Annotated in this window: 108 protein-coding genes and 8 pseudogenes (2 of these 116 only partly in view); 73 read left to right on the top strand and 43 right to left on the bottom strand. The window is 40.7% G+C overall.

The genetic code is table 11. The features are described from left to right. Window positions 1-1,399: the 3' portion of a site-specific integrase gene (locus WKK05_RS22035; protein ID WP_341525213.1), read on the top strand. Its footprint begins 20 nt before the window's first position; 1,399 of the gene's 1,419 nt are visible here — the last part of the coding sequence; its start codon lies off the left edge, out of view; its stop codon occupies window positions 1,397-1,399. Window positions 1,400-1,603: 204 nt separating this feature from the next. Here the strand turns inward: WKK05_RS22035 and WKK05_RS22030 are convergent, their stop codons facing one another. Next, on the bottom strand, window positions 1,604-1,882 hold the full coding sequence (locus tag WKK05_RS22030; RefSeq protein ID WP_341525212.1) for a hypothetical protein: 279 nt from the start codon (window positions 1,880-1,882) through the stop codon (window positions 1,604-1,606). Between the two features lie 227 nt (window positions 1,883-2,109). Here WKK05_RS22030 and WKK05_RS22025 point away from each other — a divergent pair, with 227 nt between their 5' ends. Both WKK05_RS22025 and WKK05_RS22020 read left to right on the top strand, forming a co-directional pair. Then, window positions 2,110-5,895: an NB-ARC domain-containing protein gene (locus WKK05_RS22025; protein WP_341525211.1), complete on the top strand. Its 3,786-nt coding sequence runs from the start codon at window positions 2,110-2,112 to the stop codon at window positions 5,893-5,895. A gap of 168 nt (window positions 5,896-6,063) precedes the next feature. After that, window positions 6,064-6,624, top strand: coding sequence for a Uma2 family endonuclease (locus tag WKK05_RS22020; protein ID WP_341525210.1), 561 nt, complete (start codon window positions 6,064-6,066; stop codon window positions 6,622-6,624). Window positions 6,625-6,775: 151 nt separating this feature from the next. Here WKK05_RS22020 and WKK05_RS22015 read toward each other — a convergent pair. Together WKK05_RS22015 and WKK05_RS22010 are read right to left on the bottom strand one after the other, a co-directional pair. After that, a pseudogene (locus WKK05_RS22015) lies at window positions 6,776-7,345 on the bottom strand (Uma2 family endonuclease). Between the two features lie 493 nt (window positions 7,346-7,838). Beyond that, a protein-coding gene (locus WKK05_RS22010; RefSeq protein ID WP_341525019.1) for an IS630 family transposase occupies window positions 7,839-8,893 on the bottom strand; the annotation gives its coding sequence in 2 pieces (ribosomal slippage) (window positions 7,839-8,498 and window positions 8,501-8,893; 1,053 coding nt in all). 112 nt (window positions 8,894-9,005) lie between these two features. On the opposite strand from WKK05_RS22010, the gene WKK05_RS22005 reads away from it, so the two are divergent. The 11 genes and pseudogenes from WKK05_RS22005 (at window position 9,006) to WKK05_RS21955 (ending at window position 16,862) form a co-directional block, all read left to right on the top strand. Then, window positions 9,006-9,611 (top strand): hypothetical protein, encoded by a 606-nt coding sequence (locus tag WKK05_RS22005; RefSeq protein ID WP_341525209.1) that lies wholly within the window; start codon window positions 9,006-9,008, stop codon window positions 9,609-9,611. An 87-nt stretch (window positions 9,612-9,698) separates the two neighbouring features. Further along, complete coding sequence (locus tag WKK05_RS22000) at window positions 9,699-10,505, top strand: AraC family transcriptional regulator (RefSeq protein ID WP_341525208.1); 807 nt, start codon at window positions 9,699-9,701, stop codon at window positions 10,503-10,505. Window positions 10,506-10,544: 39 nt separating this feature from the next. Continuing rightward, the gene (locus WKK05_RS21995) at window positions 10,545-11,438 is read left to right on the top strand and encodes a transposase family protein (RefSeq protein WP_341525207.1); all 894 of its coding nucleotides are present in this window, start codon (window positions 10,545-10,547) and stop codon (window positions 11,436-11,438) included. A gap of 162 nt (window positions 11,439-11,600) precedes the next feature. Beyond that, window positions 11,601-11,789, top strand: a pseudogene (locus tag WKK05_RS21990) (helix-turn-helix domain-containing protein); the annotation flags it as partial. 49 nt (window positions 11,790-11,838) lie between these two features. Then, complete coding sequence (locus tag WKK05_RS21985; protein ID WP_341525206.1) at window positions 11,839-12,627, top strand: dienelactone hydrolase family protein; 789 nt, start codon at window positions 11,839-11,841, stop codon at window positions 12,625-12,627. 502 nt (window positions 12,628-13,129) lie between these two features. After that, window positions 13,130-13,687, top strand: coding sequence for a hypothetical protein (locus tag WKK05_RS21980; RefSeq protein ID WP_341525205.1), 558 nt, complete (start codon window positions 13,130-13,132; stop codon window positions 13,685-13,687). Window positions 13,688-13,826: 139 nt separating this feature from the next. Next, window positions 13,827-14,405 carry a hypothetical protein gene (locus WKK05_RS21975; protein WP_341525204.1) on the top strand — a complete coding sequence of 193 codons (579 nt, stop codon included), beginning with the start codon at window positions 13,827-13,829 and terminating at the stop codon, window positions 14,403-14,405. A 119-nt stretch (window positions 14,406-14,524) separates the two neighbouring features. After that, window positions 14,525-15,106 carry a Uma2 family endonuclease gene (locus tag WKK05_RS21970; protein ID WP_341525203.1) on the top strand — a complete coding sequence of 194 codons (582 nt, stop codon included), beginning with the start codon at window positions 14,525-14,527 and terminating at the stop codon, window positions 15,104-15,106. Window positions 15,107-15,225: 119 nt separating this feature from the next. After that, window positions 15,226-15,459 (top strand): hypothetical protein, encoded by a 234-nt coding sequence (locus tag WKK05_RS21965; RefSeq protein ID WP_341525202.1) that lies wholly within the window; start codon window positions 15,226-15,228, stop codon window positions 15,457-15,459. A 39-nt stretch (window positions 15,460-15,498) separates the two neighbouring features. Next, complete coding sequence (locus WKK05_RS21960; protein WP_341525201.1) at window positions 15,499-15,690, top strand: hypothetical protein; 192 nt, start codon at window positions 15,499-15,501, stop codon at window positions 15,688-15,690. Window positions 15,691-16,172: 482 nt separating this feature from the next. Continuing rightward, window positions 16,173-16,862, top strand: coding sequence for a response regulator (locus WKK05_RS21955; RefSeq protein ID WP_341525200.1), 690 nt, complete (start codon window positions 16,173-16,175; stop codon window positions 16,860-16,862). Between the two features lie 58 nt (window positions 16,863-16,920). On the opposite strand, the gene WKK05_RS21950 is transcribed toward WKK05_RS21955, so the two are convergent. From WKK05_RS21950 to nifB, 9 genes are all read right to left on the bottom strand, one after another. Continuing rightward, window positions 16,921-17,343, bottom strand: coding sequence for a PIN domain-containing protein (locus WKK05_RS21950; protein WP_341525199.1), 423 nt, complete (start codon window positions 17,341-17,343; stop codon window positions 16,921-16,923). Further along, the gene (locus WKK05_RS21945) at window positions 17,340-17,579 is read right to left on the bottom strand and encodes a DUF2281 domain-containing protein (protein WP_341525198.1); all 240 of its coding nucleotides are present in this window, start codon (window positions 17,577-17,579) and stop codon (window positions 17,340-17,342) included. The genes WKK05_RS21950 and WKK05_RS21945 overlap by 4 nt, the downstream gene beginning before the upstream one ends. Window positions 17,580-17,879: 300 nt before the next feature. Further along, window positions 17,880-19,322 carry a nitrogenase molybdenum-iron protein alpha chain gene (nifD, locus tag WKK05_RS21940; RefSeq protein ID WP_341525197.1) on the bottom strand — a complete coding sequence of 481 codons (1,443 nt, stop codon included), beginning with the start codon at window positions 19,320-19,322 and terminating at the stop codon, window positions 17,880-17,882. A 150-nt stretch (window positions 19,323-19,472) separates the two neighbouring features. Continuing rightward, window positions 19,473-20,366 (bottom strand): nitrogenase iron protein, encoded by an 894-nt coding sequence (gene nifH, locus WKK05_RS21935; protein ID WP_341525196.1) that lies wholly within the window; start codon window positions 20,364-20,366, stop codon window positions 19,473-19,475. A 342-nt stretch (window positions 20,367-20,708) separates the two neighbouring features. Next, a complete protein-coding gene (locus WKK05_RS21930; protein ID WP_341525195.1) occupies window positions 20,709-21,065 on the bottom strand; it encodes a group 1 truncated hemoglobin in 357 nt (118 codons plus the stop codon). Window positions 21,066-21,343: 278 nt separating this feature from the next. Then, window positions 21,344-22,252 (bottom strand): Fe-S cluster assembly protein NifU, encoded by a 909-nt coding sequence (nifU, locus tag WKK05_RS21925; protein WP_341525194.1) that lies wholly within the window; start codon window positions 22,250-22,252, stop codon window positions 21,344-21,346. A gap of 113 nt (window positions 22,253-22,365) precedes the next feature. Continuing rightward, the gene (gene nifS / locus WKK05_RS21920) at window positions 22,366-23,574 is read right to left on the bottom strand and encodes a cysteine desulfurase NifS (RefSeq protein ID WP_341525193.1); all 1,209 of its coding nucleotides are present in this window, start codon (window positions 23,572-23,574) and stop codon (window positions 22,366-22,368) included. A 58-nt stretch (window positions 23,575-23,632) separates the two neighbouring features. Further along, the gene (locus WKK05_RS21915) at window positions 23,633-23,974 is read right to left on the bottom strand and encodes a 4Fe-4S binding protein (protein ID WP_341525192.1); all 342 of its coding nucleotides are present in this window, start codon (window positions 23,972-23,974) and stop codon (window positions 23,633-23,635) included. A 106-nt stretch (window positions 23,975-24,080) separates the two neighbouring features. Continuing rightward, complete coding sequence (gene nifB / locus WKK05_RS21910; protein WP_341525191.1) at window positions 24,081-25,529, bottom strand: nitrogenase cofactor biosynthesis protein NifB; 1,449 nt, start codon at window positions 25,527-25,529, stop codon at window positions 24,081-24,083. A 1,021-nt stretch (window positions 25,530-26,550) separates the two neighbouring features. Here nifB and WKK05_RS21905 point away from each other — a divergent pair. Next, window positions 26,551-27,495: an NAD(P)-dependent alcohol dehydrogenase gene (locus WKK05_RS21905; RefSeq protein ID WP_341525190.1), complete on the top strand. Its 945-nt coding sequence runs from the start codon at window positions 26,551-26,553 to the stop codon at window positions 27,493-27,495. A 41-nt stretch (window positions 27,496-27,536) separates the two neighbouring features. Here WKK05_RS21905 and WKK05_RS21900 read toward each other — a convergent pair whose 3' ends face one another. From WKK05_RS21900 to WKK05_RS21885, 4 genes and pseudogenes are all read right to left on the bottom strand, one after another. Beyond that, window positions 27,537-28,388: a bifunctional class I SAM-dependent methyltransferase/HIT family protein gene (locus WKK05_RS21900; RefSeq protein WP_341525189.1), complete on the bottom strand. Its 852-nt coding sequence runs from the start codon at window positions 28,386-28,388 to the stop codon at window positions 27,537-27,539. Window positions 28,389-28,691: 303 nt separating this feature from the next. Beyond that, window positions 28,692-29,132, bottom strand: a pseudogene (locus WKK05_RS21895) (tetratricopeptide repeat protein); the annotation flags it as partial. Between the two features lie 198 nt (window positions 29,133-29,330). Beyond that, window positions 29,331-30,206, bottom strand: a pseudogene (locus WKK05_RS21890) (serine/threonine-protein kinase); the annotation flags it as partial. A 389-nt stretch (window positions 30,207-30,595) separates the two neighbouring features. After that, window positions 30,596-31,036 (bottom strand): hypothetical protein, encoded by a 441-nt coding sequence (locus WKK05_RS21885; protein WP_341525188.1) that lies wholly within the window; start codon window positions 31,034-31,036, stop codon window positions 30,596-30,598. Window positions 31,037-32,283: 1,247 nt separating this feature from the next. Between WKK05_RS21885 and cysE the strand changes: the two genes are divergently transcribed. The 10 genes from cysE to WKK05_RS21835 all read left to right on the top strand — a co-directional run bounded on the left by cysE (window position 32,284) and on the right by WKK05_RS21835 (window position 38,416). Continuing rightward, complete coding sequence (gene cysE, locus WKK05_RS21880) at window positions 32,284-33,024, top strand: serine O-acetyltransferase (RefSeq protein ID WP_341525187.1); 741 nt, start codon at window positions 32,284-32,286, stop codon at window positions 33,022-33,024. A 113-nt stretch (window positions 33,025-33,137) separates the two neighbouring features. Next, the gene (locus WKK05_RS21875; protein WP_341531155.1) at window positions 33,138-33,392 is read left to right on the top strand and encodes an Asr1405/Asl0597 family protein; all 255 of its coding nucleotides are present in this window, start codon (window positions 33,138-33,140) and stop codon (window positions 33,390-33,392) included. Between the two features lie 297 nt (window positions 33,393-33,689). Continuing rightward, entirely contained in the window at window positions 33,690-33,887 is a 198-nt protein-coding gene (locus WKK05_RS21870) for a DUF2949 domain-containing protein (RefSeq protein WP_341531154.1), read from the top strand. A gap of 370 nt (window positions 33,888-34,257) precedes the next feature. After that, on the top strand, window positions 34,258-35,388 hold the full coding sequence (nifV, locus tag WKK05_RS21865) for a homocitrate synthase (RefSeq protein ID WP_341525186.1): 1,131 nt from the start codon (window positions 34,258-34,260) through the stop codon (window positions 35,386-35,388). Beyond that, complete coding sequence (locus WKK05_RS21860) at window positions 35,378-35,665, top strand: nitrogen fixation protein NifZ (RefSeq protein ID WP_341525185.1); 288 nt, start codon at window positions 35,378-35,380, stop codon at window positions 35,663-35,665. Before nifV ends, WKK05_RS21860 begins: the two co-directional genes overlap by 11 nt. After that, window positions 35,640-35,843 carry a putative nitrogen fixation protein NifT gene (nifT, locus tag WKK05_RS21855; protein ID WP_341525184.1) on the top strand — a complete coding sequence of 68 codons (204 nt, stop codon included), beginning with the start codon at window positions 35,640-35,642 and terminating at the stop codon, window positions 35,841-35,843. Before WKK05_RS21860 ends, nifT begins: the two co-directional genes overlap by 26 nt. A gap of 95 nt (window positions 35,844-35,938) precedes the next feature. Beyond that, the gene (locus tag WKK05_RS21850; protein ID WP_341525183.1) at window positions 35,939-36,478 is read left to right on the top strand and encodes an NAD(P)H-dependent oxidoreductase subunit E; all 540 of its coding nucleotides are present in this window, start codon (window positions 35,939-35,941) and stop codon (window positions 36,476-36,478) included. A gap of 121 nt (window positions 36,479-36,599) precedes the next feature. Continuing rightward, window positions 36,600-36,845 (top strand): hypothetical protein, encoded by a 246-nt coding sequence (locus WKK05_RS21845; protein ID WP_341525182.1) that lies wholly within the window; start codon window positions 36,600-36,602, stop codon window positions 36,843-36,845. Then, window positions 36,845-37,147, top strand: coding sequence for a type II toxin-antitoxin system RelE/ParE family toxin (locus WKK05_RS21840; protein ID WP_341525181.1), 303 nt, complete (start codon window positions 36,845-36,847; stop codon window positions 37,145-37,147). Before WKK05_RS21845 ends, WKK05_RS21840 begins: the two co-directional genes overlap by 1 nt. 141 nt (window positions 37,148-37,288) lie before the next feature. After that, window positions 37,289-38,416 carry a PD-(D/E)XK nuclease family protein gene (locus tag WKK05_RS21835; protein WP_341525180.1) on the top strand — a complete coding sequence of 376 codons (1,128 nt, stop codon included), beginning with the start codon at window positions 37,289-37,291 and terminating at the stop codon, window positions 38,414-38,416. Between the two features lie 77 nt (window positions 38,417-38,493). Here WKK05_RS21835 and WKK05_RS21830 read toward each other — a convergent pair whose 3' ends face one another. Beyond that, window positions 38,494-39,399 carry a beta-1,6-N-acetylglucosaminyltransferase gene (locus WKK05_RS21830; protein WP_341525179.1) on the bottom strand — a complete coding sequence of 302 codons (906 nt, stop codon included), beginning with the start codon at window positions 39,397-39,399 and terminating at the stop codon, window positions 38,494-38,496. 147 nt (window positions 39,400-39,546) lie between these two features. After that, window positions 39,547-40,938, bottom strand: coding sequence for a 1-acyl-sn-glycerol-3-phosphate acyltransferase (locus WKK05_RS21825; protein ID WP_341525178.1), 1,392 nt, complete (start codon window positions 40,936-40,938; stop codon window positions 39,547-39,549). 197 nt (window positions 40,939-41,135) lie between these two features. On the opposite strand from WKK05_RS21825, the gene WKK05_RS21820 reads away from it, so the two are divergent. After that, window positions 41,136-42,950 (top strand): proline--tRNA ligase, encoded by a 1,815-nt coding sequence (locus WKK05_RS21820; protein WP_341525177.1) that lies wholly within the window; start codon window positions 41,136-41,138, stop codon window positions 42,948-42,950. 405 nt (window positions 42,951-43,355) lie between these two features. Further along, window positions 43,356-43,967 (top strand): GerMN domain-containing protein, encoded by a 612-nt coding sequence (locus tag WKK05_RS21815; RefSeq protein ID WP_341525176.1) that lies wholly within the window; start codon window positions 43,356-43,358, stop codon window positions 43,965-43,967. 85 nt (window positions 43,968-44,052) lie between these two features. On the opposite strand, the gene WKK05_RS21810 is transcribed toward WKK05_RS21815, so the two are convergent. The 3 genes from WKK05_RS21810 to efp all read right to left on the bottom strand — a co-directional run bounded on the left by WKK05_RS21810 (window position 44,053) and on the right by efp (window position 45,698). Then, window positions 44,053-44,400 carry a metalloregulator ArsR/SmtB family transcription factor gene (locus WKK05_RS21810; RefSeq protein ID WP_341525175.1) on the bottom strand — a complete coding sequence of 116 codons (348 nt, stop codon included), beginning with the start codon at window positions 44,398-44,400 and terminating at the stop codon, window positions 44,053-44,055. A gap of 77 nt (window positions 44,401-44,477) precedes the next feature. Then, window positions 44,478-45,032 (bottom strand): acetyl-CoA carboxylase biotin carboxyl carrier protein, encoded by a 555-nt coding sequence (accB, locus tag WKK05_RS21805; RefSeq protein WP_341525174.1) that lies wholly within the window; start codon window positions 45,030-45,032, stop codon window positions 44,478-44,480. Between the two features lie 108 nt (window positions 45,033-45,140). Next, window positions 45,141-45,698, bottom strand: coding sequence for an elongation factor P (gene efp, locus WKK05_RS21800; RefSeq protein WP_341525173.1), 558 nt, complete (start codon window positions 45,696-45,698; stop codon window positions 45,141-45,143). A 232-nt stretch (window positions 45,699-45,930) separates the two neighbouring features. Here efp and WKK05_RS21795 point away from each other — a divergent pair, with 232 nt between their 5' ends. Further along, on the top strand, window positions 45,931-47,037 hold the full coding sequence (locus WKK05_RS21795) for a peptidylprolyl isomerase (protein WP_341531153.1): 1,107 nt from the start codon (window positions 45,931-45,933) through the stop codon (window positions 47,035-47,037). Window positions 47,038-47,142: 105 nt separating this feature from the next. Here WKK05_RS21795 and WKK05_RS21790 read toward each other — a convergent pair. Further along, window positions 47,143-47,715, bottom strand: a pseudogene (locus WKK05_RS21790) (Uma2 family endonuclease). Window positions 47,716-47,908: 193 nt separating this feature from the next. On the opposite strand from WKK05_RS21790, the gene thiL reads away from it, so the two are divergent. Beyond that, complete coding sequence (thiL, locus tag WKK05_RS21785) at window positions 47,909-48,934, top strand: thiamine-phosphate kinase (protein ID WP_341525172.1); 1,026 nt, start codon at window positions 47,909-47,911, stop codon at window positions 48,932-48,934. A 115-nt stretch (window positions 48,935-49,049) separates the two neighbouring features. On the opposite strand, the gene WKK05_RS21780 is transcribed toward thiL, so the two are convergent. Beyond that, the gene (locus WKK05_RS21780; protein ID WP_341525171.1) at window positions 49,050-50,063 is read right to left on the bottom strand and encodes a type I glyceraldehyde-3-phosphate dehydrogenase; all 1,014 of its coding nucleotides are present in this window, start codon (window positions 50,061-50,063) and stop codon (window positions 49,050-49,052) included. Window positions 50,064-50,179: 116 nt separating this feature from the next. After that, complete coding sequence (nadD, locus tag WKK05_RS21775) at window positions 50,180-50,806, bottom strand: nicotinate (nicotinamide) nucleotide adenylyltransferase (protein WP_341525170.1); 627 nt, start codon at window positions 50,804-50,806, stop codon at window positions 50,180-50,182. 403 nt (window positions 50,807-51,209) lie between these two features. Here nadD and murC point away from each other — a divergent pair, with 403 nt between their 5' ends. The 4 genes from murC to WKK05_RS21755 all read left to right on the top strand — a co-directional run bounded on the left by murC (window position 51,210) and on the right by WKK05_RS21755 (window position 55,002). Beyond that, complete coding sequence (murC, locus tag WKK05_RS21770) at window positions 51,210-52,673, top strand: UDP-N-acetylmuramate--L-alanine ligase (RefSeq protein WP_341525169.1); 1,464 nt, start codon at window positions 51,210-51,212, stop codon at window positions 52,671-52,673. A gap of 116 nt (window positions 52,674-52,789) precedes the next feature. After that, the gene (gene murB / locus WKK05_RS21765; RefSeq protein ID WP_341525168.1) at window positions 52,790-53,791 is read left to right on the top strand and encodes a UDP-N-acetylmuramate dehydrogenase; all 1,002 of its coding nucleotides are present in this window, start codon (window positions 52,790-52,792) and stop codon (window positions 53,789-53,791) included. A gap of 295 nt (window positions 53,792-54,086) precedes the next feature. Next, complete coding sequence (locus tag WKK05_RS21760; protein WP_341525167.1) at window positions 54,087-54,434, top strand: YbaB/EbfC family nucleoid-associated protein; 348 nt, start codon at window positions 54,087-54,089, stop codon at window positions 54,432-54,434. Between the two features lie 82 nt (window positions 54,435-54,516). After that, window positions 54,517-55,002: a low molecular weight protein-tyrosine-phosphatase gene (locus WKK05_RS21755; protein WP_341531152.1), complete on the top strand. Its 486-nt coding sequence runs from the start codon at window positions 54,517-54,519 to the stop codon at window positions 55,000-55,002. Window positions 55,003-55,069: 67 nt separating this feature from the next. On the opposite strand, the gene WKK05_RS21750 is transcribed toward WKK05_RS21755, so the two are convergent. After that, complete coding sequence (locus WKK05_RS21750) at window positions 55,070-55,753, bottom strand: response regulator transcription factor (RefSeq protein WP_341525166.1); 684 nt, start codon at window positions 55,751-55,753, stop codon at window positions 55,070-55,072. Between the two features lie 577 nt (window positions 55,754-56,330). Here WKK05_RS21750 and smpB point away from each other — a divergent pair. Further along, window positions 56,331-56,798 (top strand): SsrA-binding protein SmpB, encoded by a 468-nt coding sequence (gene smpB, locus WKK05_RS21745; protein ID WP_341525165.1) that lies wholly within the window; start codon window positions 56,331-56,333, stop codon window positions 56,796-56,798. 177 nt (window positions 56,799-56,975) lie between these two features. After that, window positions 56,976-57,263 (top strand): WGxxGxxG family protein, encoded by a 288-nt coding sequence (locus WKK05_RS21740; RefSeq protein ID WP_341525164.1) that lies wholly within the window; start codon window positions 56,976-56,978, stop codon window positions 57,261-57,263. Between the two features lie 228 nt (window positions 57,264-57,491). On the opposite strand, the gene WKK05_RS21735 is transcribed toward WKK05_RS21740, so the two are convergent. Further along, on the bottom strand, window positions 57,492-58,901 hold the full coding sequence (locus WKK05_RS21735) for an IctB family putative bicarbonate transporter (RefSeq protein WP_341525163.1): 1,410 nt from the start codon (window positions 58,899-58,901) through the stop codon (window positions 57,492-57,494). Between the two features lie 187 nt (window positions 58,902-59,088). Next, entirely contained in the window at window positions 59,089-60,642 is a 1,554-nt protein-coding gene (locus WKK05_RS21730) for a GAF domain-containing sensor histidine kinase (RefSeq protein WP_341531151.1), read from the bottom strand. Between the two features lie 789 nt (window positions 60,643-61,431). On the opposite strand from WKK05_RS21730, the gene WKK05_RS21725 reads away from it, so the two are divergent. The 5 genes from WKK05_RS21725 (at window position 61,432) to WKK05_RS21705 (ending at window position 68,531) form a co-directional block, all read left to right on the top strand. Continuing rightward, entirely contained in the window at window positions 61,432-62,616 is a 1,185-nt protein-coding gene (locus tag WKK05_RS21725) for a DegT/DnrJ/EryC1/StrS aminotransferase family protein (RefSeq protein ID WP_341525162.1), read from the top strand. Window positions 62,617-62,700: 84 nt separating this feature from the next. After that, window positions 62,701-63,594 carry a cyanoexosortase B gene (crtB, locus tag WKK05_RS21720; RefSeq protein WP_341525161.1) on the top strand — a complete coding sequence of 298 codons (894 nt, stop codon included), beginning with the start codon at window positions 62,701-62,703 and terminating at the stop codon, window positions 63,592-63,594. A 220-nt stretch (window positions 63,595-63,814) separates the two neighbouring features. Beyond that, complete coding sequence (locus WKK05_RS21715; protein WP_341525160.1) at window positions 63,815-64,537, top strand: cyanoexosortase B system-associated protein; 723 nt, start codon at window positions 63,815-63,817, stop codon at window positions 64,535-64,537. Window positions 64,538-64,792: 255 nt separating this feature from the next. Then, entirely contained in the window at window positions 64,793-66,148 is a 1,356-nt protein-coding gene (locus WKK05_RS21710) for a polysaccharide biosynthesis/export family protein (protein ID WP_341525159.1), read from the top strand. 202 nt (window positions 66,149-66,350) lie between these two features. After that, window positions 66,351-68,531, top strand: coding sequence for an AAA family ATPase (locus tag WKK05_RS21705; RefSeq protein ID WP_341525158.1), 2,181 nt, complete (start codon window positions 66,351-66,353; stop codon window positions 68,529-68,531). Between the two features lie 93 nt (window positions 68,532-68,624). Here WKK05_RS21705 and WKK05_RS21700 read toward each other — a convergent pair whose 3' ends face one another. Continuing rightward, complete coding sequence (locus tag WKK05_RS21700) at window positions 68,625-69,296, bottom strand: rhomboid family intramembrane serine protease (RefSeq protein ID WP_341525157.1); 672 nt, start codon at window positions 69,294-69,296, stop codon at window positions 68,625-68,627. A 63-nt stretch (window positions 69,297-69,359) separates the two neighbouring features. After that, window positions 69,360-70,079, bottom strand: coding sequence for a rhomboid family intramembrane serine protease (locus WKK05_RS21695; RefSeq protein WP_341525156.1), 720 nt, complete (start codon window positions 70,077-70,079; stop codon window positions 69,360-69,362). 265 nt (window positions 70,080-70,344) lie between these two features. Here WKK05_RS21695 and WKK05_RS21690 point away from each other — a divergent pair, with 265 nt between their 5' ends. The 4 genes and pseudogenes from WKK05_RS21690 (at window position 70,345) to WKK05_RS21675 (ending at window position 72,842) form a co-directional block, all read left to right on the top strand. Further along, entirely contained in the window at window positions 70,345-70,986 is a 642-nt protein-coding gene (locus tag WKK05_RS21690) for an acyl carrier protein phosphodiesterase (RefSeq protein ID WP_341525155.1), read from the top strand. 79 nt (window positions 70,987-71,065) lie between these two features. Continuing rightward, window positions 71,066-71,383, top strand: a pseudogene (locus WKK05_RS21685) (Uma2 family endonuclease); the annotation flags it as partial. A 78-nt stretch (window positions 71,384-71,461) separates the two neighbouring features. Beyond that, a complete protein-coding gene (locus WKK05_RS21680) occupies window positions 71,462-72,082 on the top strand; it encodes a hypothetical protein (protein WP_341525154.1) in 621 nt (206 codons plus the stop codon). Window positions 72,083-72,296: 214 nt separating this feature from the next. Then, on the top strand, window positions 72,297-72,842 hold the full coding sequence (locus WKK05_RS21675) for an adenylate kinase (RefSeq protein ID WP_341525153.1): 546 nt from the start codon (window positions 72,297-72,299) through the stop codon (window positions 72,840-72,842). A 112-nt stretch (window positions 72,843-72,954) separates the two neighbouring features. On the opposite strand, the gene WKK05_RS21670 is transcribed toward WKK05_RS21675, so the two are convergent. The 4 genes from WKK05_RS21670 to WKK05_RS21655 form a co-directional block, all read right to left on the bottom strand. After that, window positions 72,955-73,104 (bottom strand): hypothetical protein, encoded by a 150-nt coding sequence (locus WKK05_RS21670; protein WP_341525152.1) that lies wholly within the window; start codon window positions 73,102-73,104, stop codon window positions 72,955-72,957. Window positions 73,105-73,148: 44 nt separating this feature from the next. Then, window positions 73,149-74,099 carry a trypsin-like serine protease gene (locus WKK05_RS21665; RefSeq protein ID WP_341525151.1) on the bottom strand — a complete coding sequence of 317 codons (951 nt, stop codon included), beginning with the start codon at window positions 74,097-74,099 and terminating at the stop codon, window positions 73,149-73,151. Between the two features lie 134 nt (window positions 74,100-74,233). After that, entirely contained in the window at window positions 74,234-74,434 is a 201-nt protein-coding gene (locus tag WKK05_RS21660; protein WP_341525150.1) for a hypothetical protein, read from the bottom strand. Window positions 74,435-74,549: 115 nt separating this feature from the next. Next, window positions 74,550-77,672 carry a CHAT domain-containing tetratricopeptide repeat protein gene (locus WKK05_RS21655; RefSeq protein ID WP_341525149.1) on the bottom strand — a complete coding sequence of 1,041 codons (3,123 nt, stop codon included), beginning with the start codon at window positions 77,670-77,672 and terminating at the stop codon, window positions 74,550-74,552. Window positions 77,673-78,075: 403 nt separating this feature from the next. On the opposite strand from WKK05_RS21655, the gene WKK05_RS21650 reads away from it, so the two are divergent. The 5 genes from WKK05_RS21650 to WKK05_RS21630 all read left to right on the top strand — a co-directional run bounded on the left by WKK05_RS21650 (window position 78,076) and on the right by WKK05_RS21630 (window position 79,311). Next, a complete protein-coding gene (locus WKK05_RS21650; RefSeq protein ID WP_341525148.1) occupies window positions 78,076-78,300 on the top strand; it encodes a type II toxin-antitoxin system HicB family antitoxin in 225 nt (74 codons plus the stop codon). Further along, window positions 78,293-78,535: a type II toxin-antitoxin system HicA family toxin gene (locus WKK05_RS21645; RefSeq protein ID WP_341525146.1), complete on the top strand. Its 243-nt coding sequence runs from the start codon at window positions 78,293-78,295 to the stop codon at window positions 78,533-78,535. Before WKK05_RS21650 ends, WKK05_RS21645 begins: the two co-directional genes overlap by 8 nt. After that, window positions 78,528-78,689 (top strand): hypothetical protein, encoded by a 162-nt coding sequence (locus tag WKK05_RS21640; RefSeq protein WP_341525145.1) that lies wholly within the window; start codon window positions 78,528-78,530, stop codon window positions 78,687-78,689. Before WKK05_RS21645 ends, WKK05_RS21640 begins: the two co-directional genes overlap by 8 nt. Window positions 78,690-78,835: 146 nt before the next feature. Beyond that, window positions 78,836-79,054 carry a hypothetical protein gene (locus tag WKK05_RS21635; protein WP_341525144.1) on the top strand — a complete coding sequence of 73 codons (219 nt, stop codon included), beginning with the start codon at window positions 78,836-78,838 and terminating at the stop codon, window positions 79,052-79,054. Beyond that, window positions 79,051-79,311: a type II toxin-antitoxin system RelE/ParE family toxin gene (locus WKK05_RS21630; RefSeq protein WP_341525143.1), complete on the top strand. Its 261-nt coding sequence runs from the start codon at window positions 79,051-79,053 to the stop codon at window positions 79,309-79,311. Before WKK05_RS21635 ends, WKK05_RS21630 begins: the two co-directional genes overlap by 4 nt. Window positions 79,312-79,697: 386 nt before the next feature. On the opposite strand, the gene WKK05_RS21625 is transcribed toward WKK05_RS21630, so the two are convergent. Beyond that, complete coding sequence (locus WKK05_RS21625) at window positions 79,698-80,258, bottom strand: Uma2 family endonuclease (protein ID WP_341525142.1); 561 nt, start codon at window positions 80,256-80,258, stop codon at window positions 79,698-79,700. Between the two features lie 10 nt (window positions 80,259-80,268). Further along, on the bottom strand, window positions 80,269-82,266 hold the full coding sequence (gene uvrB, locus WKK05_RS21620) for an excinuclease ABC subunit UvrB (RefSeq protein WP_341525141.1): 1,998 nt from the start codon (window positions 82,264-82,266) through the stop codon (window positions 80,269-80,271). A 250-nt stretch (window positions 82,267-82,516) separates the two neighbouring features. On the opposite strand from uvrB, the gene WKK05_RS21615 reads away from it, so the two are divergent. From WKK05_RS21615 to WKK05_RS21590, 6 genes are all read left to right on the top strand, one after another. Beyond that, window positions 82,517-82,984 carry a hypothetical protein gene (locus WKK05_RS21615; protein ID WP_341525140.1) on the top strand — a complete coding sequence of 156 codons (468 nt, stop codon included), beginning with the start codon at window positions 82,517-82,519 and terminating at the stop codon, window positions 82,982-82,984. Window positions 82,985-83,386: 402 nt separating this feature from the next. Then, window positions 83,387-83,569 carry a CsbD family protein gene (locus WKK05_RS21610; RefSeq protein WP_341525139.1) on the top strand — a complete coding sequence of 61 codons (183 nt, stop codon included), beginning with the start codon at window positions 83,387-83,389 and terminating at the stop codon, window positions 83,567-83,569. A 300-nt stretch (window positions 83,570-83,869) separates the two neighbouring features. Then, window positions 83,870-84,310: a hypothetical protein gene (locus WKK05_RS21605; RefSeq protein WP_341525138.1), complete on the top strand. Its 441-nt coding sequence runs from the start codon at window positions 83,870-83,872 to the stop codon at window positions 84,308-84,310. Window positions 84,311-84,424: 114 nt separating this feature from the next. After that, window positions 84,425-84,946 (top strand): hypothetical protein, encoded by a 522-nt coding sequence (locus WKK05_RS21600; protein ID WP_341525137.1) that lies wholly within the window; start codon window positions 84,425-84,427, stop codon window positions 84,944-84,946. Window positions 84,947-85,679: 733 nt separating this feature from the next. Continuing rightward, window positions 85,680-86,543 (top strand): cyanoexosortase A, encoded by an 864-nt coding sequence (gene crtA / locus WKK05_RS21595; RefSeq protein WP_341525136.1) that lies wholly within the window; start codon window positions 85,680-85,682, stop codon window positions 86,541-86,543. Between the two features lie 400 nt (window positions 86,544-86,943). Then, window positions 86,944-87,666, top strand: a complete 723-nt coding sequence (locus WKK05_RS21590) for an HpsJ family protein (RefSeq protein ID WP_341525135.1) — start codon at window positions 86,944-86,946, stop codon at window positions 87,664-87,666. Between the two features lie 265 nt (window positions 87,667-87,931). On the opposite strand, the gene rpe is transcribed toward WKK05_RS21590, so the two are convergent. Continuing rightward, a complete protein-coding gene (gene rpe / locus WKK05_RS21585; protein ID WP_341525134.1) occupies window positions 87,932-88,639 on the bottom strand; it encodes a ribulose-phosphate 3-epimerase in 708 nt (235 codons plus the stop codon). A 170-nt stretch (window positions 88,640-88,809) separates the two neighbouring features. On the opposite strand from rpe, the gene WKK05_RS21580 reads away from it, so the two are divergent. Both WKK05_RS21580 and WKK05_RS21575 read left to right on the top strand, forming a co-directional pair. Continuing rightward, window positions 88,810-90,399 (top strand): S8 family serine peptidase, encoded by a 1,590-nt coding sequence (locus WKK05_RS21580; protein WP_341525133.1) that lies wholly within the window; start codon window positions 88,810-88,812, stop codon window positions 90,397-90,399. Window positions 90,400-90,879: 480 nt separating this feature from the next. Beyond that, window positions 90,880-92,205, top strand: a pseudogene (locus WKK05_RS21575) (serpin family protein). 42 nt (window positions 92,206-92,247) lie between these two features. Here WKK05_RS21575 and WKK05_RS21570 read toward each other — a convergent pair. Continuing rightward, entirely contained in the window at window positions 92,248-93,423 is a 1,176-nt protein-coding gene (locus WKK05_RS21570; RefSeq protein ID WP_341525132.1) for an AI-2E family transporter, read from the bottom strand. 110 nt (window positions 93,424-93,533) lie between these two features. Here WKK05_RS21570 and WKK05_RS21565 point away from each other — a divergent pair, with 110 nt between their 5' ends. Together WKK05_RS21565 and WKK05_RS21560 are read left to right on the top strand one after the other, a co-directional pair. Further along, window positions 93,534-94,013: a hypothetical protein gene (locus WKK05_RS21565; protein ID WP_341525131.1), complete on the top strand. Its 480-nt coding sequence runs from the start codon at window positions 93,534-93,536 to the stop codon at window positions 94,011-94,013. A gap of 284 nt (window positions 94,014-94,297) precedes the next feature. Then, a complete protein-coding gene (locus WKK05_RS21560; protein ID WP_341525130.1) occupies window positions 94,298-95,722 on the top strand; it encodes an LCP family protein in 1,425 nt (474 codons plus the stop codon). Window positions 95,723-96,131: 409 nt separating this feature from the next. Here WKK05_RS21560 and WKK05_RS21555 read toward each other — a convergent pair whose 3' ends face one another. Beyond that, window positions 96,132-96,284, bottom strand: coding sequence for a nicotinate phosphoribosyltransferase (locus WKK05_RS21555; protein ID WP_341525129.1), 153 nt, complete (start codon window positions 96,282-96,284; stop codon window positions 96,132-96,134). Between the two features lie 359 nt (window positions 96,285-96,643). Here WKK05_RS21555 and WKK05_RS21550 point away from each other — a divergent pair, with 359 nt between their 5' ends. The 5 genes from WKK05_RS21550 to WKK05_RS21530 all read left to right on the top strand — a co-directional run bounded on the left by WKK05_RS21550 (window position 96,644) and on the right by WKK05_RS21530 (window position 102,423). Then, window positions 96,644-98,113, top strand: coding sequence for a nicotinate phosphoribosyltransferase (locus WKK05_RS21550; protein WP_341525128.1), 1,470 nt, complete (start codon window positions 96,644-96,646; stop codon window positions 98,111-98,113). Between the two features lie 4 nt (window positions 98,114-98,117). Next, the gene (locus WKK05_RS21545; RefSeq protein WP_341525127.1) at window positions 98,118-98,717 is read left to right on the top strand and encodes a nicotinate-nucleotide adenylyltransferase; all 600 of its coding nucleotides are present in this window, start codon (window positions 98,118-98,120) and stop codon (window positions 98,715-98,717) included. After that, complete coding sequence (locus WKK05_RS21540; RefSeq protein ID WP_341525126.1) at window positions 98,678-99,424, top strand: NUDIX domain-containing protein; 747 nt, start codon at window positions 98,678-98,680, stop codon at window positions 99,422-99,424. Before WKK05_RS21545 ends, WKK05_RS21540 begins: the two co-directional genes overlap by 40 nt. 91 nt (window positions 99,425-99,515) lie before the next feature. After that, on the top strand, window positions 99,516-101,264 hold the full coding sequence (locus WKK05_RS21535; RefSeq protein WP_341531150.1) for an NAD+ synthase: 1,749 nt from the start codon (window positions 99,516-99,518) through the stop codon (window positions 101,262-101,264). Between the two features lie 253 nt (window positions 101,265-101,517). After that, window positions 101,518-102,423, top strand: a complete 906-nt coding sequence (locus tag WKK05_RS21530) for a peptidoglycan-binding domain-containing protein (protein WP_341525125.1) — start codon at window positions 101,518-101,520, stop codon at window positions 102,421-102,423. Window positions 102,424-102,602: 179 nt separating this feature from the next. Here the strand turns inward: WKK05_RS21530 and WKK05_RS21525 are convergent, their stop codons facing one another. Beyond that, the gene (locus tag WKK05_RS21525) at window positions 102,603-103,232 is read right to left on the bottom strand and encodes a PEP-CTERM sorting domain-containing protein (protein ID WP_341525124.1); all 630 of its coding nucleotides are present in this window, start codon (window positions 103,230-103,232) and stop codon (window positions 102,603-102,605) included. Between the two features lie 225 nt (window positions 103,233-103,457). Between WKK05_RS21525 and WKK05_RS21520 the strand changes: the two genes are divergently transcribed. Next, a complete protein-coding gene (locus WKK05_RS21520; RefSeq protein WP_341525123.1) occupies window positions 103,458-104,360 on the top strand; it encodes an ABC transporter ATP-binding protein in 903 nt (300 codons plus the stop codon). Between the two features lie 2 nt (window positions 104,361-104,362). Here WKK05_RS21520 and WKK05_RS21515 read toward each other — a convergent pair whose 3' ends face one another. After that, complete coding sequence (locus tag WKK05_RS21515) at window positions 104,363-105,043, bottom strand: tetratricopeptide repeat protein (protein WP_341525122.1); 681 nt, start codon at window positions 105,041-105,043, stop codon at window positions 104,363-104,365. Between the two features lie 899 nt (window positions 105,044-105,942). On the opposite strand from WKK05_RS21515, the gene WKK05_RS21510 reads away from it, so the two are divergent. Continuing rightward, window positions 105,943-106,269, top strand: a complete 327-nt coding sequence (locus WKK05_RS21510; RefSeq protein WP_341525121.1) for a YbjQ family protein — start codon at window positions 105,943-105,945, stop codon at window positions 106,267-106,269. 337 nt (window positions 106,270-106,606) lie between these two features. Continuing rightward, window positions 106,607-107,242 carry a hypothetical protein gene (locus WKK05_RS21505; RefSeq protein ID WP_341525120.1) on the top strand — a complete coding sequence of 212 codons (636 nt, stop codon included), beginning with the start codon at window positions 106,607-106,609 and terminating at the stop codon, window positions 107,240-107,242. A 124-nt stretch (window positions 107,243-107,366) separates the two neighbouring features. On the opposite strand, the gene WKK05_RS21500 is transcribed toward WKK05_RS21505, so the two are convergent. Both WKK05_RS21500 and sufR read right to left on the bottom strand, forming a co-directional pair. Continuing rightward, window positions 107,367-107,627, bottom strand: coding sequence for a hypothetical protein (locus WKK05_RS21500; RefSeq protein WP_341525119.1), 261 nt, complete (start codon window positions 107,625-107,627; stop codon window positions 107,367-107,369). A gap of 243 nt (window positions 107,628-107,870) precedes the next feature. Then, complete coding sequence (gene sufR, locus WKK05_RS21495) at window positions 107,871-108,629, bottom strand: iron-sulfur cluster biosynthesis transcriptional regulator SufR (RefSeq protein ID WP_341525118.1); 759 nt, start codon at window positions 108,627-108,629, stop codon at window positions 107,871-107,873. Window positions 108,630-108,873: 244 nt separating this feature from the next. On the opposite strand from sufR, the gene sufB reads away from it, so the two are divergent. The 6 genes and pseudogenes from sufB to WKK05_RS21465 form a co-directional block, all read left to right on the top strand. Continuing rightward, window positions 108,874-110,313, top strand: a complete 1,440-nt coding sequence (gene sufB / locus WKK05_RS21490; protein ID WP_341525117.1) for a Fe-S cluster assembly protein SufB — start codon at window positions 108,874-108,876, stop codon at window positions 110,311-110,313. A 94-nt stretch (window positions 110,314-110,407) separates the two neighbouring features. After that, complete coding sequence (gene sufC / locus WKK05_RS21485; protein WP_341525115.1) at window positions 110,408-111,196, top strand: Fe-S cluster assembly ATPase SufC; 789 nt, start codon at window positions 110,408-110,410, stop codon at window positions 111,194-111,196. Next, entirely contained in the window at window positions 111,196-112,575 is a 1,380-nt protein-coding gene (gene sufD / locus WKK05_RS21480) for a Fe-S cluster assembly protein SufD (protein ID WP_341525114.1), read from the top strand. Before sufC ends, sufD begins: the two co-directional genes overlap by 1 nt. 31 nt (window positions 112,576-112,606) lie before the next feature. Then, entirely contained in the window at window positions 112,607-113,869 is a 1,263-nt protein-coding gene (locus WKK05_RS21475; protein WP_341525113.1) for a cysteine desulfurase, read from the top strand. A gap of 93 nt (window positions 113,870-113,962) precedes the next feature. Continuing rightward, window positions 113,963-114,562: a hypothetical protein gene (locus tag WKK05_RS21470; protein ID WP_341525112.1), complete on the top strand. Its 600-nt coding sequence runs from the start codon at window positions 113,963-113,965 to the stop codon at window positions 114,560-114,562. Between the two features lie 141 nt (window positions 114,563-114,703). After that, window positions 114,704-114,796, top strand: a pseudogene (locus WKK05_RS21465) (Uma2 family endonuclease); the annotation flags it as partial. A gap of 303 nt (window positions 114,797-115,099) precedes the next feature. On the opposite strand, the gene WKK05_RS21460 reads toward WKK05_RS21465, so the two are convergent. Next, window positions 115,100-115,343, bottom strand: the end of a protein-coding gene (locus WKK05_RS21460; protein WP_341525111.1) for a Uma2 family endonuclease. Its footprint extends 455 nt past the window's final position; the window shows 244 of its 699 coding nt (coding positions 456-699); the start codon falls outside the window, past its right edge; the stop codon is at window positions 115,100-115,102.

The following is a 115,343-nucleotide window of genomic DNA, read 5'->3' as shown; positions in this document are numbered from 1 at the left end:
CAAGTATCAGCAAGCATTTGCAGACTTAGAGCCTGTTTCATCTACCGATGGCAGTTTTCTTGGCTCAAGTCTGCAAGCACAGCAGCAAAGAGAACACATGAGAACGAAAGTATTACTAGAATTAGAGAAAGTAAATCTGCGTTTGAAGTCTGCAAAGGCAAAGGTCACAATTAGGGAATCGCATGGCAGTTTGCAGTTACGTGCTACGTTACCGATTAAACCGGGAGATAAGGACAAAAACGGCACTGGGAGAAAGCAATATAATATCAGTTTGAATATTCCGGCTAATTTGGATGGGTTAAAGACAGCTGAGGAAGAAGCTTATGAATTAGGCAAGTTAATCGCGCGTAAAACCTTTGAATGGAATGATAAATATTTAGGTAATGAGGCAGTTAGAAAAGATTTTAAAACAATAGGCGAATTACTCGAAGATTTTGAAGAAGAGTATTTTAAAACTCATAAACGCACTACCAAAAGTGAGCATACTTTTTTTTATTATTTTTCCCGAACCAAGCGATTTACTAATACTCAAGATTTAGCAACTGCTGATAATTTAATAAATTCAATTGAACAAATCGATAAAGAATGGTCTCAATATAATGCAGCTAGGGCTATATCTGCATTTTGCATAACATTCAAAATTGATATTGATTTATCTAAATATTCCAAGATGCCGGAGAATAATTCTCGGAATATACCAACCGATGCAGAAATATCTGAGGGAATTAGCAAGTTTGAAGATTATCTAAATAACCGAGGTAATCAAGTTAATGAAAATGTCAGAGATAGTTGGCAGCTTTGGCGCTGGACTTATGGAATGTTAGCAGTTTTTGGTTTACGTCCAAGGGAACTTTTTATTAATCCTGATATTGATTGGTGGCTGAGTGAAGAAAATGTAGATTTTACTTGGAAAGTCCATAAAGACTGTAAAACTGGAGAAAGGCAAGCTTTACCGTTGCATAAACAATGGATTTCAGAGTTTGATTTAAGAAATCCTAAATATTTAGAGATGTTGGCAACAGCAATTAGTAAGAAAGATAATACCAATCATGCGGAGATAACGGCATTAACACAGCGAGTTAGTTGGTGGTTTCGTAAAATTGGCTTAGATTTTAAGCCTTATGATTTACGCCATGCTTGGGCGATTCGGGCGCATCTGCTAGGGATTCCAATTAAAGCAGCGGCGGATAATTTGGGGCATAGTGTGCAAGTTCATACTCAAACTTATCAGCGTTGGTTTTCGCTTGATATGCGGAAGTTGGCAATGAATCAAGCTGTAACTAAGAGGAATGAAATTGAGTTTATTAGGGAGGAGAATGCTAAGTTGAGGATGGAAAATGATAAGTTAAAAATGGAGATCGAGAAGTTGAAGATGGAATTAGTTTATAAGCGGAGTTAAAAATATATTAGACTCCGTATATCTCTATTACATAGTCAAATATATAGGTATAAATTATAAAGTGTGCAATTGCAGAGGTAGCTATTGCTTCGTGAGTATTTTTAAGTAAGGAGCGATCGCTAGCTCTTAATCTACTTAAAATTTGGTATCGTTGCAGAGAGGATAGCGATCGCATTTGTAGTTGAGTTCAGAGCTATCAAGAAATCATTTGGTCTTTATATCTCGCTTTTGCAGCATTACAGGTATAAATACCTTGTTATATTCAGCTAAAGCAAGAATGAGAAACGCAATAGCTAGGATGATGGTGGCTGGAAATCCTCCATATTTGACTAATGCAACTGTATCTAATTGTTTCAAAGGTGAGGTGATGGCTTTTTCAGTTGTACAAACTAATTTTTCTGATTTCGCTGTTGTTTGGCAGCGCAATAGCTGATTTGTTTGTTGTTGCTGTTGAATAGTCTCAGATACTGAGGAGTAATTCATGAATATATTAAATCCTTTAATTTTTAGGGTGTAATGACCAACAAATACATCTTATAAGCAGCTTTAAAAAAAGTCCCAGAAAAGAATTTCCAGTAAATAAAATAAAAGCGGAAAAATTTTTCCGCTTTTGAAAATAAATGGAAAATATATACATTCTCAAGCCAATTCAGTTAAACTGAATTAAAATATGCCGACTTCTAAAAGGGTTTGGGAAGATAGCAGTAACTATGAAAAGCTGGCACACATTTTTAAGAACTGAGGTGTTTCCTCAAGAACGATATGGATTAACCAAAACTGAGCAAGCCATTTTTCTGTCTAAATTCCCTAGCCAAGAAACTGTCAAAACTAACAAACAGGTTGCAGACCAAGCGATTGAAAATGATGAATTGCCTTCTAATCGAGAGACCGTTAGAAAACATATGTGGACAATATACAATGAACGCTTCTGTCCAAAGGATGGTAAAGAAGGTTTTCCGGGTTATAAACAGAGAAGCCAAACTAGAGATCAAAAATTCCTCGCTTGGTTAAAACAACGGTATTTGCAATGGCTGGAAACTTCTAACTCTAATGCTCCACTTCAGTCAGCTTCAGAGGCTAACCATCTAATTCAAGTTTCCCCGCCAGCATTAGGAAAACTCAGCAGCCATGTACAAGATTTACCATTAAATTTTCTACCACGCATTAATGCACTTAAAGACCTAAAAAAATTGGTATTTGATGGTAGAAACCTGCCAGTAGGCGTTACTGGAACTGCGCTTAGAGTTGGAGTGCAAGGTATGGGCGGGATTGGTAAATCAGTCTTGGCAGCAATGCTGGCACGGGATGAGGAGGTGCGCCATAGTTTTCCCGATGGCATCTTGTGGGTAACACTTGGTCAAAATCCAACGCTTACCTTACGGCAATTAGATTTAGCCAAAATGCTGGGCGATACTTCACAGATGTTTCAAGATGTGCCACAGGGCAGAGTTCACTTGAGTGAATTGTTAGCAAATAAAGCTTGCTTGTTAATTCTAGATGACGTGTGGCAAAGCAAACACGCTGAGGCGTTTAATGCACTAGGGCAGAAGTGCAAAATGTTAATTACAACACGCGATAATAAGGTGCTTCAAGAACTGGGCGCTGTTGGATATTTGTTAGGTTTGCTAGAGGATGAAGAGGCGCTAACACTCTTGGCATTGTGGGCAAAACAAGAGAAAGAAACATTACCTGTTGAAGCACGTGAAGTGGTGCGAGAATGTGGTAACTTGCCTTTGGCCCTAGCAATGATTGGTGCGTTAGTTCAAGGTAAGCCAGACCGTTGGGGCAATCTGCTGCACAAGCTTCACAATGCCGATCTAGAAAAAATTAGGTATCAATTTCCTGATTACCCTTATCCAAACTTGCTGAAAGCGATTCAAGTCAGTATTGAGGCATTAGAGACTGAGATCCAAAAGCGCTATTTAGATTTTGCCGTATTTCCAGAAGATACGCCTATTTCTGAAACTGTTTTGCAAACTTTTTGGGAACTGGAAGGGCTAAATGAATTCGACACACAAGATGTGGTAGATGTGCTGGTGGAGCGATCGCTAGCACGGCGTGATGATCAGGGATGCTTAACTTTGCATGACCTCCAGTATAACTATGTGCGTAAGCAAGCTGGTGATTTACAGGCATTGCATAACCGTTTTGTGAACTCTTACTCTTCACTTTGTTCAAATGGCTGGCATACTGGCCCAAATGATGGCTATTTCTTTGAGAATTTAGCTTACCATTTACATAAGTCTGGGCGAAAAGAAGAACTGTATAAACTGCTAACTAAATCCCCAGATTGGATGAAAACAAAATATATCGCTTGTACAGGTGATGCAGCCTATATTGCTGACTTGGAATTGGCAATAGAGGACTTTAATAATCCTTTGAAATCAAATCAATTGTTGACGCTGATCCAACTCTACACTGCACGTCAAGCAATAAATAATAAAGTGACGAACTACAATAATGATGATTTAAGCACCTTAGTTTGGTTAGACCGCGAAGCTGAGGCTCTGAGTTATGCTCGTTTACGAGCTGATGCTAAAGATAAGTTTGACGGGTTAGTTACTATCTATAATGAACTGGAAGCGAAAGTAAAATCTAACCCACATCTATTGAATGAGGCATGGGAAACTATACAGGAGATTGAAGATAAGACAATTCAGCTAGAGGCACTATCTGATTTAATTACAATAAAGCCTGAAGTCAAGACTATAGTTCTAGAAGCAGAGACACTTTTGGCACAAATTTCAGATATTGTAAAAAAATATTTAGGGGATGGCTATAGAGTTTTCAGACTAGTAGAATTGCAGAGTAAGTTAGCCACAGCATTAGTTCATGCTGGATATGAGCAACAAGCTGAACTAATGTTCACACAGGCTGAAGAAATGGCTATAAATATTCAAGATTATTGGCAAAAACCACGAGCTTTAAAAGCTTTGGTCGTAGCTTTGGCTGAAGCTAACAATTTTAACGCAGCTGAGAAAGTGACACGTCTAATTAATCAAGATTGTGATAAAACAGAGGCATTAAGCAAGTTAGCAGAAATCTTAAATAAAAAGGGACTTGCAGAATATGCTAATACAGCTTTGACAGAAGCTAGAAAAAGTGCAAGTTTATTGAATGGAAGCTATAGAGCAGAAATAGCATTAACTGAATTAGTAGAAGCCCTAGCTAATTTAGGAGAACTTCAGCAATCGGAGGAAATAGTCTGGACAATAAAAGATGATTTATTACGCTCGGTAGCTTTAGTAAAATTAGTAGTAGGGTTAGCTAAATACAAGCAGTTTGTCAAAGCTGAAGAAGTCGCAAGAAGTATCATAGAATATGAGGAAAGAAAACAGTCGCTTAGTTCATTAGCATCTGTATTGGCTTGCACTGGAAATAAAGAAAAAGCCAAACTGGTTTTTAGAGAGGCTGAACAAGTTACACGAATATTAAAAACAAACTGGTATTGGAATCCGGCAGTAGCTGGTTTAGTAGAAACATTAGCTCAAGGGAGATACTTTAGTGCAGCGAAAAAGCTTGTATTAATGATTGAGGAGGATGTTGACGAACAGCAATCACGTGCTTTGAAAGCAATAGCTATCGCGCTAATAGAAGATGGAAAATTCAAAGAAGCTGAGAAGATTACAACTACTATAAAAGGTAGTAAAAATTTTTCATATGCCTTGCTAAATCTGGCAAAATCACTTGTAAAGTCTGGATATAATGAAGGCGCTAATAAATTTTTGACAGATGCGATAGAAGCAGCTAGAACAGTTAATGATCATACTGATCGTGTGTGTATTTTGAGTGATTTAGCTTTAGCTTTTTTAGAGGTTGATAATCATATAATAGCAGAAAATCTCTTTAAAGAAGTAGAAGAATTATCAAACACTACAGACCATAATAAGTTTAAAAAATGGCAGAAAGTCAGGAGACTTAGTATTTTAGGAGCAAGACTATCTCAAACAGATAATACAGCAAAAGCAAAGACAGTTTTTGCAGAAGCCAAAAAAATTACTTTTACTATTGAACACTGGCAAGAAAAATCATTGGCTTTAACAGATTGTATAATAGGATTAATTGAGGCTGGCTACTTGAATGAAGCTATCAACTTAGTACCTATGGTTGAAGAGACTGAAAGCAAAGTAATTGTATTAAGGTCTTTAGTAAATAAATTATCCCAGAAGGAATATCAAATAGTAGTAGAACAAGTAGTACAAACTATTAAGAACGACAGATATCTCTTATCTAAAAATCTTAGTGAAGAAGAACTAGCTGAGATTAGTGCAATGATGGCAGAACTTGGATACTTCAAAGAGGGGCTGAAAATAATGGGGCTTAAACCAATGGATTTTTTCTTATCTACCTTAACAGAATGGGTATCTGCTTTTGAGAACGTTGAATTAGGGCTATCACTATCAGTCCTAAGAGAGGCTATTCGCATTAGTGGTTGGGTGCGTCTAGATTGGCAACAAATTTATGAGATTTTTCCTAAAATCACTAATCTAATTTGAGAGATTTGCGACCGCCATTTTTCTCTAACATAGTATGATCACATCCCAAATACTGTTTAGTACGATCGCATCTCTCCTGTAGCCAGCCTTGTTGCAAAGCTCAACGCACCTTATCATCTTTAGAATAGATATAATCCTAATCAAACTCCCTTTTAAAAAGAAGTTCTAATGGTACAAACCCCATCTAAACCTATAACTTTAGAGGAGTTTCTCAAATTACCAGAAACGAAACCTGCTAACGAATACATTGATGGTCAAATTATCCAGAAACCTATGCCACAAGGAAAACATAGCGCAATTCAAGGAGAATTTGTACCTGCTATCAATGGTGTAGTCAAGCCTAAGCGCATTGCTCGTGCCTTTCCAGAGTTGCGCTGTACTTTCGGTGGTCGTTCAACTGTACCTGACATCGCGGTTTTTATTTTGACCCGGATTTCCCGTGATGAGAATGGGGAAATCGCTAATACCTTTTCTACTGCTCCAGACTGGACAATTGAAATTTTATCTCCTGATCAAAGCCAGACAAAAGTGACGAAAAATATTCTTTATTGTCTGAAGCATGGGACTCAAATGGGTTGGTTAATCGACCCGGATGAGCAAACAGTATTTGTTTATTGTCCCAAGCAAGAAACCGAAGTATTTGATGAGCCAGAGGCACTTCTACCTGTACCATCATTTGCGAGTGAGGTTCAGCTCACTATTAAGGATTTGTTTGCTTGGTTGCTTTAGTGAAACAGTGACAATAAATTAAAAATAAATGCAATAGCGATCGCATCCCCAATCTAGCCTGTCTTGTCGCGAAGCACAATGCACCTTCATTGTATTATTGGGCGTTAGCGTAGCTTACCGTAGGTATCGCATCTCTGTAACGTCCATTCATTTACTTAAAAACAACACCGCGATAAATTTCCGCCATCGGTAATTCAACCCCAACTGAATCTAAGGAAATAGATAGCTCTAAGCCGCTAAAATCACTGAGCAACCAACCTTGAGCTTGCTTACTGTAGCGTTCCACAAAAGGTTCGTCTTGCTCGACTAGTAAATATTCACTAAAATTCGGAATTGAACGATACATCCGAAATTTATTTTGTAGGTCGTAATCTGCGGTGGAAGGAGATAAAACTTCAACAATCAGTGTAGGATTTAAGACTTCATCTAAACGTTCGCCATTTAGTTGCGGTTCGCCGTCAAAAACCATCACGTCTGGATATACTCCGCGTTTATATTCAGGAATTCATAGCCGTAAATCGCTGTTAATTGGCTCGAATTGAGTATCGCGCAGCACAGAGGTAAAATAGGTCAAAATATTCCCACCGATGCGGCTATGTTTGAGCGTTCCTCCAGGTATGGGTACAATTTCTCCATCTCGATATTCGCTGCGTCCTTCTGCTTTTTCTTCGAGCGCCCGATATTCATCCAAACTGTAGCGGCGCTTGATGGTAGAAATCATAGGCTGTAGGCGATCGCATTAACTATGAGACAATAAAATTATTGTGTCACAGATTTGATTATCAGGTTGGGACACCTATATATTGATGTGGTGCGGTGCTTGGCAAAAATAGTGATGAATATGAGATGGCTGGGGGAACCCGCAAATCAGACCGCAAGAAGCCACGCGCAGTAGTAAACCAAACGGTTAAGTCTGCGGAATGATTGTCAAAACAAGCAGCAGTTATTTGAGCTTAACAAAATTTGATTGTGTTTAGCCTTCATGCGATCGCATCCTTCCTGTAGGATGCATCGTCGCCAAGGGTAACGCACTATCATGTCAAAATTGAGATACTTGAGAGGTAGCTAATGTTTCTACAATAATTATAAAAAGCGCAAAACTGGCTCTAATGATTACAAGCATCGCTATAATCCTTCTCATAATCCTTGGCGGATCTTGCTTTATCTTCTATTAAGTAGGTAGGCACCGAAATTTTCTACTATGTAACAAAATCTTAAGTTGATAATCTAGAGCTAAATTTTACACGATGTGTGTTGTGATTGTTTTTTTTTCCTCTAGCTTGAACACCATTGATGACGGCGTAAGCGAGATCTAGCTCATCATCAAATGCTTGCCCGGATAACTCATCTTTCTTGAGATGTTGCCATTCCAATTCAATTGGATTCATTTCTGAGCAATATTTCGGGAGAAAAAAGATGTACAAACCCTGACTTTCCCATTTTTTCCACAATTGTTGAACTTCTTGGCAGCGATGTATTGGCCCGTTATCTTGCACAATCACGCTGATACGTCCAGTTTCTTGGGCTTGTTTGGCTTCTTTCTCCATCATTTCTATATAAGATTTACGGTCAACACCACCGATAACTAAACCGTAAACAAAACTGATTAAAGGTTGGAGAAGCCCGATAATACTTAATCTGCGACCACGGCGTTTAGTCTGTTCTAACCGTTTTTGCTCACCTCTAAAGTAATATGTATAACTAGGTTCGCTCCACATACAGAACCCTGACTCGTCTAGGTATTTCAGGTCTATTTCACCAGTGGCAGCAGCTAATTCCAACATGTCTAGGTCTGCTTGCTTGTTTGCTCGTGCTACTGGGTCTTGTTTTCCTTTATGGCTTTTCCTTGTCCGTTTCCAATCGACCCCCTTTTTTTGAGTACCCGTCTTAATCTGTCGGCACTCATCTCAACGTTGCGTTCTGTTTTCAACTTCAAAGCTAACTGAGAACTATTGTATGTGCGTGGCTCGTTTCTGAGGCATTCTTCTAAAAATATCATGTCATCCTCAAGCCACTTTGGTTTCCCCCCTCGCCCAGGAGATTCCCAAAGCCCTTCTGTGCCCAGTTTTTGCCATTGATGCAAAACTTTTGTGACTGTTTTTTTGTGACAATCAAAGTGATCTGCTATCTTCTCTACATACCAACCATGTGCATTTAGCCTGATTATTTCCGCCCTGTCTTTGACTTTCTGTGGTACATCCTGTTTTCTCAGATTTAGTAAAGTTTGGTCTTGCTCAGGAGTCAGAAATACCCTTAAACGCGCACCCATACACCAACTACCTTGTAGATGCATTATCAGTCTTTACATATCTTAACATAGCTGACTTTTTTGGCACCTACCTACTTACAATCAAAAGATAAAGCGAATCAAAAATAACTTGGTGGTGGAAGTTGAGGGAGCAGACATTCGTTATCCCAATTTACCTTTAGGTAAATTAGGAATCTTTTATGAGGTTAATGAAAAGCGAAGAATCCGAGTTATTTTTCCTAAGCTGACACAAGAAGGCATTGAGTACATTTATTCTTGGCATAATCTTCGATCTATCCGTATTCCAACTTTAGAAAACATAAATTCGCAAAGTAGAGTAAACCTCCAAGTAGCCCAACAATTAGCTTTCTTAATGAAAGAGCATATTCAATTTATTGAGCCAGAGATTTTAAATTTAAGAAAGCAATGGCACAAAATCAATGAATTGCTTGATTTAGTAGCTACATCAGAATTTTATGCAAGTCAACAGGGAATTTACAAAAGAGCATTATTTCAAATTGAAAACTTGTTAGATAAAGCTGAAGAATTACAGCAAGTGTACATTGGTTTTATTAGAGAAGTTTTGATTGGCAGACAAGTTGCAGGATATGACCCGAATTTGCTTCCTGATGACGGCTTTGCTATTGATAATCAGTATAAAAGAATTAGAGAAGAGTACCAATATATGAAAGATACAGCGACAGCGTATGCTGAACTGTTACGCACACGCCAAGTCTAAGGCATCATTAAAGGTGCGTTGCGCTTCGCGACAACACACCCTACTAGAAGTCAGAATAGAGTAATCCCCAATTTTTTGATGCAGAAGATGAGTACGCCAGGGCAAACAATCAAACTTATTGATTACCGTCGTGAGAATGCATCTGATCCGTTTGTGCCTAAACCTGCTGTTCTCTCCAGTTCAGGATGGGACAGTATTTATCTGGAATTGCATCAACAGCCAAAATTTGATATAGCTGAACATCAACATACAATGCACGTCATTGCTCAAGGGGTTTCCGGCTTATCAAATTCTGATTTATCAGGAGAACGATGGTTAGATGGAAAGCTTATAAGAGAGACGCGCAATCATGGAGACATTGCAATTATCCCTGCGGGTATTTCCCATCGCTGTAATTGGAATACTTCAGTCCAGTTTATGGTTTTAGCAATTGAACCAACACTCCTCAAACAAGTTGGTCAGGATTTTGTTGATGGCGATCGCATTGAACTCATCCCCCATTTTATGACTGGGCAAGATGTATTGATCCAAGGTATCATCTCTGCTTTGCAAGCAGAATTAGAGTTTGGCAAAATCGGTGGCTATTTACTAATTGATAGTCTCAAAACAACATTAGCTATTCACCTGTTAAGAAACTATTGCACCACGCAACCTAAGCTTTCTAGTTATGCAGATGGCTTATCTAAATTAAAGTTGCAACAGGTGACGGAGTATATAAAGGAATATCTGCATCATAACCTAAAACTAAGTGACCTGGCGGCGATCGCCCAAATAAGCCAATATCACTTTTTGCGTCTGTTCAAACAAAGTATGGGTGTAACGCCTCACCAATACATTTTGCAATGTCGTATTAAACTTGTCCGAAATATTAACTTAGGAAAAGAAAAATGGTAAAACGTTAGATTGGGCGTCTACCATTTTCCACAATTAGTTATGATTTTAGATTATATACAAAAGTATCCACTACGAACAAAACAGATTTTAGGGATTAGTTACGAACAATTGCAATCACTGCTAAATTGCGCCTTAAAACGAAATCGATACATCAAAGCTAAACAAGAGAGTCATAAAATTAGAATTAATGCGGCTGGTGGTGGTCGTCCCGAAAAGTTATCAACCGAAGAACAAGTATGTTTATGTCTATTTTATCTAAGACAGATGCCAACATTCCAAGTATTAGGAATGCTATTTGGTGTTTCCAAAACCGAAGCTAATGATACATTTCACGACTGGATACCAATTCTTCGTGATATATTACCTGCTAGTTTATTAGAACAAGTATCAAATAATGAAAGTGATTTACTATTTGTTCAAGAAGTATTAACAAATTTTAGGCTATTAGTCGATAGCTTAGAACAGCCAATATATAGGGATTCTGACCAAAAAGAGCAACAGAAATATTTTTCTGGAAAGAAGAGACAACATACATTAAAAAGTCTGATAATTGGCATACCAGAAGGCAAAGATATTGTAGAGGTAGAAGTAGGTGTTCCTGGGCCAACAGCAGATATAAAATTGTTTCGTCAATCTCAAAATAAATTTGATAAATCTCAACCCTTTTCAGGTGATAAAGGCTTTCAAGGAGGTGAGAATATCACTACTCCTCATAAAAAGAAACCAAAACGAGAATTAACTCAACAGCAAAAAGATGAAAATAAGGCTTTATCTAGTAATCGGATATTCATTGAACATTTGATTCGATTACTTAAAATATTCCGCATAGCCTCACAAAGATTTCGCTTAAAGCTTGAGACGTATGAGCAGATTATTTTAACAGTTTGCGGATTAGTTAGGTTAAGAATTGGTAGCTTAGTTCTGCCAACTTAGCTAGTAGCAAAAATCATAAATTTTTAGAAATTAGGAGTTAATTTTTATGCCTCTAAATTATCACTAACTATCTCAAAGCCTTATAATTACGTATTTACGAAGATATCAAAGTTTTGCCCCAAAGCTTTGAACAGTCTGGCTTTGGAATTTTCGGACAAGTCTATTGATAAAGCTAAATATCTGTTGCAACACAGCGAACTCAGCATTGCAGATATCGCTGCTAGAGTAGGTTTTTGCGATCAAAGTCACTTGAATCGATATTTTAAACGCATTGAAGGCGTTACACCGAAGCAATTGCTGCAAACCCGCAATAATTTACTAAAATCCCGCAACTTTTTTCTAGAGTCCTGAGTAGCACCTTTTTTACAGTAGTAGGGTACTCAGATTAGTCAAAACAAAGATGGCAAACATCGAAATTAACACTACAAAAGTTAAAGTACCTAACAATGGCTTAGAAATTGATGCTTACTTAGCTCAACCAGCGACTACAGGAATATTTGGCGCTGTTATAGTTTTTCATGAAATTTTTGGAGTCAACAGCAATATTCGAGATATCACCGAACTAATAGCTAAACAAGGTTATGTAGTAATAGCCCCGGCGCTGTATCAACGTATTGCTCCTGGTTTTGCAGCTGATTATAGTCCAGCAGATATTGGTTATAGCCCAGAAAGTTATCGACTTGGTTTGGGATATTATCAACAAGTAAAATATCAAGAAATATTTAGTGATATTCAAGCTGTCATTACCTATCTCAAAGCTTTACCCAATGTCAAAGATGATGCAATTGGTACTATTGGTTTCTGTTTTGGCGGTCATGTTGCTTATATGGCTGCGACGTTACCTGATATCAAAGCAACAGCTTCATTCTACGGTGGTGGAATTACCACTTCTAGTTATGGTGAAGAAACTCCAACTATTAATCGCACCTCTGAAATTAAAGGTACTATTTATGCATTTTTTGGAACAAAAGATGCATTCGTTTCGCAGGAAGAAAATGAGCAAATTGAGGCACAATTAAAAAAACATCAAATAAATCATCGTGTATTTCGATACAATGCAGGACACGGATTCTTTGCCGGCTTATTCAAAGACAAATACCCATTTTTAGTTCAGCACCCAAGTTACAATCAAGAAGCAGCTCCCGATGCCTGGCGACGCGTTCTAGAACTTTTTCAAAACAACTTATAGAACTAATCCCAAAAACCTGCGATTGCGTCGTTTCACTCGCAATGGCAAATTATTAAGTAATCAAGGGGATTTGGTATAACGTGTTGCAGCGAATGGACGAAAGTCTCTACTATTGTGACAAAGATTACTCACCGCCGCTGAATACAACTATATATCTGTAATTTCTAGCTTTAAGTCTTAGCCGTTGTACCTCACTTAGTTGCAAACTGCTATAATTCCTGCGATTGGCTTTTGTAGTGCCAAAATATGGGGATTAAATGGATAATTATCCAAAATTGCATAATTAGGCAGAAATTCTCTGTTTAATGAATAGTTAGCCTGCCAAGTTATCTCAGTGACTGTATTTCAAGATTATTTTTTGGTGTTCAGTATTATGTGACAACAAGGTTGACTTTATTTTTTAGAATCTTGATGCAAAAAACATAGATAAAAAGGTACTCATTTGGGTACTGTCTATTTGGCTTTGCATATTCATAATTAGCCCCCTAAAGGAGAAAAACTAATGGCTTTTATCTCAACGTTTGAACTTCTTCTTAAGCCTCAACTTCCAAAGAGAATTACAGATACAAGACCTGAACTTAGCCCACTAGCAAGAAATATACTTCAAGGTTATTTTCTTACGATTGCTAATGTCACAAATGAACTCGTATTTCTCTCACTTGTTGTTACAACTAGAACACCTGGACTAGAGCCTGACAAGATCCTCACCGTTTTGGATACGACTGGTGTAAATGGCCCTGTCAGCAGTGTTTTTGACGGTATAGGAGAGATAAAAAAGTCACGCTTTACATTTCCTCTAAATGGGAATGACACAGGCTTATTCATTCTGCAACCAAATGCCCTTAATGAAGAACTTCGAGAAGCAGCAAATTTTGAGTTGCGAGGTTATGTCGAGATATACATCAGTTCAGTATCAACTCCAAAAACAACTCAGTTGCTAATTACTCCTGAACATCGAGGCACGTTCTTTGGAACAGATAGAGCCGAGCTAGGCGAGGTTGCTTATGTGTTGCCCCTTGCCAATGGAAAAAGTCTATTTGAGTTAGGTCAAAGTAGTTAGCTTTAATTGTTGACGGTGTGTTTCGCGCAACGCAACACACCCGATCGCTAACAATTTGATACGATTAACAAAGTGGGCGATCGCCTATGACTCAATCTAAGCGATCGCCCTCTTCAGCAGATTGGCAGGCAACAATACTATGGCAAAGCGTAAGAAAAGCAATCTCCAGTGGATTAAAAAAACGCTTGAACTAAAACCTGATCATCGCTGGGAATCTCCATCAGGCTACAAAATTTTTGTAGGCGATCGGGGGGCTGTTCGCTTCAATGTTCCCCAAAGCTGGATTTTGGAGCCACAAGAAAAATCGTTCAAGTTCGTTGATAAAAAACCACCCGACGATGATTGTTGTCTGGAAGTATCTTTCAATCGTCTACCACCCAATGACTGGAGCCAGTTTCCGCTAAAACCCACTTTGAAGAAAGTCATAGAAGACGACGGGCGCGACGTGATTGAGAAGGGAGAAATCTTTACCGTCAAGCGCCAAACCGCCAGAATTGTCTGGACAGAGATTAAATTTATTGACACCCAGACAGAGCCACGCGAAGCTTTTTCGCGGATTTGCATTGGTTTGGGGTCGAATGTTCAATGCTTGATTACATTCGATTATTGGGCAGATCAAGCAGAGCAGCTAACACCTGTTTGGGATGAAGCGATGCGGAGCCTTACACTAGGGCTGTATATCCGTGATCCAATGACTGGTTTGGCTTTCCCAGATTGAACTACAAAAATCAGCGAAGAAAGTTTTAGTAAGTGCGATCGCCAGAAAGAATCTGCTGGATAAAAAGAGAACGTCCTTTTTCGCTATCTTAGAAAAGGAAATCATTGCCCGCTTAAACGATGGTTGCGTTACCTGATCGCATTTTGATGAGTGCAGAAGAATATCTAGTTTGGGAACCCACCCAAGAGCAACGTTACGAATATTGGGATGGCGAAGTTGTGGCGATGAGTGGTGGTACACGCAACCATAACCGGGTTTGTGCAAATTTCTTTAAGCTCTTAGATGATACTCTAGCAGATCGCTCCTGTGAAGTATACATTGTAGATGTGAAAGTGCAGGTAGAACCAGGGCAGAAGTATTTTTATCCAGATGTGGTGGTGACTTGCGACGAGCGCGATGATAATCCACAATTAATACAATTTCTCTGCTTAATTATCGAAGTGCTATCACCTTCAACAGAAGCAGCCGATAGGGGAAAAAAGTTTGCTAAATATCGCCAATCCCCAACCTTGCAAGAATATGTCTTAGTACAAGTAGCTCAACAGGGTGTAGAAGTGTTTCGGCGCAATGAACAGGGGAAATGGGTGCTATCTGAGTATAATTTGGACGAGATATTGCGACTTGAATCAGTGGATGTAGAAATAGCGATCGCTGATTTGTACCGTCAAGTGCAGTTTGAAACAGAAGCCACTGAAAATTGAATAAGTGACCAGGATGCAAACAAAAGACAAGCTCGAATGTCTGCTTCGACTAAACCTTACAATTGCCAAAAAGTTTACATCCGGGCTGTATTAACGCACTCAGAATATGATCAAGAATAATGCAAAGTTTTAACATTGCTCAAACCATTACTGCTTGGACATCTATTGCTAAAAATGTCTTTGTTCCTCACACTGAAGAGGAATATGAACGATTGGTTGAGATGCTAGATTATCTTATTGATCAAGTTGGTGAAGACAAAACCCATTCGCTTGCGTCTCTAATGGAAGTCATTGGTGTCTTAATTGAAAACTACGAAGATGAACATATTCCTCATCTAAATGAAATTGCTTGACCTCAATTATTATCCCAATTGATTTATCATCAATTCCTCGTGCTTCTTTCTCAACTGAGAAAGCTTCATGCCCCTGATCGCAAAGCCGGATACAGATCATTTAAGCATCATCCAACGACAAACGGGGCAAGAGTCAATTACAAACTCAATGTATTCAACTTGCAAAAATGGATTCGTGGATTGCAGCGTTGGCGAAGCCTGCCGGAGGCATTGCACTATCTCGCAAATTAATTTTGTTAACGCGCAATCATCGGGATTTTAGCAAAATACCTAGATTGTTAATTGAGGTAGTAATAGTTTAATGCGATCGCCTAATTTATTGTCGAGTGAGGGCGATCGCTAAAACGGTTTACTTCTTGTGCATTTTACAGATAATCTTTAAATATGCAGTGGCGTTTTGTTGAGTTGTAACGATCGCAACTTACACAAAATTCTTATACAGTCAGAGATGTGGCATTGATTAGAATAATATGCAAAAAAATTCTGGATAACCACCCCAAATTAGGTAATTAGACGGAAAATTTCTGTATGGTATTTTAATATTGGGTATTATATGGAAAAATTCCAGATAACTATCCAAAATCTGGCTAGCTAGACGTAAAGTTTCAGTCTAACAAATAGTTATACTGCTCAAGTTATAATCGGGCAATATTGCAAAGCTATGTGTTAGTGTTTGGTGTAAAAGTAAACTTGACGTTTTGGCTGGGTAAACAGTGAGTATCGACGATATCGTTAAACTACTCGATGCAATTACAAAATTGCTCAATGTGCTTATCTTCCCTGGAGTACTTTTATTTGTCGTGATCTGGTTTGGTCGGGACTTGCGTGAGTTTTTCTCCAGCTTAGGTGAACTATCGCTTAAGGGGGCTGGGTTTGAGGCTTCTTTAAAGAGAAAACAAGCCGAAGTTGTTGCTGCTTTATCTGCTGCTGCGTCTAAACCTGATGAAGATAAGACTCGTGAGAGCATTGCGAAAGAAGCGATGATTGCCGCAGATATTGTCGCTGAAGTTGTTACGCCTCGCGTCATAAGACGTGCAAGTAGATCGACAGTCCTTTGGGTGGATGATAACCCCGATAACAATACTTATGAACGTCAAGCACTTGAAGCACTAGGAGTTAGTTTTGTATTAGCAACATCGACAGATGAGGCGCTAAAAAAGATTTCTCTACAACGTTTCGACGCAATTATTTCCGATATGGGGCGACCACCTGATTCTCGTGCCGGTTATACACTCCTCGATAAGCTGCGAGCTAACGGTAATCAAACTCCATTTATTATTTATGCTGGTTCGAGAAATCCAGAACACGTTGCAGAGTCACGCCGACACGGTGCTATTGGATGTACAAATAATGCCAACGAGTTGTTTGAAATGTTATTGTTTGTATTAGGTCGTGCAGGATAACGACCCCTAATACGCGAGATGAATGCTAACCCAGACTACTCCTGGCTTAACCCGGTTCTTACAAATCCTCTGGCATAATCACAGAAATTAACTGATTACGATTCTTCCGATAAATTCTAAAATCGCTATCAAATGTTAGCAACTCACTTTCAGGATATAGTTGTGTCATTCTCACCAAACACGCATCTGCTAATGACATTGGAACTGACTGATATTGTCGTAGCAATTCTTTAATTATTGCCGCTTCTTCACTCAAACACATCGAAATTAATATCTTTCCCTCGTCCAGTAAAGACATCACTGTATCCTGACCACCGTAGATATTTCGCAATAAAAAACAAGTCTCTACAATCACAGGCTCACAAGTGAGTAAAGGCTGCTCAATTGTAGCTAAGGTATCAATTACCCAAGTATGAAGATGCTCTCTACGATTAATAAAGGCTACTAATGGGCCAGTATCGATGATGACTCGCTGCTTCATTCAGTTCCTAAACCTTCCAGATATTGTTTGTTAGTCGCTAAATCACCGGGGCCACCATCAACACAACCAGCAAATTTTTGAGCTGCTGCCAAAAATGAAATAGGCTCAATTTGTTCGATATTTGTATTTTTTTGTGCTATCTGACTTTGCAGAAACTCAATAAAATTTAAGACCTCTTGTTGCTTCTCTGGCGGGAGCGATCGCATTTTTTCAGTAGCAGTTTGTATAATACTCAAAACAACCTCCAGACGTTATTTATCCATCTTTTTTGCATCCAATCACTTCAGTCTAGCAGGCTAACACTTTGTGGATCAAATGGATAAAAGCTCCTGGGGTGGATGCAAACTTTATGTGGTGTTGCTCAATTTAGCTGTTACGCTATATTTAATCTAAAAAATTGTAATTTAAAATAGTCTTTTAGTTGACAGTTTTTATTTGAGCAAAATGCAAGTAAAATCTAAAAGCTAGACTCTATAAGAGTTATAGTGTCTGAAGCATAAAAACAGGTACTTCGCAGATAACCCTAAAACTTGCATTTAGGCTAGAAATAGGCTCTTTTTTCTGCCGCTGCTAAAAAACCTTGCATTATATGATGTTGAGGAGCGATCGCTAGGTTCGGAGTAATCCCAAGAGTGCATTTGACGGAAAGGTAGACCCATCTTTTGGAAGACGTACTTCTCTTTCACACCAGAGGCAATTAAGTCTGGCTTGAGTGCCTTCACAAATTCCTCGAATTCGTAAGCGGTAACGTCGTCATAAACGATGGTTCCGTTTTCGATGTAGTGAGTAGTACGTTTGTAGTCATCGTTATGAGCGAACTCATAACCTGTACCAACCATCTTCATACCCAAGTCTTGGAAAGCTGGGACAACGTGGCGAGGACGTAGACCACCAACCATGATGGCGACAGTCTTACCTTCCAAACGTGGACGATACTTCTCAAGAATCGAATCCATTGTTGGCTGATACTTGGCGATGACCTTCTCAGCGTTTGCTTGGATTGTCTCGTCAAACTTAGAAGCAATTTCCCGTAAAGATTCAGCAATCTTGGTGGGGCCGAAGAAGTTGTATTCCAACCAGGGTATACCGTAAGCTTCTTCCATGTGACGGCTGATGTAGTTCATCGACCGGTAGCAGTGGATGAGGTTCATCTTCACATTGGGGGTCATCAACATTTCGTTGATTGTGCCATCACCTGACCACTGAGCGACTACGCGCAAGCCGATTTCTTCTAACAGGATGCGGCTCGCCCAAGCATCACCACCGATGTTATAGTCACCAATAATCGCTACGTCATAAGGAGTACCTTCAAACTGAAGTGTACCGTCTTTCTTGGCTTGGTCAGCTCTGGTGAATACCCAGTCACGAACCATGTCATTAGCAATGTGGTGACCCAAAGATTGGGAAACACCCCGGAAGCCTTCGCAACGCACAGGTACAACTGGCTTGCCAATTTCTTTCGATGTCTTACGAGCAACAGCTTCGATGTCATCCCCAATTAGACCGATGGGACATTCAGATTGAATGGAGACACCACGGTTGAGTGGGAAAAGTACATCAAGTTCCTGGATCAGCTTGACGAGTTTCTTGTCACCACCAAAAACGATATCGCGTTCTTGGAAGTCAGAGGTGAAGTGCATTGTACCAAAGGTGTCAACACCTGTAGTACCAATATAGTAGTTACGACGACCAGACCAAGACCAGTAACCGCAACCTACAGGCCCGTGGCTGATGTGGATCATGTCCTTAATAGGGCCCCAAACCACACCTTTAGAACCGGCGTAAGCACAACCACGAGCGGTCATTACACCAGGAAGAGATTTGATGTTAGACTTAACGCCGCAGTCGCTTTTACCTTCTTCGTATACATTTAAGTGCTTTTCCCGCTTTTTCTTAGCTTTCTCAGGATAAGCTTCTAGAACTTCTTTAATTAGTTCTTTTCTTTCTTCGATGATGTTTTGGTTTTCTGGAGGTGTCATACTTAGCCTCAGTGACTCGTAAGGATCGGGGCATAAGGGGACTAGGAGTCCCCTCTAAGGTTAGGGGGGAGATGCAAGGGATAGGAGCAAAGGTAAGATATGGAACTCTTCCTTTTTCCTTGTGCTAAAGTGTGATTTCTTAGCGGCGACTTATGCTACAGGAGCTTCAGTAGCTGTCTTACCAACCAACTTGGCAGCATTTTCCTCGCTTTCGAGAATACCGAATTCAATCAACAATTCTTCTAGTTCTTCCATTTCGATAGGTGTAGGAATAGCCAGGTTTTTGTTGTTGATGATCTTGGTAGCTAATGTCCGATATTCGTTAGCTTGGTTGCTTTCTGGTGCGTACTCGTTAACAGTCATCCGACGCAATTCTGCGTGTTGAACAATGTTGTCACGTGGTACATAGTGAATCATTTGGGTGTTCAACCGTTTTGCCAAGGTTTCGATCAGTTCGATTTCCCGGTCAGTGTTACGGCTGTTACAAATCAAACCACCCAAACGCACACCACCGGTGTGAGCATACTTGAGAACACCACGAGCAATGTTGTTAGCAGCGTACATCGCCATCATTTCACCTGATGTCACGATGTAGATTTCTTGTGCTTTACCTTCACGAATAGGCATAGCGAAACCACCGCACACAACGTCACCCAATACGTCGTAAGATACGAAGTCTAGGTCTTGGTAAGCACCATTTTCTTCTAAGAAGTTGATGGCGGTGATGATACCACGACCGGCGCAACCTACACCGGGTTCTGGCCCACCAGACTCAACGCAACGAACGTTCCGGAAACCGGTCAGCATTACTTCTTCGATTTCGATATCTTCTACTGCACCACGTTCTGCGGCGAGGTGAAGAACGGTTGTTTGAGCCTTGCTATGCAGCATCAAACGTGTGGAGTCAGCTTTAGGGTCGCAACCAACGATTAAGATGCGTTGGCCCATTTCTGCCATAGCTGCTAAGGTGTTTTGGGAAGTGGTAGATTTACCGATACCGCCCTTACCGTAGAAAGCTATCTGTCTAATGTTCTCGTCAGTCATGGTTCGTGTTTTCCTGCAATTGGTTGGTGGGTATTTTGCGTTTGTCGGTTCTCACACCTGTTGAGCTACAGCAGTGAGGGTATGTAGAACGTCGCTGGAGGCGATCGCTCTACAGCTAAAATTATTGAAAGCAAGTACATATGTTTCCTAGTTAAATTTCTGTTTGTCTTTTTTCTTTTCTTTTTTGTCTTGGAAGTTCTGAGCGCCGGAAATCGGCGATCAGACTTCTCTTTTAGTAATTAATCATTTGCCTTGACTAATAACTAAGAACTTAGACAATTTACAAATACGTCATACTCTGTTTCAGTTGGAAAGACCAAATAGGGCTTGACGCCTACCCAATCACTTGTTTAAAATAGCGCCCTTCATATTAGAGACGCGCTCTAGTGCAGCTTTTGTGTCTTCTGCTGACTCTCCACGCACAGCCATTGCTTCACTCAGGTGCTTAGCGATCGCATCGAAGTGTGGTTGCTGTAAATTCATTCCCGCGTGTGTTTTGTCCATTGGGCGACCCGCGTATTGCTTTGGCCCCTCAAAAATTTGAGATAAGAAAGCAACTAGATGATTACGCTGCTTGACCATATCTGTACCAGCAAAAAATTGGTTCAGGGTGCTGTCTGTCGCAATGCGTTTGTGGAGTTCATCTACTATTTGCTCAATAGCTGGTTGTCCGCCAAGTTTGTCGTACAATGTGGTCATATCCTGTTCCTTTGAAGCGATTTAGATGATGAAATTCGCAAGTAGGCGCTTAATCTCTTTGCCTATATGCTGTTAGCAATAACAGATGATGGAGCTATCTGTTGTTAGTAGGAATGATCCCAATTCGTAATTCGTAATTCGTAATTCGTAATTAGGAAAGTCAGAATTGGTACGAAGCATTGATGAGAAGAGAATTATCTGAGTCAAATCCTACTTTGTGTTCCTTGCTGATGCATATTAGAGCGTATTTGTAGAGTGCCTAAGTCCTACAGCAAATCCTAAACTGCTTCGACTACAAGGTTCTTGCTGACACGATCTTGTAATCTGGCTTCGATCGCAATCTTCAGAGTTGCTGTACTACTAGAACAAGAACCGCAAGCACCTTGAAGGACAACTTTAACGCGATCGCCTTCCACATCATACAGTTCCACATCTCCCCCGTCAGCAATCAGCACGGGTCTGACTTCTTCATCCAGAACTTTTTGAATCAAGGCAATTTTCTGCACGTTAGTTAGTACTTTTTGTGATTGCTGCTTAGATTTAACGATATCTGTGGCAATCTTCACACCATAATTGTTGAGAGCAGGTGCTGCGGCTTCTTGCTGCACTGATTTGATAATATCATCAATATTCGCTAGACAAGAACCGCATCCGCCACCAGCTTTGACATAATTTGTTACATCTTCAGCATTAGTGAGGTTATTTTCTAACACTACACGGCGAATCTTCGACTCGCTGATGCCAAAACAACTGCAAATTAGAGCGCCTTCATCATCGTCATCATGGGCAGCTAGAGGAATGCCACGATAATTATAAATAGCGGCTTCTAGCGCTTCTTGCCCCATGACTGAGCAATGCATTTTGGCTTCTGGCAATCCACCAAGGTAATTTGCAATGTCTTTATTAGAGACTTTCAAAGCTTCATCTAAAGTTAAACCTTTGATCATCTCAGTCAGCGCACTAGAAGAAGCGATCGCACTTGTGCAGCCAAAGGTTTGAAAACGTGCATCTAGAATCTTATCAGATTCTACCTCAACTTTGAGGTGCAGTCTTAGAGCATCACCGCAAGCAATGCTACCGACTTCTCCTGTTGCAACTTTAACTCCAAGTTCGTCCTTCTCTTCGATAACTCCCTGATTTTGGGGATTGTAAAACAGTTCTAATACTTTATCGGTGTAGTCCCACATATTTAGTTCTGAGTGATGAGTGCTGAGTGCTGAGTGGGAGAGTGGGAGAGTGGGAGAGTAGTGAATATTGAAATTACTTTAATCCCTAGTCACCAGTCACCAGTCCCCAATCCCTAACGATGCGCTAGTGTTTGCTCTTGTTCTTGCAGCCAACCTGCTTCATCATTTTTGAATGGCGAGAGGGCGCGTAAACGTTCTACAATTTCGGGCATTACTTCTATAACTCGGTCAATTTCGGCGTCTGTGGTGTAGCGACTTAGGCTGAAGCGAATGGAACCATGCAAAGTTGTGTAGGGTAAGCCCATTGCCCGCAGGACATGGGAAGGTTCCAAGGAGCCAGAAGTGCAAGCAGAACCAGATGAGGCACAGATACCGTATTTGTTTAATAACAGCAGGATAGCTTCACCTTCGATGTACTTGAAGCCGATATTGGTGGTGTTTGGTAATCTCTGCGTAGGGTCACCATTAACTACACAATCGGGAATTTTAGCAAGTAAAGTCTGTTCAAGGCGATCGCGCAGCCTTATTTCTCTTTTTGTTGCTTCTTCTAAATGTAACAGTTCTAGTTCCGCAGCTTTGCCTAAAGCAATTATTCCTGGGACATTCTCTGTTCCCGCCCGACGTCCACGTTCTTGGTGTCCACCAAGCAGGAAGGGACGGAACCTTACACCGCGTCGCACATACAAAACACCAATTCCTTTGGGTGCGTGGATTTTGTGACCAGATATCGTCAACATATCCACAGTGCTAGTCTTCATATTCAGGGGGATTTTTCCCACTGCTTGCACTGCATCTACATGGAAGATAGCACCATATTCTTTGACTCGCAACCCAATCTGCTCAATTGGAAACACCGTGCCGGTTTCGTTGTTGGCATACATAATTGTTACCAAGGCGGTGTTACCAGTCAGGGAGGCTTCTAGTTCATCTAGATCCAACTGTCCTTGATTATTTACCGAAAGATAGGTAACACTGTAACCTTGGGTTTCTAATTGTTTGCAGACATTTAGCACCGCTGGGTGTTCAACTTGCGTGGTGACGATGTGTCGCTTCTCTGGTTGTGCCAACAATGCGGCGCGAATCGCGGCGTTATCTCCCTCAGTACCGCAACTGGTGTAGACAATTTCTGATTCATCGGCTCCCAATAGGGCAGCAACTTGTTCTCTAGCTGTTTTTACTGCCTTACCGACTTGCCCACCAAAGGTATGCATACTGGAGGGATTGCCGTAATAGTCTGTGAGGTAAGGCAGCATCAACTCTATAACTGCTGGGTCTACCTTAGTGGTAGCATTATTATCGAGATAGATGCAGTTGTTTTGCATTGTTTTTGATTAGGGAAGAGGAAAAGATTTTTCTTTTTAGCTGTAATCAAGCTTCCGCTCAAACTATTTGGCGTTGACGCTTTTGCAACTGCTCTGAGTATTTCTGCGAATAACTTTCAAACCAACGCTCCCAATAATCTTGTTTATTTGTTAATTTCTCTAAAGAGCGATTGTAATTAGTAAACCAACCTTCCCAATAATCGTTGGGCTGCTTGACGCAACCGTTGCAAGTGGGGCAACCTGCTTTACACTGAGGCACAGTATGAATACTACCAACGCAGTTTGTACAAAGTTCAGGGTCAATCCAGTGCTGTCCGTCAACTACTTTAATTGCTCCGGTGGGACATACAGATTGACAGAGATTGCAGGAAATACATTGGCTAGTAATTTTGTAAGCCATGACTATTCTCCTTTTTGGGATTGGGTACTGGGGATTGGGTACTGGGTACTGGGTATTGGGTACTGGGTGCTGGGAAAACTATTGCCCAGCCCCTAATCCCCAGTCTTTATTCCTTATTCCCTAATTCCTTAACGTATTGCTCGTAAAACTCCAAAGCAACCTTTTCAATTACGTCGTAAGCTTCAACGGTCTGTATTCCGGCTTCTTGCAATTTCTCTTTGGGACAGTTACCAATCTTGGAAACCAAAACCGCTTTGCAATCTGCGATCGCTTTTATAATATGCTCGGAAGTGGCTTCTTCACCGTATCCACCTTGACAATACTGGTCAATCTTGCGGTGGCTAACAAAGTGAGCTTCGTTGCCATCGACTTCATAAATTTGGAATTCTTTGGCATGACCGAAGTGTTGGTTAACTAATCCGCTGCCTTTGGTTGCTACTGCAACTAAGATTTTAGGATTGTTGGCAGATGTCTTACCAGCGCTTGCCTTCTCTTTGGCTGCTTTAATTTCTTCTTTAAACTTCTCTATACCGTCGTGAACGCTTGCACGTTGTTCGAGGTCATATTCTGGGGTCATTTCCAAGATTTTATCTTTGGTAAACTCTTGGCTGCGGTCTTCTCCCAACAATCCTACAGCATCGGCGCGACACTGACGGCAATGGCGCATCATTTTCATGTTGCCAGCGCAATTGTCTTGTACCGATTTCAGTTCTTTGGGTGTGGGGCCGCGTTGACCGGTTAAGCCGAAATGTGTACCGTGTTCTGGTGCAGAAATCAACGGCATGATGTTGTGCAAGAATGCACCATTTTCACGAATGTATTTGTTGACTTCGACCAAATGCTGGTCATTTACTCCCGGAATCATCACCGAGTTGACTTTGCACAAGATGTCAGCTTCTTTCAAAGCTTGCAATCCTTCCATCTGCTTTTCGAGCAGAATCTTTGCGCCTTCAATGCCTCTGTAACGTTTACGCTTATAGTGAACCCAAGAATAAATCTGCGCTCCGATTTCTGGGTCAATAGTGTTAAAGGTGACGGTAACGTGATCTATATTTAGTTGTTTGATACGATCGATGTATTCAGTCAACATCAAACCGTTGGTTGATAAGCACAGTTTAATATCTGGTGCTTTGTCTGCAATCAACTCAAAGGTGCGGAAAGTCTTTTCTGGATTCGCTAATGGGTCGCCAGGCCCCGCAATTCCCAGAACTGTCATTTGGGGAATTTTACCTGCAATTACCAAAGCTTTGTGTGCTGCTTCTTCGGGTGTGAGTAATTCGCTAACTACTCCAGGACGGCTTTCGTTAGCGCAATCATATTTACGATTGCAATAGTTGCATTGAATGTTACAAGCTGGTGCAACTGCAACGTGCATCCTGGCGTAATGGTGATGGGCGTCTTCGCTGTAGCAGGGATGTTTGGCAATACGCTCTTTGAGCTTCTCGTCCATTTCCACGGTGGTGCTGCTGTCGCAGCCGCAACCACCTGATTTTGCTTGAGTTGTTGGCGATTCCGTAGCGGGGGTGGTGAGGAGTCGTGTAGACGGTGATGTCATTGAATTTCGCAAAAGGTCGGTGGACTTGGCTGCCACTGTGGGAGATGCTGTTGCTATTTTCTATGCCTAGGAATTGAAGTCGCGTCTTATTACCCACGCTGCTCACAGGAGTATACTCTGTATCAGTAGCGTAGACGCCTGATTGCAGAGTAGGGCAGGCGATAAAATCTTTGGGTTCTGGCTGGTGTGTGTCAACGTTTGGGTCTTGGGTAGAATTTATGCTTACAGCCGCGACTTCTATTCACTTCAGGCATAGTGCTATCTCATCCCTCCACTCACTTTCCGCTTCTGGTTTTTGTTAGAGCGTTGAGTGATTGGCGATATAAGATTTATATCAGTTGTCCCAGAGCGAGGCGGCGTGTATATCTAGGATAGAATTTATTGGATTTATTATGTTTGTACTCAAATCCTCAAACCCTGATTTATAGGGGATTAAATCAATTAAAAAAATTTTTTCGGGTAGGGGTTCTAGTATTTTCTGGTTGGGGTTCGAGTATTTATAGTAAGGGGTTCAGGATTTCTTTGTACTCAGCCAGAACCCAAATCCAGTCAGGGTTTGAGCCTAGTTTAAACTGGTTTTGGATTACTTCAACGTGTACTCAAATGCTCCCTCAAGTCCCAGCGAAAGCAATAGCTGACAAGGAATTTAAGGGGGAAAAACTGGAGTAGATTATGTTGGACTACTCCAGATACGTGCGAAATTCAATTCTGTATCTAACATATCATTTTTTTTTGGGAAAAAATGTGGTTCAGATTTTTTTAATCTTTAGGTTAATAATGATATTAAATTGCGTTCGCAAGCCTTATCTGATGAGATGTACAGATATTTCTAGCAAGATGCATTAATGCACATAATTTTCAAATAATATTATTTTAAACTTATTTTTATATCAAAGGATAGAAAATAAAGTTATAAATTGTGTTTGATATCACAATTAATTTATATTGGTAATGCTTTCAGTTCAGGACGCGATCGCTACACTGAAGACATAAGAATAAACAGGGTAGCAGGAGAAATGCGATGAAGGCAGTCGTTATCCGTCGGTATGGGACTACAGACGTTTTGCAATATGAAGATGTGGAGCAGCCGAGAATTGAGCCAACGCAATTACTGGTGAAAGTTTATGCCAGCAGCGTTAACCCCATTGATTGGAAAATCCGCCAAGGAGCGTTGAGCTTGATTAGCGGAAGCAAATTCCCGAAAATTTTGGGGTTTGATTTGGCGGGAGAAGTTGTACAGGTTGGCTCTCAAGTTACGCGCTTTCAGCCAGGAGATGCGGTTTATGGCAGTACTAATTTCCCTGGGGGAGCTTATGCCGAATTTGCTGCTGTACCAGAAAACTTGGTTGCTTTCAAACCCACGAATTTGACTTATGAAGAAGCAGCGGCTGTCCCTTTAGCAGCGCTTACGGCTCTGCAAGCTCTGCGAGACCAGGGTAATATTCAGACTGGGCAGAGTGTACTAATCAATGGTGCAGCTGGCGGTGTAGGCAGTTTTGCAGTGCAAATTGCTAAAGCTTTGGGAGCAGAGGTGACGGGAGTTAGCAGTACACAAAACCTGGATTTGGTAAAATCTTTGGGAGCAGATCACGTTATTGACTATAAGCGAGAAGACTTCGCTGATGGTACAGCCCAGTACGATATTATTTTCGATGCAGTTGGCAAGCGATCGCTTTTTCAAACCAAAAGAGTTTTAAAATCCAACGGGGTTTATATCTCCACGTTACCAAGCCCTCAAACTGTGGTGGAGAGCATCTTAACAGCCGTTCTTCCTGGACAAAAAGCCAAGTTCGTGCTTGAGAAACCTAACACTCAAGACTTGGTTTATCTCAAAGAATTGATTGAAACGGGAAAAATCCGAGCGGTCATTGATCGCACGTATCCCTTACAAGAACTGGCTGCGGCTCATGCTTATAGTGAAACTGGTCGTGCAGTTGGGAAAATTGCGATCGCAGTTACTAGTTAATTCTGGCAAACCCCTTGTAGAGACGTTGCATTGCAACGTCTCTATCTTTTAGGAATAACGTTTCTGATTCCACTTTTAGGAGAAACAGCATCACCTTTGTAACGAGGGATAATATGAATACTGGTATGCATAATATTTTGACCTGCTTCTCGATTAATGTTCATGCCTACATTAAAACCATCAGGTTCAAATTCTGTTTTAATAATTTCTTGTACTTTGTTCACCATATACCAGCAAGCAGATTGCTCTTCAAAAGGTAGTTCAAAATAATTGCTTACATGGCGTTTAGGAATAACTAGTATATGTCCTTTACTTATAGGATAACCATCGAAAACAGCATAAGCATTTGCTGATTCAGTTAATAGTTTTAAATGTTTACCAGGATTACAAAATATACAATAATTAGATGAATTCCGCTGGTGATTATAATGGCTGTATTGATATAATTCTCGGCGCTCATCCAAATAAATTGAATGGAAAGGAAGTTCTACACTACGTTGATACGTAGGCTTTTTATGAACATAATGTTCTCTAAAACCTTCTCGCTTAATATCCCTTCTCACAGCATAATAAGCTTTACCTCCTGGTTTTAATAAATGCGATACTTGCATAAGAACATTTGCCTGTTCTTCAGGAAACAAAACATTTAAAACATAAAAACAAATTATAGTATCGAATTTATCGTGAGGATAATCGGGGAAATAATAAGGGTCATAACCTGTAATATCACAGCCTTTTTGACGCAGTAGTTTAACATCATTACCAAATCCACAACCAAAATCTAGTATTTTGCCTTGTAGCAGATTTTGATTTAATAACAACTGTGCAGGGAATGATAAGTAAGTTCTTTCTATTGCTGTAAGATGGCTGAATTGATTTTTTTCCTGTTGCATGGAGTTTCGATATTCATATCCACCCTGTCTTAGCACAGCTAATACTAAAGTAGTTAAAAACTTGTGAAGTTTGATATGATTGTCCTGCTTTTCAGCAAACTATATCTTACACCTCAAGATAGAATTTAACAAACTGAACAACGCACTCAGCAGTTAGCAGAAAAATTGCATTGATACCTAGCGGCTTGCCGTTATATTACATCGTTAGGCATAGATTCAGATCATCTTGGTTAACCCCAATCACCATAATTTTTTCCTTTTACGAATAATATGGCTGACTTTTTGAAAAACCCGACAATCTAGTTATTCCTCAAGTTGTTTAATGCGGTTTAGAGCATCTTGATATAGACTTTCTTTTCCTTGTTGCTTATACAAATCAGCAGATTTACGAAAATCTTCAATTGCAGCTTGCTTATCTCCTGAAGCAGCGCGAGCATCACCCCGGTTGTAATAAGCACTTGCATAGCTGGGATTAATGTTGATGGCTTGGTTGTAATCTTCAATTGCAGCTTGCTTATCTCCTGAAGTAGAGCGAGCTACACCCCGGTTGTAGTAAGCATTTGCATGGTTGGGATTAATGTTGATGGCTTGGTTGTAATCTTCAATTGCAGCTTGCTTATCTCCTAAAGCAGTGCGAGCATTACCCCGACTGATGTAAGCTTCCGCATCATTAGAATTAATTTTGAGGGCTTGGGTGTAGTCTTCAATTGCACCGCGAAAATCTCTGTTGTTGTATTTTTCTAATCCTTCTTTATAGTAAGTAACAGCACTTTTCTGTTCTATTATTTCTGGATTATTTGTCAGCCTTTGCAAATAAACAGTACCAACACCCATAAATAAAATTAATGGCATAAAAACAAGGTATTTAGGAATAGAATGTTTTTCGCGAGGTGGTGGATTAATTGGAGGTCTAACAGGCTGACCTACTGGTATTGGCTGTAAATTTAAGGCTTGTAAAACTTCCTCAGCCAACTGATAACGCTGCTGGTATTCTTCTTGCAACAATTTATCCAGCACACGCCCCAAATTCTCACTTATTGGTTGCTGTAAATGTTCTCGCCAACTAGCAACCCAACCATAACCTTGTCGTTGCCAAAGTTGCCAAGGGGGAATTCCACTCATTAGGTAAAAGCAAGTTGTACCAACACCATATAAATCACTGGCTGGGTAAGCTTCACCTCCCTCCATCTGTTCTAATGGTGCATAACCAAAAGAACCAATGGTTGTTCCTGGGTGAATCATTACCGTCACCGTCAATTGCTTGGATGCACCAAAGTCAATCAGTACTAACTTTCCATCACTACGACGAATAATATTCTCTGGCTTGATATCGCGGTGGATGACTTTGTTTTGATGAACTGTTTTGAGAATACCTAATAAATCAAGCAAGAATTCTTTTATTTTTTGTTCGTTGAAAATTCCCTGCTGTTTTAATTCCGCCAATAAATTCTGCCCTTCGATAAACTGCTGTACTAAATACAGGCGATTATCTTGTTTAAAATATGCCAACAGTGTAGGAATTTGAGGATGTTCTCCTAACTGTTGTAGTCGCTTTGCTTCTTGCTCAAATAGTTCTGTGGCTTTATTCAGTGCGCCAGTCCCCTGTACTTGCGGTGCAAATTGTTTAATGACACAACGCTCATTTAATTTATCTATATCTTCTGCTAAATAAGTTTTACCAAATCCTCCACCACCTAATGATTTAATCGGGCGATAGCGGTTTCTCAGCACCACCAATCCTACACCACAGTTGGAGCAAAATATTGTGCCATCAGGATTTGGCGGATTGTGGCAAGCTGGATTTAGGCAGATGGTCATAACTGTGCTTTTATGAGCAAATGAATTTATTATCGCCTAGCTACAAGCTATTACCAGTAGAAACCGCAAAATAGTAGATAAATTGAGTTTTTATAAGCAACAGTGTTTGTAATAAGTCACCAGATAAAGCTTACTATTATCTATAAACCTGACCAACGAACAAGCACAAGCTTGTGTGCGAGTCTATCAAATGTTGTCCAATAGACAATTTCAGGCGCGTAATATCATAACCAGAAAATCACTTATATGTCATTGCGAACGTACACCAAGGCTAACGTAAGCCTTTGGGATTGCCGCGCTTTGTATCCTTCTCCTACGGAGAAGGAGTACGCAACGACAGAAGTATTAAGTCGAACATGATAAGAGAGTGGCATAACACACCCTGCTGACTACTGGGGTACTACTGCTTTATTTCCATTTTGGTTGCTATTTTTACTGCCGTTGCCGTTGGCAATTAATGACGGTTGCTGTGAGTTGGGAGTTGGTGACTCGCCTCGCAGTCCCTTGCGGCGCTGGTTCTTAGGAACTCCTCCTGCCATGCCGTACTCTACACTGCTTTTACCATATCGAGTAGCAACTGCCATCAGCATATGCTCTGCCATATCTGCTAACTCGCGCTCTGTTTCTAGCATTTCACGGTAGAATTTATCAAGGTTAGAAAGGGCAGTATTGTATACATTCTCCCTAGTTCGCATCTTCTCAATAAGCGTTGAGAAAGCAGGCTGGGTGAGTCCATTGCCTAAATCTAAATTCGGATCAATTGAGCTAATGCTGGCGGCACGACGCTCTGCTTTTTCTAAAGTTTGAGAAGTTCTTTTTAGACGAGCCATTATCTATACCTTGTAATACATTACGGTTAATATTCTTTACCTTAAAAAATTTTTGTATTGATCAGCCTGAGAGAATTTCGGCAAATCTCTAATGGCTTTTGCTACATAGTGATAGTTATTATGAATGCGTAAACTACTGAAATGATAAAGCAATCACAGATTTGAGAAAGCAATATGTCTTTTTGCTTGCTGAATCTACTGAAATGAGTAAGCAATTACAGCTTTGAGAAAGCAATATCTCTAATTGCTTGCGGAAAACACCAAAATGAGTACGCGATATACTGAAATGAGTAAGCAATTACAGCTTTGAGAAAGCAATATCTCTAATTGCTTGCGGAAAACACTAAAATGAATACGCGATATACTGGAATGAGTAAGCAATAAGCCTTCTTGCTTGCTAAATTTACTGAATTGAGTAAGCAATAAGCCTTTTTACTTGCTAAATGTACCGAAATGAGAAAGTAATCAAAGATATTGAGAAAGCAATAAGCCTTTTTGCTTGCTAAATCTACTGAAATGAGAAAGTAATCAAAGATATTAAGAAAGCATTTAGGCAAAATGAGAAAGTAATAAGCCTTTTTGCTTATTAAAATGGACTTAATTTATTTTTCCGATGAAGTTATACTAATTCTCTTTAAAGATACGTTGAATTTGACCACTCTGTAGTCTTTTTGTAGGATGTGTTATTGGCGAGAGTACAGCACTGTCAGAGATTTTCGGTGCGTTAAGATTAAAGTCCATAATGTACCCTAATACTATGAACTTGATAAACTATGAACTATAGCTATATTTTTAAACGTATACATACATACAGACAGTAAAGGCTAAAAAAAAATAAAGAAGCTTGTTTTTTATCTAGCTAAATAATAAGATAGTAATCGTAGCTGGAGATACAGATATTGAATATGTCATCCCATCTACCTCATTCTTGCGAGCAGGTGAGTACAGCTTAATAAATCGCAAAATATCTTGCCTAAATCGTTGCAAAGACTTACAGGCAAAGCTATTCCTAATGAGTACAGAAATTCTTAACCCCCCACCCTAAGAATACTAGTACCCCCATGCTGAAACACTAGCACCCCTACCCCAAGATAAATTTTAAATTTACCTTAAATCGGGGTTTCAGGCTATGAGTACAACCTTAATCAATCCAATAAATCCAATCAGCATCTAGTATATTGTCCCCTTTGGAGTCGCCTGATATAAGCATAAAAATAACAGATGGCTCTTTTTACCAGACAGTACCGATGCAACAGTCTTTAGACAGTATCAGCAATCCTCAAACTATAAACACACAGAATTCTGCACATACATCCGTGGTAAAAAATCTACTCTCTGGCGTTTTTTTTGAGCCATTATTGAGTGATTTTTGCATTATATTTGAGCGCGATCCCGCAGCACGTAATTGGCTAGAAGTTGTGTTTTGCTATCCTGGATTGCACGCTCTATGTTTGCATCGTCTCGCTCACTGGTTACATGGTCGAGGAGTGGGTTTTATTCCCCGCTTAATTTCTCACATTGGGCGGTTTTTGACAGGAATTGAGATTCACCCAGGTGCAAAGATTGGTAAGGGTGTGTTTATCGACCACGGTATGGGCGTTGTCATTGGTGAAACTGCCATTGTGGGAGACCATACACTAATTTACCAAGGCGTTACCCTTGGCGGAACTGGGAAAGAAAGTGGTAAGCGTCATCCGACGTTAGGTAACAACGTTGTGGTGGGGGCGGGTGCGAAAGTTTTGGGGAATATTCAAATTGGCGATCGCGTCCGTGTTGGTGCAGGTTCAATTGTTTTACGCGATGTCCCTTGTGATTCAACTGTTGTAGGGATTCCCGGTCGGATTATTTCTCAAAAAGAAACCGCCAGCCTTTGTCCTCTAGAACATGGAAAGTTACCTGATTTGGAAGCAAGTGTGATCCGCTCGTTGCTTTCCCGCGTTGAGCAACTCGAACAACAATTGCAAACTTTAAAAGTCAATAGTCAATAGTTATTGGGCATTAGTTTTGGATAAATAACTAATGACATAGACGCTTATGCGGCTTCCCGCAGGGTAGGACAAATAACAAATGACACAAGACAATGGACAAAAGACAGATGAGTATGTTACCACCTTGTAGTTCCGATGCCTTCGATCAAGTTTTGCAGATTCCTTTATGCGATCGCTGGCGAATTTATTACCGTTTGCAAGAGTTGATGATTCCTTGTTCCTGTCCCCCCGATGGTTCTTTACGAGTGCAAGTAAATAACTTGCTAGAAGCGATTCTGATTCGCAGTATACTTATGCAATTTCTGGCATCTCGCCACGAATTAGTAGATTGGCTAGAGCGTTGTTGGTGTTACAGTGATGAACCCTGAATGTTTCTCGAATACTTAATCGATACAATTTCAGGGCTGAAGCAATAACGCAAGCATTATTCGCATTGTTTGCATAGATGCATAAACCTATTTTAGGTTTAGAAGTTGAAGTTACTGTCTCTTAACGAATTTTGTTGCAGACTGATGTAGTTTAGCCGAGTTTCAGATTTTGTTCAGTCTCCTAAATCTGAAATTATCCTGACATCTGCCTCTAATTAAAAAGGCAAAATTGCCAAGTAAGACTTGGAATTGAAAATTTTTAATTCTATCCTAGCTCCAGAACTTAAACGTCCGATTATGTTAACCCGCAACAGTGATATAAAATTTCTCAATTTTTTACACAATGAACTCGAACTTTCAAAAGCCGATATTGCTACAGCACTACGACACCGTGAGTTAAATAATGGCCCTTTAGCAATGCTTCTTTGGCAATATGGTCTAGTCAATTTAGAGCAGCTAGAACGAATTTTTGATTGGCTAGCAGAACAACTATAGCTAATTTAAACCCTTTGGAATTGCGTACTATCGCTTACCTTCACTACACAGAAATACTCTAAAAATACGAGGTTGCAACAATGATTTCTACTTTAATTGCTGGGTTCACTCTCTTACTTTGTTCAGCATTTGCTAATAGCTACATAAGTTGCTTGCTACTCGAAGAGATTTCAACTGACAACAGTGAAAAACATTCGTAAATGATACAGGGTTTTGGTTCTTTGCCATACAGATGTGGTATTTCTAATTCAGTCATAATCAAGAATGAAAAATACTGCATTATGAGTTGTGATATTTATAGCATTTACCATCACTAGGAATAGTAAAGAGAAAGGATATTAAGAAATAGTTCCGAAAGAGGAAGTTTGCAATGAGTCAAATCATAATTAATGACACTACATTACGTGATGGCGAACAAGCAGCAGGTGTTGCCTTCAACTTAGAAGAGAAAGTTGCGATCGCTAAATTTCTTGACGCCATTGGTGTGCAAGAATTGGAAGTCGGGATTCCGGCAATGGGTGAAGAAGAAACTCGCGCCATATCTGCAATCTCTGACTTAGGTTTGCAAGCTAAACTCTTGGGTTGGAATCGCGCTGTCATCTCAGATATTAAGGCTTCTATTGCCTGTGGTCTGAAGCGAGTGCATATTGCTATTCCTGTCTCTGGTATCCAAATCGCTGCTAAATTTCATGGTCAGTGGCGAGTAAGTTTGCAAAAGCTCCAAGACTGTATTAGCTTTGCCGTCGATAAAGGTCTTTGGGTAGCAGTAGGAGGAGAAGATTCTTCTAGAGCTGATGAAAACTTTCTTTTAGATGTAGCCCTCTATGCTCAAGAATGGGGTGCATCACGGTTTCGCTTCTGCGACACTGTAGGAGTTCTCGACCCCTTCACCACTTACACAAAAGTCAAGGGACTCGTATCATCTTTATCAATTCCTCTTGAAATTCACACCCATAATGATTTCGGTCTAGCAACTGCTAACGCCCTTGCAGGTGTGAAAGCTGGAGCATTATCTGTGAATACAACAGTTAACGGTTTAGGTGAAAGAGCGGGTAATGCAGCTTTAGAAGAAGTTGTCATGGCTATTAAACGCATCTACGGCGTTGATTTAGGTATTCATACTCCGAGTTTGCTGGAATTATCTCAATTAGTTGCTTCAGCATCAGGTGCTAATGTCCCACCTTGGAAAGCAATTGTCGGAGAAAATACCTTTGCTCACGAGTCTGGGATTCATGCTCACGGTGTACTGCAAAATCCTATTACTTACGAACCATTTGCGCCGGAAGAAGTAGGTTGGGAACGGCGTTTAGTGCTTGGTAAACATTCTGGTCGACATTTAGTGTCTAACTTATTAGAGCAGTATGGGATCTTCTTAAACTCACAAGAAACCCAATATATTTTAGACGCAGTGCGCCAACAATCTGTACAGAAAAAACGCAGCTTGACGACAGAAGAACTTTTGAATTTGGTAAGAGAACAGAGGTATTCTCATGCAACGTGATGAATTAGAACTAAACTTGCCACCTGCTTTTGAAATTGGTGAAAAAGTCAGAGTTCGTAAACTGCTAAAAAACGATGGTACTTTTCCTGGCAAGGAAGTCGGCCAAGTTTTAGCGAACAAAGGAGATATTGGTTACATAGCGAGTATAGGCACATATTTGCAAACCTCCTATATCTATGCTGTGCATTTCTTAGAAACAGGGTTTGTCGTCGGCTGCAAGAAAAAAGAACTAGAATCTGTTGAGGAATCTCATGAAAGTAATGCTACGGATGAATGACGCCGGCACTTTAGTAGTATACGTTGCTAAAAAAGACCTTGAGGAAGAAGTTGTTAAACAAACTGATGGAAATGACGGTAAAATTCTCACCCTAGCAAATGGTTGGGAATTGGAATTTCGTGATTTGCCAGACATAGCAAATTTACCTCAAACTGTAGAAGCTAAACGGCTTGCTTAAAATCAGTTATGAGTTAAGAGTTGTGAGTTATGAATTTTAACTCCTAACTCCTAACTCTTCACTCCTCACTCCCAACTCCTAACTTTTTATCAATCATGGGTGACAAATACTTGACGTTATCAAAATTAAACCTTGAGGGAGAGTTTTTAGGTTTTGTTGGTGATGAACCAGGAAAATGTAAATACTTGCAGTTAGCAACTCCATCGGGAAATATGCAAGTTAAACTGCCTAAAGAGTTACGCCATTCTTTGGGTTTATCTTTAGTTTCTGGTGAGCAAATTCGCGTTTGTGGTCACAGTAAGTTAAACTCGCGTACAGGTACAATTCAACTCAAAGCTTATCAGGTAACATCAATTGGTACTTGCCCAAATGAAATACCACCTCCTCAACCAAAAGCGAGGATTATGGTATGTCAAAAGTCCGGTTGCCTCAAGCGTGGCGGTAAGGGATTGTTATCAGAGTTAGAAAAAACTTTGTGCGATCGCGGTTTGTTAGACAAAGTTACAATTGAGCATACTAGTTGCCAAAAATGCTGTAGTAGCGCACCCAACTGTGTTTTACAGCTTGGTAAAAAGAAATACAAAAATATTCATCCAGATGCGATCGCATCTTTGCTAGAAAATCACTTAACTTAAGTTACAAAAAGATTTGTCATGTAATTACACAGGTGGAAAGGGTACGCTCTTCATCCACCTATTTTTTATGCAAAATGTTAAAATTAATAATACGAAAAATAACAAAACCAATTGGATAAAAATGCCAGCCATTGTTAAACTACAACTATCTGTGGAAGCTTTAGCAGAAGTAATATTTTCTCTGAATTTAGAAGAAAAACGTCAACTTCAAGAGATAATAGAGCAACAAATTTTTGCAGCCGAGGAAGCGCTGTATGAAGATGATGCAGAAACACAGGCAGAAATTCAAGCAGTTCGTGCTGAATATGCGGTTGGTGAGTACGTGACTATGGATGAATATCTTACTAAGCGCTCAAATCAAGGATAATGAGCTACATCATCATTATTTCAAAGTCAGTGCAAAAGCAGATTGACGACTTGCCAAATGATGTTAAAGAGCGTATTTTTGAGAAAATCCAAAATCTTGCAAATGAACCACGTCCCGATGGTGTTGTCAAATTAAAAGGCTCTGATAACGAATATCGTATCCGGGTTGGTGATTATAGAGTTCGTGATGAAATTGATGATGAAAGTCAACTAGTGCAACTTTTGCAGTGCAAGCATCGAAAAGATGTTTATAAAAAACTATTTCTAAATTTAACTATTATTAAAAAATATACGACTTTGTAGGGGTAAAAGTTTTACCCCTATTTTTCGTTGGTATTGTTTGTGTAGAACTCTTGTCAAACTGCGATCGCTCAAGTTAAAACTGATGCAATATTAGCAAATACACTTAGCTATTTCATTTACTAGGGATAGCTTGAATTTGATATGTCTTTATTTACAAACTTACTCAATCTACATTCAGCGAATAAACCATTAGAAGATTTTTTCACTGAAATTGTTGCCTATTTTTTATCTCTTAACAATGATATTTTACTGAGTTGGCTAAAATATCATTCAATCATTAGTGATAATAGTTATTACAGCATCAATATTTCAATCCAAAAAGCATATCAAGCGTTACCTAACCATACTGAAGATAGTAGATTTGATATAGTTGTTGAACTTTCAACTGGCTTCAATACAGATGTAATAATTATTGAATCAAAAATTGGTTCTAAGGATGGTAATAATGCTTTAAAAAAGTATACTGAACTTTTGAGTAGTTTACCAAATGCCAGACAGAGAACTCTAATTTATATCACCCGTGATTATGACCCAAAAGAAAAAATTAAGGATTTTTGTATTAACTTATTACCAAAGGTAAATTTTTTCCAGCTGAGGTGGTATCAGTTTTATAGTTTTTTAGAAAAACGTGAATCTGATATTTTAGGTCAAGAAATACTAATTTTTATGAGGAATAATAGAATGGCTCACAATAATCAACTTTCATCTATTGACATATTGACAATGGTGAATTTTAACAAAACCCTCAATTTTATGGAATCAACGCTCAATGAAGAAGTACAGCACGAATTCAAGCTAGCTTTTGGAAGTATGATCAAGCCAGTAGCAAGTACAAGTATGACTCAATGGAGATGGCACAGTAGATATATTATTTATACTAAGTTTTCTAGCGATAATTTTTGGTGTGGTCTGGGATACTTCGATTTAAATCCAACTAATTTAAATGATTATCCATATTTAGGTATACTTTTGGAAGTTTCTCCTGGTTTTGTAGAACGCCCTAAAATTATTGCAGCTATGCAAAAAGTAGTTAACGACAAACCCGATATATGGACTCCTCTTGATTTAACAGTTATACCCGCATGGTCAGCTATATTTTATAGAAAAAGCGTACAAGAATTTTTATCTGAAAAAGACCAGTTATCTGTTATAAAAAGTTTTTTCATAGAGTCCATCTATGAACTAAAAAATATTCAGCCATATTTTGATTTTCCTTGGAAGGATTTAGCTATAGAACAACCTATAAACGAAATTATAGCAGAAGAGTAAATATCATATCGTAAAAAAGCAGAGAGGTTGAATTACAACATCTCTACACATAAAAAATCTGTACTTTTTTTAATGATTTAGGATTCCTTGATCCAATTATCAATAAAATCAGTTAGTTCTAAGCTTTCATCCTTAAACTTCCTGGCAAATAGAAATTCATTACTTGTGTTGGTGTTGGTTGCAATAATTTTATCTTTACTTAGGAGAATTTGTAACTGTTCCATATCAATAAATTCAGGATTTTTAAGCTTTTTCCATTGGGCAAATGTCAAATTTTTTGCAGCTTTTGTTCGGAACTTTGAATTTCCTATTATTGTGTGAAAAAATGACTCATCCGGAGACCATGTATTTTTAAAGAAATTCACTATTTCAGGATTTGTTTCAGTAAACGATAATATGTATTGACATGCATCTGCTGACAATACCCACCATGTACTTCCTCCATATGGTTTCAGATTTCCCAGAACTTTTTTGTAATTGCGTCTCCAACGTAAAACTTTGTTAATTAAAACATAAAGTACTAATTTTATGACTTTGTAAAAGCGTTCATTAGAAAGCGTTTGTGGTTGATACTTATAAAATCTTTCTAAAGTCTTACCTGCTTTTGGATTTGGCATTTCGACTAAATTAATAAACTCGGTTCCTACCCTTGCAGTCAAATAGTAGTTTATGTATTTTGCACTTTTTAATGGATAATCACTTCCACTCATTAAAATTAGATAATCAAATTTGTTTTGATTGTTTAATGCTTCTTTGATTAAATTTAGAATAGCTTCTACTTGAGAAAACTCTCCCCAATAGACAGATACTCTATTCTGAATGAATGTAACATTTTGATGATTAATTTTTTCTAAAAAAGGCAGGTTGTCACTTTTATAGTCTATATGTATGAAGAAATGAACATCAGGACTGTTAAGAGCATTGATTAGCCTACATAAATGGTTAGGAGTATTATGTGCCAATACTAAATATGCCAAATTCATAATTTTTTGCTAGGGCTGGAATGAACGATGTAACTATTCATAAGCTGAGCAGCAATCACAAAGATTAGAAAATCTTAACTGGTTAATAATCTAGTTAGAATTGCTGCGTTTGTGCTGATCTGATGCTACTATATGATTTTCTCGTAGCTAAATTAAACTCTCCATCGCGTGTTGTAAATCATTTGTTACATCAGCAACAGCTTGTTTTGCACTTAAGCGATTACCTTTATACGCTGGGTAACGCTCAGAAATAGATATCGGTTCACCTACAGATATTTTTACTTGCTGTTTACCCAATTGCGGACGCTGGACAGTTCTGTTGCCTTTAATTTTGCCAATCATTTGCCATAAAATTAGAGTAGTTTCAGCAAACCTTTCTGCTGTCGGATTTTCGCGAATGTAATTACCAGAAACGGCAACAAAACTTTCTACTAAACGCATATGCCACATCCGAGCATTTGCTTCTTCAGCAACGCGATCGCCTAAAGCACGTTCTATATCGGATAATGTTTTCGCATCCTTAAAATCTTCTCTAAATATATAATTCCAACCTACCTGCTCAACTCGCCGACAACGGTCATTTAAATTACCTTTAGATTGCAAATCAAAATACTGCTCTGATATGAGTAAGGCTACATTCAACAAAGCTTGTAAACGATGTGCCAAAACCTCATTTCTATCTGTGATTTCACCAGTTACAATTTGGGCATCTGGCAGCTTTTGATGATAGAACCGCGTGTAAAATTTTTCCATTAACGATAGTAAATGTTCTGCCAAAGTTAACAACCGTGGATAAAGCGACTCCACAGAAGAAACATTAGCTTGTTCTCTAGGATTGACAGGTAAACCACTAGCAGCTTCTAATTCACTTAAAAGATTAGCGATCGCTTCCCAAGGAGCATCAACGTAACTATATTTAATTCCAACTGGTACAATTAAAACCTGTTCAGTGCGTCCAGCTTTGTGCAAATCTTCAGCACACCAAAAACCTAATTGCGCGATTCCAGGTTCTAGGGGACTAATAATCTCCGATAGACCGTTCGTAGCACCTTCTGGCGCAGCAGCCATCGGGAATTTTCCATTGGCAAACAACTCACGTGCTGAACGTAACCCAGTCCAGTCAGCCTTACCGCGCTGAATAGGAGTCCCACCCAAACGCGAAGCAATCCAGCCAACATGAGAACCTGCCCAAAGAGGAATGCCGCGATCGTAGAGAAAATGAGCATGAATTGGATACTGTAGTGCTGTGCCTTGCTCTCGTGCTACCTTTGGCACGAGTTGCGAAAGCAAGTACTCTAAACAAAATGGATCATCTGTTTTAGGATGGCGAAATGCCAGCAAAAAGCGAACCTTACCTTCCTGAAATTGGCGATAGAGATCCACCAAAACCTCTACATTGTCTGCTTCAATTTGGGTAATAGGTGTTTGCCAACGTATCCAGCTGGGTAGCAACAGATGGACAGCTTTTAACAACCAGGGGTTAAACGCTGGAGGAATAAATTCTAAAGGTGGCTGTGCTTGATAAATTACATCTGACAAGGTAGTTTGCTCCTAAAATTGCAGGGACTGGGGACTAGTGACTGGGGACTGGGGACAACGGGGAGAATTAACTTAGCACTTAGCACTTTCAAGTCAGAAGGCTATAAGTAAAAATGGAAAAGAAATAAGACTTTATATTTTGTACTTCGTACTTCACACTTCATACTTTATAAGTGATTCTAGAAAAGGAATAAACGATGCGACTGTCACAAATTTTATTCGTTACACTCCGGGATGATCCAGCTGATGCTGAAATTCCCAGCCATAAATTATTACTCCGTGCAGGTTATATTCGTCGCATCGGTAGCGGTATTTATGCCTATCTACCGCTGATGTGGCGGGTACTGCAAAAAGTTTCCCAAATTGTCCGGGAAGAAATGAACGCTACAGGCGCACAAGAATGTTTGTTACCTCAATTACAACCCGCTGATTTGTGGAAAGAATCAGAACGCTGGGATACTTACACTAAAGCTGAGGGAATTATGTTTTCCCTTATTGACCGCCGCGAACAACAATTGGGATTAGGCCCGACTCATGAGGAAGTAATTACTGCGATCGCTCGTGATATGATTCGCTCTTATCGTCAGCTACCGTTGCACCTCTATCAAATTCAAACTAAATTCCGGGATGAAATTCGCCCCCGCTTTGGTTTAATGCGCGGACGAGAATTTATCATGAAAGATGGCTACTCTTTTCATGTAGATGAAGCCAGCCTCAAAAAAACTTACCAGGATATGTACCAAGCCTACAGCAATATCCTGCGGCGTTCCGGTTTAGCTTTTCGCGCAGTCGAAGCTGATTCTGGTGCAATTGGTGGTTCTGGTTCTACAGAATTTATGGTACTGGCGGAAGCAGGTGAAGACGAAGTTCTCTTCACCGAAGATGGCAAATATGCCGCCAACGTAGAAAAAGCGGTTTCTTTACCAGCCGATGCCGAAACTTCACGGTTTACAAGCTATGAGAAACGCGATACACCTGGAACAGAAACTATTGAAAAGGTGTGTCAATTTCTCAAGTGTTCTCCTACTCAATTGGTGAAAAACGTCCTTTATCAAACAGTTTATGATAATGGTATGACGGTGTTGGTATTGGTGAGCATCCGAGGCGATCAGGAAGTTAATGAGGTCAAGTTGCAAAATGAATTGACCAAATTAGCCCCTAATTACGGAGCTAAAACTATTATTAGTTTAAATGTACCAAATGCTGAAGCGCAGCAAGTATGGACAGCTAAATCTTTACCTTTAGGCTACATCGCACCAGATATCGCAGATGAATATATAACAGCTAATAAACAGATCCATCCTAAGTTTGTCCGCTTGGTAGATAAAACAGCTATTGATTTAAAAAACTTTGTCACAGGCGCGAATGAAACTGGCTTTCACGTAGTTGGTGCTAATTGGGGTGAGCAATTCAAACTACCAGAACTAGTAGTGGATATACGCAAAGCTAGACCAGGCGATCGCGCCATCCACAACCCCGAACAAGCCCTACAGAGCGCCCGTGGAATTGAAGCAGGTCATATCTTCCAATTAGGCACAAAATATTCCCAAGCAATGGGAGCAAATTATACCAATGAACAGGGTGAGGAAAAACCGCTATTCATGGGTTGTTTTGGTATAGGCGTATCACGACTAGCACAAGCTGCCGTCGAGCAATCTTACGATAAAGATGGAATTATTTGGCCAGTAGCGATCGCACCATACCACGCGATTATTACAATTCCTAACATCAATGATGCTCAACAAGTCGCAGTAGCCGAAAAACTCTACACAGAACTTAATCAAGCCGGAATCGAAACTTTACTTGATGACCGTGATGAAAGAGCTGGGGTAAAATTCAAAGATGCTGACTTAATTGGCATCCCATACAGGATTGTAACTGGGCGAGCGATCGCCAATGGCAAAGTCGAAGTTGTAGAAAGAGCAACTCGCAAATCTCAAGAAATTGCCATTGATGAAGTTGTATCTATACTCAAGCAATGGATTACAACAGCAATAGAGGTTAAAAGTTAAAGGGCATAGGGGAGCCAGTCTCGTGGGCGGTGAGTGCAGCCACACGTGCGGCTTTGCCGCCGAGTGGACTGCTGAACCCGGAGGGCTCCGTCGACTTGAGAGAACTGGCGTCATGGGGAATTGGTTATTCTCCCTCATTCCCCCACTCCCCATTACCCATTATCCCCAGGGGAGCCCCACCTTCCCCACTCCCCACTCCCCATAATCTCAGCACTACGCAAGTGACGGACTACAAGCGCAAATTCTAAAATTAGATCAGGGATTAGCAAGATTAAAATTAATAGAATTTTAAAGCATAGAGCCTCAGCTAGCTTTTAGGAAACTCTCTACTTGTAAGTACCGTCCTTAACCAGGCTACCCCTCGTACAAAGACTATTTCAGCCCTCAGTCAGGAAGGTTTTGAACATGACAGACCAACAAGGATCTAAGCGTATAACTCCAGGTGTAATTGCAGTTGTCTCAGCTGCGGTTGTAGCCGTGGGTGGTGGTGTAGCTTGGGTTACTTCAAACTCCCAGAATACTCCTACACCATCTAGCCCCTCTCAAAGCATTGATCAGCCAGTACAGCCATCAACTAAGCAGCCTAGTAATGAGCAAACCGCTAACATTTATTGGCTAAGACCAAAAGACAAAAGTGTTGATTTGGTTCCGCAGCCAGTTAAAGTAGCTGCTACACAGCCCAACCAAGCTTTAGAAGCAGCTATGCAAAGTTTGTTAGCAGGCCCAACAGAAGGAACAAATTCCACAACTATCCCCAAGGGAACCAAGCTATTAGGGCTGAAAGCAGACAAGAACGAAATTCACGTTAATTTATCTGAAGATTTTACTACTGGTGGCGGTAGTACCTCAATGATGGGTCGCGTAGGACAAGTCGTTTATACTGCTACAACATTAAATCCCAACGCCAAAGTATACATTGACATCAACGGCAAACCATTAGATGTTTTAGGTGGTGAAGGCGTAGAGTTACAACAACCGCTAACTCGTGAAAGCTTTAAAGAAAACTATCCGCTTTAGAGAAGTGAGGAGTTAGAAGTTAGGAGTGAGGAGTTAGAAGTTAAAACTCATAACTCATAACTCGTAACTCATAACTTTCTTGAGTTCAAAGCTTCGTATTTAATACACGAAAATTACGGGCTTGCTGTTCTAACCTTGTAGCAAGGCGATCGCAAACCCGATTACACAAATCAAAAATCATTTGGTCTTCCACTCGGTAGTAGGCACAAGTTCCTTCACTGCGGCGGCTAAGGATTCCTGCTTGCCACATTACCTTCAGGTGCTTAGAGACATTTGCCTGAGATGTCTGTGTTGCCTCCACCAACTCTTGGACGCATTTTTCTTCCTCCCGCAGTAAGTGCAGCAGCCGCAGGCGCATCGGTTCACTTAACAGGCTGAAGTATTCAGCTACTTGTTGCACCACTTCTGGCGGTACAGGCAACGCTTGTTTCATCAGGATTAACCCGCAAGGACTGAAAGTTTTAAAGATGACTCATTAGATGATGACTCATTTCATATATAGATTAATACTTAATCAGGGTTAATTCGCATTAAAGGCTGACCATATTCTACAGGGTCACCATTCTGAAGGAGAATTTCCATCACCTGTCCAGAAATTTCGGCTTCAATTTCATTCATCAGCTTCATGGCTTCAATAATACAGACTGTTTGACCTTTACGGACGCGATCGCCCACTTCTACAAATGGTGCTTCCCCTGGTGCAGGAGCGCGATAAAACGTTCCAACCATTGGGGAAGGTACTTCTACTAATCTTTGGTCAATTGCTGAGGGAGGATTTACCGATTGCAATTGCGTCCCAGTTGCAGCATTATCAAAGACGCGACTTGTCCCCACCTCTGTTAACGAAGGTGCTACCGTCTGGGTTCCTGTAGCTGGAACCGATGAAAATCCCGAACCAACCACACCACCTAAACTCGGTTGACCTAGTGACGCTAGATGATTATTAAAACTAACAGCCTTACGTACCGTTAGTTCAAAGTCGTCGCTTTTGAGCGTTACTTCTGCAATATCTGTTTGTGCAATAGTTGCTAGCAGTTGGCGGATTTCATTAAAGTCCAATGGCACAGTTTTTATTACCTCGACCTATGAGTAAATTAAAATTTTAAGTGTGGCAGGTGTTTAATCCCTATCAGGAATTGAAATCGGGAGCAGCCAGCTCAGTAGAGATAAAAATTATTCCCTACTGATATATTTATCTTCCTGCGTATCAATTCTGATACGTTCTCCTTGGGAAATAAACAAAGGAACCATCACAATCGCTCCAGTTTCTACCGTGGCTGGTTTTGATCCACCTGTAGCAGTGTCACCTTTAACACCTGGGTCTGTTTGAATAACTTCCAGAACTACAGATTTAGGTAATTCTACCCCTAATACTTGGTCATCCCAACGGATAACTTCGGCTTCCATTCCTTCTTTGAGGTATTTTACGCGATCGCCAATTTGCGTCGCGCTCAATCTGCTCTCTTCATAAGTTTCCATATCCATAAAAACGAACTCATCGCCCTCTTTATAGGTATGCTGCATGGTGCTTTTTTCTAGATTGGCTTGCGGTACTGATTCACCCGCACGGAACGTTCTTTCCAGCACCTTCCCTGTTTGAACGTTTTTTAGTGTTGTCCGCACAAAAGCAGAACCTTTGCCTGGCTTAACGTGGAGGAATTCAATCACTCGCCAGACAGAGCCATCTAATACAATTGAGACACCAGGTCGAAAGTCGTTACTAGAGATCATGAAGCTTTTAAATATTGGAAGACAATCGGCATTTATTGTACCCTTCAAGGGTCGTCATTGAGTAATTAGTCAAAAGTAGAGACGCGATTAATCGCGTCTGTACAACAGTCCAAAGATTGACCCTTGACCCTTGACTCTTGACTGTGGACTCAACACGCAGTACTCCTACTGTGGGAAGATGATTGATGGGTTACGTCCAGTCAACAATTTGATGCTGCATTTGAGCCATCCAATGTTTAACTTGTTAAAATCCTGGCTGAAGAACAGCCTAATGACAATACTGCTGCTAACAATATTTTTAGGCATGACTACAGCTGGGTGGACTCCCTCCAGTAACGCTGCACTGCCAGCGGGGAATGCCATTACTGACGGCAAAGCTCTATTGCGGTATGCACTCCCGATAAACAATAAACCTGTGCGGGAACTGCAAGCTAGCTTAGAAGACATCTCTAATCAGCTGCGGGCGAATCGGCGGTGGGGTGCTATTTCTAAAGACGTGAGCAAAGCATCGCGGATTCTCGATAAACCCTCCCAAATCTTAACAAGCGTTCCTGAAGAACGCCAACCCCAAGCCGAAGCTTGGATTAATGAATTAAAATCTGGTGTGGGTACATTACAAGAATTAACGAAAGTTAAAGATAAAGAACAAATTCTCCAAGAAAGAGCCAAACTACTCAATCTCGTCACCCAGTTGGAAGAGTCAATGGTGAAGGAATTTCCTTTTGAAGTACCTGCCCAGTACAGTAATCTACCTCAACTTAAAGGTAGAGCTACTGTAGAAATCAAAACCAACAAAGGCGACTTAACTGTGGTGGTGGACGGTTACAGCGCCCCTGTAACTGCTGGTAATTTTGTAGATTTGGTGCAACGCGGTTTTTATAACGGCTTAGAATTTACCCGTTCTGAAGAATCTTACTTTCTGCAAACTGGAGATCCACCAGGGAAAGAACAAGGCTTTATTGACCCAACAACGGGCAAATATCGCGCAATTCCTTTAGAAGTCTTGGTTGAAGGTGATAAGCAGCCTACCTATGGCATAACACTAGAAGAAGCAGGTCGCTATATTGATATGCCTGTTCTCCCTTTCTCTGCCTTTGGTGCATTAGTCCAAGCTCGTCCTGAAAGTGAAGTAAATGGGGGTTCTTCCCAAATTTTCTTCTTCTTATTTGAACCAGAACTCACTCCCGCAGGACGCAATTTATTAGATGGTCGCTATGCCGTTTTTGGGTATCTAACCGAGGGCAAAGAGGTTTTGGACAAACTAAAGGCAGGTGACAAAATTGAATCGGCAACAGTTGTCCAAGGTATAGAAAATTTGGTTGAGCCGCAAGCGGCTTAAGAACAGAGTAGGGAAGATGGGAAGAGTGGGGGAGAATAACTTCTGTCTCCTGACTCCTGTCTCCTAACTCTTATGCTTAATCAGGTGCAAGTTAAAAATACTAGCTTAACTGAGATTGCCTGCGGTCAATACTTCGTCAACTGCGATCGCTAATTCTGGAAAAGTCCGCGATACAATCTGCTAAGTGGCTGTAAAAACTGTTTCTTCGTACAGTCCCTCTTCTAGTAATAACACTGTAATTTTGTCTGCCAATGGATCTACAATCCGATACTCAGGAACCCCCAACGCCGCATATTCAGACCGCTTATAACGATAATCCCCTTTGGTTGAATCTGGACTAGTTAGCTCTACAACCATTAGCGAAGGGGACTCAAAAACTGCTGATACATTGAGCAATTCTTTAGCTTACTCTTGCGTCACCACAGACAAGTCAGTCAACCTAGATTTATTTCTCCCCGTCCTTACCCCAGTCTCCCGAAAGCACAGCCAACGAGCATTACAACGCTTGATTTCTGCATCCAGCACTTGCTCAAGTAACTTGGCAATTAGGAAATGTTCAATCATAGGTGGGTTCATTAAATCCAGCTTGCCATCCACCAGTTCATAATGAAAACCATTGCCATCATCGTAGGTTAAGTACTCCTCAAAAGTGAGGTTAGTTACTGGTGTAGCGACCATCCCAACTGACTCCTAGACGATATCATTATCCTAACCTTAAGGAGCGCTGAGTTAGGAGAGACGCAATTATACTCTTACGAGAAGCCGCTCTTCGAGCGTCTACGCGTCTGTACAGGAGTTATTTGTCCCCCATCTCCAAATTAGTGCTGAGTGCTAAGTAGAAAAACAAGTTGAAAGTTGGGGACTACCGACTGTGAACAGTGAATCATCTTCCCTACAAGTTAAAGATATTGGCGAACAAGGTCTTTTAGAAAAATTGCAGCACTTTTGTCCCCCAGAAATTATCGGGGATGACGCGGCGGTACTTGTGTCTGCACCAGAGCAGTCTTTAGTGGTGACAACAGATTTGTTGATTGATGGCGTGCATTTTAGTGATATCACCACTTCCCCAGAAGATGCTGGATGGCGGGCGGCGGCGGCAAATTTATCAGATTTAGCAGCAATGGGCGCTTCGCCTTTGGGAATAACTGTTGGGCTGGGACTCCCTGGTGAAATCATGGTGAGTTGGGTTGAGCGACTATACCAGGGAATGACAGAATGCTTGCAACAATACAATACCCCAATTGTTGGGGGTGATATTGTGCGATCGCCGATCACCACTATTGCAATTACTGCTTTCGGACAAGTTCACCCTCATCAAATTATCCGCCGTTCTGCTGCTGTTGTCGGGGATGCGATCGTTGTTACGGGTGTTCACGGAGCCTCTCGTGCTGGCTTAGAATTGCTATTACATCCCGAATTAGGGCAAAGCCTTAACGATAAGGAAAAGACACTGCTAATCAAAGCACACCAGCGCCCCAAACCACGATTAGATGTCTTACCAATCCTCTGGAAAATTTTAAATTCTCACTCTCTCCCCTTTCCCATCGCTGGGATGGATAGCAGCGATGGTTTGGCAGATGCTGTTTTGCAAATCTGCCGCGCCAGTAGTGTTGGCGCTGTTTTGGAACGTAGCCAAATTCCTTTACCAATGGCTTTTGAGCGCTGGCTGCCACAAGAACAAGCGCTGGAATATGCTCTATATGGTGGCGAAGACTTTGAATTAGTGCTGTGTTTACCCCAAGAGTCAGCCCATGATTTGGTGCAACAGTTAGGCCAAGGCGCTGCGATCATTGGAAGGATTACACCAGGATTAACAGTAGTATTACATGATGAGCAAGAAAAATTCCCTGACCAAGTTCTGCATCTTAGCCAGGGATTTCAACATTTTAGGAGTTAGGAGTGGAGATGCGATTATACTCTTACGAGAAGCCGCTCTTCGAGCGTCTACGCGTCTATACAGAAGTTAGGAGTTTTAATTCCTCACTCTTCACTCTTAACTCTTAACTTTTTACTTAATTCCACTTCTCGGCTACCAATTCCGCTAAATCTAGAACTCGCTGGCTGTAACCCCACTCGTTGTCATACCAAGCCATGACTTTCACTAAGTCATTGCCCAAGACTAAAGTCAAGCTGGCATCGATAATTGAAGAAGCGTCACTACCTTGATAATCAGACGAGACCAATTGTAGTTCGCTGTAATCCAAGATGCCTTTGAGTGGGCCTTCAGCCGCTTCTTTGAGAGCTAAGTTAACTTCTTCAGTAATAGTACGCTTCTCAACCTGAACCACGAAATCTACCATTGAAACGTTCGGGGTAGGTACACGTAAAGCAACACCATTCAGCTTGCCTTTGAGGTCTGGGATTACCAGCGCCACTGCTTTTGCCGCACCAGTGGAGGTGGGTACAATGTTTATGGCTGCTGCTCTCGCCCGTCGCAAATCTCGGTGAGAAGCGTCTAGCAAGCGCTGATCACCTGTATAGCTATGGGTGGTGGTCATCGTACCTTTAATGATGCCGAATTTATCATTCAACACCTTGGCAATGGGAGCCAAGCAGTTGGTAGTACAGCTGGCATTACTAATAATATTGTGTTTGTTGTGGTCATAATCATGATGATTTACACCAATCACAAACGTGCCATCTTCATTTTTACCAGGAGCGGTAATTAAAACCTTCTTGGCTCCAGCATTCACGTGCTTCAACGCGCCTTCTTTGCTGGTAAATACTCCCGTTGCTTCGATAATTAGGTCAATTTCCCACTCTTTCCAGGGCAAGTTTTCAGGGTTGCGATCAGATACGCACTTAATGGTCTTACCGTTAACGATGATCGAGTTATCATCCGCAGTAATGTCAGCATCCTTTAACTTCCCTAGCATCGAGTCATATTTCAGCAGATGAGCGTTGGTTCTAGGGTCTGATGTGTCATTAATAGCTACAAGGTCGATTTTGCTATTTTCTCTACCTACCCAACAGCGTGCAAAGTTACGTCCAATACGCCCGAAACCGTTGATTGCAACTCTAATCACAGTATCTTGCCCTCTGTATTTATGCCTATAAGTTGATATCGTTGACCCCAATCATATCGCAAAGGGGGGGATCACTTATAACCATAAAGTGCTGAATCAATAAAAAAACACATAATTTATTCAGATTTATTTGAGTAGAGGTTCTTCTGAGCGATGTAAAATCTGACCGATTCCGGTAGTAAATAACGTATAGACTGGCGCTCGCCACAAAATTTGCGAATTAGACTTGACGAAACTCCTACTAAAGGGATATTCAAGAATTGCCACTGAATGGTATACGATCGCTCTTTTAATTCTTCTTCGACTTGCTTGCAGATTAACTCGCTTTGAGCTATAGTCTCACCACCTAGCAGTCGGGGTGCAATTAACCAATCACACATTTGTGCTAGTTCGTGTCCACGATACCAACGGGGTAAGGTTTGGAAGGCATCCAAACCTAAAATCCAGTACCAGTGAGTATTTGGGTAAAAAGCAGATAAGTCGAACAGGGTGTTAATAGCATAAGAAGTCCCAGAGCGATTTACCTCCACCAGTGAGACAGAAAACGCTGGATTATCTTTTGTAGCTAAATGCAGCATTTCTACACGATGCTCAAACAAAGCTGCTTCTTTATGAGGAGGATTTAGCGATGGCACCCAAATTACCTTTTTTAAAGGTACTTGATGCAAAGCTCTCTGGGCTAGAAGTAGGTGTCCCCAATGAATTGGATCAAATGTGCCACCAAAAATTGCTAGTTCCTGCATCCAGTTATGCCTGGGTTTATGCAATTGAAAAATAGTTTCATTACCAATGTACTATTGAAGTCAATTCGCGCCTAGACTTGATGCAAATTAAAATCAGTTTCACTAACAATGTATTATCTTAGGCAAATCCAGTAAGGTAACCCAAAATATGTATTTGACATTACAAGAATTTCTGTCCCGATGTGACGGAAATTTTCCGAATAATCTTAAGAACACTTTAGAAATAGCAAAAACCTCCACGAAAGGTAAAATCATTCTGAACAAGCCAAACCAAAGCAGAAAAATCAATTGAGCTTTAAATAAGAACATGACACAAAAGCAGTTACGGTAAAAAACAAATTCCTGTTATGATACGCGTGTCATTTGTGATTCTGGTGTGGTGTGGTGTAATGAGGAGTAATAAATGAATAATTCTGTAGATTTTAGCGGTAGACCATTTCATTTCATTGGGATTGGTGGTATAGGTATGTCTGCTCTGGCATACTTACTGGTAAAGCGCAATTTGCCAGTTTCCGGTTCGGATATTCGTCCTAATCACATCACCCGACATTTGGAATCTATCGGATCACATATTTTTGATAAACAAGAAGCTAGCAATTTTGAATTCTTTCATCCTGATGCAAAAAATAATGGATTAGGATTAAATACTCAACAAGAATTATCTGTTGTTGAACTTGCAAAACTGCCCCAAGTCATTTGTTCAACAGCAATTAACACAAGTAATTTGGAATACAAAGCAGCCCTAGAATTAGGCTGCCCAATTTTCCATCGTTCGGATGTCTTAGCAGCCTTAATTGCAGATTATTACAGCATAGCCGTAGCAGGAACTCATGGCAAAACTACCACAAGTTGCATGATTGGTTATATGCTACTGCAAGCGGATCTAGACCCAACGATTTTAGTAGGTGGCGAAGTCAATGCCTGGGAAGGCAATGCTCGGTTGGGGCAAAGTCAATATTTAGTAGCCGAGGCAGATGAATCAGATGGTTCTTTGGTAAAACACGCTCCAGAGATTGGCATTATTACTAATATTGAACTAGATCATCCTGACCATTACGATACATTAGAAGAAGTAATTGATATCTTTCAGACATTTGCCAAGAGTTGTAAGACATTGATCGGTAGTATTGACTGTGCTACAGTACGCGATCGCCTGCAACCAACCTTGAGCTACAGCTTACACTCAGAGACCGACGCTGACTACACCGTTACTAATATTGACTTTCGTGCTGATGGCACTACAGCACTAGTTTGGGAACGAGGCAAAGCTTTGGGCGTATTGAAATTGCGACTGCTTGGTCGGCACAATCTCAGTAATGCCCTAGCAGCAGTGGCTGTTGGTCGAGCCTTGGGCTTAGAATTTGGAACAATTGCTAAAGGTATTGCCACCTTTGAAGGCGCAAGACGCCGCTTTGAACTTCGGGGTGAAGTGGATGGTATTACCTTCATAGATGACTACGCCCATCACCCCAGTGAGATCCGTGCTACTCTTGCCGCAGCACGTTTACAAGCAAGACCAGGGCAAAGAGTTGTTGCCATCTTCCAACCCCATCGCTATAGCCGCACGCTAACCTTTTTAGAAGAATTTGCTCAGTCCTTTACTCATGCTGATTTAGTTGTACTGACTGATATTTATAGTGCAGGAGAACCAAATTTAGGGCAAATTAGTGGTGAACATCTGGCAGCGGAAGTTGCTAAGCAACATCCACAGGTAGTTTATCAAGCAAGTTTACCCTCAGTATGCAAATTCTTGCTGCAAACATTGCGCCCAGGAGACTTGGCGCTATTCCTGGGAGCGGGTAACTTAAACCAAGTGATTCCCGAAGTAATTACAACTCTTTGTGAGCCTGCTAAAGCTACATCCTAAGTTGCTAAGTTTTATTGCTCAGCAAAGTGCCTATTTAGCAACGGTTCCATTGATTTATCATAATGCCGTATTTTTACGGTAAAAGAATGTAAAAATTTTACCAATATAAAGTAAAAATGACAATTTCCCAGGCAGCTGGAAACGCCTGCACGGTTTCTGCTTTGAATACAAGGAAACAAGAAACAGCTAATTCGGTTAATAGCGAGGTGATTTATTTACCCGGCACTGATTGTGTGATCAAGCCCCAAGCTTCCTTGTCAGCGTTTACTTCCTACAGGGTTGGGGGAGCAGCCCAATGGTACGTTGCCCCCCGAAACTTAGAAGCGCTGCAAGCGAGTCTTAAGTACGCAAAAGAACGTGAGCTAACAGCGACAATACTGGGAGCAGGTTCTAACTTGTTGGTGAGCGATCGCGGGATATCAGGCTTAATAATTGCTACTCGTCATCTCCGGCACAGTCATTTTGACCCAAACACAGGTCAATTAACTGTTGCTGCTGGCGAATCGATTCCCAGCTTAGCATGGGAGGCAGCAGCACTGGGGTGGCAAGGACTAGAGTGGGCTGTTGGTATCCCTGGAACTGTTGGGGGTGCTGTCGTCATGAATGCCGGAGCGCATAATAGCTGTATCGCAGATATGTTAGTTAGCGCTCAGGTACTTGCACCCGATGGTACTTTAGAAACTCTTACCCCTGAACAGTTAGGTTACAAATACCGCACTTCATTACTGCAAGGTAGCAAATACATAGTTACTCAAGCTACCTTGCAATTAGCACCAGGTGCTGATCCAGCACAAGTGGTAGCAATCACCAAGCAACATAAAAAGCATCGCTTGACTACCCAACCATACAACTTCCCCAGTTGTGGCAGTGTGTTCCGCAATCCCAAACCTTATAGCGCTGGGTGGTTAATTGAACAAACTGGTCTAAAAGGTTACCAAATTGGTGGCGCACAGGTAGCACAACTTCATGCCAATTTCATCGTAAATCGTGGTGGGGCAAAGGCTAGTGATATATTTTGTCTTATTAGTCACATTCAACACCAAGTACAAGAACATTGGTCTATTTGGCTAGAACCAGAAGTCAAAATGATTGGAGAATTCCAAGGTGCTTGTGGATAGGGAGTGGGGAGTGGGAAATGAGGGAGCAGGGGAGAAATAACTAATGCCCTACTCTCTACTCCCCACTCCCTACTGGCGTGACCGGATTAAAATAGTGCACTATAAAATTCGTATTTTTCCTTAAAAATAGGGTTTTCCCGCAATTATCCATTCCATCATTTTAGCCTGGTCGGGCTACTACTCCCTACTCCCTACCTTATGATGCATTAATTATTGGTAAAAAAAGAGGCAAATTGCTCGCCGCATCTATAATTGAATTTGATTTGTTATTCAACGCAAACGCGGACAATCAATTATGACAGGAAAAGGACAAGGATTTGGCTTTGGCTTGGGAAAAATGAAGGAATTGGCCGAAGCTTTTAAAAAAGCACAGCAAGTTCAAGAAGGCGCAAAGCGACTCCAAGAAGAATTGGAGCAAATGGAGATTAAAGGAGAGTCTGGCGGTGGACTGGTAAAGGTAATTGTTAGCGGCAACCAAGAACCTAAGCGGGTGGAGATTTCCCCAGAAGCTTTAGGGGAAGGTGCAGAAGTACTTTCCGATCTTGTAACAGTGGCCATGAAAGACGCCTATAACAAGTCCACAGCAACAATGCGGGAACGCATGGAAGACTTGACAAGTGGATTGGAACTTCCTGGATTTTAGTCATTAGTCATTAGTCATTAGTCCTTGGTGATTAGCTGTGGACAAGTGACAAATGACTAAAGACAAAGGACAAAAAATATTTATGCCTTACAAGCTGCTGTTTGTCTGCTTAGGTAACATCTGCCGATCGCCATCGGCAGAAAATATAATGAACTATCAAATTCAGCAGGCAGGCTTAAGCGATCACGTCATTTGTGACTCTGCTGGTACATCTAGTTATCACATTGGTAGTCCACCTGACCGACGCATGAGTGCCGCAGCTGGTACAAAACTGGGAATTAAACTACGTGGTCAAGCCCGCCTGTTTGAAAAATCCGACTTTCAAAACTTTGATTTGATTTTGGCTATGGATCGAGAGAATTACAAGGATATTCTCAGTCTTGATCTAACTCAGCAATATCACCACAAAGTGCGTTTGATGTGCGATTTTTGCTCTCGACACACCTTAAAGGAAGTCCCAGACCCCTATTATGGTGGTCAAGAAGGATTTAACCAAGTTATTGATTTACTTGTTGATGCTTGTGAAGGTCTAGTCACATACATTTCCAGCCAACAGCCTATAAGCTAAAGTTATGATTTATGGGTAGGAGTTAGGATTTAGGAGTTAGCTCTTTACTCTTAACCCCTCACTCTTTTTATTCCACTAAACCGTGCTTAATTGCAAAACGTACTAATTCAGCTCGGTTATTAGTTGAAGTTTTTCTCAATAAACTGCTGACGTATTTTTCTACTGTTCGAGGACTCAGGTGTAGCTGAAGACCCATTTCGGCATTAGAAAGACCATGAGTTAATAACTCCAGAACTTCCTGCTCTCTGTGAGTTAGGGACGAGAGCATCTGAGATTTCGGAATTTGAGTCGAGAGAAAATTATGGGCATCCCCCCCTTTTGTTGAAGCGGAAATCCCCGAATTTTCCTTATGAGAAAAGCGAAACTCCGATTGAATGATTTGCGATCGCTCCAGAAGATTGCGAATTGCTGCTGCTAACTCTTCCAACTCAAAGGGCTTGGGTAAGTATAAATCACAACCTGATTGATAACCCAGAATTCTTTCCTGGGTCTTAGTTCGTGCTGTTAACAAAATTACAGGCAATAAACGGAACGCTGGTTGTTGACGTACCCGGCGCACAAGTTCATAACCGTTCATCCGTGGCATGACAATATCCGTCACAATCAAATCAGGATGGTACTCATCCACCATAACTAAAGCTTCTTGACCATCATCAGCCGTAATCACGGAATAGCCAGACAATTCAAGATAATCGCTAATAGATAGACGAGTGCCCAGGTCGTCATCCACTACAAGGATCGTCAAGGGCATGGACAGTACACCCCTAGTATTTTTTTTACTAAGAAATTGGCTTCTATAAGCACTATCAATGAACACAGGCAAAAAAAGTGTTCTTATGTTTCATACTATGACAGGATTAGCAGCTAATTACTGCCTGAGGGTTGATTTATGAAGAAAATCTTAAATCCTTTGGGCGCGTGAACTGAAGTGTAACCTACCTTTAGCTCTCTGTGCTTCTTGGGCATAGAGAGTTTTGTAATTCGTAACAAGTCAGCAATAAAAATAAAACAGATGCTCATCTTCATGTAAATAAATATTGGCTTAATCAACAATTTTCTTGCTTTTAAGTAAGCAGTATAAATAAACCTAACTACTTAGTATAACCTTATCGGCTCTGTATTGATTACTGAAAACTAATAAACCTCTGTGATGTTTATTGATTTCCAGTATCTTAAAGTTACTTGAAAACTTTTAATTGCGAACTTAGAAAAGTTAAATTAGTGATATACGGTTCAGCATTTTATAGTGGTTTAATAGCCCCTAGAAATTCATAAGCCGATTCCAACAATTTTTTAGGTAAGTTTAAGGCAAGGCATAAAAATTATCCATGAGTGACAAGAGCGAAGGTTACAAAGTTATTAGCGACAACCGTCAAGCCCGTTATTTATATGAAATTCTAGAAACCTACGAGGCTGGAATTCAGTTGACAGGAACCGAGGTCAAGTCGATTCGTGCCGGTAAAATCAATCTGCAAGATGGCTATGCTTTGCTTCGCGATGGTGAAGCATGGTTGATCAACGTGCATATCTCTCCTTATACCGCTAGTGGACAATATTTTAATCATGAGCCGCGCCGTACACGCAAGCTATTATTGCATCGTCAAGAACTCCGTAAGCTAATCGGCAAGGTAGAACAGCAGGGTTTAACTTTAGTCCCTTTGAAAATGTATCTTAAACGAGGCTGGGTGAAAGTGAGTATAGCTCTTGGCAAAGGTAAAAAGCTTCACGACAAACGAGATGACCTGAAACGACGTCAAGATCAACGGGATATTCAAAGGGCGATGAAAAGTTATTAAGCTTCAGTTTCCCCAAACTACCACACTAGGTTGAGAAATTAACTGTTGTAAAAAGCGCGTTGTATATCCTCAGCGTGAATTGACAAAATGCTCAGTTTATAGCCACAGATTGATTTTGCAAATTTTAGAACCCGATAGAGTGGTGAGTAACTTCGGATGGCATGAGGAACTTTTACCATGAAGCGTAATTTCACCAAAGTTGTTGGCGCTAGTGTTCTCACCCTGAGTATGGGGTTTATGCCCTTAACTCTACCCGTACAAGCTCAAACAACTACTGACCCCGGAGCCAATACCACCCCAAGGACGACTACTTACAATCGCTCTGATCGGAACGATTTTGATTGGGGCTGGCTGGGATTACTTGGTTTGTTAGGTTTAGCTGGTTTGTCAGGAAGAAAACGTGACGATGAACCAACTCGTTATCGTGACCCCAATACTCCAGGGGCCACGACCTACAGGGACTAGCAGCGCTGCCTTGGTTGAGATTCAAAATTCGTCTTGGAAAGTTCTGAGTCGAGCTTTCTTCTAACCCAACTTTCGGCAAAAATCAAAAAGCTTATCTAGTAAGCTTTTCAGGGATTTTGAATCATTGATTGATTTACGCCGCGTTGTACTGGGCAATTTAGAATCTCAAAACGCGAGTAGTCAGTAAAAACAACTGACTACTAACTCTTTTTAATGAAGTGCTAATTCTCAGTTAGCTAAGTTTTCTTCTTGAGCCTGATGTTGAGGTAAAGGTGTCCAGTAGCTAGCAATCAAAGCAACTGTTAGCCACCACAGGGTATTGACTTCAGGACGAAACCAGATAGTATCTACCATGCCGTGAGTCAGCATACCTAGTAAAGTAGCGATCGCTCCAATTAACCAAAATCCTTCTGCATTTCTCAATTTTCGTAATCGTGACACTTGCAGCAGTGCTGTATTAAATGTCACAATTATTAACCAGAGGAAACAGGCTAAACCAACAAAACCAGTTTCAACAGCTACCTCTAGCAAAATTGAATAGGCACTTAAAGCACTATAACGAGGGTGTTGGTAAAGGGGGTAAACTTTATTAAAAGAATTGTGACCAGGGCCAATACCAATAATCGGGTGATCGCGAATCATCTCAAACACAGCATCCCAGACATTCCGGCGAAAATTATTACTGCTATCTTGGCGGTCAGCAAAAATGCTGAAAATCCGGAGGCGTACTGGTTCTACAAATATCACAGTTACCAGAAGTAGTCCGAGCAAACCTCCCAAGACAATTGGCAGCGACCAAGTTCGCCAAAAACGTGGCATATCCGCACTCTTCCAATAAACTAGTAATGCCATAACAGTTAAAACTGCCACTACTAGTCCAATCCAACCGCCACGACTAAAAGTCAGAATCAGGCAGACACTATTCACAATAAACATAGTTAATGCCAAAGCTTTTTTGATCCAGCTTTGCCACGCAAAAATTGCCACTAAGCTAAAAACTACGGCTGGTATAAGGTATCCAGCCAATAAGTTGGGATTGCCTAAATAACTGTAGACCCTTGTAGTTTTAGACAAAGGAGATTCTGGATCAACCCAAGTTGCTAATTGTGCCGCTCCAAAAAACCATTGTCGCAATCCATAGACGCTGACAATCAGCGATACGTGCAAATAAAGGATAATAATCCAAGAACGAAGACGAGGCGACCTCAGTACCCTAGCACAAAGAGTAAAAAGCAGTAAATACAGCGTCAACGTTGCCAAATCATTCAACGCCGCCTTTTTGACTGGTGATAACGCCGTTGCTATTCCAGCAATTCCCCAGTAGAGCAATACCAGCAGGTGAATAGGAGTTACCGACGAGGTATTTGCTGGTGTTGCTTCATCAGATAAAGTTAACAGCAGCCAAAATCCTACACAAGCCACCAGTAATAAACCTACCAAGGTACTTGAAACAAAAGGTGCAAGTGCATACACTAAGCTGAGTAAAGCAGCTGCGATCGCATCTCCCCACTGTATCAAGACGCTAGTTTGCCGCCAAGGACGCAAAAGCCCCACCAGAAAACGGTGCAGGTAACTGGTAGCAAGATATTCTTTGAGCGGTAAAGAAGATAAAGTAAATCGTTGCCAGACTAAATTCATAAAAAACACTGCGATCAATTAGTCTGCCGACGCAGAACTTGGAATTGATCATAATGCGTGTGGCTATAAAAAGGTAATAACGTAGATTTAAATTGGTAATGGTATTCTAATTCTTAGTCGTTAGCCACTACCTATAATCTGAAAGCATTACAGTGGATACTAATAGAGGACAGCTATTGGATAGTTATTAGATATCATTAACTCCTTCTGAGGGAGTCGCCAGTTGCAATGGCAAAGAAAGTAAATAACGATATCCTGATTCTGATGAACCTTGAATCGAAATTTGCCCACCATGCAACTCTGCTAACTGAGAGCTAAGCAATAGACCTAAGCTTTCGCGAGAAAGGCTTCCGTTGGTTTTACCTAAATCTATGCGTGAAGTAACAGCAATGAGATTTGAATGGAAATCACTTAATTCATTTGGCTTTTCCACCGATAGTGGTATAGTAGCAGGTTGCTCCTGGCTTTCTACATAAGTATTGTAAGTTGCTTTCTCACTTGCTAATTCCAATCGCGACAGGGGATTGAGGCGGAAGTAAGGATCAACCTCAGTTATACCATCTCCTAACCAGGGATGCGAAACCCAAATAGAAATATTGAGCGAATCTTCTTTGTAAGAGACATGAATCCGAACAACACTACCTGTTGCAGAAAGTTGAATCACGCTAAAGATTAGGTGATATAAGATTTGGCGCACCTTGTCCTTATCTAAAGGCCAGATACGATTACGTCCTGGTTCTATAGACAGGCGAATATCTTGCTCGCGGCGATTAGCTGCTTCTTCTAGAGTATTAATCGCTTGTTGACAAAGCATTTCAATATCAACAGGAGCTAGATTCAAGACAGTTGAGTTTTCATCTATAGCTCCCAGCTCGGTAATTTCGTTTACTAATGAAAGTAAGTACCGACCACTGTGTTGGATAATCTCCACATATTCTCTCTGCTTAGTCGTCAGAGGCCCATAAATCTCACGTCCTAATACACTAGCCATCCCCAGCACAGATGTTAGAGGTGTACGCAACTCCTGAGTTAGCTGCTCTAAAAGTTCTAATTTCAGTTGCTTGCTAGAAACAGAGTCTTTTTCTAAAGTGGGTGGAGTGATTTTGATCTCAGTGCTACGGTCTTCATTGAATGACAATATAGGGGCGCTCTTAGGAGTACTGATATCTAGTTTTCCTTGCAGCAGCCGATTGCGCTCGAATTCACTCATGCTCCATCGAGCTATAATTTGTAAAAACTCAATGTCTCTAGTTGTAAAATTGCGCGGCACTAGATCCATGACTGCCAATGCTCCCAAACAATGTCCTGAAGCATCAATTAATGGCGCTCCTAAGTAAGCACGGATGCCATAATCTTTCACTAGCTTGCTGCCAACAAGTATTGGGTCTGTAAGTTTTTGTGTATCATTAATTACTAATAATTGAAAACTCTCGACTACCTGGGTGCAAAAAGATTCCCGGCGTAAAAGTTGGCGGCTTTGCGCCAAATGATTCATTAGCCCTAGCCTAGATAAGCCCACTGCTGATTTGAACCAATGACGTTCTTGATCCACAAATCCCAAAATGGAAATTGGTGCTTCCAAGAAGTGGGCAGCTGTTTGAGTGGCTTCCTCAAAAACCGGAATCGTTTCTGGTTGCCGCAAACCTAATTCAGACAAAGCTTGCAGGCGTTGTTGTTCTATTGTTTCCTGAGAATTCCAACCATCCTCTAGGGTAAATAATTTATTTTCAGGCTCTACCATTGCCACTGCTACCTTGATAATTGCTCGATACTGTAATTGATATAACCGCTGTTTCTGGGTTATCAATTGCTATTGTTAAGCATTCCCCAATTTCGCCTCTGATAAACAAGTTTGGGACAAAAATTTTTTCTTCTCTCACTTTTTAAACAAGCAATGCAGTCTTCAAGATTTCCTAGCTGCTGATGCTGAATCTTTTACTGACTACTTATATAATCTGTGTTATCTAAAGTTTTGCAATCAGACAGCGTTAGTTTCGGATTAAGCCAGGGTAATATAACGCTAATGGTTACGCAAAGAGTCTATCATTCCTACATACAAGAAGAAAAATTTCTGTTTGTATCCCAAGGTAAATTTACTTAATATTACTATGACAACAAAATCTAACGTAACAATTTTTACTTAAATAGACAGCACATTTATTGGCAATTCTAGATATTTAATCTAACTATCTATCGCATAAATTAAATATCTAATAATTTTACTTTAAAAATAGGTTACAAAAGTCACATAGTCATTGCTAATAAATAGATTTGTTCAACAACAATATTATTAGTTTTGCTAATAATTAATGAGTTATCAGTATAAGTAAAAGGTTATTTACTATAACTTAATCATAGTCAAACGAATTAACGATAATTATTGTATTAGCTTAACCTAATAACTGTGGGAAAATTCTTAATTGTTGGTAAGGATAATTCTACGAAAAATTGACATTAAGTTAAAAACAGATTAATTTTTGCAAAACCAGATTTTTTATTTAAGTTCTGAAAAAAAGTAGTATCTAATAAAATGACGATTAAAATTCCTTTTGTAGACCTTAAATTACAACACAAGCCGATTCAAACGCAACTGCAACAAGCAATTCAGTCTGTACTAGAACAGGGAGATTTTATTTTAGGACAAGCACTCTCAGATTTTGAAGCAGCATTTGCGACCGTATCTGGAACAGAATATGGGGTAGGTGTTGCATCAGGAACAGATGCGATCGCCCTCGGATTACAAGCGTGTAATATTGGCACTGGTGATGAGGTAATTTTACCAGCTAACACATTTGTGGCGACATTGATTGGAGTGTTACGTGCTGGTGCGAAACCAATTTTAGTAGATTGTGATCCCCAAACAGCTTTAATTGACTTAGAAGCAGCAGCCAAGGCTATTACACCTCATACCAAAGCAATTATTCCTGTGCATCTGTATGGGCAGATGGTATCACCACGGCAGCTATTAGATTTTGCAGATACCTACAAACTGTTAATTTTTGAAGATGCAGCACAAGCACACTTAGCCCAAAGAGATGGATATGTAGCTGGTTCAGTAGGAATAGCAGCAGCTTTTAGTTTCTATCCCAGCAAAAATTTAGGAGCATTTGGGGATGGGGGGATACTTTTAACGCGAGATTCAGATGTAGCCAAGAAGATGGTACGCTTACGGAATTATGGTGCATCGCAAAAATATTTTCATACCGAACCAGGTACTAACAGCCGCTTAGATACCTTACAAGCCGCTATCTTGCATCAAAAACTACCATATTTACCACAGTGGAATCGCGATCGCCTAACTATTGCCCAGCAGTATGATGCAGAACTAGCACCTTTAGCAACCGCTGGCATTATCCCCATGCACAACCAAAGTGGCACAGGACACGTTTATCATCTTTATGTCATCAAAATAGACGAATCTTGCCCTATAGAACGTGAAAAACTCCAGGAAAAATTCACCGCAGCAGGAGTTCAAACAGGTATTCACTACCCAATTCCCTGTCATCTTCAACCAGCATTCCTCAGCTTAGGCTACCAGCAAGGAGACTTTCCTCAAGCAGAAAAGCTTTCAAAGCAAATATTATCCTTACCTATGTATCCTGGTTTGAGTAGTAGTCAAGTTCAAGAAGTTGTAGCAGTGATTACTCAGGCAGTTTCAAAAGATTCTCCATTAGAGAACCCTGCCTCTGCTTCCGTGGAGAATATCGCAGCCTGAAATCCTGCGTATAAGAATAGTTGGAACAGGAGAAGTTCGCGATAATCGTATCTGCTGAAAGTTTTTAAGTTGTGAGTTTTTAATATGGTACTTCAGCGACAGGTTAAAAACACAAATGCATCAGGTTTGATTAACCTAGCTATTTTAGGTGTTTTGCTACTACTTTATGCTCCTGTTTTACTACACTGGGTAGACGGGTGGCTACACAAAAATATCAGTACAGAACACGAATATTTCAGTCATGGCATTATTGGTTTACCATTTGCCGCTTACATAGCTTGGATGAACCGGAAAACGTGGAAACGTTTGCCAAATATTACTCATCCTTTGGGGGCTGTTCTTTTGATATTAGGCGGAGTTTTTTATCTTAGCGGTGTTACAGAGTGGGTTAACCTTTCCTTGCCCGTTATCCTGGCAGGATTGTGCTTGTGGTTTAAGGGGATATCAGGATTGCGATCGCAAGGATTTCCTTTGGTGCTAGTATTTCTAGCAACTCCAACAGCACTACCCTACCTGATTGCTCCCTATACTCTACCTCTTCAAAGCTTCATTGCTGGGACAGCAGGTTTCATTCTCAATCAGTTTGGGATGCAAGTAACTGTCGATGAGATAAATCTGTATGTGGGAGGACGAATTGTAGAAGTTGCTCCCTATTGTGCAGGGCTGAAAATGTTGTTCACGACTCTCTACGTCTGCTTAATGCTGCTGTATTGGACAGGTACTTTATCTTCACGCCGCCCAACTATTTGGTTTTTATCTATTGCTGTCGTCATCAGCATTAGTGCCAACATCATTCGGAACACACTACTGACATTTTTTCACGGCACAGGTCAAGAAGCGGCTTTTCAATGGCTACATGAGGGCTGGGGTGGTGATCTCTACTCTGCTTGTATGCTGTTATTATTAGTACCTTTGCTAAATTGGATTAATAGTTATTTTTTGGCAACTCCAGAAACTCAGCCAGAAGAAGAAAATTAGAACATAGTACAAAAATAACTAAATTTAATAATCTCCTGTTTAAAACAGTGGATGGCTTTCCAACTATGAAGGTTCTACCGAATCAAATGGACTTGCTTAAAGCAAATTCAACTTGATGTGAAAGCATGTGAAAGCGATCGCAGGGGGATTGTCAATATTACTGAACACATTGTGTCATTTTATAAAGTAAGATTTTGCCTAAGTATTGCAAATTTTACTAATGACTTCCTTATCTAAATTTTTCAAAGAAAACCAATTAAATCAGGTAGTAGCACTTTTGTTACTGCTACTGTTGTTGTTACTGGGAGGGCTTCCTGGTTACCTGACAGGGCATTGGCAATGGAAACAGCCGCCACCTGTTACTAACCTTAAAGAACTAAGACATATACGCAAGATAGGGCTAACCCTTCCTGGCTGGCAAACTATTGAACAAAGCGAACAACTGATTGGTGAACACAAATGGTCTTTGCAGATAATTAAAAAAGAAAACTCAGAAGATCAGGCAATTATACTTTTACTGCCGCAAAACGGCCCTATGGATCAGCCAGAGGTGGAATGGACAGAAGTTAACGGCTGGGGAAGGTCGCGTTGGGGAAAATGGGACGTAGCTCAATATCGCTCTGCTGAATTTACTATCAAACAACTCTCAAAATCGTTATCTCAGGCTGAGACTAAGGTAGAAGCTACATTCTTTCGTGCCGCTACACCACAACAAACCTTTGCTGTGTTGCAATGGTACGCCATGCCAAACGGGGGAAATCCATCACCTTTAAATTGGTTTATAGCAGATCAAGTAGCACAGTGGAGTAAGAACCGCATTCCTTGGGTAGGCGTAAGTATTCTCATTCCCATAGAGCCTTTGGGGCAGGTAGAGAAATCTTGGAGTTTAGCCCGATCGCTTGGAGAAACAGTGCAAGCTACATTAATGGCAGGCCCCTTGTAAAATAAATTGCAGCTAAGTTTGTGCAGATATCAAAATAATGTTCTCAAAATCCTAAATCTGCCAGACAATCTGAAACTCAGATCAAGCATCAAGTTAGAAGTATGAAGTTAAATTTAGCAGAAACATCAACCTGAAATCTTTATTCTTCATCTCTTTTGTGAGTAAATACTTTGCCAAAAAAGAGACATTGAGGGCATTTACAGAGTAAAATAACGACTCGGCGCGGCCGATTTTTACTTCAGCTTTACTGCACCAATGTTCATGGCTCTCAATTATCATATGCGTGCATTCAGCGCCTTGTGTTTTGTCAGTCTTCAGGTAGGAGTTTTCTTAACAACACCTATGCAACTTGTTGTTGCTCAGCCTTTACAACCTGAAGGACAATCGCCAGGGCAACCTCCCTCACCTCCACCAGGCGCTGAGGTTGTACCTCCGAGTGCAAACAACGAAGTTTCTCCCCAACTCAGTCGTTACCTCTTAGGGCCAGGAGATGGTATTAACGTTATACTTCAGCGTCCTCCCGGCCCATACCGCTTAGGGATAGGAGATGCTATTAGCGTTTCAGTACAGCGGTTTCCAGATTTGAGCTTTCAAGCCCAAATTAATCCAGAAGGTAACATTATAGTGCCGTTGCTTGGAACAGTTTCCTTACAAGGTTTAACTTTGGCAGAAGCACAAGCAAAAATTCGCTCTGGCTTAAATCGTTATGTTATCGATCCAGTTATAGTTTTATCACTAGTAGGGCAGCGTCCAGACTTTAGTTTTCAAGCTGTAATTAGTCCAGAGGGTAACATTGTCGTGCCACAAGTAGGAACAGTGTCCTTACAAGGCTTGAGTTTAGAAGAAGCACAAGAAAAAATTCGCTTGGGTTTAAGCCGCATTTTTGTCGATCCGATTATAGTAGTATCTTTAGCAGGGACGCGACCAGTTCAAGTTACTATTAGCGGCGAAGTATTTCGACCAGGAATTTATCCTATTGGTTCACCAACACCCCGCGTTGCTGATGCCTTGCTAATAGCTGGTGGATCAACTTTGACCGCAGACCTACGGCAAGTACAAGTACGCAGAAAGTTAATGGATGGTTCTGTGGTTTCACAAACTATTGACTTATATGCAGCTTTGCAAAATGGTGGTTCAATTCCTAATTTACGTCTACAAGACGGAGATGCAATAACTATCCCACGTCGTGAAGTCGGTAGTGATGATGGTTATGACCGCAATTTAGTAGCACGTTCATCCCTAGCTCAGCCGCAGATTAGAGTCCGGGTTTTAAACTACGCTGCTGGAGGAATTGCAACTCAAGCACTGGCTAACGGTAGTACATTTGTGGATGCTTTAGGAGGCATAAATCTCGACACTGCTGACCTCCGAAATATTGCTTTGGTTCGTTTTGATGCTGAACGAGGTAGAGCCGTTACTCAGAAACTTGATGCAAAAAAAGCTCTGGGCGGCGATGCTTCTCAAAACGTGCCACTTCAAGATAATGATGTTATTGTTGTTGGTCGGAACCTCATCGGCAGAATTACTAATTTACTCAGTACTATTACCCAACCCTTTTTCAATGTCCGCTCATTTCTTGACTTTTTTAATAACTTCGGTGGCTCAAGATAGTGACTCTCACCTTTTCGCCTGTTGTTGCTAGATAGTGGATGAGGAGAGAAGTCTGATCGCCAGAAGCCGCGGTTCAGAACTTCTCCTATCACAGACCAAGGCGAACGGAGAGATTAGGGAGTGACAAATACTTCGACTTCGCTCAGTACAAGTGACAAATGACTAATGACAAATAACAAATAACTAACTAGATGCATCTGCCATGACCCCACCAATTGTTAAGCGCTATCTTATTGCTTTTGAGAAGTACAAATGGATTGGATTAGCTAGTTTTGCTTTAGTTGTAGCGGGGTCAACAGTGGTAGCTGTGCAACCAGAACCACCCGCCACCTATGTAGCATCTGCCGCACTTACCTATTCTGGCCCGCCAGTTTCTTTTTCTGCGACTGGTACTGAAATTCAGCAGCAAGGAAAAGAACTTAATGAACAAGTTTTGCTGTCAGACTCGATAATTGAAACTGTAGCTGCGAAAGTAAATGTTAAAGCGAAACTGCTTGGTGCAAATGTAGCTCTGACTGTACCTAAAAAAAATCCTCGGACTGGAGAATTAGAATCCACAATCCTGGAACTGAAATATAAGGATACAGACCCTAAGCGAGCTACAGAGATAGTGGTCGAGTTAATGCAAGCTATGATCAAGCTGAGTGGTGATATTAATACTGGGCGATTAAAAGCAATTATTCAAAAAATTAACGAACGTTCACCACAAGCTAAGCAAGAATTACAAGCTGCTGAGAAAAAGCTGGAACAATATGATCGCATCGAGCGTACAGCAATATTAGCAGCGGAGAACGGCAGTTTGCTCAACGGTATTACTGCTAGCCAAAATCTGCAACGGCAAATTCAACTGACTGTTTCTGGGCTTGATGCCCAGATTCGTAGTTTACAAGGTAAGTTGGGTTTAAATGTTGGACAGGCTTATGTTTCTTCTGCTTTGAGTGCTGATCCAATTATTGCTAGTTTGCGATCGCAAATTTATCAAGCTGAGTCGCAAATCGCCGTTCTCAGGAAAGATTTACGTCCCGAACACCCGACAATGATTCAGTTGCAACGTCAGAAACAAGCTGCTGAGGAATTACTACAACAGCGAGCAGCTGAGGTATTAGGTGGTGGTGGGATAGCAGCCCCGCTGCGAGGCAATGTTACAGGTATTCGCACCCAAAGCAGCTTAGACCCAGCACGCCAGGAACTGGCAAACCAGATGGTGTCTTTGCAAACCCAACGTGAGACACTGCAACAACAACTAGCCCAGGAAATCCAGCAAGAGGCGCGACTACGGCAGGAATATTCTCTTATACCGAATAAGCAATTAGAGCGATCGCGTCTAGAACAGGAAGTTGGACTCAAAAAAGCAGTTTATGACCAAATGCAGGCCAAGCTAACCGATTCTAAAACCGCAGAAGCAGAAACCATTAGTAGCCTTAGTGTTGCCAGACTACCTTCAGTCATCGCTGATATCAAACCCCCTAAGAGCGTACCTGTTACTTTGGCTGTGGGTGGTTTCTTGGGTTTAGTCGTTGGTGGCGGGGTAATATTTTTGTTAGGGTCACTGGAAGGTACTTACAAAACCAAAGAGGATATCCGCGAAACCCTCAAGCAAAGAGAAGTGCCACTGCTGGGAGAATTACCTTTAATGCCAGTTGATGATTTGGGGCTGGAAGCATTGCCAGTAGTACTTTCGCAGGATTCACCTTATTTAGAATTTTTAGAGAAGTTTCGGAGCAATTTACGCCGAATTGGTGGTAGAGACTTAAAGGTAGTTTTAATTACTAGCACGAGTAGCCAAGAAGGTAAGACGACAAGTGCTTATAACTTGGGGATAGCTTCTGCGCGTGCAGGCAAAAGAACCTTAATTATTGAAACAGATTTGCGATCGCCTTCCCGTTGTACTTCCCTCAAGGTTACTTCTGACCCCGATGCAATTATTGAACCTCTGCATTATTACGCTAGCTTGAGTGAATGTATCCGCTTAGTACCTGATGTAGAAAATTTATATATTCTTCCTAGTCCTGGGCCTGTACGTCAATCTGCTGCTGTTCTTGAATCGAGCGAAATGCGACGGCTCATAGAAGATGTACGTCAACGCTATGATTTAGTAATTTTAGATACTAATTCTCTAAGTTTATCCAATGATGCTTTGTTAATTCAACCTTATAGTGATGGTATAGTGTTGGTAGCACGACCAAATTATACACAAGAAAATATGTTTGGTGAAGCTATTGATCAATTGGTTGAATCTGAGTTGGGATTGTTAGGAGCAATTATCAATGGTACTGACATTATAGTTACTGTACCTGAAACAGTTATACAATCGCCAACATCTTCGCGTGACATAGAAGCCGAAGCTGAAGAAGTGTCAGCTGGTGTTAATAATAATAACTAAGGCAATGGGCATCGGGCATTGAGAGTGCTGAGTTCTGAGTGAAGGGGATAAGGAAGTTATTTTTCCCCTGCTCCTCATCTCCCCTACTCCCCATCAGTCCTGCCTAAACAACCCAAATAAAGGCGCGAGAATTATCCCGAAAACAAAGCCGCCGATGTGCGCCCAGTAAGCAACTCCGCCTGATTCAACACTCATGTTAGCAGCAGCTTGCAAGCTGGCAAGACCAGATATCACATTCTGCACGAAGAAAAGCCCGATAATGATTAGTGCTGGAACACTGATTGTAGTCACGAAAAAACCTAAGAAAATTAAAGTGGTAACTCTAGCATGGGGGAAACGAATAATATACGCGCCCAGAACACCAGAAATTGCACCACTTGCCCCTAATGAAGGAATAGCAGAATTCATACCAATAAACCATTGGCATGAGGCAGCTAAAGCGCCGCACGCCAAATAAAAAATTAGATATTTAAAATGTCCTAAGCGGTCTTCTATATTGTTGCCAAAAACCCAGAGAAATACCATATTTGATATTAAGTGCCACCAACCACCGTGTAAAAATTGCGACGTAAATAATGTCGCCCATTCTCCGGTTAAGTTGGTGGTTAACTCTCGTGGGATTACAGCATACAACTGCAAAAACTGTTCTAATTGTTCATTAGACAGACTGACTTCATGAAGAAAAACTAAAATATTCATCCCAATCAACCCGTAAGTAAAATACGGGGTGGTTCGCGTCGGATTTTCGTCGTAGAGGGGAAACACAGGTGTTTTTGTGAATTTACCATTAACTGCAATATAGCCTGTGTCGTGGCAGTTGATAAGTAACTACCTGTACCAAGATTCTTCTTGAGATTTATCATTAAATAAACCCAATAGCGGGCCGAGAATCGCTCCAAACAAGAAACCGCCTGCATGGGCCCAGTAAGCAATACCGCCACTTTCCATACTAATGTTCGTGGGTGTTTCTAAACTGGCAAGTCCGTAGAAGGCTTGTTGGAGAAACCAGAATCCTAAAAAGAAGTATGCCGGAACGCGGAAAGTAGGGAAGAAGAAGCCTAAAGGGACTACGCCGAGAACTTCGGCGTTGGGAAAGCGGAGAATATATGCTCCCATGACTCCAGCGATCGCACCACTTGCACCCAAAGAAGGAATGTTAGAATTCTGGGCGAAGTACCACTGTGCTAACGATGCCAAGACACCGCAGGATATGTAAAAAAGCAAATATTTGGCATGACCTAACTTATCTTCAATGTTGTTGCCAAAAATCCAGAGAAACAACATATTGCCAGCTAGGTGCAAAAAACCGCCGTGCAGAAACTGAGATGTAATCAAAGTTGCCCACTCTGGCACTGGTTGATGTAGAGATACACCAGCAAAACTTAAGGTGAGTTCTTGCGGGACTACAGCCGCAAGCCGTAAAAACCCGTTTAATGCTTGGGGGGGAAGATTTGCCTCATAAAGAAAAGCGAGGACATTTGCAGCAATCAGCCCATAAGTCACATAAGGCGTGATTCGTATGGGATTATTGTCTCTGATTGGAACCACCGATTTTTTTCCTAATTAGAGCGGAACTAGCCTTAAATTACCGAATTATAAGTATTATTTCTTCTACCTCGTGGATAGATTTGCGTTCCGTCGTTTGATGCACATTTATGACTACGCGACTGCGGTTTGTGATTAAAAATTGTTCTTGCTATAGTTTCATCACATCCAATATGGATTTTTTTACTGTGCTGATGATTTAGTAAAATAGTTTTATTGCACTGCTTTGGGTAACTTTGCCGAGCAGTTAGCTAGATGTATTGTCACAATGAACTGGTTAGCCCATTTATTATTATCTGAAGCGGATGTTGAGAGTAGGTTAGGTAATCTGCTTGCTGACATTGTAAAGGGGACAGTTCGCGAAGAATTGAACTCAAATATCCAGCACGGAATTAAATGTCATCTAGTTATTGACAAGTTTACCGACAGTCATATAGTTGTGCAAAGAAGTAAAGACCGCATCAATCCAAGCTACAGACGATTTGCGGGAGTACTCGTGGATGTTTTTTACGACCACTACTTGGCAAAGAACTGGTCAGAGTATTCCCATGTGTCTCTTGATGAGTTTACAGCAAAGATATACAAGTCGTTTCAAGCCTATCAAGGTGAAATACCTGTGACAGTTACTGAAATGATTACTCGTATGGCAGTTGAAGACTGGTTAGGAGCTTACCGCAACGTAGCTGGTGTAGAAAATACTTTGGAAAGGATATCAAAACGGCTATCGATGCGATGTCTACGACGGCCATCGAGCTTTGCCGTTCGCGGAGCGTCTCGTAGAGAAGTGCGGGCTACGCCATTAACCCCAGCTGTTAGCGAACTTACAACACACTATGATGCATTTGAGGATGATTTTCAAGAGTTCTTTCCCGAATTAATTTCTCATGTCCAAAATTGGTGTCTTGTGTAGTTGTATTCAATCTTTTCAAATTTATATTTTTTAACTTTGCTGTCTTCTAAACTGGATGTATAAGCGCAACTCCCCAAAATTGGAAGTAATTGAAGAGATAAATGGCTGGTTAAGTCCGCGCCTGGGTATACGTTTTGAACTTACACCAAATACTCTAGAAATTTATTATCCTGATGGGCGAAAGTTTCTCACATCTGTGGAACTAGATCAAGAACGAGAACAGGAACGTCAACGCGCTGAGCAAGAGCGCCAACGCGCTGAACAGGAACACCAACGCGCTGAGCAAGAACGACAAGAGAAAGAAACCACACTCCTCCAATTAGAACAGGAACGACAGCGCTATCAAGATTTGTTAGTACTATTGCAAGCTAAGAGAATTGATCCACAAAATATGTGAGCTACTAGCACAGAGATTGACGTATTCAGCCCAAGGCTGACAATATGCAAGTACAATGCACATCAACTTAGCAAGCTTATGTTTTTTTCAAATTCTCTGGAAGCTCAACTTAAGCAGTGGCACGAAGTTATTTGCAATCAGCCGCAAAATCCCAATGCTTACATTCGCCGAGGTATGGTTTATTTTCAGCTTGCCAAAATTGATGAATCTATTCAAGATTTTGACACAGCAGAACAGCTAGATGAGCGTCTAAAACCCTATCTATGGCAACGTGGATTATCGTACTATTATGTAGAAAGATTTGCTGAAGGCGTTCAACAGTTTGAGATAGATTTGACAGTGAACGCCCAAGATGTAGAAGAAACAGTATGGCGATATCTCTGCATGGCGCGTTTAGTTGGTGCGAAAGAAGCACGTAATTCTCTATTAACTGTGAAAAATGACCCTCGGCACTTCATGCAAATTGTATACAATTTGTTTGCAGGCACTTGTACGCCAAATGATGTTTTAAATGTTGGTCAGTTAGAAGGGATAAAGGGAAATTTTTATAGTCATCTTTACTTAGGATTGTATTACGAAGCTGAAAATAATCTTGATTTAGCTAAAAATTATATAGTTAAGGCTGCTGATAATTATAAAATTGATGATTATATGTGGTATTTAGCGCAGGTACACAAAAAATTGCGAGGATGGGTATAGAACGTTTTATCTTGCTTAGACGATCGCCATCAATGCAGTGTTCAACTGCGATCGCTACTATGCAGAATCGTTTATCTTGAAATTACGGTTAATTCAATCCTCAGACCTTATCCTGGATTTAAAAAAACAGTTGCTGATACTCAAAAAGTCACAGACATTCAATCAAATCAATTAGTCTATGAGGTGACTTAATTGCACTAAAAGGAGAGTAGCGATGAAAAAAGTCGCGGTGTTTGGCAATGCTGGAGGCGGTAAATCAACTCTCAGCAAGAGATTATCCCAAATCACTGGTTTGCCACTTCACGTCTTGGACAAGATTCAATATCAATCAGGAGGCAATCCGATTCCACATGAAGATTATAAGCACGCCCATCAGCAAATTTTAGTTAGTGATCGATGGATTATTGACGGGTTTGGTTGTATAGAAACCCTCTGGCTACGACTGAACGAAGCGGATACTCTGGTTTTTGTCGATCTACCACTATATATACATTTTTGGTGGGTAACTAAACGATTATTCACAGGTTACTTTAAACCGCCACAAGGCTGGCCAGAAAAAAGTCCAATATTGAAGAGTTCGCTTAGTAGCTACCGCGTGCTTTGGTTATGTCACAAATATTTGACCCCAAAATATCGTGAGTATATCGAGCAGACTCGAAGCATGAAAAGTGTTTATCACATTCGATCAACTGAACAGATTTTACAATTTTTTAAATTAATCGAAAATGAGACTAACTTTAAAGATGGTGCATCAGCCTAACGCTCATCATTAATTTTTATAGCTGTGAGCGATCGCCTTTGTTAAACTAATTGCTATGCTGAGGATTAATTTGATAAATGCGATCATCTATTCATTTTCAGTTGCTTCGGTTTCAAACTGCCTCGACTTTTCGCAATAATTCCCGAATTGCGATCGCTTTGACTTCTCGATCATACTTGAGACCCGAATCAGCTATTTCAATCAGTAACAACACTTCAGAAGCATCGGGATGGGGATCATCATAATCTAATGGAACAAGCAAGCAGCAAGAATAGTCAGCATATAGTTATTAGGCTTGGTACTTCCTTAATTCCGTTGCAACCATTCATCCAAGCGAGACATTTCCACCGCACGGTTCAACAGCAATCCATTCACCTCGTTTGAGCCGGAGTGGAGCGCTAAAATATAATACTTGCCGTTTATGTTACTGATAATTGCACCTCCAGAAGCACCGTGATTAGTATCACAGTTGTGGTACAACAAATTATCCTGACGGCGGAGGATACTGCATCGCAGGTGAACGCCAGCAGTCATGCTTTCACCAGCAGTTAAATTTTCATAACCTTTTTTCTTGGGGTTAGGAAAATCACCAGAATAGCCGACTAAGGCGAATTTTTTTATATCTCCAACAAGAGTAGAAGATGGTAGGGATTTCCAGCCCAAATAACCATATTTTTTACCGATAGGCTTGTTGAGCTTCAAAATCGCCCAGTCGTTTGCATAATCGGCTAATGTGCCATTTTTAAAGTCTGTGCCGTAATAAACATTAGTGGCGTAGGCTATATCAGCTTTACTTTTGACGACACCATTAACTAAGTTTGGCTCAAATGCGTTAGCGAAGCTCGCCGTAGGCATCGCTTGACTAACTTTTTGGGTTTCCGGGTTAATGACACAGTGAGCATTTGTCAAAACAACGTCTTCAGCAATCAACGTTCCCGTGCAACTGTAGCCGCCACCATCAGCACCTATCCCCTCGATTTTACCAATGGCTGACCAAGGGTAGTCTCTGCTAGTCATGGGGATACGGTCATCTGAACCAATAATTGCTCGTTCTTCTCCGGGGAGTTTTTCTTTCTGATTTAGCACCGAAGGCTCCCCTTTTCCTTCTAGTTTAAATTCTCCGGGATTTTCAACTTTGGTAAACCTGGGTGGGGTTTGTGGTTTGGCTGAAACTGAAGCCCAAAACCCCAAAATTCCTACCCCAATTGTTGCTATGCAGGGAAGAATAAATTGTCTGGATGTAAATATGCTTTTCATGAGAAATCACTCCTAATAAATTTTGTCTTAAAGTAGGTTGGGTTGAACAAAGTGAAACCCAACATTTTCGGGAGTTTGTTGGGTTTCGTTCCTCAACCCAACCTACGATATTCGCTACTTAACTAGTAGGGAAGCTACGGTATATACACAAGTCTTTTGACCTGCACCTTTATTGCATCGACCTGTACCTTTGTTGCGTTGACCTGCACCTTTATTGCGTTGACCTGCACCTTTATTGCGTTGACCTGCACCTTTATTGCATTGAGCTGCACCTTTATTGCATTGAGCTGCACCTTTGTTGTATCGACCTGCACCTTTGTTGTATCGACTTGCATCTTTGTTGCATTGACCTGCAAAAATTAACTTAGCCTACGTTATGCAGCAAGTCTAAAAGATTTGTGTGTACACTGTAGCCCTGTGCGGGAGAGGTTTGAAAAGGGGTTACAACGTTCACCGCCACTCACCCAGCAGGGTAAAAGCCGACCAAGAATAGGGGTTACGCCACTTTTCTTGTTCCCACATTTTTAGTTGTGCGGCTCTGAGGGCAGCAGCCGGAGTTTTCCCTTGCTGCAACATTTGGCTGTAAAATTGGCTCATCAATAAAGATGTCGCTTCATCATCAACACTCCATAAAGACACTACCACCCGCGCTGCACCTGCATACATTAATCCTCTTGTCAACCCCACTAGCCCTTCTCCTTTAACTTCTTTACCCAGACCGGTTTCGCAGGCACTTAGCACCACCAACTCTGCTGGCAAGTTGAGGTTAAAGATATCAGTGAGGCGCAAAAAGCCTCTTTGGGACTTACCTTGTTTATCTATCAGAGAAAGGACAATTCCTGATAACTCTGGGTCAGTGCTGTCTAGAAAGCCGTGGGTAGCAAAATGCAGCATCTTGTATTGACTCAGTTGCTTATTGATAGCCCAGTTATAGTTAGCGTCAAAACCAAAGGCTTGGATATTCTCTGAGGGTGAGACAAGTTTGAGAATCTCTCGCGCCTCTTCTTCTGTGCCTTCGAGTCTTTGAATTTCGCTGCGGTTGATGTTTCTCATAGACCGCTTTAGCGCAGAGTTTTCTAGTTCCTGGTCAATGTTATTATTAGCAGCGTTGGAAGATTTGCCAGTTACTCGCTGATCGTTAGCGCTAAATACTGGATCTGCAAGAATGGCAAGGGTTTTCGGTGCTTTTATCCGCCCTTTAATTTGTTTCCTGAGAATGGCAATGGTGGAAGCGGAAGGTAGACTGATAATTTCATGGTTGACTACCAATGGTTGATAATCTGAACCATCGGCCGATTTGGTTGATGTAGTTAATGCCGCAAAGGGGATGTATTGTAAAGCATCATCACCAACAATTACTAGGCGTTTTTTTCCCAACTTATCAGCAACTGGCGCGAGGATTAGTTGACTCAGTTCATTAGCAGCTTTCCCTGTATCTTCTGGCGAACCTCCCTGCATTCCAGGATTAATTAAGTAATTGTTGTATAAATTCTTGGCTGCTTTGTCTATCTTTTCACTTGCTGGGAGTTCATAGCTATAGAGAGAGTCGGGTGTGACAGCCCAAAGATAGCTACGTTCTTCACCTAAAGAATATTGCAATAGCAGTGTGTCTTTATCTAGTTGTTGCTGAATTTCTTTGAGAGTCAGAGGTTGGGGATATATCAAATCGGCATATTCCGGGTTTTTGGCGCGGATTTGTATCTGAAGTTCTCGCTGTTGTTTGAGTATGTCTTCGATTTGTTGTTTGGTATTGGTTAAAAGTTGTTCTGGGGTTTCTTTTTTACTTGATAGTTCTGATAATAATTTTTCTCTAGCATTAATTTGTAATTGCAAACGGCGTTCTTCTGCTAAAAGTGTTGGGTCAATGCCTTTTTTAATATCGATTTTAGCTTCGGTTAGTAGTTCAATTAGACCACGGGCGCGGGAGCGATCGCTAACTTCCAGTGCCAATGCATCGTATCCTTTTGATGGGTCTTTTTTGTCCTGTTCCATCAGCAGGTCGGTGTAGAACTTGTAGTAATTTTGAACTGAGGCAAAGTAAGAAGCGCGTAGTTCTTTGTTAGCTATTTTGGTGCGTAAATCTTCAATGATTTCAATAGCAGCTTGAATATGTGTTTGGGCTTGTTGTAGATTACCGCGACTACGTTCTAGGAAAGCCATGTTAAAGAGGGTGGTGGCTTCGCTTCCCCTGTCCCTCACTGCACGGAGTATCGGTAAAGCTTGGTTGTAGTATTTGAGCGCTTCTTGGTTTTCTCCTAGTGAGAAGTAGACAGCGCCAATGCCAACGAGGGTGATGGCTTCCCCTCCCCTGTACCCCACTGCGCGGACTAGAGGTAAAGCTTGGTTGTAGTATTTGAGCGCTTCTTGCTTTTCTCCTAATGAGCCGTAGACTAAGCCAATATTATTGAGGGTAGCGGCTTCGCTACCCCTGTTCCTCACTGCACGGAGTATGGGTAAAGCTTGGTTGTAGTATTTGAGCGCTTCTTGTTTTTCTCCTAATGAGTCGTAGACTAAGCCAATATTGTTGAGGGTGGTGGCTTCGCTTCCCCTGTCCCCCACAGCATGGTATATGGGTAAAGCTTGGTTATAGTATTTGAGCGCTTCTTGCTTTTCTCCTAAATAATAGTAGACTAAGCCAATATTATTGAGGGTGCTGGCTTCTTCTCCCCTGTCCCCCTCTGTACGGGTTATGGGTAAGGCTTGGTTGAGGTATTTGAGGGCTTCTTGCTTTTCTCCTAAATCAGAGTAGACAGCACCAATATTGTTGAGGGTGGCGGCTTCCCCTGTTCTGTCCCCCACTGCATGGCGTATCGGTAAAGCTTGATTGTAGTATTTGAGGGCTTCTTGCTTTTCTCCTAAATAAGAGTAGACATTGCCAATATTGTTGAGGATGGTGGCTTCTCCTGCCCTATCCCCCACTGCATGGCGTATCGGTAAAGCTTGGTTGTAGTATTTGAGGGCTTCTTGATTTTCTTCTAAATAAGAGTAGACATTGCCAATATTGTTGAGGATGGTGGCTTCTCCTGCCCTATCCCCCACTGCATGGCGTATCGGTAAAGCTTGGTTGTAATATTTGAGTGCTTCTTGGTTTTCTCCTAAATCAGAGTAGACATTGCCAATGTTGTTGAGAGTGGCAGCTTCACCTTTCCTGTCCCCCACTGCACGGTATAGGGGTAAAGCTTGGTTGTAGCATTTGAGTGCTTCTTGCTTTTCTCCTAATGAGTTGTAGACTTTGCCAATGCCAACGAGGGTAATGGCTTCCCAGTCTTTATCATCAATTTGTTGCCAAAGCTTCAGCGCTTCTTGGTATTTCCCAATCGCCTGTCGCAGTGATTCTGCTGTCCCTCGTTCAGCAAGCTGCATTCCCTCTTGAATAACCCGTTCCGCAGCAGCGCGAGTGGCATTTTGTTGAGTGGTTTCTGGCTGCTGTGCTATCTGCAACCCTTGGTTTCTCGGTGTCGCCCCCATAGCATCAGCAAGCATTACCGCACTCAGCAATAAAGTTAAACTGTAGCGGGTCAATTTTGGTAGAAACTGCCAACAAACTCGTTGAGACTTTGCACTTCTCTTCATTCTTTAGCCTCACAGCCTCAATCAGTGATTATTTACAGCCCTATCTCGTCGGCATCAATTCCGATTATTAGTAAATTATTTAATTGTCGCCAGTAATATTGCTGAAACTTTATGTTGATTTTACGGTTGCGGTTTCAGGTTGCAGTTGTGGTTACGGTTTTTGCAACGAATTTATCGCTAAACCTGATTTTCTCGTCCTGATGCTTCCTAACGAGAGGGGGATATAGCGGTTCTCGCTTGGGTGCAGTACAGTTTTGACCTCTCTCCTTTTAGGAGAGAGGCTTTGAATCTTACTCCCCTTCCCTTGAAGGGAAGGGGCTGGGGGTTAGGTCTGTATTCCATGCAATTGGGAACCGCTATAAGAGGTGATAATAGTTATTGAACAAGTAAAGGTAACTTTAATATGTCGTATAAAGTTAGCATTGTTATCGAAAAAGATGAATATGGATATTATGCTTATTGTCCTGAACTTCCTGGTTGTCAATCTCAAGGTGATTCCCTAGAAGAAGTACAGACAAATATTAAAGAAGCTGTTGAGCTTTATATAGAAACCTTGTCAAATTCAGAAAAACAGGCGCTTCAGAACAAGGAAACATTCACAATAACCTTGGAGGTAAAAGTTGCCTAAGCTGCCACATTTGACTGCAACGGAAGCTGAAAAACTTTTATTAGATGTAGGCTTTATTCAAATTAGAAGTAAAGGAAGTCACAGTATTTATTTTCGAGAAGAAGTGAGAGTAGTGATTTCTTTTCATTCAGGAAAAATATTGCACCCAAAAATAGTTAAACAGGTTTTACAAGCCATTGACATTTCTGAGAATAAAGCGACAGCAGAAGAAGTAATACCTGACACTGATGAATAAAAATACCATCCCCCAAGCGGCGCTTTTATATCCTCCACCAAAACACCTACAGCGAAATGGGCGGTTAGAAACCGCGTCTACACAAACTTGTGTTGAGCGGAGTCGAAATACAAAACCCACCTCCGTAGGTTTCAAAACCTTAATTTTACCTTAGTCCGCGCAGGCGGACGAAAGCCTGTGTAGGCGCGTACTCCTACGGAGAAGCAAGCTACACGCAGTGTACCGCAGGCAGTTTTATCAAAGACCTAAAAGAAAAGCGTTATGCCACAATAAGGTAAACAGTTATTATTTATCGACCTTATGCAAGTCAAAGATTTGACTATTGAAGAACTCAAGTTACTGATTCAGGAAACTGTTGCTGAAACCATTCAATCTCTGCTGATTGACCCCGACGAAGGTAAACAACTAAAGCCAGAAGTGAAGCAACAACTACTAGACTCCTTACAGCGCACTCAAGCGGGAGAAAGTGGAGTTTTGGCTGAAGAAATAGCGAAAAAACTGGGTTTGCAGTGGGAATGAGTTATTGTGTTGAATTCACGAAAGGAGCTACTAACGATTTAGAAGCACTCACCTTAACTATCCAAGAACGCATTATACGTAAAGTTCATTGGCTATCTCAGAATTTTGATAACGTAAGTCCCCAAGCTCTTAGCGCTGACCTCAGTGGTCTGTTTAAACTTAGAGTAGGTGACTATCGAATTATCTATTCCTTTAATACAGAAACGCAGTTAATCACAATTCACAAGATTGGACATCGCCGAGATATTTATAACTAGTTTATTGGTGTTGATAAAATTTACCAGAATTCCAATTTTGACACCGCAAGATTTTCTAAGTTGCTACTTCTCAGATAAATAAGTAGAGACGAACAAAAGGATAAAATCGAATCTGACTTGAATATTGACAGAGATTAGAACACAATTAATAGCGTGAAGAGCGATCGCTTCCACTAAAAAAGCCTTTACCACAAAAAGTCAAAAAAGTCCAGGAACAATACTCAAGTGATAAGCAGCAGAAAGCTTTAGCTATTTTTTAATGTAAGAGCGATCGCATTGCAATATTTTAAAAAGCTCACGCGCAGGGGTAAAAGTGACGAACGAATAATAAGCTTTACGTTAACGTCCTAGCATTTTATCCCACAGATGTTTAATGCAATCGCTTCCTAGACTTTTCGCAATAATTCCCGAATTGTGATAGCACAATCATCAAAGGCTAAAGGTGAAATTGTCACATCCTCTGCAAGTATACTCTCACTGTGATAGCCATCTGGACTAGGAAGACGATACATATACAATTTACGTCTATTGATATCTAAAATCCAGTACTCAATAATACCTGATTTAGAATATGCGAGCGCTTTGACTTCTTGATCATATTTGAGACTAGAATCAGCTATTTCAATCAGTAAAAATACTTCAGAAGCATTGGGGTGGTGATCATCATAATCTAGTGGATTGGGCTTCACCACTGAAATATCTGGTTCTGGTTCCGAGTAATCATCAAGTTGCACTGGTGACTGAATTCTTAATAAAACTTTGTCGCCCAAACGTTGACGTAATAATCTTTCTGTGCGGGTAATTGCTGATTCGTGAGCAGTTCCTTTTGCTGACATTCTGATGATTTGTCCCGCGATTAATTCTAAGCGTTCTTCAGGATGAAAAATTCCCGTTTCCGCCATTTGGTGATATTCTTTAACACTTATTAGGCGAATATTGGTCAGCATAAGATTCACGTTAACGTCCTAGCATTTTATCCCGCAGGTGTTTGATGCGATCGCGCAATTTTGCTGCCTCTTCAAATTCCAGTTTCTTCGCCGCTTCTTTCATCTGTGCTTCCAACACAGTAATCAATTGTGGAATCTGTTCTAATGGCAGTTCATCTATATGTTCATCTACAACTTTCAAGTCAGTTGCATTCAACCGCCGAGATACATCTAAAAAAGCCAAAATCGCATTACTTGATTTTTTCACAATTGGTTGTGGTGTAATCCCATGTAGTCGATTATGTGCCGTTTGAATACCACGCCGCCTGTCTGTTTCATCAATGGCTTTAATCATACTACCTGTCAAATTATCAGCATATAAAATCGCTTGTCCTTGGATGTGACGCGCGGCTCTACCAATAGTTTGAATTAAGGAACGCTCGGTTCGCAGAAAACCTTCTTTATCTGCATCCATAATTGCTACTAAGGAAACTTCAGGTAAATCCAAACCTTCCCGCAGCAAGTTTACGCCAACTAATACATCAAATTTCCCCTCGCGCAAGTTCTGCAAAATTTCAATGCGCTCAATAGAAGTAATCTCGGAATGTAAATACCGTACTCTTATACCGTGGTCTTGCAAATACTCGGTTAAATCTTCCGCCATCCGCTTGGTTAATGTGGTAATTAACACTCGTTCATGGCGATCAGCTCTATCTTTAATTTCTCCCAATAAATCATCAATTTGTCCTTCTGTGGGACGCACAGAAATTTCTGGATCAACTACCCCAGTTGGTCGAATCACTTGCTCAACTATATGACCTTCAGAAACTTCTAATTCCCAATTTCCTGGCGTAGCCGAAACAAAAATACACTGGTTTACTTTCTGCCAGAATTCTTCGGCTTTTAAAGGACGGTTATCAGCAGCACTAGGAAGACGAAATCCATGTTCAATTAACACTTTTTTCCTAGCTTGGTCACCGTTATACATCCCACGAATTTGCGGCACAGTAACGTGAGATTCATCTATAACTAATAGCCAATCTTTCGGAAAATAATCAATTAAACATTCTGGAGGGTCTCCGGCTTGCCTTCCTGCTAAGTGACGCGAATAGTTTTCTACACCGTTACAATAACCAACTTCACGCAACATTTCTAAGTCGTAACGTGTCCGTTGATCTATGCGTTGCGCTTCTAATAGTTTCCCAGCTTCTTCTAATTCTGCTTTACGTTGTTTTAATTCTGCTGCAATGTCATCACAAGCTACTTCTAACCGTTCTTCTGGGGTAACAAAGTGACGAGCCGGATAGATATTCAGCGCTTCCAAACTCTTGAGAATTTCCCCTGTTACCGGGTCAATATAGCGAATCGCATCAATTTCATCACCAAAAAATTCGACGCGAACTATTCGGTCTTCGTATGCTGGGCCAATTTCTAATACATCACCACGAACACGAAACTTTCCTCGACCCATTTCTATGTCGTTGCGACTATATTGAACATTTGCCAAATCCCGTAAAATTTGTCGTTGATTTACTTCCATACCTATCTGGAGAGGGATAGCAGCTTTGAGATATTCTGCTGGCATTCCCAAGCCATAGATGCAACTGATGGAAGCAACAACTATGACATCACGGCGTTCAAAAAGCGATCGCGTCGCTGAGTGCCGCAACATATCAATTTCATCATTAATCGCAGCCGTTTTCTCAATATAAGTATCAGTAACTGGAATATATGCTTCTGGCTGATAGTAATCGTAGTAGCTGACGAAATACTCAACTGCATTGTTGGGAAAAAACTCCCGCAACTCGTTACAAAGCTGTGCAGCAAGAGTTTTATTATGTGCCAGAACTAAAGTCGGTTTTCCCACTTTCTCAATAACTGCTGCTACTGAAAATGTCTTACCTGTTCCCGTAGCTCCTAATAAAGTTTGGTAACGGTTACCAGCTTCGATACTAGCGGTGAGTTGTGCGATCGCTTGTGGTTGATCGCCTGTCGGACTAAAGGGAGCTTGAAGACAAAATTCTGTCATACAGTTTTGCTGAAAATACCCTATCTCATGGTAACGATATCACCCTGCAACCGTCAGACCTGGATGATTAAACGAATAAATAGCAATAATATTTTACAAAATTTTACTATTTAGATTTACTTATGTGTAAGTTTTAAAGATATATATACCTATAGAAGCTTTTTTAAGGTTAAACTCTCATATATAGGAAAATATTTATTTTTCCTTAATTATTGTAAAATTCAGTTAACAAATCCAGAGGTGTCCAGTTATGACTATTAGCAGCACTGGCAAAGCAATCAGTCCACGGCAAAAGCATACCAGGCTAAAGGGAGAAAATACAGTGGAAGTTGAAAATCATCAGGGACAAAGCTTGAGTGCAGATCACGTCGAGCAAGGTACTGAGTTACCAGTGCAGGCTGAACATGGCAAACTGATAGTTGCTGGAGCTCGTCCTATAGGTAGCAGTGACTTACAAGTAGCTGAAACAGTTTCAATTTCTGGGATACGTCCTATTAGCACCAGTAGCTTTGAAATAGTTCAGACAATTAACGAAGCTGGTATTCGTCCAATTGGTGCTAATACAATTCACATAGTTGGCACTATGCACTCATCTGGTGATCGTCCAATTTCCTCAAGTTCACTAGTTATTTCTGAAAACTATTCTGTGATGGGTAACCGTCCAGTGGCATCAAATTTTATTGATGATTATGAAGGTTTGATGGGTTTTCTCGATTAGACCACGAAATTATCCCCATAACTAAAAAACCCAGTTTCGTAATGAAGCTGGGTTTTTTAGTTGAAACTTCAAATGTAGAGAGAGATCCGATTAATAACGTTTTGCAAATTTCATTTTTTCATAAAAATTACTTGTCTCATCTTTATTGCAATAAAATAGCTTACTTACTCTTGTTATCTATCTTTTTGTATAGGTAACTAAACTACTATTGCTTTAAATTATCTGCTATCAATAGCTAGGATGCTTACTGCGATTGTATTTCTTTATTTTTAATTATTTAATATGTCTCCCGGCGGAAGGCTTCAGTAAAAAATTTAAGTTAGTCTGTAAATGTAATAACAAAGAATTTCAAAGTGAATTTAAAACTTTGAAAATAACTTTCTACAAAATTAGGAGTACAAAATGAGTATTGAAGATCGCGCAAAAGCTGCTGCTAAAAATGTTGAAGGTAAAGCACAAGAAGCGCTAGGAAATGTGACTGGAGATCCAGAAGATAAAACCGAAGGTAAAGCAAAACAAGCTGAAAGCGAAGTACGTCACGGTATTGAAGACGTAAAAGATAACGTGAAGAAAAAGATTGACTAAAAATCATACTGTTTTGCAGAAACTACCAGAAAATAGCAGGGTCGCATCCAATTTCTGCAAAACATCAGGTGATTAAAAACCACTAGCTATGCCCCTATAATTTTCCCTCAAGGTAGAAGAATAGGGGATTAGCTTTATTAGCATAAGTAGAGACGTAATTAATCACGTCTGAATATCCACGAACAACTTTCAAATATTTAAATAAACTTGCTTTTAAAAAAGCAAAAATTAGAAATTCAGCTGTTTTAAGCAAATAAGCTATTCTATCTATTCTTACAATTATTTTTTGGAGGCGAAAAAATGGTTCTGCTTCAGCAGAGTCGCAAAATATTGGCGACTTGCGTCTTAGTTTTAGTTCTGATGATAACTACCGCTTGTAGTGGTGGTGCTGTGGCACAAGCTCCCCGCACAACAGCCCCGCCAGCAATTGGCCGAGATTTAGCTTACGCGGAATTAGAGCGAGGCAACACACCAACAGGGGAAACTTTTGGTAATTGGGTTGTGCAAACATCTCGCGGATTAGTTAAGGATGCTTATGTACGCGATAACAACAAACTTGGTGTTGTTATTTCTTCTCAAGTTCGTCCTAATGAAGTGCGACCCTTAGCAAAATCTCTTGTTCAAGGTTTTCATAAAAATTTCCCTAATCAAGACTTAAAAGTTTTGGTATATGGGCCAGACAAGCAACTGATCTTAACTACTCAATACGATACTCAGACTAATCAAGTTAAGTATAGCTAATCACTGAGTTTACCATGAAGTACGAAGAGTAAATTCAAAATTCCCAAGATTTTTTTGAGCTTGGGCTAGCAAATTATAGGTGATTAGAAATTTTGGAATAAGGAGATGAGTAAGATGGCAAGCAGCGAACAGTACAGACGTGAAATTATGAAAGATTTAGCCAAGGGAGATGTAGAATCCTTGGATGATTCTAAAAACGATTCAGCAACCGAATATCAAAACTTCGACGATTTTGCTCAACGCACAACAACAGATCAACGTCGGCAGTTATTTAGTAGGTCTTTACATCCAGACCGGATTCCCACCAGTCAATTAGAGCCAGAATTACAACAAGCGATCGCTCAAATTAAACCAAATGAACGGGATGATGTAGCACGCGCCTTTTTCAAACACTTAAAGGGAAGAGGACTAGATGATCGGCATCTAGAACAACAGTTGGGTCTTTCTACGCACCACCCCAGCCGCATGAGTGCTGATGATGTTAGCAAATTAGCATCCTTTGTTTATCACAACCACCCAGACATTTTTCACGATGTACTAGCGGAGCAACCAGGTATTATCAAGTTTCTTAGCAATCCTGTAGTAGCAGGCATTATCGGAATTACCGCAGCTAAATGGTTAAGTGGTCGCAAATAGTACTCAGTATAGACGCGCCAAATAACGTCTGTAACAGTTTCTTGAGGTGGGCAATGCTCACCTTTTTATTTGCCAATTGTTTGATGCAGGGTGCTATAGAAAAAAGTAAATCACAGTTAGTGCAGCTGTAATCAGAACAGGGTTTGCTGCTAATCTGTAAGCAAACTGCTTATATACACGAATATTTACATAAACAACATTTATACACTTACGAAGCAACTAAACTTTACATAAATTTAATACAGCTATTTAACGATTCCATAGTTTAAAACTCTGATGAAATCTAGCTTTTAACCAGCTATAACATTAGATTTCTTGTATTTATAACTTTAAAGATTTGATTAATCTTAGGTAAAAATTCTTGATTATATTTACGTAAAGTGTAAAAATATTTACTAAACTTTTGTCAAGAGTATACATAAAACATCAATAATATCTTGAAAAAAAGCAGAATAATATAAGTTGAAATTTATAAATCTTCTTGGTAAATAAATTTTGTAAGTAGAAAAAAGAACAGCTAATTAATCCAACTTTTTTCTGATTTTTTTAATTTTCTACCCTTTGTTCTAACTTGCTTGTTGTTATCAGTGATACACTGATGTGATAGTTTGAATAGTACTTAATGTGTAGATGTTTTAATGTGCAATTTTTGAAGTAATGGTGAATCCGACTAATTCGGGAACTATACCAGAAATCTTTATCTTTTTGCAGGAACTAGTTTAGCTATATCTACATGAAATTTACCAACTTTACCCCAGTTAAAACCCTAAAAAATAGCGAATTCTGGTTATTAGGAATAGCAGCAAGCTTAATTGCAATTATAGTGACTCTAACCTGGAAATCGGGAGATATTTCTCAACTGGGTATGAGTATATTGTTTTTATTCGCTGTCATCTCTTTCTTAGGGGAAAAACGCGATGAATTAACTTTAGAAAGTGGAATTTTTTCTAGCTTTTTAGGTGCATTCTTAATTGCTGTTGTACTATGGCAAAGTATATTTTTACCCAAAGGTGAGCAAATTGCAGTTTTTACCCATCTATCACCTCTGATTTCTGCGATCGCAGTAGGTTTACTTGCTTCTGGTTTGAAGGGATTAAAGCAATATTGGCAAGAACTAACTATCTTGTTTTTTCTTGGTGTTCCAAAGCTAGTTTTAACATCTTTAACTGACATTTCCCCCATAACTGCTAAATTCTCAACGTTACTCCTTTGGTATTCAGGTTTTGACGTATCTCTTCAACAAAGTATTTATATAAATTTGCCAACAGGAAGCATCAAAGTTTATTCTGGCTGTTCTGGGGTAGAATTAATTAGCCATTTGTTAGGACTATCAGTGATTGCTTTGCTAATGTTTCCTCTAGAGCGAAAAAAGAGAATTGTTGTGCCAATTGGGGCTGTACTGATAGCATTTATAGTCAATGGTATACGAGTTGCCCTGCTTGCTGTTATTGTAACGAAACAGCAATCGTTCGATTATTGGCACCAGGGGGATGGTTCTCGGCTATTTGGGATGATTGCAGTGTTGATATTGGGATTATTCTACTTTTTTTTGCTCAAGCAAGAGGAAGGTAAAAAACAGGGTAATGCGGAGTCTTAAAAAAGATGTCTCAATGGAAACAATTGCGGATATTGTTTTTAGCTTTAACACTGGGTTGTGTGCTATTTGTTTTGGTAAAGATATTGCTGACGAAAACTACACAAAAACCCAAAGCAGACTCACTTTTTAAAGACTATGAACACCCTAGCTATAGCGTTGGTTCATATCCTTCTCAGCTCTCTGCTTTCAGAGAATCTTTTTTTTAGGCTAATAATGTTTGTAGGAAGGTAATTGTTTAAAACTTTTGTTGCAAATGTATTGTGTATAGTGATAATTTTTCATAAAACTCTTGTTTTCATTAATCAAATATAAGTATCTATAACTAGCGTCAACTTTGAGTTTAAAAGATTGAAATTCATGTCAATCAACATCTCCATCTTTTTTCTATTTTGCTAAAAACATGACTAAATCGAATAGTGAAAAATTCATTCCTTTAGTACAAGAATTACAAGAGTTTGCCTTCACCCAAATAGGCTCTATTGCCATTTTACGAATACTTGGCTACGGTCTCTTACTGTTAGCGCTTTTCGACATTGTTGAGATGTTTGTCCCACCAAATTTTATGAATCCTGCCTGGGAATTTCAAACTTTTGGGGCAATAGTTGAACGGGTACCTGTGCCTTTAATTGGGTTGGTATTTGTTTTCTTTGGAGAAATGCATTCACGAACCAAATGGGAATTCTTAATCGTGAAGCTATTATCTTGGTTAACTATAGTAATAGCAGTACTTTTTTTATTGCTAATTCCTTTGGCAATTGGTAATACTGTTCGTCTCAGCAATCAGAGTGCTACTCAAATCACTAATGCATCTAAGCAACAAATATCTCAAGCAGAACAAGTCGAAAAGCGGCTGAGTGCAGCCACACCTGAACAAATAAATAATTTTTTGAGAAGCCAAGGTAGAACTGTAGAAGGCAAAAGACCTGAAGAAATAAAAAGTCAAATTTTGTTAGAACTTTCTAAAGCTAAGATACAAATTAAAAATCAAGCACAAAACACTCAGTCTTCTCAGAAGCTGAACTTGATCAAGAGTTCTGTGAAATGGAATTTAGGAGCTTTGGTTTCTGGAGCTTTGTTCTTCAGTCTTTGGAAGGGAACTCAATGGGCAAGAATGAGTAAGTAGAGACGTTTAAGTATTATCTGGAGTTTTGTAAACCCATTTCTTTGCAGAAATTGGGTTTTTTGCTATTTGGTGTCAACACAATATACAGCATAATTCAGAATGAAAACAGGCTTTATACCTGACTTTGAGACCCATATTGTGTACTTCATCAACTTGAAATCCGCTGTATTTATATTTTATTTATAAAAAAAGTAGGTTTGACAAATAACCAACCTACTTTTTTGTAGTTTCTGATTAATTTAATTCAAAATCTCAATCACCCAATTTAAACTTTTGCCAGTTCTGGGGCAGGACGCTTGCTGTTGCGAATGTTTGTAATAGCTTCAGCATAATCTTTAGCATTAAACACAGCTGAACCAGCAACGATCGCATTAGCTCCCGCTTCCAAAACTTGCCAAGTATTATTTGCCTTGAGTCCCCCATCCACTTCAATCCAGGGGTCAAGACCACGTTCATCGCACATTTGGCGCAGCTTGCGAATTTTAGGTAATACACCAGGAATAAAGCTTTGACCGCCGAAACCAGGGTTGACGCTCATAATCAACACTAAATCGCACAGATCCAAAACATATTCAATTAGTTCTAGAGGAGTACCAGGATTAAGTACTACTCCGGCTTTCTTACCAAGTTCTTTGATTTGACCCAAAGTGCGGTGCAGATGTGGCGAAGCATTATGCTCAGCGTGTACGGAGATAATATCAGCACCCGCCTTAGCAAATCCCTCTACATACTTTTCTGGCTCCACAATCATCAAGTGGACATCCAGTGGCTTAGTCGTAACCGGACGAATTGCCTCCACTATCAGCGGGCCTATCGTAATATTAGGTACAAAGCGACCGTCCATAACATCAACGTGTATCCAATCTGCTCCTGCTGCGTCTACGGCGCGAATTTCGTCTCCTAGACGACTAAAATCGGCTGATAGGATAGATGGAGAAATTACAATGGGCTTTTGAGATAGGTTTTGGGTCATGGCTGGTAGGTTTTTGAGCGTCCTTGTCTGTAAGCATTTTAACAAAAGATTGAGCTAGCGCTGATAACTTTGATCCCAGCTTGTTCAGCAAGCAAAAGAAATGTTCAGCAGCTAAGAAGCAGAAGAGAATTCTACTGACAATTGATTAACTAATAACTAACAACTAAACAATGGGCAAAAAACTAACCTGGATAATTTTGGGATTGAGTGCTTCCTGCCTAAGTGCGCCAGTAATTGCGTCAGCCTTAGAATCTTCCCTGGGAACAAATGGCATTGATGCTCTTAAGCTACACAAACCTCCATATAATTTAATCGGTCGTAAGATTGCTATTGGTCAAGTAGAAATTGGGCGTCCGGGGATGTTTGGTTGGGATAAAGCGGTGTCCAAAAACCGCGCCATATCCCTAGCAGCTGTGTTCTTACGTAATGGCCCAGCTAAGTCAAATAACGGTGTTGACCCCCACGCCTATAATGTCGCCGGGGTGATGGTGAGTCAAGACAAAGCCTTGCCAGGAGTTGCCCCAGGAGCGCGATTGTATTCATCTGCGGTGGGTTCTACTAAAAACATGGGTCAGCCAGAAGAGTGTTTATCAGCCCAGCACATAGCTCTACAAAATAGTGGTGATGTTCGTGCTATTAACTTCAGCTTTGGTGAACCTTTAAGCCGCGACCCACGACCGGAGGCTGCTTTAGACGGCAATGCTTTACTAACATTATGTATTGACTGGTCTAGTCGCGCTCATGATGTTCTGTATGCGATCGCTGGTAACCAGGGTAAAGGTGGTATTCCAATACCTACAGATAATTTTAATGGAGTCAACGTGGCTTTTTCATCCCGGAGAGGGGGGATTTTTAATAAAGTAGACGTTTCTAATCTGGCTGGTGCTAATCAGGGGGTGAGCGGGCGTTTGGCTGGAAGGGAGTTTAATCTTGGTGGACGTCGCGCAATTAGTTTAGTAGCACCAGGTAGTAACATTCCTTTGCTCAACCCAGATGGCAAATTGAATAAAGCCACAGGTACAAGTTTTGCCACGCCTCACGTTACAGCTACTGTTGCTTTATTGCAGGAATTTAGTGACCGACAAAGCCGGATAAAACAACCTAACTGGAGTACCGACGGTCGACGTCATCAAGTTATGAAAGCTGTATTACTCAATTCAGCAGACAAAATTCAAGATAGCGGCGATGGCTTACGCCTGGGAATGAGCCGGACGCTCATTGATAAACAAAATCAAGACTGGCTGGCTTCTGATGCTTATAAAGATCCGACAATTCCCTTAGATGCCCAAATGGGAGCGGGACACTTGAATGCGTTTCGTGCTTATCAGCAATTTAGTGCTGGTGAATGGCAGCCATCAACTACTGTACCCGCCATTGGCTGGGATTATCGCACAGTAAATGCTGGGGTGTCTGTTGAATATGCATTGGCAAAACCGTTAAAGCAAAACAGTTTTGTTGCCATTACCTTGGCTTGGGATCGTTTGGTAGAGCTAAATGATAATAACAAAAACCAGCAGTATGACGTGGGAGAGAGTTTTCGCGATCGCGGTTTGAATAACCTTGACCTCTACTTAGTAAAAGCTGATGCTCAAAATACTGATGCTGGTACTGTTTGTTCTTCAATCAGTCCAATCGATAGTGTGGAACATATTTTCTGCCCCGTTCCTGCTACAGGCAATTACAAAATCCGCGTCCAGTTTCGCCAAAAAGTTAACGAAGCCACTCAACCCTATGCTTTAGCTTGGTGGGCTGCACCTTAATCTAGATTTGTCTAAAATCATCCAATTAAGACTGAAAATTGTTGTGCTTTGAGAAGAATCGAGTACTCACAAGTCAGAATTCAAAATAACCTCACAAATAAATTCAGGGGGTTGAGTAAATCAAAAATTTTTCTTCTCCCCAATTTTAATTGGAGGCTTTCAATCATGATTCATCCACCAGTAGCACTCCCATCCATACTGAATTCTTGGTTGGTAAACTTTTAAAAACTAGATTGGAAGCGGAATTGCCGCTTCCAATTTCAACTCAATTCAGTTGTCAATGGCGGATATTACACCATAGGTTTTCACCGTAAGAACAAAGAGATTTTTAATTACTACCCACTACTTAGCTACTGTTTCAGAAACTGTAACAGTCCCCTCTTTAAGTCCTAGCAAATGCAATAGTTAACAATTGATGCACGAGTAACAGCATCAATTTTGAAAGACAGATTAAAAATCTTTGGCAATAGAGGTAACAGGATGATTCAGCAGAAATTTAGTGGTGTGAAAGAAAATTTCCTGCAAAGACGTTACGGCGTTAGCTTGGGAAGACGTTACGTTCTAGCGGCTGCGAGTGTGGTGCTATTAGGTGTATTGGGTTGTTCTCAGGTTAATAACAGTACAAGTGCGCTTGCTCAATCTGATCTACCTCAGCCAGAATCTCCATTGCAAAAAAACAGTCAACCCTAATACAAAAATAGTTGATGCTAATAATAAATTTGGGTTCAAATGATTTTCAGAAATTCTGAAAAAAGATAGTAGTGAGAAGAATATTTTTATCTCACCTTCAAGTGTAGCGATCGCACTTGCTATAACCTACAATGGCGCTAGCGGTTCGACTCAACAAGCAATGGCCAAAACCCTAGAGTTTCAGGGGATGAATCTGCCAGAAATCAACTCTTCTTATGCAGCACTAAAGGAGCTACTTAAAAGTCCAGATCCGCAAGTACAGCTAACTATTGCTAACTCACTTTGGGCAAATCAAGATAATAGCTTTCAGCTAGACTTTATCCAGAAAACTGAAAACTTCTATAAAGCCAAGGTAACCAAACTAAACTTTAAAGATGCCGCAGCCCCCAGTAATATCAATAACTGGGTAAATGAGAATACAGGGGGCAAAATCAACAAGATAGTTGAAACAATTAAACCAGACGAGGTATTATTTCTAATTAATGTTATATATTTTAAAGGGAAATGGAGCAACGAATTTAATAAAAACCAAACTGCTGAATACCCATTTTACTTGACATCAGCTAAACAAAAACAACACCCAATGATGTCGCAAAAGGGTGAATACAGATATTATGAAAACGAACAATTTCAGGCAGTTAGTTTACCTTATGGGAAAGATGGTAAATTGAGTTTTTATATCTTCCTTCCCAAACAAAACTCCAATCTCAAGAGCTTTTATCAAAACTTGAATACTGAAAACTGGGAAAAATGGATGACTCAGTTCAGCAAACAGGAAGGATTTATTCGCTTGCCTCGGTTCAAAACAGATTACGATGTTACACTGAACGATTCCTGAAAGCTTTAGGGATGGAAGAGGCTTTTAGCAGTAAAGCCAACTTCTCCAGTATGGGTAAAAATTTTGCCATTAGCCAAGTTAAACATAAAACTTTTGTCGAGGTGAATGAAGAAGGAACCGAAGCCGCAGCGGCTACCTCTGTGGGAATTGAGGCAGTTTCGTTTAGACCGCAACCAAAATCATTCAAAATGATTGTTGACCGTCCCTTTTTCTGTGCGATTAGGGATAATCAGACAGAGAACATTTTGTTTATGGGTTCAATTGTCGAGCCAGAGTAATCAAGTTAAAAGTCAAATTTGTTTGATTTTGAATTTTGGAATCTAGGGTAATGTTGCCTCTGAGACACTCAGAGAAGTTTTACTATCAGCTTTTGGAGATTCACTTGTTGCAACTGAGGTAGTTATCTCTCCAGTAGGGCTGTCGTCCGTATCGTTACTTAGTACCTTGGGACGCAGAGCGCTTAAAGCAGTCTTAATCACAACAGCTGTGGGTACTGCCACAATCACACCCAAAAGTCCGCCAATTCTGGCTCCTGTTAAGACTGAAATTAATATCCAAACAGGGTTTAAACCAGTAAAACTTCCTAGAATGCGGGGAGCAATTAAATTTTCGAGAATTTGCTGTACAATTACTGCTGCGATTAAAACCCTCACTCCCATTGAAAAGTCTTGTAGTGCCACCAACAGCGTAGTCAGAGCAATGCCTACAGAACCGCCAAAGGGAACGAGAGCCATAACTCCAATAGTTAAGCCAAATAGTAAACCAAATGGCACTTTCAGCCACAAAAATGTAGGAATCAAGGCTGATGCCATACAAGTAGATAAAATCAGCTGGGTGATGAAGAAATTTTGAAAGCTCAGGCGTACCGTTCGGGAGAACGGATCGCGAAATTTCGAGGGCAGCCATTCCACTAAACTCTGCCAGAGTTCACCCCCATGCTGTAAAAGATAGAAAGTCAAAACCATCGTCAAGAGAATATCAAGCAGGCTAGTGAATGTGACTACAGCCAGATTCAAAACTTGTCCAGCGATCGCCTGCAATTGTCCTTTGACGCGATCATTAATTTGTACAACTAAGGCATCCAGGTTAATTGGGATGCCGAAAAGTTCTGCTTTCTCGTTTAACAACATTAACTGAGAACGTCCAGAGTCAATTAACTCCGGTAAGCGAGCCACTAGTTGTTGAGCTTGGGTGAGGGCTAGCGGGAAAAGAGTGACACCTAACGCTAATAAAATCGATAAAGCCAATAAAAATACTAGGATAGCAACTTGCTCTCGCCTAGCACCGTGATGCTCCATCCAGCTTACAGGGTAGTTAAGCAGAAATGCCAGCACCGAGGCTCCGACTAAAATGACTATTAGGGAGTGGAAATAATTGAAAATTGTCGAGATTGCCCAACTATTGAGAACTAGCAGCGGAGCAAATAGTGCGATCGCTCCGATTCGCGCTATTGGTGCGAGTGTTTGCCACCAGTTGAGTAGCTTGCGTGTCTGCATTTTTAAGCTGATTGCGGGATAAAACTAAATTAAATCTTTCTCTACAGCTTATTATCTCTAATTACATTAGTCTCATTCATCCTTCTAGTTTAGGAGTTAAACTCATCCAAATGGAAAATATTGAACCAAAAGAGAACGGGGACTGGGGACTTTTAAAAGGCAGAGGGGAAGAGAGCAGGGGGCAGGGGGAAGTAATTCCCTCTCCTCTGCTCCCTGCTCCCTGCTCCCCTGCTTCTTCTCAATCCCCAATCCCTAAAACACAGTTGCTTTTGCACTTAATTCCAGTCTTCGGCTTTTTCCCATCTTTGTGGACTCTTTATCGCCGTCAGGGAAGCCGGGAACAATTTGCCATTAGTCGTCTGTCTATTACTTTGGCATTAACTTGGCTTTTAGGTTACCTGCTGTTAGCAACCGGAGCAGCAACCTCAGATTTTTTCGCACTGCGTCTATTCATACTCAATGGTTTTCTCACCTCTGGTTACTTTTTGGTAAGTCTTTGGTTGATTTTTCGCTTGCTAAAGGGCAATTCTAAGCGCTTACCAGGATTTAGCAGTTTTGCTGAACGAGTTCTAGGTAAATACTTATCTTAATTTTTTGAGGGACAGGTTAACAGTATATTTACTTATCTTTGAAGAAATTTCATTTTATTTCCTCCACACATCTGGTCAAATCCGGTTTATTATTGCCATACTTCAAGAAAACATTTCTCGGTTTGCCCAAAAAATGGAAAAATGCTGCTATAAGTGTTGTGGTTGAAACAAAAATGAAAATGTTAGCACTGATAATAAAGAGTTAACTATTATGAATTGATTTGTCTGCATATTTATTAGTTTACAAAATTACCGAGATTGATTAAGTAAGTGTGAGGAAGTCTGTGACCATTCAAAGAAGTTCGGCGGAAGAAAATCAGTCTGGAAAGGCCTCCAAGCCTGGCAAAAGAATTTCCCAGAACTCGAAATCCGGACGTTGGCTGTGGTTTTGGGTGGGTATGAGCGGTATTGCAATGGTGTCTGCAACAGCAGGGGCTTTATTAGCTGTGTCTTTAACTAGTACGCCTTTGCAACAAGCCCAACTCAGCCCACAAGAAGAGGCGGTATTTGATGGCGATCGCATCTCTGGTGGTGGACTGCGATTTTCCCAATTAACTCGCCCTGTGAATCTCTTAATTATGGGGATGAGTGTACTTCCACCAGATGTCCAAAACCCTCCCGTCGAAAGCAAAAATCTTCGATATCTGCCTCAGTTAAACTCCTTTGATGGTCTTTCAGATGTGATGCTCTTGGTCAAATTTGACCCAGACACGAAAAAGGTAGTTATGCTCTCTGTTCCCAGAGATACCCGTACAGAAATAGAAGGGTATGGGGTAAAAAAAATTAATGCTGCCAATGTTGATGGCGGCCCCGCTTTAACTGCCAAAACCGTCAGTAATCTCTTAGGCGGTGTGGGAATTGATCGCTATGTGCGAATTAACGTTCTAGGAGTTGCCAAGCTGATTGATGCTTTGGGTGGGGTGACAGTGTACGTTCCCAAAGATATGAAGTATCAAGATGATTCGCAGCATCTATATATCAATTTGAAGGCGGGTAAGCAACATCTCAACGGTGATCAAGTACTGCAATTACTGCGTTTTCGCCATGACGAATTAGGAGATATTGGTCGGATTCAACGGCAGCAAATGGTGATGCGTGCTTTGATGGATCAAACGCTCAACCCAGCTACTGTTGCTCAATTGCCGAAAGTACTTGACGTAGTTAAAGAACACATTGATACCAACTTGACAGTTGAAGAGTTAGTGGCATTAGTAGGTTTTGGAATGCGAACAAACCGCTCTAATATGCAGATGTTAATGCTTCCTGGACGCTTTAGCGAGAAGCGTGAATTTGATGCTAGCTATTGGTTACCAAATCAAAATGCTATTGCAAAGTTGATGACTCAGCACTTTGGCTTAGAATCTCAAGAAGCACAGCAGGAGCAGTTGAGTGATCCAAGTTCTTTACGAGTAGCAATTCAAGATAGCACGGGTGGCGATCGCTCTAATATCCGACCATTGATTAGAGCTTTAGAAAAAGCTGGATATCGCAATGTTTATGTATCTAAGCCTTGGGGTGAGCCTTTAGAAGTAACTCACATTGTCGCTCAGCAAGGAGATGGTAACAGCGCCCAATCAATTCGCGACACTTTAGGATTTGGGGAAGTGCGAGTGGAAAGTACTGGCAATATTAGCTCGGATATCAGTATTCAAATAGGTCAGGATTGGTTGCAACAAAAAGCTATCTTTGAGAAGTCTACTAACCCTTAAGCTCTACTCTTTTTAGACATCTACCATATCAAAATTCTTAAACAAAAAGGCGTGAGGTTTTTCCTCACGCCTTTATATTAATGTGAGTTCGATGTCTGCTTAATTAGCCCAATCAAAAGACCTCAAAGAGCTTTTACTACGCAAAACTGTCCCTCTCCGAGTCGGAGAGGGACAGACTTGAACTTTTGTTCAAGGCAGGGAGAGGTTTGTCGAATTCACTTTATGTTAGTCCCTTCATAAGGGACTAACATAAAATAAATTATCTAAGGGTACGTTATAACGTCAACCCTAAAAGACAAATAGGTGCGTTACGCCGTCGCCATAACACACCTTACAACCTTGGTTGGATACTTTTTTAATTAGTCAGTACCTAAAATCTCATTTATTGCTGTTACTAAAGTAGTAACATCTACCAATTGCCAGATGTACGTTCATTATAAGGATCACCTGTAAAAGGTTGTACGCCAATAGTTGGATAAGCATCATCAGTAGGGCCGAAAATCCGCATAAAAGCTTCAGAAATATATTGAGTCATACTAGCAAGCATTTTGTAAATAGCCATAATATTAGACTCCTTTTTCCAAGTCACTTTAATTGTGATGTCTATACTCTAATTCTGATATTATTGCCTAACTAAAATTCGCAATATATTGATAATACTTGCAATCTTTTTTCAGTTATCTTTGCAATACTTTATGTTTCCAAAAAATAAATTTTTTTCTATTTTAATTGTACCTTACTATTGTTAATAGTAGTATTCTAACTATTAAAAACTATTAAATTATAGATAATTTTAGTATTAATTTCCCCGCAAATACAAGGTTTTGCCCCATTTTCTGAAAAAGAGCTTGTAGGAATTGACATTATTTATGGTAAAAGTTACCATAAATAGAAGAAGCATTCTTATAAGGAAGCTCTTGCATGACAACTTTCCCAGGTTTGGACTATGTACAGACCAATAATCACCAACAGCGAAGCCTCCAGAACCAGGAGTTAAACCTGACTGTAGATGACTACAGCTTGCTGACTGACCTTTACCAGTTGACGATGGCAGCTTGTTACACAGGCGAAGGTATAGAACAACAACCAGCCAGCTTTGAGTTATCTGTCAGACGCTTGCCTGAAGGTTTTGGTTATTTAATTGCAATGGGGCTAGCACAAGCCTTGGAATATTTGGCAAAATTCCGCTTTAGCCTTTCTCAAATTGCAGCTTTACAGGGAACCGGAATATTTACTCAAGCTAATGATCGCTTTTGGTCACTGTTAGCCCAAGGACAGTTTACCGGAGATGTGTGGGCAGTACCAGAAGGAACAGCTGTATTTGCCAATCAGCCACTGCTACGGGTAGAAGCACCCCTTTGGCAAGCGCAACTGGTAGAAACTTACCTACTGAATACAATCAATTACCAAACTTTAATTGCTACCAAAGCAGCACGATTACGTGATGTAGCGGGAGAGCAAGCAACACTCTTAGAATTTGGCACAAGACGGGCGTTTAGTCCCCAAGCTTCCTTGTGGGCGGCGCGGGCGGCGTTGGCGGGTGGCTTAGATTCAACTTCCAATGTGTTAGCAGCGCTACAACTGGGATATTTGCCAAGTGGTACGATGGCACACGCTTTGGTGATGGCACTGTCAGCAATCGAAGGCTCAGAAGATCAAGCGTTTAGTGCTTTTCATCGACATTTTCCGGGTGCGCCATTGTTGATTGATACTTACGATACCATTGCTGCTGCCCAGCGCTTGGCTGACAAAGTAAATTCCGGGGAAATGAAATTAACAGGAGTGAGGTTAGACTCTGGAGATTTAGTTACTTTATCCAAACAAGTGCGATCGCTTCTTCCTAATGTGCCAATTTTTGCTAGTGGTGACTTGGACGAGTGGGAAATTGCTAGGTTAAAAGCAGCTGAGGCTGATATTGATGGCTATGGATTAGGAACGCGACTAGTTACGGGTTCACCTGTGAATGGAGTCTATAAACTCGTAGAAATTGATGGCATCCCAGTTATGAAACAGTCTAGTGGCAAAATGACTTATCCAGGTCGTAAGCAGATTTTTCGCTCATTTACTGGAAGTACGGTAAAAGCAGATAGGTTGGGATTGGTAAGTGAAAGTCCTCTGGAAGAACAACCTTTGTTGCAGTTGGTGATGAAGGGAGGTAAACAGGTGCAACCCGTGGAGAATTTGATAGCAATTCGCCAACGTACCGCCGCCTCTGTTGCTAGTTTGCCACAAGAAACACGGCGTTTGGATAATCCTGTCACAGTAACGGTGGAGATTTCGGAGGGTTTACGGGAATTAACTGAAGAAACTAAGAAACAAACCGCAAAGGACGCATTCGCGAAGCGTCTGTCTGCGACACGCTGCGCGAACGAAGAGAAGGACGCAAAGTAAGATTATGAGAATTGCCTTATTTGGTACTAGTGCTGATCCACCAACTGCCGGACATCAAGCGATTCTGAGTTGGTTGTCTGAACGTTATGATTGGGTAGCAGTTTGGGCAGCAGATAATCCATTTAAGTCCCATCAAACACTGTTGGAACATCGGGTGGCAATGCTGCAACTGTTGATTGCCAATATGGATGTGCCACAGCACAATGTTGCTTTAGAACAAGAATTGAGTAGCTGGAGAACACTGGAAACAGTAGAGAAAGCGAAACTCCGTTGGGGAACAAATGCTGAGTTGACGTTAATAATCGGTTCAGATTTAATAAATCAGCTGCCGCGTTGGTATCACATTGAAGATTTGTTACAGCAAGTGCAACTACTGATTGTGCCGCGACCAGGATATGCGATAGATGAGTCTAGCTTAGAGGCAGTGCAAAAGCTAGGAGGAAAAATTGCGATCGCCAGCTTGACCGGTCTAGATGTTTCCTCAACAGCATATCGCGAACATGGAGATTCTCAAGCCCTCACCCCCCCTGTAGCTGCCTATATTAATCGAGAGCATTTGTACAAATGCCAGGACGCAACCAAAAAAAGATTTCTACTCCGCTAAACCAACAACCTTTGGCTGATTTCAAAGTTGGTGTTGATAATGTAATTTTTTCTGTAGATACTGCACAGAATCGGCTGTTAGTTCTATTAGTAATGCGACAGCAGGAACCGTTTTTAAATTACTGGAGTCTTCCCGGTACTTTGGTGCGTCGAGGAGAATCTTTAGAGGATGCCGCCTATCGCATCATGGCAGAGAAAATTAAGGTTAACAATCTTTATTTGGAGCAATTGTATACCTTTGGTGGGCCACATCGTGACCCACGAGAAGCAGCCGATAGTTATGATGTGCGCTATCTGTCAGTTAGTTATTTTGCCCTTGTGCGCTTTGAAGAAGCGGAATTGATTGCTGATCGCCTTACTGGAATAGCGTGGTATCCGGTAAAACAAGTTCCACAATTAGCTTTTGACCATAATGAAATTTTGGCTTATGGACACAGGCGTTTACGAAATAAGTTGGAGTATAGTCCGGTAGCTTTTGAAGTCTTGCCAGAAATGTTCACATTGAATGATTTATATCAATTGTACGCCACAGTTTTAGGTGACAATTTTTCTGATTATTCTAATTTTCGGGCGCGTCTACTCAAGTTAGGTTTTTTGTCTGATACCGGAATTAAAGTTTCGCGGGGCGCTGGTCGTCCGGCTAGTTTGTATAAGTTTGATGCTGAAGCTTTTGCCCCTTTAAAAGATAAACCTTTGGTGTTTATTTAAATAAAATGTCCTTTGTCCTTCGTCATTTGTCCTTTGTGAAAACCAATGACCAATGACAAATGACCAATAACCAATGACCAATGACAAAAAAATGAAAATTGCGATCGCTCAAATTAATCCTATAATTGGTGACTTACCAGGAAATGCCCAAATAATCTTAGAAATGGCACAAAGGGCAGCAGCAAAAGGAGTACGTTTGCTGTTAACACCAGAACTTTCTTTGTGTGGCTATCCTCCAAGGGATTTATTACTAAATCCCAGTTTTATCGAAGCGATGGGTATTACATTACAGCAATTAGCGCGAGACTTGCCATCTAATATAGCTGTGTTAGTGGGAACTGTTGAACAACATACAAAAGCCCACGTTACTGGTGGTAAAACTTTATTTAATAGTATAGCTTTGTTAGAAGATGGTAAGGTAAAACAACTTTTTTATAAGCGGCTTTTACCTACTTATGATGTATTTGATGAAAATCGCTATTTTGAAGCAGGGTTACAAGCTAATTATTTAACTCTAGACAATATTCATATTGGCGTAACTATTTGCGAAGATTTATGGAACGATGAAGAATTTTGGGGCAAACGTAGTTATACAGTCAATCCAATTGCCGACTTAACAATTTTGGGTGTAGATTTAATTGTGAATTTATCTGCTTCTCCCTACAGTGTTGGCAAGCAACGTTTTCGGGAAGTAATGCTTAAGCATAGTGCAGTACGTTTTCAACAACCAATTATCTATGCTAACCAGGTAGGCGGGAATGATGACCTAATTTTTGATGGTTGGAGTTTCGCCTTGAATCGTCAAGGTGAAATCGTGTCTCGTGCGCGTGGTTTTGAAACTGATTTGCTTGTAGTCGAATTTGATGAGGTGCAACGAGATTTGCAGTTAGCTTCTATAGCACCTGCATATGAATCTGAAGATGAAGAAATTTGGCACGCTTTAGTTTTGGGAGTGCAAGATTACGCGCAAAAGTGTCGTTTTTCTAAAGTAGTACTGGGTTTAAGTGGAGGGATTGATTCTGCATTAGTAGCTGCGATCGCAGCTGCTGCACTAGGTAAAGAAAACGTCCTCGGTGTTCTCATGCCTTCCCCGTACAGTTCTGAGCATTCTATCACTGATGCTTTGGCATTAGCCGAAAATTTAGGCATTAAAACCAATACCTTACCGATTGGCGAATTAATGCAAGGCTTTGACCATACCTTAGCTGATTTGTTTGCAAATACCGAATTTGGGCTGGCAGAAGAGAATATACAATCCCGAATTCGGGGTAATTTATTAATGGCGATCGCTAATAAATTCGGCTATTTGCTATTGTCTACAGGTAATAAGTCAGAAATGGCAGTCGGTTACTGTACCCTCTACGGTGATATGAATGGCGGTTTAGCGGTAATTGCAGATGTTCCTAAAACCCGCGTTTATTCACTTTGCCATTGGTTAAATCGCTATAGTGAAATTATTCCGCAAAATGTTCTGATAAAAGCACCCAGTGCCGAACTCAAACCAGGTCAAGTAGATCAAGACTCTCTACCGCCTTACGAAATTTTAGATGATATCTTACAACGGTTAATTCATAATCACCAATCAGCAGCACAAATTGCCGCAGCAGGTCACGATCCAGTTATTGTAGACAGAGTTATCCAGATGGTGGCGCGTGCTGAATTTAAGCGGCGGCAAGCACCCCCAGGATTGAAAATCACTGATCGTGCTTTTGGTACTGGCTGGCGAATGCCAATTGCTAGTAACTGGGTTGCTGTTAAAAATGCCTACCAAGCTAAAACTGTACCGGCTCCTACTTTAGCCTATTCGGATGGACAAGATGCTCATCCGCGAATCAAATAATTATTTGTAGTCTGTATATAGCAGTATAAACAAGAATCCCGTTTTCTTAGAGAAAGCGGGATTTTAAAACTTTCAATTCTCAAAAATCAAATAGAATAGGCAATTTTTAGTACTTATTACCAATAGTAAAAATTATAGCTATTTTTAATAGTAAAAATTTTAACAAAATTTAGTGCATAGTGTATAATTTTAAACAACACGAATGTTCAAATAACCTTTGTACCTAGAGTAAGTAAATGAAAGCAGGTGCATCATGAAACTACAAGATTTTTTGGGAAAACAGGAGAAATGGGGATTTGAGGCGATCGCTAAAGACCCAGAATTAGCTCGTCAGATTCAGGTACTTTTAATTGGTTTAGGTCTCCTCGACCCTCCTGCTGATGACAAGTTTGGGCCGATTTCTACGGCTGCCCTCAAAAAATTTCAAGAATTAAAAAAGACTGGAGAAAGTGAATTTCTAGGAGCAGTCACAGCTAAAGAGCTGATTGAAACAAAACCAGAGGATCTACCTAAACCCCCTTTAAAACTAGGTAATGATATTGCCAGCAAGATTGTGAAATATATGCAGGCAAAAAATTATCAGATATTCACTAGTCCTAGAGAATACAACATTGTTTATCTAGAAGGAGTTAATGAAAATTGGAGTCTCAATAGTGATACACCTAATCAATTTAATGACCGACGGATTGTTATTGAAGTAGTAGAAGGTGTTCCCAAAATTGTGAATCACTGGCAAGCTACTACCGAACCTGGAAAATATTATACTTATAATCCAATGAATCCTGGAGGCGCTGCCAGAATTAAGTTTGGGCAATACAAATCTTGGGCAGTTGGCTACCACGGTAATGCAGAACGTCACGAAGCATTAGTGCAAGTTGCACCAATCACTGTTCACAGAGATTTCAACAAAGACTTTCAACGGACTGGTGACAAACTTGATACAGGTCTTTTCCAAGTTAATCAACACTGGGGCTATGATGCTCCGGCAAATGATATTAAAAATGCCAGTGCAGGCTGTTTAGTAGGGCGTAGGCGCGAGGGACACCGAGAGTTCATGGCGATAATTAAACAAGACCGCCGTTATTTAGCTAATAACGATTATGTGTTCTACACTACTGTTATTCCTGGGGATGATTTATTGAAGACATTCCCTGGATAATTCGTGATTCGTAATCCGTAATTCGTAATTCGTAATTAAGAGTTACTAAAAAAATATTGCCTTGAATGCTTTATCACCTTTTACTTGTAATAAGCAAGAACCTCGTTGTCTTAATGACAACGAGGTTCTAAAACTTTTACCTTTCACAAATTCAACAGGGTTGCTTTAGCCATTAATTACTAATTACTTTGGCACTTTTGCCTGCGTTTCATCGACCAACCAATAGCACCAGCAACCAATGTACCAATTATAGTCAATGGTTCTGGCACTTTTTTAACATAGCCATCTACGACATTTATTGCGTAATATGGTGCATACTCTTGAGGTACATAATATGGTTTTCGGAATTCGTCAAAATATGATTCCGGCGTAATATTTCCGATAAAATTTGGCTGATTTAAGAACAAATTCAAAGAGTTTGTGCCTATTGATGATTGAGGTAATCTTCTGTCGTCAAAAGCGAAGTCAAACTTTATTAAACTGCTGTCACTAAAATTACTAATGCTGACACTACCAGTTTCAAATTGAGGGTCAGGATATTCACTTCGGAAAGTTAAAATATTTCTCCCTGTAGAGCTAAATACTTGTACTGACCACCCTGTGACGTTAAATCCATTTGTCGGATTTGTATCATCTATTTCTACTGTCCCATCAAAAAAACCATTTTCTACGTCCACAATAGGATCATTTCTACTAGAAGTAAGTTTATCTGCAAATTTCCCGTAAATTTTGAATTGTGCTGCATCAGCAGGTACATGACCCAAAATACTCATAATGGCAAGTCCTAAGACAGTAGCAGTACTTGTCATGAATAATGGTTTCCTCAGTAGAATAGTCATGATGAGAAAGGTTTATGTGAATATTATTTACCTGTACTATACTTACTTGGTCACCATCTAGCAAGAAGGCGATACTCTTTCAGAGTCACTTCGTGAACGCTTCTGATACCGTTTCACTTTAAGGTTGATACCGTGAAATGGTATGACACAATAAATCTTGCTATGAGTAATCAATTTGTTTAAGCTAAGCGATCAATGACTGCTGCTGTCTTACTAGAAAATGTCCACAAGTTTTATAACAACGTCCCTGTTGTAAATGACCTTTCATTCACAATTGAAGCGGGGGAGATATTTGCTTTACTTGGCCCCAACGGTGCAGGTAAATCAACCACAATTCGGATGCTGACTACGCTAACCAAACCATCTCAAGGAAAGATAGAAGTAGCCGGATATGATGTAGTTAGCCAACCAATATTGGCAAAACAGAGTATTGGCGTAGTTTTGCAGCAAACCAGTGTAGATGCTGATTTAACTGTATGGGAAAATATGGAGTTGCATGGGAGACTACATCATATAGCCAACCCGCAGCGACAGCGACTAATTAATCAATGGCTAGAGTATGTTGAGCTAGCAGAGAGATGCAATGATTTGGTAAAAACTCTGTCTGGTGGGATGAAACGACGTTTACAGATAGCGAGAGCTTTACTACATCAACCGCAAATTCTATTTTTAGATGAACCAACTGTAGGACTAGACCCCCAAACCAGGCGACGCCTTTGGGAAATTATTCGAGATTTAAATAAACAGGGGATGACGATGCTACTGACGACTCATTACATGGATGAAGTCGAATTTTTGTGCGATGCCTTTGGCTCAGCTAAACCAGGACGCATTGGGATTATGGATAACGGCAAACTGATTTCTTTGGGAACTCTCAAACAGTTGCGCTCTGCTCACGGTGAAGGTTTAGTGACGAAGCAATTAGGTGTTACTGAAACGGGGAGTGATGGCGCACGTCACTGGGAATATCTATTTTTCCCTTCTCTAGAAGAAGCAAACATTTACTTGAATGAACAGCCCGATAAAACCGGAATGATGGTGCGTCCCTCTAACCTGGAAGATATTTTTGTGGAATTAACGGGACGCCAGTTAGATTAATATCATCTGCCTAACTGTCGCAGCATGGTTTCTACCCTTTCTACACCATCTGGGTCATTGCGTCGTTTGTATAAATCACGAGCTTTTTGCAGCAAGCTACTGGCTTGTTTGGTTTGTCGTCGCTGTTTATACATCGTTCCCATTAATTCGTAAGTCTGAGCATTGTTCTTATCTAGGTTCATTGCCTGTTCGTATGCCCAGGAAGCTGCATTATAGTCTCCCAAACGGGATTGCGTTACACCTAACCCTAAATAGGCATTGACGTTGTTACGGTTTAATTGTATTGCACGACGGTAACCTTCTTTCGCGCCAGCAGTGTCGCCCAAATTCGCTTTGATATAACCTACCGCGTAGTAAAAATCACTGTTGTTAGGATTGATGGCAATAGCACGACGATAAGCGCCTAGCGCCGCCTGATAGTTTCCTTGTTGAGCGTATAAATAGCCAATACCAGAATAAATTTTGGCATTTTTAGGAGCTATGGTGGCTGCTTGTTGATAAACTGCGATCGCACCACTGTAATCGCCAGTATCTACTAATCTTTTTCCTTCCTCTAGCAGTTGCTTTAACTCTGGGTTTCTAGCTTGCACCAACAACACCTGGGCCTGAGCGGTTGGAGGTATGGTGACGCCAAAACATCCTAATAAAAGAACGCTTAATACTAATGATTTCGTTTTGTACACAGTAATTTTCCTGAACTTTTGATTAATTTTTCTTGTACATTAAAACAAAAATATTGTTTTTTGAAAACTGTATTTCTTCGCATTTGTAAATGTTAATTATTCATTTCTTTTTTAACCTTCCTCCACAGCACTATAGTTCAGAGTTTTTACTGAAATATAAAGTCTTAAGTATAAATAATCAAGTATATTCTACAATGTAAATCAGGTTTAGCCAAAAAGACACCTGATTTAGTAAGTAGTTATACTTGTGAACTTGGCAAAGCCGATAAGTATCTACTTAATGTTAAATAAGCAAAATGCCGATCATTGAAAGCCACAACATCCATACCTGTTTATTATTTAACTAGATAATTAGCTAACTTTGTATTTTAATTTCTACCACCTTTTTCAATATTTATGCTTCAAGCTTATTTTGGTATTACACGATAAGATAAACTCAAAAAGAAAAATGTTCCTTGAAATCATAGTCTCTGCTCAGGACAACGATAAAAGTTAGAATCTATTTGTACTATCAATCTAAAATCATGTTAGATAGTATTTACAGAACCAATAACAGGCTCTAAAAGTCAAACCTCCCAAGCGAGGATTGATTGAGCTTTGCTAACTTACACACAGGTAAGTCTGAGCATAAACTTCCTTAAGCTAGGGCTTAGGAGCAAGTAAATTTTGATTATCTAACTAAGTCCGTATACAGGATAACTGCTGACAGGTTAGCAATTAGCTTGCCTGAGTCATCAGGGTATTTTATTAACAGCTTAGGAATAACTAGCAACTTAATTTTATACCAAATTTTTTAAGTATCTATATATTGTTTCAGGAGTATAGTAACGATAGGAAACACCTTGTGAGGTATGTCGTAATTACGAATTGGTATTATACACTAGGAGCCTAATTTATTTATGATTTTAACTACCACTGATGTGATTCAAGGAGCCGTAATTGATTCATATTTAGGTATTGTGACAGCAGAAGTAGTATACGGTAGCAATTTTTTGCGAGATTTTTTGGCTAGCATTCGAGATATTATTGGTGGACGCACCGGTAGCTATGAGCGTTTATTTGAGCAGGGTCAACGGAAGGCGCTAGAAGAATTAGAACAACGCGCACAACGTTTAGGAGCTAATGCTGTAATCGGTATTGAAATTGATACTGGCACAATCAATATTGACCAGTCAGGAGTTTTATTGTTGATTACTGCTACAGGCACTGCTGTAAGAATGCGTTAGTTTTTTTCTCGTTTAATAACTACTTTTTTATAGTCTTTGACTAATACTACCTTTCCGCATTATCTACTAATTAATACAAGAATTAAAACCAGTTTTTTACGGTATTTAATGCTTAAATTCAAATGTAAAAAATTCTCTGAATAAAATATATAAAATATAAAGATAAGCTAAATTATATTTAAATTTGTTAAACTCCTTTGTTATTACTAAAGATAGAGTTAGTAACTCACTCTATTGATGGATATTAAAATTTATGGTTCCCCATTTAAATTTAAACATAAGCATGAATATACCTGAAGAATAAATTTTGCTGAAACAGCAACGGAGAAGATAAGCTATGTCATACGTAAATAGAACAGGCAATGATGTTATTAGTAATGAGCCTGTGGTAGCCGGTAGAGTAGCTGATTATCATGATCGTGTACGCTGGGGGCCAATAATTTCTGGTTTGTTGATCGCCTTAGCAACTCAATTAATCTTGAGCGCTATAATCGGTGCGATCGCAGCAGGCGCAGTTGAAGGTTCGGGTAGACCCAGAACAATTGCTCCTAATGCTGCTGGTAATGCGGGGCTTTGGTCAACCATCGCCTTGTTGATTTCTTTATTTACTGGTGGTTGGATTACAGCCCGTGCTTGTGGCCCAATGAATCGCAATACAGCGCTTCTGAACGGCGCAATTCTTTGGGCTACGACTTTAGCAGTTAGTTCGTGGCTATTCGCAAGTGGAGTATCTGGTGCTTTTGGTGTTGCTGCTTCCAACGCAGGGGAAGTTATAAATCAAGTACAGCAGCAAGGTGGTGCAGCAAGCATACCGCAAGCTAATGTAAGCGCTCAGCAAACCCGCGAAATTGCAGCAAATGTACGTTCAGGATTGTGGTGGTTTGTGTTCGGTTCCTTACTAGCTTTGGTAGCCTCAATGATTGGAGCTGTAGCTGGAACTCGCAGTCCTAGAGCTAACAACTACAATACTTAAAAAATTGTGATCTAACAAATCGAATGTCATTAATTTTAAAAGCACCTTTTTAGGTGCTTTTTGTTTATTAATTAATGTTAATGTTCACATTGTCAAATTAATTACGCTAGTGTTTATTACAGCTTCACCACTTCAGATATGAAGCTTCAATTCCTTGCTCACGTCTAATTTTACCGTCTTTTTCAAACCAGGCAATTACTTGCTGTGTTGTCAAATCTTCAATGGCAATATCATAATCTTGGGCAATATGCTTCAAAAGCTTAAGTGATGAAATTGTCAATCTTGTCAAAAACTTTTCTGAGGAAGACAACAAAGCTGCATCTACTTTTGCTGACTCTTCTAGGCTTAAAAATTGTGTTGAAGGTTGCTGTGATGGAAAATCCATAAATAATTCGTAATTCGTAATACTTCTCTACGAGAGGCTCCGCCCTAAGCGCAGCTATGCCGCAGGCTTTACGGCTACGCTCAGTACAAGTTCGTAATTCGTAATTAAGACATATTACAAAAAGCTTAATGTAATTGCTTTAAATAATTTAACTTTGATTACTTTCAGTTATAGCTGATTGGTAAAACCCATTACGGCTTAGCTATTACCCCTAGCCTAGACTGAATGTGAGTACAAATTTATTTATTTGTTGCAATTTTGCTTTCGAGCTTGAACCAAATAGCCACAACGATGTTCGCCATTAATAATCCAGTGGGTACGCTCTACCGTACAATCTGGTAGAACAGCGGCAAACATTTCTAATTCATGACCGCAGATGCTAGGAAAAGACTCGGCAACATTGGAAATGGCGCAGTTATGCTCTATGAAGATATAGCGATCGCCCACAGTATTCACAGAATCACCATTTGAAGAGTCATTCGAGTCTACAGCGTGATACTCTGCCATAAATCCTTCAGCTTTTCTGAGTTCGACTAAGTTAGCGACACGTTCTTGCAGCGAACCGTTACCGAGGCGATCGCGATATTCTTCTGCTTTCCTCTCCCACTGTTTTCGTAAAATCGATTTAAATTGATCATGCCCTACTGTTTCTGCTAAGGTATCCAACAGCGAAACAGCAAAGTCACTGTGTCGATCACCGAAGCGTTCGCTGACTGTCCGTTGCAGGCGATCGCGTCCCTGACGGCTCAGTTGATAAAGGTGCTGCGGCCTCCCCATCCCTCGAACTTCAGATCGCCCAGAAGCAGCACTTTGAATTTTCTCGGTTGGTGCTGTTGATGAGTACAAAACTAGCTCCTCCGCCTCCAAATCCTTGAGATGACGACGAATTGCTTGGGGACTGACATCTAAAACTGCGGCTAGCTCAAAAGCCGTTGCTTGTGAGTGTTTCAGGAGATACTCTAGAATATCTTGCTTGGTTGAGGACTGGTGAGTAGTCGCCATCTTCTCTACAAAGACGCTTCGCGAACGTCCCAAAAATTTCTTTGAAAATTTGACTTTGACAACATTGTTGTTGTTAATTTAGCGTAAAATGAAGATATATTAAACAACGAAGATGTTGTTTTACTCTCCACATACATTCTAACAGCCGTGTAACCACTCCGTAATATGAGATGGGAATCGGCTAAAGATAAAAGCCCGTCTCCCATCCTAGAGAGATTTAACCGAACACAAGAGATTATTACCGATGAGTGCCACTGTCAAAACCTTAGTCAACCAACCCTACAAGTACGGCTTTGTCACTGACATTGAGTCCGACACTATTGAGCGTGGACTAAACGAGGACGTTATCCGCTTGATCTCCTCCAAGAAGAACGAGCCGGAATTCATGCTGGAGTTTCGCCTCAAAGCGTATCGCCAGTGGCAAAAAATGACAGAACCGACTTGGCCTAGTGTCAAGTATCCACCAATAAATTATCAGGATATCATTTATTACTCTGCGCCAAAACGCAAGAAAGAGAAACTAAACAGCTTAGACGAAGTTGATCCTACCCTCCTAGAAACCTTTGAAAAGCTAGGCATTTCCCTCTCTGAACAAAAGCGTTTGGCAAACGTCGCTGTAGATGCGATTTTCGATAGCGTCTCTGTCGCTACTACCTTTAAGGAAAAGTTAGCTAAAGATGGCGTTATCTTCTGCTCAATTTCGGAAGCATTACAAGAACACCCAGAACTGGTAAAAAAATACCTGGGTAGCGTCGTTCCTATAGCTGACAACTACTTTGCTGCTTTGAACGCCGCCGTCTTCAGTGATGGTTCCTTCGTCTACATTCCCAAAGGCGTCAAATGCCCGATGGAACTATCTACTTACTTCCGCATCAACTCTGGCGATACGGGACAATTCGAGCGGACTTTGATTGTCGCCGAAGAAGGTAGCTATGTTTCTTATCTAGAAGGTTGCACCGCACCAATGTACGATAGCAACCAACTCCACGCCGCTGTCGTGGAACTTGTTGCCCTCGACAATGCCGAAATTAAATACTCCACCGTGCAGAACTGGTACGCTGGAGATGCTAACGGTAAAGGCGGTATTTACAACTTCGTCACCAAGCGCGGTTTGTGCCAAGGCGTAAATTCCAAGATTTCCTGGACTCAAGTAGAAACAGGTTCAGCAATTACTTGGAAGTATCCCAGCTGCGTATTGGTAGGTGATAACTCTGTGGGTGAATTCTACTCGGTGGCGCTGACAAATCATATGCAGCAAGCCGATACTGGCTCGAAGATGATTCACGTTGGTAAGAATACTCGCAGTACGATTATTTCTAAAGGAATCTCCGCAGGTAAATCCAGCAACAGCTACCGGGGTTTGGTGAAAATCAACCCGACTGCTAAAGGCGCAAGAAACTATTCGCAGTGTGACTCAATGCTGATTGGGGATAATGCCCACGCGAATACTTTCCCCTATATCCAAGTGCAGAACAGTACTGCCAAGGTGGAGCATGAAGCTTCCACTTCTAAGATTGGAGAAGATCAACTATTCTACTTTGCTCAACGGGGCATTTCGTCAGAAGATGCTATTTCAATGATGATTAGTGGCTTCTGTAAAGATGTTTTCAATCAGCTACCGATGGAGTTTGCTGTAGAAGCTGATAAGTTGTTGAGCCTGAAGTTAGAAGGCAGCGTTGGGTAATGTTGATGGTTTACCTTTGTGTCTTTTTGTCTTGATGGTGAAGTTAACCACAAAAGCATCAAGACACAAACAATGAAGAGATGGGAGAGAGAATATGATTATTGAAAATAGTGAAGTTGTGCTGTCAGTAAGAAATTTGACGGCTACTGTTGATGGGACGCCGATTCTCAAGGGTGTGAATTTGGAAGTACGCTCTGGAGAAATCCATGCAATTATGGGGCCGAATGGTTCTGGTAAGAGTACTTTCTCCAAGGTGCTGGCTGGACATCCAGCGTATGAGGTGACTGGCGGCGAGGTAATTTTCCAAGGGCAAAATCTGCTGGAATTAGAACCAGAAGAACGGGCAAGAAGTGGTGTATTTTTGGCTTTTCAGTATCCCTTAGAAATTCCCGGTGTCAGCAATTTAGATTTCTTGCGGGTGGCGTATAATTCCCGGCTGAAGGCACAAGGTTTAGAAGAAATAGACGCCTTTGATTTTGACGATTTGATTGAAGAAAAGCTGGAAGTGGTAAAGATGAATCCTGCTTTTCTCAGTCGGAGTTTGAATGAAGGGTTTTCTGGTGGTGAAAAGAAGCGGAATGAAATTCTGCAAATGGCGCTGCTAGAACCGAAGTTAGCAATTTTGGATGAGACAGATTCTGGTTTGGATATTGACGCTCTCAGAATTGTGGCTAATGGAGTAAATCAACTGGCAAGTCCTGAAAATGCCACAATCTTGATTACCCACTACCAGCGATTACTCGATTATATTGTGCCAGACTTCGTTCATGTGATGGCAAACGGGCAGATTATCAATAGTGGCGGTAAGGAACTGGCGCTAGAGTTGGAGTCTCGTGGTTATGACTGGGTACTGGCAGAATTTGCGGCTGAGGTGGGTGTGTAATGTCTATTCAAATATCTCCTAGTCCCATTCCTAACTCGGATGCAGTGAGTTTGACATCTTCTCTTTTAGATAGAGATGATTATCTGACTGGATTGTTAAATCAGGTAAGCGCAACCAAAACAGAGGGTTGGTTGCAGGAATTACGCCAAGGTGCTGCTAATTGGGTACGTCACTCAACTATCCCGACTACCCGCGAGGAAGAATGGCGATTTACTGATTTGTCATCTCTGCGACAGCTGCAATTAAATGTAGAGACGCAATTAATACCAGTTGATATTTCTTCGCTAACTCTACCAGAAGCGGCTAATAGTCGTTTGGTGTTTGTTAATGGCGTTTATGCACCAGAGTTATCCGCATTTGCAGATTTGTCACCTGGAATTGCGGTAAGTAATTTAACAGCTTTGTCTGTAGATGAGCAGGAGCAAGTACAACAGTATTTAGCTCAATCTGAGGGAGCGCAAGAAGTGTTTACGGCTCTCAATACGGCTGGGATAACTGATGCAGCAGTAGTATGGGTGACGAAGAATATTGTTGTTGAGACGCCAATTCATCTGCTGTTTATTTCGGTTGGCGAGACGCCGACGATTTCGCAGCCGCGTTGTTTGGTAGTGGCGGAAGGTGGTTCGCAAGTAAGTTTGATTGAAGAGTATACTAACCGCAGAGGCGCAAAGAGCGCAGAGGCAGAGAGGGTTTACCTCACTAATGCGGTTACGGAAATTTGGATTGGTGATAATGCCCAAGTAAGTCATACTAGGGTTGAGCGGGAAGGTGCAGCGGCTTTTCATATTGGAAAAACTGCTGTGGCTCAGGCTCGTGATAGCCGATATACCTGTCATGCGATTACTTTAGGCGGTAAGTTATCGCGGCATAATTTAGAGATTTTGCAAACTGGTGAGCAAACCCAAACTACTCTCAATGGGTTGACGATGATTTCGGGTAAGCAGGTAGCAGATACTCATAGCGCGATCGCCCTGAATCATCCGCATGGTACAAGTAAGCAATTGCATAAATGTATTGTCGGCGATCGCGCTCATGCAGTCTTTAATGGTAAAGTATTTGTTCCCAAACCAGCGCAGTTGACAGATGCAAGGCAGTTAAATCGCAATTTGCTACTATCATCTAAAGCCAGAGTTGACACCAAACCCCAATTAGAAATTACTGCCGATAATGTGAAATGCGCTCACGGTGCAACCGTCAGCCAGTTGGAGGATGATGAAATCTTCTATCTGCAAAGTCGGGGTATTGATGAAAACGATGCTCGTAAGTTGTTGATTAATGCCTTTGCTGCTGAAATTATCAACGAAATACCAGTATCATCTCTCAGAGAGATATTACTAACCACAGTCAATAGTCTCAAGTCTTTGACTCTTGACTCTTGACTTTTGACTCTTGACTTATTACTAATTACCAATGACTTTTACCCGTACAAGAACCCTTGCTGATGAAGTTCGCGCTGACTTTCCGATATTGCATCAGGAAGTCAACGGTAAGCCCTTAGTTTACCTTGATAACGCGGCGACATCACAAAAACCTTTACTCGTATTAAACGCTCTGCGGAATTACTACGAACAGTACAACGCTAATGTGCATCGAGGCGCTCATAGTCTCAGCGCTAAAGCTACCGATGCTTATGAAGGTGCTAGAGATAAAGTAGCCAAATTTATTAATGCTGCATCACGTCAGGAAATTATTTACACCCGCAACGCAAGTGAGGCGATTAACTTAGTCGCTTACAGTTGGGGAATGAACAATTTGCAGCCGGGAGATGAAATTATTCTGTCGGTGATGGAACACCACAGTAATATTGTGCCGTGGCAATTTGTAGCCCAAAAAACTGGTGCAGTGTTGAAATTTGTTGAACTAACACCAGAAGAAACTTTTGATTTAGAACAGTTTAAAAACCTGATTTCTGACAAAACAAAACTGGTTTCAGTAGTTCATATTTCTAATGCTTTGGGTTGTATTAACCCAGTGCAAGAAATTGGTGCGATCGCTCACAGATACGGTGCGAAATTCTTAGTTGATGCTTGTCAAAGTGTTCCCCATTTTCCTGTTGATGTCCAAGAAATAGATTGTGATTGGTTGGTAGCTTCTGGGCATAAAATGTGCGCTCCAACTGGCATAGGATTTCTCTATGGCAAGTTGGAATTGTTGGAATCGATGCCACCATTTTTTGGTGGTGGAGAAATGATTGCAGAGGTGTTTTTAGACCATTCTACCTATGCAGAATTACCGCATAAGTTTGAAGCTGGTACACCTGCAATTGGGGAAGCGATCGCTCTTGGTGCAGCGGTAGATTATCTGACTAACATAGGTATGGATAAAATCCACGCCTACGAAGCAGAATTAACCGCTTATTTGTTCCAACAATTAGAGCAAATTCCCCAAATTCGGATTTACGGCCCCAAACCAAACGCTAAAGGAGAAGGGAGAGCTGCATTAGCTACATTCACAGCCGCAGATGTCCATGCTAACGACTTATCTACATTATTAGATCAAGAAGGCGTTGCAATTCGTTCAGGACATCACTGTACTCAACCATTACATCGCTATTTAGGGCTTGCTGCCACCGCACGAGCAAGTTTATCTTTCTACAATACTCGTGAAGAAATTGATGTTTTCATCAAAGCGTTGAAGGACACACTTGACTTTTTTGCTGGTTTCGCAGGTTAAATATAGACAATGTTTAGATACTGATTGTGCCAGTTCCTATTACTTGTAACTGGCACAATTTATATATACAGATTATTTGCAGGAGGCACTAAAGTGTCTTATAGCGACTTCACTTTAGATAAAGTTAGAAAAACCTTTGGCTTAACCATTTCTGACAAAGTTGATATATTTGCATCTTTCCCAGAAATAGAATGTCCAACATTACTAGCAGAAATATTAAAAGAGAATGTCCCTTTAGCTCTAGCGAGTAATACAGAAAAATCCCGATCAGAAATGATTATTGCACCTATTTTAATAGCTGTTAGAAAATATTTAAACAATCAAATAAGCTTATTTTCAGGTATTGATTTTACAGTTGATCCTGCACAAGGATTAAATGGAAATTGCGATTTTATTATTAGCCTTTCCCCAGAATTACTAATTGTTAATGCACCTGTAATTACGATTGTAGAAGCTAAAAAAGAAAATATTAATGCTGGATTAGGTCAGTGTGTAGCAGAAATGCTAGGAGCTAAATTGTTTAATGAACGTGAAGAAAATAACATTCAGACAATTTATGGCACTGTTACCACTGGCACTAACTGGAAGTTTCTCAAGCTTATTGGGCAAGTAGTTGAAATTGACTTAAGTGAATATTATATTAATGACATAGGTAAAATTTTAGGAATTTTATCTAGTATCCTGACAGAATAAGTACTTTAACTAAATCTAAAAATTGAAGATAGAAAGCTAAAGCGGCGAATTTTGTGGCGGGATATAAATCTCCCTTACAAAACTTAATTACGTTAGCGTAGCGGTAGTGAGTCTGCGAACGTCATTACGAATTATTATAATATGCTTGTCAAGTCAACGCCTGCTGAACAAAGAACAGTGCTACATAACATTAGCTGGGAAACCTTTGAAGCCTTACTACAACAAACACAGGAGCAATTGATGTTCTAACTGAAAAGGAGATTATAGAAGTCAAGAGTGTTAAAAATTGGATTCACGGAGTAGGTCAATTGATGATTCGTGGTCAAGACTACCCTCAGCATTCAAAGCGATTACATCTGTTTGGTAAATTCAGTAATAAAAGTAGAACTACGCAATATTTGCAATTAAAAAATCTACAATTAATACAGAAGTATTGTATTCCTCTTAGCATTACAGTTACCTGGGAAGAGTAGTCAGACAGTGACCGCATACTAAACTCCTTAAATGCTAATTCACAGATAATCGCTCCCCACAAAATCAACTCAAAGAATCTGGATCTATCCCTAACCTTCGCAATTCTTCCGCCAGCCTTTGAGCGCGTTGTTCAGCAGTTGCAGCGCGTTGTTCGGCAGCGCTAGCCCGTTCCTCCGGCGTTAAATATCTCATCCCTTGCTCGTCATACCAATACAACCAATCCCGCGTAATTCCCTGATAGGTTCCCCGTTCATAACCAATTGCTAAACCTATCTCTGGTAACCAAATTATATTTCCTGGCTGCAAT

It is taken from the genome of Nostoc sp. UHCC 0302 (assembly GCF_038096175.1).
Taxonomy (GTDB): Bacteria; Cyanobacteriota; Cyanobacteriia; order Cyanobacteriales; family Nostocaceae; genus UHCC-0302.
This window is presented reverse-complemented; position numbering and strand designations above follow the sequence as displayed.

Excerpts from the sequence above, each read along its gene's own strand:
- WKK05_RS22030 (WP_341525212.1), bottom strand. The coding sequence starts at position 1,882 with ATGAATTACTCCTCAGTATCTGAGACTATTCAACAGCAACAACAAACA.
- WKK05_RS22025 (WP_341525211.1), top strand. The coding sequence starts at position 2,110 with ATGAAAAGCTGGCACACATTTTTAAGAACTGAGGTGTTTCCTCAAGAA.
- WKK05_RS22020 (WP_341525210.1), top strand. The coding sequence starts at position 6,064 with ATGGTACAAACCCCATCTAAACCTATAACTTTAGAGGAGTTTCTCAAA.
- WKK05_RS22000 (WP_341525208.1), top strand. The coding sequence starts at position 9,699 with ATGAGTACGCCAGGGCAAACAATCAAACTTATTGATTACCGTCGTGAG.
- WKK05_RS21995 (WP_341525207.1), top strand. The coding sequence starts at position 10,545 with ATGATTTTAGATTATATACAAAAGTATCCACTACGAACAAAACAGATT.
- WKK05_RS21985 (WP_341525206.1), top strand. The coding sequence starts at position 11,839 with ATGGCAAACATCGAAATTAACACTACAAAAGTTAAAGTACCTAACAAT.
- WKK05_RS21980 (WP_341525205.1), top strand. The coding sequence starts at position 13,130 with ATGGCTTTTATCTCAACGTTTGAACTTCTTCTTAAGCCTCAACTTCCA.
- WKK05_RS21975 (WP_341525204.1), top strand. The coding sequence starts at position 13,827 with ATGGCAAAGCGTAAGAAAAGCAATCTCCAGTGGATTAAAAAAACGCTT.
- WKK05_RS21970 (WP_341525203.1), top strand. The coding sequence starts at position 14,525 with ATGGTTGCGTTACCTGATCGCATTTTGATGAGTGCAGAAGAATATCTA.
- WKK05_RS21965 (WP_341525202.1), top strand. The coding sequence starts at position 15,226 with ATGCAAAGTTTTAACATTGCTCAAACCATTACTGCTTGGACATCTATT.
- WKK05_RS21950 (WP_341525199.1), bottom strand. The coding sequence starts at position 17,343 with ATGAAGCAGCGAGTCATCATCGATACTGGCCCATTAGTAGCCTTTATT.
- nifD (WP_341525197.1), bottom strand. The coding sequence starts at position 19,322 with ATGACACCTCCAGAAAACCAAAACATCATCGAAGAAAGAAAAGAACTA.
- nifH (WP_341525196.1), bottom strand. The coding sequence starts at position 20,366 with ATGACTGACGAGAACATTAGACAGATAGCTTTCTACGGTAAGGGCGGT.
- WKK05_RS21930 (WP_341525195.1), bottom strand. The coding sequence starts at position 21,065 with ATGACCACATTGTACGACAAACTTGGCGGACAACCAGCTATTGAGCAA.
- nifU (WP_341525194.1), bottom strand. The coding sequence starts at position 22,252 with ATGTGGGACTACACCGATAAAGTATTAGAACTGTTTTACAATCCCCAA.
- nifS (WP_341525193.1), bottom strand. The coding sequence starts at position 23,574 with ATGCAAAACAACTGCATCTATCTCGATAATAATGCTACCACTAAGGTA.
- WKK05_RS21915 (WP_341525192.1), bottom strand. The coding sequence starts at position 23,974 with ATGGCTTACAAAATTACTAGCCAATGTATTTCCTGCAATCTCTGTCAA.
- nifB (WP_341525191.1), bottom strand. The coding sequence starts at position 25,529 with ATGACATCACCGTCTACACGACTCCTCACCACCCCCGCTACGGAATCG.
- WKK05_RS21905 (WP_341525190.1), top strand. The coding sequence starts at position 26,551 with ATGAAGGCAGTCGTTATCCGTCGGTATGGGACTACAGACGTTTTGCAA.
- WKK05_RS21900 (WP_341525189.1), bottom strand. The coding sequence starts at position 28,388 with ATGCAACAGGAAAAAAATCAATTCAGCCATCTTACAGCAATAGAAAGA.
- WKK05_RS21885 (WP_341525188.1), bottom strand. The coding sequence starts at position 31,036 with ATGGCTCGTCTAAAAAGAACTTCTCAAACTTTAGAAAAAGCAGAGCGT.
- cysE (WP_341525187.1), top strand. The coding sequence starts at position 32,284 with ATGCAACAGTCTTTAGACAGTATCAGCAATCCTCAAACTATAAACACA.
- WKK05_RS21875 (WP_341531155.1), top strand. The coding sequence starts at position 33,138 with ATGTTACCACCTTGTAGTTCCGATGCCTTCGATCAAGTTTTGCAGATT.
- WKK05_RS21870 (WP_341531154.1), top strand. The coding sequence starts at position 33,690 with ATGTTAACCCGCAACAGTGATATAAAATTTCTCAATTTTTTACACAAT.
- nifV (WP_341525186.1), top strand. The coding sequence starts at position 34,258 with ATGAGTCAAATCATAATTAATGACACTACATTACGTGATGGCGAACAA.
- WKK05_RS21860 (WP_341525185.1), top strand. The coding sequence starts at position 35,378 with ATGCAACGTGATGAATTAGAACTAAACTTGCCACCTGCTTTTGAAATT.
- nifT (WP_341525184.1), top strand. The coding sequence starts at position 35,640 with ATGAAAGTAATGCTACGGATGAATGACGCCGGCACTTTAGTAGTATAC.
- WKK05_RS21850 (WP_341525183.1), top strand. The coding sequence starts at position 35,939 with ATGGGTGACAAATACTTGACGTTATCAAAATTAAACCTTGAGGGAGAG.
- WKK05_RS21845 (WP_341525182.1), top strand. The coding sequence starts at position 36,600 with ATGCCAGCCATTGTTAAACTACAACTATCTGTGGAAGCTTTAGCAGAA.
- WKK05_RS21840 (WP_341525181.1), top strand. The coding sequence starts at position 36,845 with ATGAGCTACATCATCATTATTTCAAAGTCAGTGCAAAAGCAGATTGAC.
- WKK05_RS21835 (WP_341525180.1), top strand. The coding sequence starts at position 37,289 with ATGTCTTTATTTACAAACTTACTCAATCTACATTCAGCGAATAAACCA.
- WKK05_RS21830 (WP_341525179.1), bottom strand. The coding sequence starts at position 39,399 with ATGAATTTGGCATATTTAGTATTGGCACATAATACTCCTAACCATTTA.
- WKK05_RS21820 (WP_341525177.1), top strand. The coding sequence starts at position 41,136 with ATGCGACTGTCACAAATTTTATTCGTTACACTCCGGGATGATCCAGCT.
- WKK05_RS21815 (WP_341525176.1), top strand. The coding sequence starts at position 43,356 with ATGACAGACCAACAAGGATCTAAGCGTATAACTCCAGGTGTAATTGCA.
- WKK05_RS21810 (WP_341525175.1), bottom strand. The coding sequence starts at position 44,400 with ATGAAACAAGCGTTGCCTGTACCGCCAGAAGTGGTGCAACAAGTAGCT.
- efp (WP_341525173.1), bottom strand. The coding sequence starts at position 45,698 with ATGATCTCTAGTAACGACTTTCGACCTGGTGTCTCAATTGTATTAGAT.
- WKK05_RS21795 (WP_341531153.1), top strand. The coding sequence starts at position 45,931 with ATGTTTAACTTGTTAAAATCCTGGCTGAAGAACAGCCTAATGACAATA.
- nadD (WP_341525170.1), bottom strand. The coding sequence starts at position 50,806 with ATGCAGGAACTAGCAATTTTTGGTGGCACATTTGATCCAATTCATTGG.
- murC (WP_341525169.1), top strand. The coding sequence starts at position 51,210 with ATGAATAATTCTGTAGATTTTAGCGGTAGACCATTTCATTTCATTGGG.
- murB (WP_341525168.1), top strand. The coding sequence starts at position 52,790 with ATGACAATTTCCCAGGCAGCTGGAAACGCCTGCACGGTTTCTGCTTTG.
- WKK05_RS21760 (WP_341525167.1), top strand. The coding sequence starts at position 54,087 with ATGACAGGAAAAGGACAAGGATTTGGCTTTGGCTTGGGAAAAATGAAG.
- WKK05_RS21755 (WP_341531152.1), top strand. The coding sequence starts at position 54,517 with ATGCCTTACAAGCTGCTGTTTGTCTGCTTAGGTAACATCTGCCGATCG.
- WKK05_RS21750 (WP_341525166.1), bottom strand. The coding sequence starts at position 55,753 with ATGCCCTTGACGATCCTTGTAGTGGATGACGACCTGGGCACTCGTCTA.
- smpB (WP_341525165.1), top strand. The coding sequence starts at position 56,331 with ATGAGTGACAAGAGCGAAGGTTACAAAGTTATTAGCGACAACCGTCAA.
- WKK05_RS21740 (WP_341525164.1), top strand. The coding sequence starts at position 56,976 with ATGAAGCGTAATTTCACCAAAGTTGTTGGCGCTAGTGTTCTCACCCTG.
- WKK05_RS21735 (WP_341525163.1), bottom strand. The coding sequence starts at position 58,901 with ATGAATTTAGTCTGGCAACGATTTACTTTATCTTCTTTACCGCTCAAA.
- WKK05_RS21730 (WP_341531151.1), bottom strand. The coding sequence starts at position 60,642 with ATGGTAGAGCCTGAAAATAAATTATTTACCCTAGAGGATGGTTGGAAT.
- WKK05_RS21725 (WP_341525162.1), top strand. The coding sequence starts at position 61,432 with ATGACGATTAAAATTCCTTTTGTAGACCTTAAATTACAACACAAGCCG.
- crtB (WP_341525161.1), top strand. The coding sequence starts at position 62,701 with ATGGTACTTCAGCGACAGGTTAAAAACACAAATGCATCAGGTTTGATT.
- WKK05_RS21715 (WP_341525160.1), top strand. The coding sequence starts at position 63,815 with ATGACTTCCTTATCTAAATTTTTCAAAGAAAACCAATTAAATCAGGTA.
- WKK05_RS21710 (WP_341525159.1), top strand. The coding sequence starts at position 64,793 with ATGTTCATGGCTCTCAATTATCATATGCGTGCATTCAGCGCCTTGTGT.
- WKK05_RS21705 (WP_341525158.1), top strand. The coding sequence starts at position 66,351 with ATGACCCCACCAATTGTTAAGCGCTATCTTATTGCTTTTGAGAAGTAC.
- WKK05_RS21690 (WP_341525155.1), top strand. The coding sequence starts at position 70,345 with ATGAACTGGTTAGCCCATTTATTATTATCTGAAGCGGATGTTGAGAGT.
- WKK05_RS21680 (WP_341525154.1), top strand. The coding sequence starts at position 71,462 with ATGTTTTTTTCAAATTCTCTGGAAGCTCAACTTAAGCAGTGGCACGAA.
- WKK05_RS21675 (WP_341525153.1), top strand. The coding sequence starts at position 72,297 with ATGAAAAAAGTCGCGGTGTTTGGCAATGCTGGAGGCGGTAAATCAACT.
- WKK05_RS21665 (WP_341525151.1), bottom strand. The coding sequence starts at position 74,099 with ATGAAAAGCATATTTACATCCAGACAATTTATTCTTCCCTGCATAGCA.
- WKK05_RS21660 (WP_341525150.1), bottom strand. The coding sequence starts at position 74,434 with ATGCAAGTCGATACAACAAAGGTGCAGGTCGATACAACAAAGGTGCAG.
- WKK05_RS21655 (WP_341525149.1), bottom strand. The coding sequence starts at position 77,672 with ATGAAGAGAAGTGCAAAGTCTCAACGAGTTTGTTGGCAGTTTCTACCA.
- WKK05_RS21650 (WP_341525148.1), top strand. The coding sequence starts at position 78,076 with ATGTCGTATAAAGTTAGCATTGTTATCGAAAAAGATGAATATGGATAT.
- WKK05_RS21640 (WP_341525145.1), top strand. The coding sequence starts at position 78,528 with ATGAATAAAAATACCATCCCCCAAGCGGCGCTTTTATATCCTCCACCA.
- WKK05_RS21635 (WP_341525144.1), top strand. The coding sequence starts at position 78,836 with ATGCAAGTCAAAGATTTGACTATTGAAGAACTCAAGTTACTGATTCAG.
- WKK05_RS21630 (WP_341525143.1), top strand. The coding sequence starts at position 79,051 with ATGAGTTATTGTGTTGAATTCACGAAAGGAGCTACTAACGATTTAGAA.
- WKK05_RS21625 (WP_341525142.1), bottom strand. The coding sequence starts at position 80,258 with ATGCTGACCAATATTCGCCTAATAAGTGTTAAAGAATATCACCAAATG.
- uvrB (WP_341525141.1), bottom strand. The coding sequence starts at position 82,266 with ATGACAGAATTTTGTCTTCAAGCTCCCTTTAGTCCGACAGGCGATCAA.
- WKK05_RS21615 (WP_341525140.1), top strand. The coding sequence starts at position 82,517 with ATGACTATTAGCAGCACTGGCAAAGCAATCAGTCCACGGCAAAAGCAT.
- WKK05_RS21610 (WP_341525139.1), top strand. The coding sequence starts at position 83,387 with ATGAGTATTGAAGATCGCGCAAAAGCTGCTGCTAAAAATGTTGAAGGT.
- WKK05_RS21605 (WP_341525138.1), top strand. The coding sequence starts at position 83,870 with ATGGTTCTGCTTCAGCAGAGTCGCAAAATATTGGCGACTTGCGTCTTA.
- WKK05_RS21600 (WP_341525137.1), top strand. The coding sequence starts at position 84,425 with ATGGCAAGCAGCGAACAGTACAGACGTGAAATTATGAAAGATTTAGCC.
- crtA (WP_341525136.1), top strand. The coding sequence starts at position 85,680 with ATGAAATTTACCAACTTTACCCCAGTTAAAACCCTAAAAAATAGCGAA.
- WKK05_RS21590 (WP_341525135.1), top strand. The coding sequence starts at position 86,944 with ATGACTAAATCGAATAGTGAAAAATTCATTCCTTTAGTACAAGAATTA.
- rpe (WP_341525134.1), bottom strand. The coding sequence starts at position 88,639 with ATGACCCAAAACCTATCTCAAAAGCCCATTGTAATTTCTCCATCTATC.
- WKK05_RS21580 (WP_341525133.1), top strand. The coding sequence starts at position 88,810 with ATGGGCAAAAAACTAACCTGGATAATTTTGGGATTGAGTGCTTCCTGC.
- WKK05_RS21570 (WP_341525132.1), bottom strand. The coding sequence starts at position 93,423 with ATGCAGACACGCAAGCTACTCAACTGGTGGCAAACACTCGCACCAATA.
- WKK05_RS21565 (WP_341525131.1), top strand. The coding sequence starts at position 93,534 with ATGGAAAATATTGAACCAAAAGAGAACGGGGACTGGGGACTTTTAAAA.
- WKK05_RS21555 (WP_341525129.1), bottom strand. The coding sequence starts at position 96,284 with ATGGCTATTTACAAAATGCTTGCTAGTATGACTCAATATATTTCTGAA.
- WKK05_RS21550 (WP_341525128.1), top strand. The coding sequence starts at position 96,644 with ATGACAACTTTCCCAGGTTTGGACTATGTACAGACCAATAATCACCAA.
- WKK05_RS21545 (WP_341525127.1), top strand. The coding sequence starts at position 98,118 with ATGAGAATTGCCTTATTTGGTACTAGTGCTGATCCACCAACTGCCGGA.
- WKK05_RS21540 (WP_341525126.1), top strand. The coding sequence starts at position 98,678 with ATGCCAGGACGCAACCAAAAAAAGATTTCTACTCCGCTAAACCAACAA.
- WKK05_RS21535 (WP_341531150.1), top strand. The coding sequence starts at position 99,516 with ATGAAAATTGCGATCGCTCAAATTAATCCTATAATTGGTGACTTACCA.
- WKK05_RS21530 (WP_341525125.1), top strand. The coding sequence starts at position 101,518 with ATGAAACTACAAGATTTTTTGGGAAAACAGGAGAAATGGGGATTTGAG.
- WKK05_RS21525 (WP_341525124.1), bottom strand. The coding sequence starts at position 103,232 with ATGACAAGTACTGCTACTGTCTTAGGACTTGCCATTATGAGTATTTTG.
- WKK05_RS21520 (WP_341525123.1), top strand. The coding sequence starts at position 103,458 with ATGACTGCTGCTGTCTTACTAGAAAATGTCCACAAGTTTTATAACAAC.
- WKK05_RS21510 (WP_341525121.1), top strand. The coding sequence starts at position 105,943 with ATGATTTTAACTACCACTGATGTGATTCAAGGAGCCGTAATTGATTCA.
- WKK05_RS21505 (WP_341525120.1), top strand. The coding sequence starts at position 106,607 with ATGTCATACGTAAATAGAACAGGCAATGATGTTATTAGTAATGAGCCT.
- WKK05_RS21500 (WP_341525119.1), bottom strand. The coding sequence starts at position 107,627 with ATGGATTTTCCATCACAGCAACCTTCAACACAATTTTTAAGCCTAGAA.
- sufR (WP_341525118.1), bottom strand. The coding sequence starts at position 108,629 with ATGGCGACTACTCACCAGTCCTCAACCAAGCAAGATATTCTAGAGTAT.
- sufB (WP_341525117.1), top strand. The coding sequence starts at position 108,874 with ATGAGTGCCACTGTCAAAACCTTAGTCAACCAACCCTACAAGTACGGC.
- sufC (WP_341525115.1), top strand. The coding sequence starts at position 110,408 with ATGATTATTGAAAATAGTGAAGTTGTGCTGTCAGTAAGAAATTTGACG.
- sufD (WP_341525114.1), top strand. The coding sequence starts at position 111,196 with ATGTCTATTCAAATATCTCCTAGTCCCATTCCTAACTCGGATGCAGTG.
- WKK05_RS21475 (WP_341525113.1), top strand. The coding sequence starts at position 112,607 with ATGACTTTTACCCGTACAAGAACCCTTGCTGATGAAGTTCGCGCTGAC.